Raw genomic sequence first — 91,896 nt, 5'->3', positions numbered from 1 at the left:
AAAACGATTGCTCTCAGCTACTTCAGGAAAAACAATGACTCCAGAACTGCAAGCTAGAATTGACAACTTGGTCAATAGCCAGAAAATTTTCGTGTTTATCAAAGGCACTAAGTTGATGCCAATGTGTGGCTTCTCTAACAATGTTGTAGGGATTTTAAATAGCTTAGGTGTTCCCTTTGAAACTTGTGATGTCTTAGAAGATCCTGATATTCGTCAAGGAATCAAAGAATACTCAAGTTGGCCCACGATTCCCCAAGTTTATATCAATGGTGAATTTGTTGGCGGATCAGATGTGGTGATCGAACTGTATCAAAAGGGCGAGTTACAACAAATGGTTGAGGTGGCTTTCGCATCATAAGGCGAACTAAATAGCTGTTTCACATTTGTAGGTAGCCTGTACCTTCTGAGCCGACTCCCGCCCTTCAAGAGTCGGCTTCACTGAGTCTGAGATCATCTCGGAAAATCCTCAGACTCATACTAGCCTAACTAATAGTAGTCAACTTCAGGCTGGACCATCGGCATCGCCATCTCAAAGTTAGAGGGGTCATTGAGATATCGAAACGTTTCTTCCTCTAAACGATGCACTAAATGGGGTTCTAAGACGCTGGAATGTCTCAGAGCCGCTAAGTAACCATCGATATACATTCTTAAATCATCATAGCGATAACCACGATTCCACATTTCGACTAGGGAGTCGGTCAGCTTTTGATAGTGGCGAATAGTAAGAGCGTCTTGCAGCATAGTTAACAGTGTATTTTAGAATGTGGCCAGAGAGTTAATCATAGGAATGGACGATTTAACAGGAGATTTTCCTCATTTTGGGCCAATTTCCTTCATCCAAGCCTTTTAGATTTTAGATTTTAGCTCAATCTTCTCAGTATCGGGGGAATTACCCTTAGATGTGAAGCTCTTGAATGGATTCATCTCCTCGACACCGAAGCATCAAGCGTGAGCCTCATCAATCTCAATCGGAGAGTTGTGCTATAAGCTATTTAGTCAGTTCAACTCTACTTGTTCACTCCAATAATCAGTGAGAAAGGCAAAACACTCGATAGATACGAGTTAAGTTAGACTTTAAAAGGGTTCACAACTCAATAATTAAAAGGAGAGGTTAACCGACTCCGGTTGATTGAGTCTTTCTATTTTGATCATAACCTGTCTGTCAAGAGTCTGATTCTCACTCAATCGGTTCAGATCCGAATAATGTTATTTACGCGACATAAAATACAAAAAGTTCCCGGATAAATAAGAACTTGATTGAGGGTAGCATCGGTTACAAAATATATCGGATTGGCTCTGTTAACCTGTAATCCAATAATAATAAGGATAACTGAACACTCGTGGGATCTGTTTGCATTTCTATTATTGAAGGAAATCCTCATTTAAGATCACTGTTGGGTTGGCATTTACAACAAGTTGGCTACTCCGTTTGGCAGTCAGCCGATTTTCACCATGCCAGAGAGATATTCCATACTCATCAACCCAATTTGGTCATTCTCGATGTTGAATTGCCTGGGGGAAACGCTTTAGAATTTTGTCGTTGGCTCCGACAGCAACAGTCATTGATTCTCATGCTGTCTTCTCGGAAAACAGAGGCTGATATTGTCCGAGGTTTGAAAGCGGGGGCTGATGATTATTTAACAAAACCTTTTGGAATGCAAGAGTTTTTAGCTCGGACTGAAGCTCTGATGCGACGCACTCATACTGCTGCTCCTCCTGCGAGTTTAGACTATGGTATTCTCAAAATTGATTTAGTGCAGCGTCGGGTAAGACTACGCGGACAACTGATTGAATTAACCCCTCAAGAATATAGCTTACTGTATGTTTTAGCTCAAGCGGATGGAGAACCTCTGAGTCGTTCAGAACTGCTGCGACGGGCTTGGCCTGACTCGATTGATAATCCGCGTACCATTGATACTCACGTTTTATCATTGCGAAAAAAAGTGGAAGTAGACCCTCGCCAACCCATTCTGATTCAAACTGTACGAAATGTAGGGTATCGGCTCAATTTGGAAATGCTAAAGCCTGATTCTTGGAATCCTCGGATGAATAGCAAACCTCCCACAATACCCGTGAGAGCCAGCAGTTAATTTGAGTTGCTTGAACAGTGAGTAGAATATCATTAATCCTCAGATTCCCATTCCTGGATATCCTGTTGTTGAGTGATAGTAAATTGCTGTTTTAAAGCTTGCCAGTCTACCTGTCGAGTCAGATCATCTTGAACTAATTTTCCTTGCAATAAATACCATAATCGATTTCCCCAGTCTTGAATCAGATCGAGGTGATGAGTCGCAAAAATCACGGTCATCCCATCGCTGCTTAATGTTTGTAAAATATTGAGTATCTTTTTCTGACTAGCAACATCTAACGCCGTGATCGGTTCATCCAGTAATAAAATTTGGGGTTGAATCACTAAAGCCCGGGTGATCGCTATTTTTTGGCGTTGTCCTGTTGACAATTGCACTTCTGTTCGATTTAACCAATCAGAGGGAATCTCTAAACGTTCTGTCCATTGGGTTAACCGTTGACTAATATCATGCTCAGATAAACCCCGTAACTGGAGAGGATAGATGATCGCCTCTCGCACCGTCATTCCTAATAGTTTAGCGTCGGATAAAACGAAGGTGATTTGTTGTCGGAGTTGAACAACCGGAATCTGTGTGTAATTTTGTCCTTCAAAAAATATCTCCCCGTTTGAGGGACTATTTAAGCGATTTAATAACCGCAAGAGTGAAGTTTTTCCCGCCCCCGAAATTCCAATCAAAGCAATGCGATCGCCCGGTTGTACCTCTAGCGAAATCTCTTGCAAGATCGGCTGAAAACCGATTTTTGATTGCAGAGAAACATTGTTTAACTGGAGTTGGGGATTAACGGGTGCGTTAGAACTCAAATTTGTAACTATAGGTTGGTTGATCTTCCAACTCATAATTATCGCAAACGGGGGAGATTTTGTCGAGTTTAATCAGAGGACTGTTGAGCGTGGAACGGACAACCGCTTGTTAGTTTTTGCAGAAATGCACTATTATCAAAAAAATGTTCTAAAGAAACTATTTTTAAATCTTCCGTCACTCGAGCAATACTCATCCCAACAATTTCTAGGGTTTCTCCGGTGGGTGTATGGTCTTTGAAGGGGCCGTTAAAGGTTCCCCAATGGCGCCACTTAAATGTAACATTTGGAGGCCCTGCTAAGACTTCTGTAACTTCCCAAAGAAAACCATTTGGAAAGGCTTTATGAAACACTTGAAAAGAAGATTCAAAGCTTTCTGCTGCTGAACTGTAATGTTCTGTTTCTCCCATAAATAAATTATAAGTTCCGGCTCGGGAAACATCTTCTGCGGTGTATTCTGGCCCGCCATTGGCTCTCATTCTAAACTGATCTTGAACAATTGATAACCACTGTTGAGGGTTAACTTTATTTGTGGCTTCTAACTCAAAAGTTCGGACTAAATTTTCAGCAATTGCAGCTAAAGATGCGGGGGGATGATTGTATTGACTTTCTTTGTAGAGATATTGATTGGTATGAGAATAGTCGGGTCGTTCTCCGCCTCGCCATTCAACTCCGGTATCGTTAGCAATTACGGTTTCTCGGTCATTAACCCACAGGGGAAGATCGGAAGATTGGTTAGAACTCATGGAATCGGTTAATTCTTTTTTAGTCAAAACGTCTTTCCTATTTTGCTCAATACTCCCCAAAAATTTTCGTTAAAATTATCACAATTTTAGGTTAAAATAATGTTTTACAGTAACCAAAAATTTATCCAGAGTCAGGATGACAGTCAGGGCGCAAGCCTTGCACCCCTACAGATGCACAAAATAGAACAATTATAAACCTGATTTCAATCTAGATTGGATTAACGCACAAAACCCAATAATACTTAATGATCTATAGATTGTTGATTTAAACTTTACTAGGGCTGTCTTCAGTTAATCTACAGCCTCTTTAACGCTTGAAGTGGGGAAAATTTTAAACTCGGATATCCATACTGTCGTTGCCACCAAGAAAGCAAAACCTAGTTATCGGTGTACCGATATAGACTTAACTTTCTGAGTCACAACCCTTACGGACAGCAGAGTTTAAAATTAACATTTTAAATATACAGGATTAAGCCAAAGGTTGTCAAGATCTTTTTTTAGATGTACTCAAGACTCTATTTTTTCTAAGGCTGCAATCAAAATTTCTGCTAAATTCTCCGTCAACACCTTGAAAATTGGCTTCAGCTTCCAATCTTGCACTTTACGAGGAACCAGAAATCCATGAGTTGTACAATTTCTAAAAGCTTTAGCGAGAAAGAACGCATCTTCCCAGGTCTGAATGGGATGAGACTCAAACATCCAATCTTTGATCACGTGTATATCCTTGGATCTCAAGCCTAGAAATTTTGCAATTGATTCTTCTTCTTTACTTAACCACTTTTTCAAACTTTTACTACTATCATAAGCTGGTGGATTTAATGGTGAGTAAGTGTGAAGATTAGATTGAGATTTATTAATTAGCGATTTAAAATCCTCTGGCTTGAGTTGACCTTCTAATTTATTAATTAACCCTTTGGTTGTAATTTCAAATCCACTGTAAGCGATTACCAATCGCCATTGAATTCCTCTTGCCTTACCTGTTAAATTTCTCTGGGAACCAATGACTGGATGTTCCCAATCAATTGCGGCTTGAGTAAGATTGACACCCCGACTGAGAACTTTATAGACTAGATCAATATGTTCAGATGTTTTTTCGTGTTCGGGGTTGAAGTTCGACAACTTTTCTTGAATTTTATGACATTTATAATCATCACTCCACCAAGAGTCATTAGGTAAAAAGATATTATCGACATTTTTCCAAACCGTTTTCAGCTTCTCGTGAATTGATGGCATTTCTGACATAATCTTATACGATTGAACATAACTCCAAACAAAAAAGGCGATCGCACAACTTAAAAAGCGCGATCGCCAAAACTAAAATCACTGTTTATTAGTCCCTGTTTGCTGTTAAGGAAGACCAACAGAAAAAGCGGTTGTAATTGTCCAAATATCAATTAAGAACAGCAGCAACGTAAACCCAAATAGGATAAAATACATCCAGGGTTGAGCTAGGGGGCGAACGTCGGTTGTATCAATTCCCGTTTTTTGCTGTACAATTCTGACCAACTGAGCAAAGCCAGCAATTCGCATCGGGAGTAAATACCCTTTTCCTGACTCGCTGAGAAAATAATAAACCAGTCCTCCTTGTCCAGTGGTACGAGGTTTGAGTGCTTTGACTTCATTCCAAGGTAAAGACCATCCTTTGCGAAAAACAGGCTTAACCCAACGAGGATAAGTGACCTGAATTTGTTGGTCATCAACGATAACTTGTTCAGTCATTGCGGCATAAACAATAATCGCGCCTAAACTAATTCCAATCCACAATACATTAGGAGATACAGGCGCATCAACGGCTTGAGATAAGAAAGGTAAAGGCAACATTAATGCTGTATACAACCCCAGTAGGGTGATCCGAATAATCGGAGAAATATGAAAAACAGCATTCAGAGATGGGGATGAATGGCGTGAATCTGATGAAACAACAGCGTTAGATTCCATTTGTCATTAGGTTTGATCCTTCGTCTTCTACACGATAATCAATTTTCTCTAATTTCTATCCCCTACTCTGAGAGTTCCGTAATTTATGACACCGTACACTTCTAATAAAAAATCTAAACTTAGTCTACTAGAAGTGCGATTGGTGTCATAAGTGATTTCAAGTTTGTTCTTTTAAAAGAGGAACTTTTCAGCTAGATAGGAGATTTTTTAAAAAGGTTTTTGTTCCGAATCTAGTCAACAGCAGTTAAAGCGGGTTTTGCTAGAGACTCAGGAACAGGTTGGCGTGGCTTCTGCGACATAGACATAACTCGTTGATGATAAGCTTGCGCGGCTTGAGAGGAATGAGCATCTTCTGTCGGAACACTAGGAGCATTTTGATCAATCTGAAGACGAGCGCAAGGAATCCGATCTGACAGAATAGCACTTGCCATACTGCCGGTGTGAATTTCTAACAAAGCTTCTGATAAAGCCTCAAACAATAAACGCTGTCCTGGAAATACGACTCGCTCAAAATACCAATTGGCAATGTTGCTAATCCGAGCGATTTGGATTTGGCTGGTTGCATTAACGTAGCAACAAAGAATCTGACTAGAAACGTTAGATGGTAGGGGATCAAGAATTTGAGCCATGACTGCTAAGGAGCTTTGGTGTACAAGTGTTAGGACTTATTGCCAAGCTAACACTACCTGATCCCTGTTAGTTGTAAACGCGACTACCAATCCGTTTTCATACCCATTCGTAAATCGCTGATTTCTGTTAAAATCCAAGGGTTTTGGTTGTCTTTGGGGGAAATTACCCAATCATTCCCCCAATCCTTTAAAATAAAAACGGACGCGAGTAAATCCCCTCTTAGCATCTCCGTAACTGATCTTTAGAAAGTTTTAAAGATTTTCAGAATCACCCATCCAAAAATCAAAAAACTCCAATATATTGTTAAGTTATATAAATAAAACCCCATTAAACCTTGTCGTTAGGCTGTCCTTAGAGTAAAGATCCTTTCGCAAAATTATGAACAACAAAATCCTTTACGTTCGCCTCCCTTGTAATCCCATCTTTCCGATTGGAGTGGTTTACCTGGCTGATCATGTTCACAAGCTGTTTCCCGACGTACAGCAGCGAATCTTTGATTTAGGCGCGATTCCTCCCTTAGACTACCGTTCAGCCTTAGATGCTTGTGTAGATGAGTTTAAACCCACATTATTAGTATTTTCGTGGCGAGATATCCAAATTTATGCACCCGTAGGCGGACGCGGCGGAAATCCCCTGCAAAATGCCTTTGAATTTTACTACGCTAAAAATCCCCTAATTAAACTTAGAGGGGCTTTAGGCGGGCTACGGTTGGCCGCTTCCTACTACACTGAACTCTGGCGCAACCAGGATTTAATTAAGCGAGGACTCAAACGCGCCCAAACCTATAACCCTGAAGCTAGTGTTGTTGTCGGTGGAGGAGCAGTCAGCGTCTTTTACGAACAATTGGGGCGCAGTCTTCCGACTGGGACTATTGTTTCGGTGGGAGAGGGAGAAGCGTTACTTGAAAAGTTGTTACGGGGACAAAGTTTAAGTGATGAGCGTTGTTATATTGTCGGACAAACAACTCCTCGCGATCGCCTCATTCACGAAAAACCTGCTCCTTTAGAAAAAACGGCTTGCAATTACAATTACATTGAAAGTATCTGGCCAGAGTTTGAATATTACTTCCAAGACCAAGATTTTTATATCGGAGTGCAAACCAAACGGGGCTGTCCTCACAATTGCTGCTATTGCATTTATACAGTGATTGAAGGAAAACAAGTCCGGATCAATCCCGCAGATGAAGTTGTGGCGGAAATCAAACAACTTTACGATCGCGGAATTCGCAATTTTTGGTTTACAGATGCTCAATTTATCCCGGCGCGTCGGTTTATTAGTGATGCAGTGGAATTGTTACAAAAAATCCTAGATGCAGGGATGGATGATATTCACTGGGCGGCTTACATTCGAGCGGATAATTTAAACCCGGAATTGTGTGATTTGATGGTCAAAACTGGGATGAATTATTTTGAAATTGGAATTACGAGCGGTTCTCAAGAATTGGTTCGTAAAATGCGAATGGGCTATAACTTACGGGTGGTTTTAGAAAATTGTCGGGATTTAAAAGCCGCCGGGTTTAATGATTTGGTTTCGGTGAATTATTCGTTTAACGTGATTGATGAAACCTTTGAAACCATTCGTCAAACGTTAGCTTATCATCGAGAACTGGAGCATATTTTCGGAGCGGATAAAGTCGAACCTGCGATTTTCTTTATCGGGTTACAACCCCATACCCATTTAGAAGAATATGCCTTTGAAAAGGATATGCTTAAACCCGATTATGATCCGATGAGTTTGATGCCTTGGACGGCTCGAAAGCTGTTATGGAATCCTGAACCACTCGGATCATTTTTTGGAGAAGTTTGTCTAGAAGCTTGGCAACGAAATCCCTATGATTTTGGTCGGGAAGTGATGAATATTCTCGAAGAAAGGTTGGGTTTAGCGCCGTTAGAAGAAGCGTTGAGTGCGCCTATTGAACCCGCAAAAACGAACAAAAAACAGCTTGTTAGTGCGAGTTAAAATTAACGTATCCGGTAGGGTGGGTGAAAGTCCAAAATTTACATAAGAATTAAAATATCTTTGATGTCACCCACCCGATAAACTAAAAGTGATTCAATAATAACCGGAGTGAATCATTCATCTCGTTAAGATGAGTCGGAGGAAAAGTAGAATTATCATAAGTTACCTCAGCCTTGAGATGCTGGTGACTACCAATTTGCCAACGGATGCGGGTAAGGTGATTGTGCTGAAATGCAACCAGATCCCGATGCCAATGTATGGGAATTTCAAACATAACTTGATTCCCCGGTTTTTCCGCCATTAAAATAGGTTCCGTATAATCATAGTTGGCATTCGGATGAATTATTGAAAAGAGATTTCGACCAATTTCATCTCGATTTTCATTTAAGGTTTTAGAGAGTTCGTAGCCGGAAAAATTAGCCTCAGAAGAACCGACCTGAGAACTTTGATTTCCGGCATTAAAAGACCATTCAAACCCCAATATGGGATAAATAGGATGGGCAAAAACCGGGGAGGAAAAACAGAACATCGCCGCAATAATTAAAGCAAATCCCCAAAGACAGGCAAATTTTGTGCGTAACATTTAAAAAATCCTTAATATAAAAAGTGTTAACCCTGCGTGAATTTTATTGATTTCGTTAAAGCGGGAATTTATAAACTATAGTACCCGTTTCGCTGACATCAAAATGAGCTTCAAACTGTTTCGCTTGCTGTTCTAAATATGCCTTAGAATCTTCTCCAGAGATTCCCGCAGCGATCGCAAACTGCATGACCGTGATCGAACCCTGATTTTTCTCGACCAGTTTATAGAAAATTGATTGTAGATCTAAAGTTGATTGTAGATCCTTAGTCCCCGTTTGTTCCTCAGATTTTACTTGTTGATTTGCTTCACCCGAAAGAGGCGGTTTTTTCATTAACCACTGTCCTAGCTTGGCAAATCCCGCAGTAATTACCAAACAAATTAAACAGACAAAGAAGTTAGAAGCTAAGTCGGAATCACTATCAAACAATACCACAATTGCTGACAATAGGAAGAACGCGGCAGATCCGTAAGCTAAAATGCCAAAAATTCCTTTGATGAATCTCATATTCAACTCCAATGGGTTCAAGTCTTCTATTCCGCCTAAGTCCAACTTAAACTGAAATCAAGGAAAGGTCATCAGTGGAATTACGGAAAAATAGATGTTCTTTTGTTTAAACTTTGATTAAGTATGGGGCGATATCGGGGGGACTTAGGGTAGTAGTATCCGGTAAGGTGGATGAAAGTCGAGAATTACCATGAAAATTAACATATCTTTGATGTTACCCACCCTACAAACATTAACTAATCCTGCTCGTGATTTAGATCCTCGATTTGCAGCTTTGGTTTTAATATTGAGATATTGCAATAACTCACTAGAGTTTAAAACTATATCTCCCCGGTTTGGAAAGTAATAATTTAAAATTTCAAGAATCAGGTTGGTAAATTCATGCTGTACTATCGGCATCGAAAATGCTCTTTTGTATAAAGTTTTTTTCCGGGCTATTTTTATTTTTTCTGGTGTGATTTTTAGATGGGGTTAATAACTTTTCTCCTTTGTATTCTTTCAATCCTAAAACCCGTCTCAGACCAATTTTAAGATATTCTTCTTGAGATTCTATGCTAATAGAAATTCGCCCCAAGCGTTTGGCTACAGCAGCAGATGTAAAAGTTCCTGCAAAGGGATCGAGTACCAAGCTATCTTGATTGCTACTGGCAAGAATAATTCTTTCTAGTAATGCTTCGGGTTTTTGTGAAGGATGTTTTTCATATTCTTCCATTCGATAGCGAACACGGGGGAAATACCAGACATTACCGGGTACTTTTTCTGTATTGTATTGGCAGGGAACGGCTTTTCTGTAATCAATCAATTTTCGTTGTGCGCCTGTTTTTGCTTCTACCTTAATATCATCTGAGTTAAAAATATAATTGTTCTTGTTTTTAACACAGTGAAGTATTGGCTCATACATCGAGCCAAAGTATTTTTTAGCTTGAACTCCAGAACTATCATAATGCCAGACAATTCGACTCAGAATTACTGTTTTCTGCCTTAAGTAAAGATCAAAGTAGGGCATTGCTTGAGTGCTTGTCATAACATATAATGTTCCACTGGGCTTCAATACTCGAAGGCATTCATCAAGCAATTTGTAAGCCCAATTTGCATACTTTTCTTCTGATTCCCATTTGTCGTAGAAATTGGAAAAACGCTTTCCGATGTTGTAAGGAGGATCGATAAAAATCAGATCTACAGAGTTAGAAGAAATCTCACTAGACAAAATCTGAAGGGCATCGCCATAAAATAGAGTATGTTGATCATCTGCATATCGTTCAAACATTAGTATTTATTTAGAAAAGCTGTGCGGAACTAGCATTAACTTTACATATTTTACACGGATAGGCGTGTATTTTTAGATAAAATTCCAGTCGGGTGAATGACAGTTCAGAATTTACATAAGAATTAATACATCTTTGATGTCACCCACCCTACAAACATTAACCGTCCGACCAATAGTATCCTTTTTCTCCCGTTCCATCGCCCCGCCATTCTAACGGTTCTTCAGTTTCTTTCACATAAAAAATGATGCGCCCATTGTGAGCCTCAGAGCGTTCCCAACCTTCAATTGTTCCCTGTTTATAGGAGGAAATATTTTTCTGGTTGTGGAGAGCTAAATATTGTGCGGTATTGGCTGCTTCTTCCGATACTTTCCAGTATCCACTCTTGAATAGACTACCTCCTAATTCTTCAACGTTAAGCGCTTTTCTACAAACCAAGTGAATCCCCAAAACTTTTCGAGCCATTGTTAATTTGAGTTCTACTCCAAATCTGAACTCTATCATATCAGAGCATCTTCAATTTGTGCGATCGCGTAGTATCGGGAAGGGTAGGTGACAGTCCAGAATTTACATGAGAATTAATACATCTTTGATGTCACCCACCCTACTTCTAATATGTTTTTAAGTATGAGGTTCTCCAAATAAAACAATAGAACAAGTGAGTTGTTTAATCATCTCCGTGGTTATATCACTAACTGCTAATCCTCCAGCAGTTCGACGACGTGTTGAACGCAAAACAACGAGATCAAAAGATTGCGCTGCTCTGACAATTACCTTAGGAACATTATCATAAGCAACTGTTTTAATTCTTGCCGAAACTTGAGGGCCGCCTTGAGCGAGAACATCTGAAATTTCTGACTCAAACTGAGCAATTTGTTCGGGAGAAGTACGGCGATCGCAAACGTGTAAAAGTGCGATTTTCGCCTGATTGGTATCTGCTAATAGTTGAGCAAAACGTACAGTTCTAATCGCTTGTGGCGTGATATTTTTAACAGGAACTAAAATCCGGCGAATATTAATCGGTTCATCAAAGAGTTTAACCATCGCAACTGGACAGTGAGAAGACCAAAAAACATTATCAACCAAACTTCCAAATAACCTCGCCCGTAAACTGGTTGCGGCATCACTCCAACCCATAACAATTAAGTTTGCTTTTTGTTCACGAGCCGCCCGACTAATTCCTTCTGCAACATCATCATCAATTCTAACTTTGGGTTTAGCTTCTACCTTAAATTCTTTCGCCACTTCTATCGCTCGTTCCAATAGGCGATCGCTGTGTTCAAGGGCAACATCCAACTGGGGTTCATCCATATGAACATGGGCTTGAGTAATAGATAAAGGAACAATGATACCCGATTCGTGACGGGCAAGTAACGCTGCCATTTCAATTAAATAGCGTTGAGAAAGGGGATTATAAATGGGAACTAAGACTGTAAATTGACTTCTTTCTCGGTGAGAATGGAGCGGTTCAAAAGCTTCTATTGTTAACCTCCATTCGTCGGTTTGAGGTTCTAATTCCGGTTTTGGGATCGTTAATTCTCTCGCCACACGAGCCGTTAAAACTGATCCCAAAATTGAAGTCACCAGCATCAAAACAATCACACTATTAAAGACGGCTTGACTGAGAAGACCTGCATCCACTCCAACTAAAGCGGCTGCTAAGGTTGCCGCGACTTGGGGAAGTGAAAGCGACCACATCGTTAAGGCTTCATACCAGTTATATTTGTAGAGCAATTTCGCTACAAAAGCTGCTAAAAATTTACTCCCAAGCAGTCCAGCAACAATTGCTAAAGTTAAAGGTAATTCAGTGGTTAAACTACTAACAAAGGCGGGAACATCAATCAGTAATCCCATGTGAATAAAGAAAAAGGGAATAAATAGGGTACTCCCAACAAATTCAACCTTTTCTTCAACAGGACTATGACCTAAAACATCATTAACAGCGAGTCCGGTTAAAAATGCACCCACAATTTTGTCAATATTGATGACTTGGGCGCCCACAGAAGCTAGAAAAACGGCTAACAAAATAAACAAAAACTGATTGCCTTCTTCATCTCCAGTGCGGCGAAAATATTCTTTTCCAGCCCAATCTAATCCCACTAAAACAATCAGAGAATAGAGGGCTAATGCACCGAGTTGAATAATTAAAGTTGTCAGTGAAAATTCTCCGCCATAAACAGAAATACAAATAGCTAGAACTAAGAGAGCGGCAATATCGGTGAAAATTGTTGCCCCAATTGTTACGGTAACGGCTTCGTTTTTAACAACTCCCAAACGATTAACAATAGGATATCCAAGTAAGGTATGAGAAGCGAGAAGTGAACCGATTAAAATCGAAGCATTTAATCCAAAACCAAAAATTAAACCAATAGAAGTTCCTGTTAATAGAGGAATAGTAAAAGTCGCAAAACCAAATCCCAAAGAGCGATCTTTTGTGCGTCTAAATTCTTCTAGATCGATTTCCAAACCAGCCACAAACATCAGATAAATTTTACCGATGTCGGCAAAGAGTTTCATGGTTTCTGAATTCGGATTGAGTAGTTGAAAGCCGTTTGTTCCTAACAGAACACCAGCCACTAATAATCCGACTAATCCCGGTAGTTTTAACTTTTCAAAAATCGGAGGAATCGTTAAGCTAACGAGAATTAAAATTGTAAACGTAACAATTGGACTATCCGGCAGACCTTGGATAATATTTTCCATATTAATTATTTCAAAGAATAGAGATCAAACCAATTTAATCAACTTCTATCTGCGAAAAAATCTGATCAATATTGTGTCTCTTTCGACTCAATAATCACAGAATATAAACAGTTAAAAATTCAGCAATCAAGGAACAGGCTTTAACAAGATATACTGTTCAGTGATCACTGAATTTTAATTCATGGGTAGAATGAAAAATTATTCTAAATAATCCCCTCGCCTCCTGTGAAAGATCAGATCGAAAACGATTTACGGGTTCCCTTGTTACTCTACACTAGCTTTGTCTGGTTGTGCAGACTGTTTGAAAGCTAACCGCAGAAAAGGCGGTGCGATAAATGTGGTCAGAATCACCATAATAATGATAGCGGCTTCTAGGGGTTTATCAAGTACACCACTGGCTGAACCAATTCCTGCAAACACCAAACCGACTTCACCTCGAGGAATCATCCCTACACCTATAGCCAAACGATTAATTTGGGGTTGACCAATCACAGCCCAACCTGTAATTATTTTACCGATGATCGCAACAACAATTAAAAATGTGGCAATAATCAGCCCCTCACGATTGGCGGGAACTGCGGGATTTAATACGCCTAAATCAGCTTTTGCTCCTACACTGACGAAGAAAATCGGAACTAAAATGTCTGCAATTGGAACAACTTGTTTATCGAGTTCTTTACGTTTGTCGGTTTCATCTAATACTAAACCGGCTGCAAATGCTCCTAAAATGGCTTCTAAATGAATGGCGTTGGCTAAAAATGCCATTAAGAAAGCAAAGGTAAAGGCGGGAATAACTAACTGTCCTCGGGTTTGTAAAAGCCCAGCAATCGAGACAAAAGATTTATTGAAGAATTTCCCGAGTAAAATGGAACCGAGAAGAAAAGCTGTGGCACTAATAATCAGATAAACAACGTTGAGAATGTCTATCTCGCCTGTTTTCGCTAAACTGGCAACAACTGCTAAAACAATAATCCCGAGAACATCATCAATAACGGCAGCCCCAACAATAATTTGACCTTCTTTTGATTTGAGCTGTCCGATTTCTGAGAGAACTTTTGAGGTAATGCCGATGCTTGTCGCGGTTAATGCAGCCCCGGCAAAAATAGCAGGAATTGCAGAAACTCCAAAGAAATACATTAGTCCTAACGTCCCGGCTGCAAAGGGTGCTACTACTCCCACAACGGCTACAACTGCTGCTTGATAACCCACACTTTGGAGTTCTCTGAGTTCGGATTCTAAACCAATTTCAAACAGTAGAATAATCACACCCAATTCAGCCAGAACCGAAACTACTTCACTTTGACTGGCAAAAATTGAGGTGACTAACTCGGGACTCAAATCACTAATGGATTGTAAAAAGGTCATCAAGAGTGAATCCGTTGCAGTTGCACCACTTTCGGGAAAAACTAACAGATGCAATGCCGAAGTTCCGACAATCACTCCGCCGATGAGTTCACCTAAAACGGGGGGTAAATCAAGCCGTTTTGATAATTCTCCGCCTAATTTACTGGCAATATAAACAATGACTAAACTCAGGAGAACAGAAGTTAATACTAGCGGTCCCTTTTCAGCTTCTGTAGCGGTTGCAAATAGGGGAAAAGACAGTGAAAATTCTAAATTGTATAACATGATTGGTTTTCAGGAAAAAAGTAATCTAAATCAGTGTAGTCACAAATATTTTGGTCACAACAAATCTTTGTTTTGAGTTGTGAAGATGAGTGTTGATCAAAAAATTTGAAGAAGTTGGGGAGGCAGAAACAGCATAAACTTTAAAATAAAGTTTTGAAGAGAGTTCTGCTTGTCCCCAGAGTTGAGATCGATCTCAAGTCGATTAGGAAAAAGCCCCGATCAGAGGGAGAAAACGGAGTTACAAACCGGGGCTAGACAATCAAGATTTTTGCAATGTAGCCGCATCACTAGGGCCGACTTGATAGCCATTGATTCCTTCATCATGGCTTTCAGGTTCAATGACTTCATTGTTTTCAATGACTTCACCGTTGATGCTAGCTAAAGCACGGCGCAGAGCAGCAACTCGGGTTGCGACTCGATTTTGTTGGGGTAAACGATCCAAAATATTGAAGCGTTGTAGACGAGTTTTAACTTTGTCTTCACCACCGACAATATAGATATCAATGGATTTGTTATAAGCGCTATCGATCATTTTTTCCAGCGCCAGGGTTGCAGTTACACCCAACAGAGGAACGTGATTTAAGTCGATAATTAGGGCTTGATAGTTATCTAAAATGGTTTGACGCTGAGTAATTGCTTTTGCTGCACCAAAGCTCATTGGGCCACCGAGGTCGAGTAAAAGAATCCGACCATTGGCTTGTTTCATTAACTGTTTGGCTTCTTCATTAGACATCACTTCATCGTTGGGTGTGTCAATAGCTTTCACCTGTTCAGCTTGGATATCAGCTAAACGTTTGATGGTGAGCATATTGGCAATGAATACTCCAACACCAACCGCGACAATTAAGTCGTAGAAGACTGTTAACAGTACCACACCATACATGATGGCAGCCGCTTTCCAGGAAAGTCTGTGAGCGCGTTTGAGGAACTTCCAGTCGATAATATCGATACCCACTTTCAGGGCGATACCAGCCAAAACTGCCATTGGAATGTTTTGGGTTAGAGGAGCAGCAGCCAGGACAATTACCAGTAAAATCAAAGCGCGAGTTAAACCGGAAACAGCAGTGCGACCCCCAGCTTGGATATTTACAACAGTTCCCATTGTTGCCCCTGCACCCGGTAAACCGCCACAGATTCCAGAGATGAGGTTTCCAATTCCTTGACCAATAAGTTCTTTATCAGAATTGTGTTGAGTTTGAGTTAAACTATCAGCAATTACAGATGTTAGTAGAGAGTCAATACAACCGAGCATCCCCAGAACTAAAGCATCAATCAACATCGAGTTAATTTGTCCGAGGGAGAAAACGGGCAGATGTATTTCAGGTAAGCCCATCGGAATTTCACCGATGCGACGAATATCTACGTTCGGGAAGACCATTAGAGAAATTAAAGTTCCTGCAATTAAAGCAATTAATTGAGGGGGAACAATCTTCTTTAATTTCTGGGGCATGAAGAAGATAATCCCAATTGTCAGCACACCCAATACGGTTTCTATGGGATTGATATTGCTAATCAGGTTGGGGATGTTTTGTAGGGTTCCCAATACTCCACCTTTCGGGCTAGCTTGTCCAAGCATCGGCCCAATCTGAAGAATGATTAGGATCATCCCGATACCCGACATAAACCCGGAAATGACGGTGTAGGGCATCAGGGTAATGTATTTACCCAGTTTGAGTGTCCCAAACACAAGCTGAAATACCCCAGCCAGCATGACAACCGTAAATGCCATTGCCATTCCCGTTTGTTCGTCAGGGGCAGATGCGAGTGACCGAGCCACGACAGCCGTGAATACAACCGTCATCGGGCCTGTCGGTTCGGAAATTAAAGTGGGTGTTCCTCCAAATAAAGCGGCAAAGAAACCCACCAAAACAGCACCCCAAAGACCTACTGCGGCTCCATTTGGCGCACCGGAAGCGACCCCGAAAGCGAGAGCCATCGGTAGGGCAATAACTGCGGCAGTAACTCCTCCAAAAATGTCACCTTGTAGATTCCTGAAATGAATTTGATTTGTAATCCTGGTAATTTGCATGGGTTTGTGAAATCTGAGTGAATGCTTAAATAGATAAGGGTCTATCTGAATCCTAATATTGATTGACTAAAATCTATGGTTAGCATACCATTAAAATCGAAATAGAACGCAACCTTTTCAAATTTCATTTACTCATAGCAATTCCAACCCATACTCATAAAAAGGAGGAGTTCTTGATCCAGGCAACCCTACATCAGTTACGAGTCTTTGAAACTGTGGCTCGTCACGGTAGCTTTACCAAAGCGGCTGAAGAGTTGTATATCACTCAGCCCACAGTTTCTAGCCAAGTCAAGCAACTCAGTCAAGCCGTCGGTTTACCGTTATTTGAGCAAATTGGTAAGCAACTCTATCTCACAGCAGCGGGCCGGGAGTTATCTACAACCTGTCACAACATTTTTGAACAACTAGACAACTTTGAAATGAAAGTGGCAGACTTAAAAGGGATGAAGCAAGGACAACTTCGCCTCGCAGTCGTGACAACGGCTAAATATTTTGTTCCTCGACTTCTGGGTTCGTTTTGCCAAAAGTATCCCGGTATTGATGTTTCACTTCAGGTGAACAACCACCAAGAAATAACTCGACGAATGCAGGATAATCAAGATGATCTTTATATATTGAGTCAACCTCCAGAGGATCTTGATCTTTGTACAAAACCTTTTTTGGATAATCCTTTAGTTGTTGTCGCCCGACATGATCATCCCCTTGCTCAACAGAAAAATGTCTCGATCAAACAACTTCGGGGTGAAGCGTTCATCATGCGAGAACCGGGTTCTGGGACTCGACAAGCTGTACAACAGTTGTTGGAAAAACATAAGGTTAAGGTTAAGGTTCGCCTAGAACTCGGTAGTAATGAAGCGATCAAACACGCGATCGCAGGCGGCTTAGGAATTTCTGTCCTCTCTAAACACACTCTAGTTTTGGAGAGTCTATCCAAAGAATTAACGATTTTAGATATCCAACATTTTCCCATTAAGCGGCGCTGGTATGTTGTTTATCTCGGGGGTAAACATCTTTCTGTCGTTGCTCAGACGTTCCTCGAATATCTGATCGAAGAAACTCAACCCATCACTAAGTTAGCTCTGCGAGCTTAGGAGTTGAGTCTCACACAAACTCTCACTCACGACTATTTTACGACTTACGGTTCACGATTCACTGTCTAAAATTCCCAATTTCTTTAAAGCTGCTTCTGCGGCTTTTTTTTGAGCGTCTTGTTTACGACGTCCTTGTCCTAAACCATACACTTGATCTTTGACGCGCACTTCTGCGATAAACTCTTTGGCATGATCGGGGCCAGATTGATCAATAATAAAATACTTAGGATTTTCTCCAAATTCGGCTAGCGCCCATTGCTGAAATCGATTTTTTGAATCAATTAAATGTTCAGAATTTTTTTCTTCAGTGTGCATTCCCAGAATTTCATTAGCAACTTTGGTGAATAGAGGAGTAATAAATTCTCTAACTTTCTCTATTCCTGCATCTAAATAATAAGCTCCAATATAGGCTTCAAAGGTATCACTCAGCAAAGCCGGGTTTTGATATCCTCCATCTTTGATCGCACCTTTACCCAGTCGCATAATTTCACCAATTCCGAGTTGCGCCGCAAATTTTCCCAGTTGTTGTTCATCAACTAATGCGGCTCGTAAACGAGTCATTTTGGCTTCACTTAGTTCTTCTGGATAATAAGTATAAAGTAACTCCCCCACCAAAAAGCCTAAGACTGCATCTCCCAAGAATTCTAAGCGCTCGTTATTTTTTCCGTCTCCAGGGTGTTCGTTGACATAGGAACGATGGGTTAAAGCACGTAAGCGGAGTTTTTCATCTTTAATGGTTGGAAGTTTATCCATTTTTTATATCTTTATCTCGTTCAAAAGCGAACATCAAAAATAACGTTTTGGGTTTCCTCACCCTGGTAAGTTTATCATCTGGTGATGATTCTACGCAACAAAGTGAGGATTTTTAGTACAGCCAATATCTTTAGAGGATTAATTCGGTTTCATTTCATCAACTAAAATGATCTCCTGATTGATTTTTCTGATTATTCCTTTCTCTATCACCCGATCAATAAATTTAGTAAACTTTGAAAATTTACTACCATCTGGTTTTCGGATTGATGAAACATTTTTATAGTTGGGAAATTTGGAATTATTACACATTAATTTAGCAATTAAACCGATGGTTGTTGATTTGCCGCTTTTGCTCGCAGTTTGAATAGCTTCTATCAAACATTTTACCGCTTCTTCATAACTAATGTAAGAGTCTGTTGGGAGAGTTTCCGCACCCCAATTTATCACTAACTTAGGAAGTTCATCTATGTAGTAAAATTCATCAACCTCTTTCTTTAAAGAGTGACAATCACTTCCCCTCCGTGCAAATACAATTAATTTTCTGTTTTCTGACTTCAAGTTTTCCTGTACAATCAGACTATAACAATCTCCTGTCACTAAAATGATCTCATCTGGGTAAGAATTAGTTTTGATTGGCTTAAAACAGTCTATGGCGATTTGAAAATCAACTGCATTTTTATTTTTTTTATTAGGGTTTTCTACCTGAATACACTCGAAACCTTGCTTTTGTAAGTGATTTTTAGCCTTTTTATCCAAGTTACAACTGTAAGCATTTGAAGCCCCAACATTTCCTCGCTGATGAGAAAATTTTAACAAATCTGAGGCGATATTAAATTGAGGTACATTTTCATAATCCCAAAAAATTGCTTTTAACTCTTGTGAGTTTTTCGACTGATATTTGTGGGTATTCATAGCTTTAGTCTCAGTGAAGTTATTTCGGGTTAACTCACCTAGCACTAACGAAGTATTCTGTTATGAACTTCTCGAAAATTAATGACTTCTTTGCACCCAAAATAGAAGTCATCATCAAGGTTGCTTCAAAGGAATACTATCTAAAACTTAGATATAGCATTTCCATTTGAAACTGATAAATTCAAAGCCAGAACACTTTACATCAAAATGTCAGCTAATGTCTCACGACCCGCAATATGTATCCGTAAGTATGTGTATGTAAACTGGTAGTAACGCTAAGTCAGACCTTAAAAACTAGGTTTTGCAGAAGATTAAAGCTTTTAGCTAACTTGCAATCTAAGCTTTCGGCTGACCTGACGTAACAACCAATTGACACACCTATACCAGCAATACAGAAATTTTCCGGACGGTGAGACAGCAGCCCACAATAGTGCTAACTGATGACCAGTATTATACACTCAAGGATGGCGATCGCGCAACCCCTAATTTTTTTGACAACTCTCACAACTGGGGTAAGCTGAATTGTAGGTACTAGAACGCTGACCAAACCACTGATAACGGTTGTCGCGGACTTGTTCATAAATGCGATCGCCTGTCCATTTTAACCCTGGTAATGCTCGATACGCACTCACAAATAGATTGCCTGCGGGTAATAAATTCCCAATTTCTTCGGCGGCATCACTGCCTTGCCAACGACGCTGAGGGTTGTTATCATCAATTAAAATCATCCCCTGTTCACAGTCGGTTGATGTAATCCCAAAGCGGTTGAGTTCAGCTTCATTTTGCATGGGAATATATTGAAACTTTTGACCTTGATCTAAGTTCTCTAAAAGCTGTACTAAGGTGACACACAAATTGCAGTTACCATCGTAAATCACATGATAAGTCATAGGGGAGAGTCAAAAAGAAACTAACACTATAATTGTTACAGATTATTCTGTTTTTTGGGCTTTCGTCTGAGTCAAAAAATCGGCAAACTTTTTTAAATCAGTTTGTAGTTAAGCGGGCATGATTTCTAACTTTTTTGAGAGAGTCTAGCAACTCTAGAGGTAAATGAAGTTGGTTGAGACGGGTTTCAGAATTGGGACTATGAAAGTCACTTCCACCTGTTTTTAATAAACCATAGTCAGCACATAATGATTCTAAATGATCAATTTGTTTAGGAGTATGACTAGGATGATAGACTTCAATCCCTAATAATCCGTCTGAAACTAAATCTTTTAACACGGTTTCAACTTCACCCCCTCGAAATAAATAAGGATGCGCCCAAACCGGAATTGCTTCACAATTGAGTAAGAGTTGAATACCTTCTGCGGTAGAAAATTTTTCATATTGAACAAAGGCAGGTTTATCATCTCCTAGCCATTTTTCAAAGGCTTCTTTGGAAGATTTAATATAGCCGGCTTTGACCAAAGCTGTAGCAATATGAGGACGAGAAGGTGCAATTCCTTCTCCCAGATGAGGAAGTTCAACCGGATAACCTAATTCGGCGAGTTTATTAATAATTAATTGAGCGCGTCTTTTTCGTCCTTCTAACCGTTCTTTGAGGGGAGAATAGAGTTTATTTTTATTAGGATAAAATCCCAAAATATGTAAAGAACGCTCGTTGTAAACCGTAGAGAGTTCAACTCCAGGAACAATTTCCAGATCAAAGTCAGCAGCAGCAGCAAAGGCTTCTTCCCAACCCGAAAGAGTATCGTGATCGGTGATGGCGAGCGCTTTGACTCCGGCTTGAATTGCTGAAGCGACGAGTTCGCTTGGGGCAAGTGTACCATCGGAGTAAGTGGTATGACAATGAAGTTCTAGCATTTTTGAGACTGTTGTAGGAGAGAGGATTGATTTGGATTCAGGAGTTGAAAGAGAAAAATGATAAAATTCTAGCGATTGACTTGACCCATCGATGGCTATGCTTTATGATAGCCTGAGTTAAGCTACACTTGTACCTCCGCAAATTAACGGAAACCAGTTAAGCTGACAACTACCATCTGGGTATTTAAACGTAAAGTTGTCAGAACAGAATGTTAATTTTTTAACAAACTTTAGATAAAAATTTGAACATCTCAGTCTTATGATAGATGTTCGAGTCAAAAACAACGTATCTGTCTACCGACAAAACACTTAATCGTTGTATAATAGAGATCAAACAGGTTTCAGTAAATTCCTGGTCTGTAGAGATTTTACTCACCATAGGAACTTATGGAGCCACCCGTTGATCGAGTTCGTCTTTCCTCTGAAGCGAAAGAACAGCTCATTAAGCTGAAGCGAACAACGAAGATTGAGCAGTGGAATATTCTTTGTCGTTGGGCTTTTTGTCTATCACTTGTAGAGTCTACTGTACCTTCTTCAGTTTCATTATCTGCTGATCAGGGTATTGAAATGACTTGGCGAGTCTTTAGTGGTGAACTGTCTGATGTCTTTATAGCCGCCTTGAAGTATCGGTGTTGTCAAGACGGCTTAGGCACAGATAGACAAACTCTCGCAGAACAACTTCGTCTTCATCTGCATCGTGGAATTGGTTATTTAGCCGAGGAGGTTCAGGTGAATGAAATAGAGGAGTTGATCGAGACTGCCTTATGACCGACTCGCTAAAGGTTCATCTTCCGGCGGCAGGAGACCCACGACGATAGGGACGTTGGAGTTGGGAGGAATGCCGCACAGGGATTTCTGGTACAATACAAGTGGTCACTGACCCACCCGAGACAATGGATTCAGACAGCCATGAGCGAGCGCGCGTCCAGTTACACTGGCGGCGCAGACAAATTGGTAGACCGGGGAAAGATGACAGGGCGGGCATAAACATCCCTTGAATCAACAGTTAAAGAGAATTCCAGTTGGGATTTCGACACGTCTCTAACCGCAGGACTTGCGGGGATAGTCTGTGGAGCGACTTTAAGACCTGAAGGGAATAACTCTCGGAGGGCAGGTGCGCTCGCCCCGCTCGGGAAGACGCAGAAACTCAAATAGCGATATTTGGGAATCCCACGCCATAAAGAATGTTGGCGTTGGGAGGATGTCAAGGAGATCATCCACAGTTGATGTGTGGACGACAGGGCAAGATCAGCACCAATTCAGTCAAAATACTCAATACACTAAGGTTTTCGGTGACTACTATGTCAGTGAAGCAACGCAGAAAATACCACAACATCATGGAAGACTTGGTGGCTGAAGAAGTCAGAAGTCAAATGGCTCTTTTGTCTCCTCGGTTAACGCAGTACATTCAGCGTTCTGAAGTTGAAACCTACGCGCTTAACCGTCTGCCAACTCTCTATGCCTCTAGCCGCGAAGGGTGGCTGCATCAACAAAAATGCGCCAGAGACGAATATCAAGTTAAAATCAAAACGGCAGTTCGTCAAGCGTTAGCCGCCGTGCAGCGTGATCCCCTACGAAGTACCACTCCTCTATTTCAAGAAAAAGAGGACGTGATGGCTGAAAATGCCATTCGCAGTAATACAGCAGAAGTGGAAACCACAAAGGAATTACCCTCTCATCCGTATTACTGGCAACAAAAGCATCCTTCACCCTCGGGTCAAAGATCGGCTAGATAAATTTACCGATTTCGCGTGATGGAATTAGAGTCAAGATTGGCTCGGGGAGAGAAGCGGAAAAAAATGTCCGACCGGGCCTTGACCCTGACCAATACTCAAGGAAAATTGAAGGGCTTGGGTGACGTAAGTTTTTGCGCCTTGGATAGCGGTAAATAGATCTTGTCCTTTGGCAAGGTTAGCCGTGATCGCGGCTGAAAGCGTACAACCAGTACCATGAGTATGAGAAGTTTTGACGAGTTCAGTTTGTAGAGTCTGAAGCTGTTTGCCATCAAACCACACATCTGTTCCTCGCAAAGACGCTTCTAAACTTCCTCCCTTCACCAAAACCGCTTTGACTCCCAGTTGATCATAAATCTGTTGAGCGGCAGTATACATCTGATCAAGGGTTTGTATTTTCAATCCCGTGAGAATTTCAGCCTCGTAGCGATTGGGTGTAATCACCGTTGCATGGGGAAATAGAGTTTCCCGCAAAGCCGTAATCGCCTGATCATCAATTAATTGCGCTCCTGTCCGGGAAACCATGACCGGATCAACCACTAACGGCTGTAGATGCCACTGCTCAACCTGCGTGACAACCTGTTGAATAATCTCGGAGTTGAGCAACATTCCCGTCTTCGTCGCTTGTACCCCAATATCTTCAGCAACCGCCGTAATTTGGTCAGCGACGGCTTGGGGTGAGAGGGCATCGACTCGATTAACCCCCAAAGTATTTTGAGCCGTAACACAAGTTAAAGCACTGGTGCCGTGAACGCAATGAAAGGCAAAGGTTCGCAAATCGGCTTGAATGCCTGCACCCCCGCCACTATCTGAGCCGGCAATGGTGAGAGCGACTGGAATCATAGATTGTGAAGCCATCTTAGCGAATACTGACTCGACTAACGTCGAGGGCGTCGTTGTCTGAGGAAGTCTGGAATATCAAGTCCCGGCTGTTGGGGTTGTACGTCCGGCTCTTTCGACGGTTGTTGGCTTAGAGGTGAAGGTGACGACGGTGCATTTCGGGGTTGGGGTGTTGTTTCTCGGGTGCTGGAAATGCTTTGTTGTTTTTCACCTGAAAATCCAGTTGCAATCACCGTAATTTTAATTTCTCCCTGTAGCCGTTCATCAATCACCGCCCCAAAGATAATATTGGCATTGGGATCAACCACTTCATAAATCGTCTCGGCTGCCGCATTCACCTCATGGAGCGTCAAATCAGTTCCACCTGTAATATTAAAGACAACCCCTTTTGCCCCATCAATAGAAGATTCTAGTAACGGAGACGAAATCGCTCCCATTGCCGCTTCTCTAGCCCTTGATTTACCCGAACCCAAACCAATACCGAGCAAAGCTGAACCCGCATCTGCCATCACCGCCCGAACATCAGCAAAGTCAACATTCACTAAGCCAGGAATAGTAATAATATCAGAGATCCCTTGTACACCCTGACGCAAGACATCATCGGCATAGCGAAAGGCTTCCTGAACAGGCGTTTGTTCGTTAATCACCGACAACAGCTTATTGTTGGGAATAATAATCAACGTATCAACCCGACTTTGTAAAGCAGCTACCCCTTCATCGGCTTGAGAAATGCGTCGTCGCCCCTCAAAGGTAAAAGGTCGTGTCACCACACCAATTGTTAATGCACCCACTTCTTTGGCAACTTCAGCCACAACCGGAGCGCCCCCTGTTCCAGTTCCCCCGCCTAATCCGGCTGTAATAAACACTAAATCCGCCCCTTCTAAAGAATGGGCAATTTCGTCACGAGATTCTTCTGCGGCTTTTTGTCCAATCGCCGGATTACCGCCCGCTCCTAGTCCTCGGGTTAACTTTTGTCCGACTTGTAAACGTTTCAGTGCTTTTGACTGAGCCAAGGCTTGGGCATCTGTATTGACCGCCCAAAACTCTACACCCGATACCTCGCTCTCAATCATGCGATTGACCGCATTTCCCCCACTGCCGCCCACACCAATGACTTTAATCTTCGCTGCGTTACTTGGTATAATATCCGTACTCCAAGACTCTTCGTGAGGCATAGAATTACTTTCGTTATTGGGGTTTACCATACGCTCGTTTTTGCGGAATGGATTTGCTGACTCGGCAGCTAACCAGAGATTGGCTTTCTGATCAGCTTGCTCATTATTATTATTATTCCTTTGGGTAGACCCCAGGTTACTCTTAGAATCCATTTTAATCGATAGGGGTAGTGAATAACGTTTCAATAAAGGACGCAACTCAAACTCAACTATAAAGTAAGTTGCGATCTAAACCAAGAGGAATTCAAGATGCAATCAGTTTACCCAACGGACTTGAACCAGAGCGCGACAAGCACAATCAGGCGAGGGGTTTAGGTATCTTGATCGCGATAGTCGGCACAATAGCAAAGTTTTAGGGTTCTGGCAACATCTGAATGACTGGGTGATCGGGATTTTGTAAATCAATATAATCCACTAAGGCTAAATCGACTTGTTGCGGTAAATTTCTCATCTGATCCAAAACGCGAAGCTGTTGAGTAAACAAAGGACTATAAGCACCGAGATGTACAACTCCAATTTCGGTAGTGATCATTAAATTGGCTGGATTTTGCCAGTTAATCTCAGAAACCATCACTGGAGAGCGACTCAAGGTTTCATACATTTGTTTCCAATGCGGACGGTACTGCTCTGGGTTGCCAATCACCTTCAAACTGGGCAACTGTCGGGATCGCTCTAACTTAGCATAGCTTTCTAACGGAATCCAACCCCCATTGGCGTCAAGCCAACCCACTTGCGAGGCATCTGAACGTCGAGTTAAAGTCGGACTCGGTTGAGCGATCGCCACTGGACGTCGTTCTTGGATTTTTATGGTTAACTGAGGGGGAAACAACTGTCGGCTGACGCTGGCTTTGGCAATTTGGCCTTGAGATTCTAAAGTCTTTGCTAACGCTTGGGGTTGAATTTCCCACAAAGATTGAGGATAGGATAAGGGAAGTAGAGCGCGAATTCGTCGATCAGAGAGTAATTGATTACCTTCAACGGTGACTTGTTCAGGCTGATTAATCAACCAAATCGGCTGGTTAACAGCCCAAAAGACACCCCCAGTTAAACCACTCACAGCTAGAGCTTGCCAAATAATTTGTACTAAGCGTAGACGACGGTGACGACGCAATTGCTGACGCCGATTTCCTAACTCGTTAGAAGAAACAGATACAATATTCGTCATAAGTCTCTCTTGTCGCGACGGTTGGGCTGGTTCACATTTATATAATGAGCGGAGAAAAGATTGGGGATCAATCATTTAGGGATTGATTCGCTCAATATTCAGATTTGGACTGCAACTGCTAACGACTGACGAGGGTATATCAATTAATACCACCAGTGGGGTTCGCCCTTCAGTAATATCACCTAGTCTGTCCGACTCTCCTGTTCTGTTTGAGTCCACACCCCACTGAGCCAAGTGTCAATCTATACTTTGGGTAAAGAATTGTCACACAAGAGAGTCCGCTGTGGTGAGCTTAGATTTAATCCAATTTTACAAAGCCTGCAATCCGAGTAAAACCATTGATATGGCAAATCCTGAGGATCGGCAGTATTATATCGATTTTTCCTCAGTTCGAGGTAGCGATTTGGTTCGAGAACTCTGCCGCACCATTACGCTACTTTCTGGGGATGAACCGACTTGCCAACTTTTTTCAGGACACATCGGTTGTGGCAAATCGACTGAACTATTTCGACTTAAGGATACCTTAGAACACCAAGGATACCATGTCGTTTATTTTGAGTCTTCCCAAGATTTAGACATGGCTGATGTCGATATTAGTGATATTTTACTCGCGATCGCTCATCAAGTCAGTGAAAATCTCGAAGGCGCTCAAATTCGGATCAAAGCTGGATACTTTGGCAACCTGTTCTCGGAAATTTCAGACTTTTTGCAAACTCCCTTAGAACTCGCGGGAGAAGCAGAACTGTCAGTTGGATTTGCTAAATTAAGCGCTCGCACCAAAGATTCCCCCAAATTACGCTCTCAACTCAGACAATATCTCGAACCGCGAGTCAGTAGTATTCTCGATGCAATCAATAAAGAACTCCTTGAACGCGCTAACACTGCATTAAAAGCACAAGGAAAAAAAGGCTTAGTTGTGATTATCGATAACCTCGATCGGGTGGATAACTCTCCTAAACCTTGGGGGCGAACTCAACCCGAATATCTGTTTGTTGATCGGGGCGAACAACTCAAACGACTCAATTGTCATGTGGTTTATACCATTCCTCTGACTTTAATGTTCTCTAACGATTATGGAAGATTATCCAGTCGATTTGGGGTTAAACCCAAAGTTCTCCCGATGATTCCGGTTAAAACTCGTCAAGGTGAAGATTACTCTCAGGGAATGGAAATGTTGCGAGAAATGGTTTTAGCGAGGGCTTTTCCGAAGATTCCGGCTGAACAACGCCCTGAGTTAATTCCAGAATTATTCGACACTCCAGAAACTCTAGATCGCTTATGTCGGATTAGTGGGGGTCATATGCGACGGTTACTCATGTTGATGTATAGCTGTCTACAACAAGCTGATCCACCTTTTACTCGCGATTGTCTCGACAATGTAATTCGGGAATATCGTGATGATCTCTTAGGTGCAATTACTGAAGATGAGTGGAAATTGCTGGTACAAGTCGTCAATCATCAACACGTTCGGGGAGAAGAAGAATGTCAAACTTTACTCCGAAGTATGTTTGTCTTTGAATATCGTGATGGTGATGGTCGTTGGTTTGGGATCAATCCGGCTTTAGAGGAAACTCGACAATTTAAAAAGGGTATTTTAGAGCTAAATCAGTCTTTTCGAGGATAGTCTCTCTACTCTATGGGTTTTGTTTGAGTTGGTTGTTGTGTAACCAGGTTAGTCTAAATTGTCTTAAATCCTGAAATCAAGTCTAAGCTTGACAAAGTACAAAACATACCAATAAAATTTGATTAATACTTTCTTTAACATTCGATAAAACTTTCAGTTTATTGATGTTGAGGATAAATGTATTCAATTGATTGGATCAAAAAGGAGAAGACTTAACCAATCTTGTGGATAAGAACAGGAGTCATCCGAAGAAGCTTAAGATCTTCTTTCTTCGGTATAATTTATGCTGAGATCAAATAAACTGAAGTCAGGGTCAACTTTTACGATAATTTTGAGCAAAACGGCTCATCCTATGGATACTCTATATACCTCCGAACAAACTGCCACCCACAACGAGAAATTTCTAACTCGATTGATGCGGTCAATCGCTTTATCTCAAGGACAATTTTCTCTAATTTTAGTGCGATGTAACTATTCCAGTCTCCAACTCAAACTAATCAAACAATTACAACAAAAATCCCCGATTCCGATTCAAGAATTAACCTTGCCAGAATCAGTTGAAACTCTTTACACAACTTTATATTCAGCGATTCAAAATGAACCTCCGACTGCCTTGATGGTTTTAGGGTTAGAAACAGTTACCTCTCTTGATCATTTACTCAATTCTACCAATCAAGTTCGAGATGAATTTCGGAAACACTTTACTTTTCCGTTAATTATGTGGATTACCGATGAAGTCGCGACTAAATTAATTCGATTAGCCCCAGATTTCAAAAGTTGGGCAGCAGCAACGCTTAAATTTGAACTCGCAACCTGTGAACTGATTGAATATCTCCAACAGCAAGCAAATATTCTCTTTTCCTGCGCTGAACTAAAAATCAAAGAAGGGGAACTTGCCACTCAATATTCGATTTCTTTTCCCCACTCTCCCCAACAGAACTATGATTTTTCTCCCGGTTCTCGACGTCGGCGCGAACTAGAATCGACTTGGCGAGACTTACAACATCGGGGTTATGAGTTGGAACCCACTTTAGAAGCCTGTCGGGAGTTTATTTGGGGCCAAGACCGAGATGCAAGTGATCAAAGTGATATTGCTCGAATTCATTACCAAAAAAGCTTTATGGCATTGCTGCATTATGATAGCAGTCGCTCAGAGGAAAAAAGTCGGGTTCGTGATCATCAATTGATTAAATGGGAAGTCATTGTTGAAGATTCTATAGATATCAATTCTATTACAGAATCTCAGCAGATTCATCCTGATTCTAGTGATTTAGATGAGCAACAATCTCTGATTAAATATCAGGGAATTGTGCTGTTTTATATTGCTCTCACTTACCGTTTACAAGCCGCTCGAAATCCGGGTTTGAGTCAAACATTATTAGGGAAAGCACAAGTCAGTTTAGAACAATGTCAGCAAGTATTTGAACAGGCTGGACGACCTGATTTAGTAGCAGGTGTGATGTCTTATATGGGGGAATTGTTACAACGTCTGCAAAAGTGGGATGAGTTACAAACCTTCGCCCAACGAGTATTAAAAATGCACCTCACCTATGGTACACCTCGTCAGCTTGCGAAAGATTATGGGTTTATGGCAGAAGTGAGTTTACAACATTCTCAATGGTTAAAAGCCGATAAACTGACTCGACTGGCGTTAACTATTTTACCAACATCTGAACCCGTTTCGAGTCGTAGTGTGTATCTTTTGCTGTTAGCTCGAAGTACCAAAAATCTAGGACGATGGGATGAGGCGGTTGAGGTCTTAGAACAGGCTCAAGCGGGAACGGAACCTGAATATGATCCTCATTTATATATTAATATTTTAGCAGAGTTACGTTCAATTTACTACGAAAAAGGTCAATATTTAAAAGCATTTAGAATCAAGAAAAAACAACGAGAGATTGAGCATCAATATGGGTTTAGAGCGTTTATTGGCGCTCATCAACTTCAGCCGACTAAACAGGTTGTTAATCCTTCGAGTTTAAAGGGTGAAACTCAGATGATGATGGCAGAAGAAATTATCGCATCTTGTCGGCAAAAAGATATTCATAATCTCTTGCAAAGATTAGGCAGAGATGATCATAAGCTAATTATTATTCATGGACGTTCAGGAGTGGGAAAAAGCTCATTAGTAAATGCCGGATTAGTTCCCGCGTTAACGAATATTAGTTTGAGCGCTCGTCATGTTTTACCTGTGGTAATTCGGAGCTATACTCATTGGTCAAAAGAAATTGAACAAGCGTTAACAAAAGCAATCCTAGCACAAGAAAATTGTTATCCGAGAAAACCACAAAATGATATCAAAAAACAATGGGAAAAAGCAATTGCTCAAGCTGCTTATAAGCCCTGGAAAAAAACCAGAAACTATCCCTCTGACTTTTTACTCAATCCCAACTCATTTGTTTTGAAAAATCTTCATAAGAATGGAGAAAGGAATTTAGTAACCGTACTGGTATTTGATCAGTTTGAAGAATTTTTCTTTGTAAATTCTCGAGCAGAAATTTGTGCTTTTTCTCAATTTTTGAGAATTTGTTTAGATCTACCTTTTGTGAAAGTTGTATTCTCATTGAGAGAAGATTATCTTCATTATCTTTTAGAATGTGAGAACTTGGTGAAATTAGATGCAATTAATAATAATATTCTAGATAAAAAAATTCGTTATCACTTAAAAGACTTTTCAAAAAGTGAAGCAAAAGCTGTGATTGAGCGTTTAACTCAGCGAGCAAAATTTGAATTAGAGCCGGCTTTAATTGATGCTTTAGTTCAAGATTTAGCCGATGAACAAGGTGAAGTTCGCCCCATCGAATTACAAGTGGTAGGAGCGCAACTTCAAGAAGAAGGAGGACAGGGAATTACCACCTTCGCCCAATATAAACAACTGGGAAAAAATCCCAAAGCAGAACTGATCAAACATTCTATTGAGCAAGTGATCGAAGATTGTGGAAAAGAAAATGAAGATGCAGCTTGGGATGTTTTATTTGCTTTAACCGATGAAAAATTTACTCGTCCGATCAAAACTCGTCGAGAGTTAATTACAGCTATTCATTCCCATAATAAATTCGATCTATCCAAAGATTTAGAACAACCTGTATCATTTATTGATGTGATTTTAGAATCAGGTTTATTATTACGTCAACGAGAAAAAACCTGTATTCGTGAAACCTCTCTACCCGAAAATCGCTATCAACTTTTACATGATTATTTAGTCTTACCCATTCGTCAACGCTACGCCATCAAAGAACAACAACGTCGAACCGAAATTCATCAACGACTAAGACAAGCACAAGTGGCGAAAAAAGAAGCAGAAGCAGCATTACAAAAAATGAGTCAACAGCAGTTGATTCATCGTAATCGAGTTTTAAAACAACTATTAGGATTAGCTGTTATTACCGCAATCGGACTTGCTTTTACCGCCAAAATTGCTTATAAACAAAAACAACTTGCAAATATTGCAACTTTAACGGCTGCTTCTGATGCCTTGTTTTTTTCCCATCAAAAGTTTGATGCGATTATGGAAAGTCTAAGAGCAGCACAACGTTTGCGACAACTCAAACAATTAAGCCTGATTAACTTTGACTTACAAAACACCGAAAGTTCAATTGCAGCAACCCTACAACAAGCGGTTTATGGGATTCACGAACTCAACCGTTTAGAAGGACACAACGAAGTGGTTTGGGATGTTAGTTTTAGTCCTGATGGGAATGTTATTGCTTCGGGTAGTGTAGATAAAGCGATTAAACTTTGGACTCCGAAAGGAAAACTTCTCAATACTTTGAAAGGTCATCAAAAAAGTATTACCAGTGTGAGCTTTAGTCCAAATGCTCAGATGATTGCTTCATCTTCCCAAGATCAAACTGTAAAGTTGTGGAAGTTGGGTCAAGATACTCAAATAGCAGCCATTCCAATTACACTCAGAGGTCATGGCGATATTGTTTCTAGTGTGTCTTTCTCACCAGATGGTCAAATTATTGCTTCCGCTTCCGAAGACAAAACTGTAAAATTGTGGAGTTTAGAAGGACAGCTACTCAGAACAATAACGGCTCATTATTCTCCTTTAAACTGGGTGAGTTTTAGTCCCAAGGGTGATGTGATTGCCACCGCAGGAAATGACGGCACAGCCCGATTATTAACCCCAAGAGGAAGACTCCTAAAAACACTACGTCATAGTAGTTCTGATCAGTCGAAAGTTTATACTGTGACCTTTTCACCCGATGGTGAATTAATCGCGACTGTCGGTTCAGATCGAACGATTAAATTATGGAATCGTCAAGGCCGTTTACTGAAAATATTATGGGGACATGAACAGATCATTTATGGTGTTGAGTTTTCTCCGGACAGTCAAATGATCGCAACAGCAAGCGGGGATAAAACAGTTAAACTTTGGAGTCGAGATGGAGAACTTTTGAGAACTTTTGAAGGACATGGAGATCAGGTGACGAATGTGAGTTTTTCACCAGATGGTAAAATTTTGGCATCTTCGAGTTATGACAAAAAGGTAAAATTGTGGCGGATTGAAGATATTCCACTGAAACTATTAGAAGGACACCAGGATCGCGTTTTAGGCGTTAGTTTTAGTCCCGATGGTCAAATCTTAGCTTCTGCATCTCAAGATCAAACAGTCAAGCTGTGGAGTCGTTCGGGAACTTTACTACAAACCTTAAAAGGATACCAAGATCGGGTTTCAGCGATTAGTTTTAGTCCTGATGGTCAACTGTTAGCAACGGTGAGTTATGACAATCGTGTGAAGTTGTGGCGGATTACTCCTGATCCCAAACAAGCTCAACAACGAGATCATTTTCTCTGGACTTATACATCATTGCGAGAACAACTTTATTTTCGATCCTTTTATTTTCCACTGAGAGGAAGTATAGAGTTTGATCAATCTCTCCTTCAGTCTGAGGCTTCAGTTTTTCATCCCTTATCAACCGTGAATACGTGGACGGCGCATAGTGATAGTTTGATGAGTGTGAGTTTTAGTCCAAACAGTCAGTTCATTGTGACGGGAAGCAAGGATAAAACGGTTAAACTGTGGACTCCTGAAGGTCGTTTACTCCAAACGTTTGTGGGTCATCAAGGATGGGTCAATAGTGTGAGTTTTAGTCCTGATGGTCGAATGATTGCTTCGGCGAGTGATGACGGTACGGTGAAATTATGGAATTTACAGGGAAAGTTGTTGAAAACGATTATGGCCCATAACGCTTATGTGTTGGGGGTGAGTTTTAGTCCCGATGGTCATACGATTGCTTCAGCCGGTTATGACAATACGGTTAAGCTTTGGAGTCGTGAGGGGATTTTGTTGGAAACGTTGTTAAAAGGTTCGAGTGATAGTGTCACGAGTGTGGTTTTTAGCCCCGATGGTCACCTGATTGCTTCAGCGAGTTATGACGGGTTTGTGAAGCTGTGGAGTCGCCACAATGGGACTTTGCTCAAAACGTTACTGGGTCATCAAAATAGTGTGATGAGTATTAGTTTTAGTCCAGATAGTCGGGTGTTAGCTTCCGCAAGTCGAGATCAGACGGTGATTTTATGGAATTTGGATCTCGATGATCTCATAGAACGGGCTTGTGAATGGGTGGGTGATTATCTTAAGTACAATCCCTATATCAGCAATGAAGATCGGAGTTTGTGTCAGTTAACGGAGAAGAGAGAAGAATTTACGGGTAGCGGGAATTGATCAATTGCCCCTACAGTCCCAAATTCTATGTTAAAGTTAACAATTGTAAAGAAATATAAGATTTCGATTATCTGCGGGTTAACAAAATCCTTTATCCTTGACAATTTAAACCTTGATAGAAAATCCCATGAAACAGATATGGCTGCGTCGGCTTCTGGTCTCTATCGTTGCGTGTTGTCTAAGCTTATCGACTTGGATGATCGCCCCGGTTGCTCAGGCTTATGATAATCCGGAGTTACTCCCCAAGATTCAAACTCCGATCATTGACTTGGCAGAAATTCTCTCCGACACTCAAGAACAACTGATCGCCTCAGAAATTCAACAATTTGAGTCGGAGACAGGCTGGAAACTCAGAGTTCTGACTCAATTTGATCGCACTCCGGGTCGTGCAGTTAAGGGCTATTGGGGACTCGATGATAAAAGTGTTTTGCTGGTTGCTGACCAAAGAGGCGGAAATATCCTCAACTTTAACGTCGGTCGTGACCTCTATGCTTTGCTTTCTCGGACGTTTTGGGTGGAACTACAAACCCGTTATGGGAACCAATACTTTGTACGAGATAATGGCGAGGATCAATCTATCATTCAATCCCTGGATGCGGTTAAATCTTGCTTAATCCAAGGGGGTTGTCGAGTTGTACCCGGACTTCCGCGTGAACAGTGGATTTTAACTCTGATTACTTCTGCTTTGGGGGGAGTGATTTGTGGTATTGCGGCTATTCCTCGTAAACCCGGACAAATTGTGGCTTGGCAGTGGGCTTTGATTTTTTCTCCGTTATGGGGAATCTTATTTATTGCCTTTGGGATCGGCCCGGTTGTCTCTCGGACTTCGGATTGGGTGCCATTAGTTCGTAATATTGCCGCATTTCTGATTGGTGTTTTGGCGGCTTATCTGACTCCTGCGTTTAATCAGGCTTCTACTTCAGAAAGCTAATTTTCAATTCAACAATCTAACTGATTTGACCGAAAAAATTGGGATACAAGCCCCGTCCGTGATTGACGGCTTTATGTTAAACTTTCTTTTGTGGAAAGGGTAATCAACCACACTAAAAACCCAGTCACCGAAAGGCAACGCACCTTGACGCACTGAAGTTATGGGGTTCCGTACAGGAAAGCTTGTACGCTTATTAGCGCGCAACGCAACAAGTACAGAGAAACCAAGATTTTAGGTTTTGAACTGTAGGGTAGGGCATACCCAAACAGGTTTCTGAAATGGAGCAAAACGCTTGGGGAGAATTCATCTCTGGTGCAGATAGGGCAGCCTATCTGTATTAAATGGACTCGCTGAACCAAGAATCCCCGCCGTTTACGGCGTGGGAGTGTCAATACAGGATTGGGAATGGACGAGACTCTCGATCCTGTTTGATTTTGAGCAAGTCTAAATTCAATCCCTCGAAAGTGATCGACTCTACATTTTGCCTGATAAACTTATCTAATATATAGAATCCTTGCTGCACTCAATTCCCATCCCGAACTCCTGTAAACAGATCAAACCTGGCTCAGATTTTTTCGGTTCGGAGGTAATGCACGGATTCGCAGACGGATAATAGCGGAAGATCATGATGGAATGGCACATTACCGATGCCCAAAGTCTAGGGATTATTGATCACGAAATTGGTGATCATGTCTTTTCTCCAGCCGAGTACGAGATTGTCCGTCGGGTCATTTACGCGACTGCTGATTTTGAGTACAAGTCCCTCGTTCGCTTTTCTGATCAAGCTTTACAAGCCGGAGCCGCAGCCTTAGCCGCCCGGACAACGATTGTTGTGGATGTACCGATGGTGCAGGTGGGGATTAGTCCTCAGATTTTAGCGACTTTTGCTAATCCTGTCTATTGTTCGATGGAAGCGGTGACTCGACCCCAACGAGAAAAAACTCGCACTGCTTGGGGAATTCAAACTTTAGCCCGACGTTATCCTGAAGCCATTTTTGTGATTGGTCAAGAACAAACGGCGCTTTCGGCTTTGGTTGATTTGATTGAGGCTGAAGAAATTAAACCCGCTTTAGTGATTGCAACGCCTTCGGGTTTTGTGGGGGCGGATGTGGCGAAATCTCGTTTACATGATTCGATGGTGCCTCACATTCGGATTGATGGTCGCAAAGGCAGTGCGGTGGTCTCTGTTGCGATTGTGAATGGTTTGGTCGATTTGGCTTGGCAAGCCTACGGTCGTGAGATGAATGTGAATTAGATGAACTACACCCAGTCTATAGAGACTGGGGATTAGTAACGCTTCTTTGCCCACATTTGCTTCATGCTTCCGCAATCAGTAGAGATGCGCGACTCTGCGTCTAAAGAGGCTCGTTCCAAACCCCTTGCCCAAGTCAAACAAACCTGAGCCGAATTAATATCTCTGTCCGCAGTATGACCGCATGATTTATTGCTACAAATATGCAGTCTGTCTGAGAGCGTCTTAGGCGTTAGTTCCCAACATTCGTTGCATCGTTGCGTCGGCTTTAATTGCTTAGTTGGAGCCTCTAAAAATACTCCACCTGCTTCGACTACTTTATACTTGATTGATTCTCGAAGCATTCCAATCGCAACGTCTAATAAATTACGGTTAAGTCCCGCCTTCTGGCACTTTCTCTTACTGCCTTTCTTTGCCTTACGGGTCATACCTTTGAGATTTAGTTTTTCTGTAGCAACCAAGCTATTACCGCTAACGATTTGTGCTGCTACTTTGTGTGTCCAGTCTTGCCGTTGATTGGCGACTTTACGCTTAACTTTGTTGATTTGAGCCTGACATTTTTTCCATCGCCTCGACGCTTTGACTTTACGCTTTTCGGGTTTACGCTTGCGCCTTAACCCTTTTGAAAGTTGAGCGATGTTTTCCATGGCTCGCTTGAGGAATTTAGGAGACTCAATCAATTCACCATCGCTGGTGGCAATGGCAACTTTAGAACCGAAATCTAAACCGATAGCTCCCAATCCTGTGAGTCTACCCGGACAACACTCAACAGTTATGGACGCATACCATTTACCGTTCCGCCAAAAAACAGTACAAGTTTTAGGAACTCCCCAAGTTCTGGCTTTTCCTCTCATCTGAACGGTGATATCTAAATCCCTAAGATTCAAGTAACCGTTTATTCCGTTATTGGTGTTGACTTTCCAGCTTTGTTTGTTTGGATAATCCCAACCTGAATAGTGTCGAGAGGCTTTGAACTTGGGATATTTACCCAATCCTTTAAAGAAACGTTTAAACGCAAAATCAACTCGCTTTAAAGTTGCTTGCAATGTTTGAGAACCAAGCTTTTTGTACTCTGTCCAAACTTGCTTAAACTCGGGCAGCGAATTCTGTTGCTCGAAATAATCAACCGAGTGGTTAAATCGTTGATATTGCGTTTTTCTGTTGGCAATCGCCACATTATACAAACAGCAGTGCATTCTTCTCGCCCAATGCAACTGGGTTTCTTGCTGACGATTTGGATAAAGTCTGTATGTGATGCGTCGTGTTACCATAGAAGCTATCGTAGCATTGAGCCGAACAAGTTACAACCCACTACAGAAAAGGCGCACATTCAGTATTATCAATTCAGTTGCACAGCTATTTTGTAACGGCTTATAGACGAAAATGTCTCACCAACCAGATGATTGACCGGATAGATGATATTGTGGCTCGTGTGCTTCTGAAAAATGATTGTATTCTTCTAGAATGCTTTGGAGAATCAGACCATGTTCACTTCAGTTTTTTATCCAATGCTTGAGTAAGTTATCTTTAACCATATTCTGACGCATCAGTTCAATCAGATAGGCTTGAGCTTGTTCTTGGGTTAATCGTTTCACTTCTTTTTGCAGAACTTCTAACTTGAATTGCTGCTCTAAACTGAGAGTTCCAGGTGTTTCCATTGTGTTTCCTCCGATGAATGAACAGGAAGTTGACCACCCCAGATACTTCTAATGTATACGAGCATCTTCTCCAGTTATCAGTCGTTTTTTCAGATGAAACACAGATGAAGGATATCCAGATTTTATCGATCTACAGAAGTTTGTGAACGTCTGCGAGTCTCGCGTTGAGAACGAACCCAGCGACTTAAATCAACAAAGGCATCTCGACGCAAATAAGGATAGTTACTGACCCACAAGTTTTGACTGGGAATATAGAGGTCAGAAACTTGGCTAATTCGGCTTAAATCTTCGAGGTAAGACATGACAATCAGTTGAGCAACTTGACCCCGATGAAGTTTTTTGTGAGAGCGGTTTAGAGGGGCTTGAATGCTGGTTGTAAATCCTTTTGAGTCTCCTACTTCAACATTTATTCGCCGCTCTAAGTTTTCGATAATTATTAAATCTCCCCGTTGGTTGACCGATTCCTGTTCGCTGGTCACTTCTTCGGTAATATAATAGTCGAGAACTTTTCCCTGCCAAAATCCACAGTAGGGATATTTACGACATTGTAGATTGCGTAAACTGGCTTCAACCACGGGTCCCCAAAACCAGTAAAGAATAGTGATTAATCCTAAGATTAATAAAACCGATTTGATGCTATCTGATTCAACGGCAATCTCAATAATAATCCACACCGAGGCACAAACAGCCGAAATCAACACTCGCTTTAAAAAATCTGAGAGTTTTCCCCAAGCATAACGATATTGCTCGCTGGTGGCAACAGCAGGAATCAATTCCTCAAAGGTTTTGCGAGTTAAGGGAATCAACATATAATAACTTCAGTGGTATTGTGTCAGGTATTAGGGGATAGCATGATCGGAGGCTCAGACCAAATTAATCAGTCAAATTACGATGATTTTCTATCCCTAACCATTAGGGGTCGAGGGGGGCTTTACAACCCCCGACTCCCATTCAAAACCGTGCTTGCTACTTTCACAGCACACGGCTCCTGGTACAAGTTATCTGTTATCATCAGAACATCCGGTTTCTTTTGAGTTGTAAGACCCATCGGTTGCCGTTTTAATGTCGTGACAGTGGCGATGTAATAATTGCAGATTTTTGTATTCATCTTTACCGCCTATTGACGTTGGGATGATATGATCGATTTCTACAATATCATCTGGGGTGAAATATTGTCCAGATGATTTACATTTGCCTTTTTGCTTTTTGAGCAAATTTGCTACTCGTTTAGGTACATCGTAGGCTGTACCTTTTCTTGTACTCCAATAAGTCCAGTTTCCATCATAGGGTGATGCTTCAGGTCTTATAGTTACGTGACGGGTAATAGCTATTTCAGTATGGTTTAGTAGTTTATAACCATCCTTGGTTTCAAAACTCCATGCCATATTACCGTTTTTCCTGAAGTATTTCTTCAGTTGATCGTAACTAGCTTTACCGCATCTGCTAACTGTCCATGCTCTTAATCTTTGCCATCTGATGTTGTCTAGAGAGGAGAATGTCTTTTTGGAGACAACTTTGGAATGGTAGTTACACCATCCTCTAATTACCGGGTTTAGGTGTTTGATTAGTGTGTATTGGGGTGCAGTTTTGTGAGTTTTAATCACTTCCTTAACCTTATCTGCGTGAGCTTTAATTGCTTTCTTGCTAGGTTTTATTATGGTTCTGAACCCTATTAGTTTTGAGTTCTTACCACCAGTTTTACCAGAGTGGTGTTTTCCCACTGGGTATTGTCTGAAGTTCCAACCTAGAAAGTCGAATCCAGGTTTAACCTTTATGCCTTTCACTTCAATTTCTTTTAGTGTATGACATATACGGGTTTTAGCTGGTTTCAGTTCTAACCCGATAGGTTTTAACCATTCTTCGATGGCGATTTGGCACTGTTGAATGATTTCTATTTGTGGGCTAATTACCACAAAGTCATCTGCATACCTAATGATTTTTGCGTAGTTTTTATTGTTGTTTGTTCTTTTTGGAAAGAATTTCTCAACAAGCCTACTCATTCCATCCAGTGCGATGTTAGCAAGTAGAGGACTAATAACACCTCCTTGTGGTGTGCCTGCCTCTGTTGCCTCAAATATGCAGTTGTCCATAACTCCAGCCTTCAACCATTGTCTGATTTGGGCTTTTATTGTTGATGGACAATCGATTTTGGACAGTAGGTGTTCATGGTTAATCTGGTCGAAACACTTTGCGATGTCAGCATCTAAGATGTAATATTCACCTTTGTTGATACTTTGGAAGATTCGTGACATTACGTCATGGGCTGAACGTCCGGGTCTAAACCCGTAGCTTTCCCCCTCGAATCTGGCTTCCCATTGTGGTTCTAACCCAGATTTTACCAAAGCTTGCCTTACTCTATCGTGTATAGTCGGGATTCCTAAAGGGCGTTTTTCATCCTTGGATTTGGGTATCCATTTCCTGCGGAGTGGTGCCTTTTGGTATTTGCTTAGATTTTTGGCAAGTTCTAACCGTTGATTGGGTGTAATAGATTTAATTCCATCTACCCCGGCTGTTTTCTTACCCTGATTATCTTGAGTAACCCTTCTTATTGCTAAGAGTTTGGCGTAATACGACTTAACTAGGAGCTTTTGAAGCTTTCGAGCTTTCGCATTTTGACCCGATATTGATGCCTGGTAAATTCTCTTTTGCAGCTTAAATACTATCCGTTGAACTTTCGCCCAATTGATTGTATTCCATGCAGTCGTAGTCTTGGTTATACTCGTTTTCACCGTTTTAACTGCTAATTGAAACTTTACCTAACAACTTGACCGGAATCTATCAGCGTATCCTAAATATTACATCTAGGCTTTAGCTTCTGACTCCATCTTTCGCCCTCATAACATCCGCCTTAGATTTGTGGCTACCTATCAGTATTCGACCTCTGTAGGAGTAGATGAGGGTTTTTAACGTTCCTTGAAAACGGGGTTATTGCCTTTAGAATCGTCCTGTCCGCCGGGGTACTTTTGGGAGTCTGTGTAAGTGTTATGATTAACATCTTACCTCTTTATAGAAACACATAGAAATTTCTATCTATTCCCCTTGTTCTTTTGAACGCAGCGTATCAAGTCATTTTCGCTACTTCACATTTACGACGGTTCAAGCCAGACGTTCACTTTCGTTATTCTTGGGCAATTGGCTAGAGAACTACTTTGGTATTTGACTTATACCTGATTTCCCGTTATTTCCAGCTTCAGTGTTTTGATAATCAGTCTGACACTGTGGAAATTGCCTTAACTCTTTGGATTTGGGTTACTTTTGCCTGTTAAGGCTCTGTAACTTATACCATTGACTCCGAGTTTGACCTTCCTTTAAGGTCACATTTTCAAAGTTAAAGTGGGTTTTGTTTTCCAAAAACCACTTCCCTGCTTACGTTTCGGGTTTTATCCCTTCACTTTGACAGGAACATTTCGCACCTAAACCTCTATAATATCTTTTCTAACCCATAAACGAGGGTTTTGAGTTCTAGAACTTTACGAATCGCTAGCTTTACGCCTGGCATATAGCAAGCGCGATCTGTGGTATCATGGCGGAGGGTATAAATTTCACCGGGCGATCCAAAAATCACTTCTTGATGGGCGATTAATCCCGGTAAACGAATACTATGAATGCGAATATTTTCCGCTGCTGTCGCGCCTCTTGCTCCGGTTAATTTCTCGCTTTCTTCAACACTTGGCGGGTTGTAGGCTTTCCCAAATTCTCCCAACATCTGTGCGGTTTTAATGGCGGTTCCACTGGGAGCATCTGCTTTTTGGTTGTGGTGAAGTTCGATAATTTCTACATGATCAAAGTATTGAGACGCGGTAACTGCGGCTTGTTGAAGCAAGACCATCCCAATACAAAAGTTAGGAATAATCAAACAACCAATACTTGCTTTATCTGCAAACTCCGCTAAGTCTTGAATTTGCTCAGGACTTAAACCTGTCGTCCCCACAACCGGACGGATACCATAGGCGATCGCTGCTCTAACGTTATCATAAACAAAATCAGGATGGGTAAAATCGACCATCACACCGGGTTGTTTTTCCTGGGCTGCCATCACCAGCGTCCCTTCACGATCATTGGTAATCGGAATTTCTAGAGGCTCTATTCCGGCTAAAGATCCGGCATCTTGGTTTAAGGTTTGGGGATTGCGATCAATCGCACCAATTAGAGTCAGATCTGAGGCAGTCGCAACAGCTTTCACCACCTCTCGTCCCATTTTACCACCTGCACCATTAACAATTACTGGAATCGGCAATTGATTTGTCATTTGCTTAAATTAATCCTACACTTTAATTACGAGATTTTTAAAACTCAAAACTCAGACTATCATAATTCAGTAAGAGCCAAAATATATATTGTCAGCTTAATTGTTTCTTTAGGGGGAAGTTACAATAGTTGGATTACGATTTCACAGTCTAGATGATGTGATTTGGTTTGAATTCGGATTTTGAATTCTACACTTACTCCATGTGGTCTCCTAAACTTCGTTCAATTTTATCGCGAATCCCTTTCCTTAAAAGTGATCAAAGTGGTTTTTATACCGGATTAAAGACTCTCCTCTGTCCGGGGTTAATTGCCAGTTTAGCGATCGCTGTGGTTGTTGCTATTGTACAACAATCGGGCAGTTTACAGCCTTTAGAATTGAGAATTTTTGATCTGTTGGTGCGACTCCAACCCGAAAACAAACCTGATCCTCGACTGTTAGTAGTAACGATTACAGAAGCAGACTTAAAAAACCAAGGCTGGCCATTATCAGATCAGGTTCTGGCTGAAACCTTAGCTCGACTCCAACAGTATAAACCTGTAGTGATTGGAATTGACGTTTATCGAGATTTACCCCAACCCCCAGGAATGGAGAAACTCGCCACTCAACTCCAAGCTGAGAATATTATTGCAATTACAAACTTAGGGGTTTCACCCATTCCACCTCCCCCGAATATTCCTCCTGAACGCATTGGATTTAATGATGTTCCTGTTGATCCAGATGGTGTGATTCGACGTCAGCTTTTGTTTGCCAGTACGGAGGAGGAAACTTTATTTTCTTTTTCATTGCAACTGGCTTTATTTTATTTGCAAACTAAAGGAATTCAACCTGAAAATTATTCTTCCAACCCGAATTATATGCATTTGGGATATCAGGTTTTTGTTCCCTTGAAAACTTGGAGTGGTGGATATGCCAAAATTGACGATCAAGGGTATCAACTTTTACTCAATTATCGCAGTCCTCAAATCGCAAAAACGGTTTCAATCGGAGAGGTTTTAGCCGGAAATCTCAATCCAAGTTTAGTTCAAGATAAAATTGTCTTAATTGGTGCAACAGCACCGAGTTTAAAAGATTCTTTTTTTACTCCTTATAGCGCGGCGGCATTAAATGAAGCCATGATGCCTGGAGTATTTGTTCATGCTCAGATGACGAGTCATCTAATTAGTGTCGCGTTAAATAATTTTGGGATTAATCAATCTTTAAAATTCTGGCATTCTCCACAATTATTTTGGTTTTTACCTCGATGGCTAGAACCGATTTGGATTCTCGGTTGGGCTTTGGTTGCTGGGAGAATAACCTGGCGGATTCGACATCCGATTAAACAAGCGATTGTGTTGAGTAGTGGACTGCTGATTTTATTCGGAATTGGCTATGGATTATTTGTGTTTAAAGGATGGTTCCCTCTAATTGCACCTGCACTTGCTTTTGTACTAACCAGTATTAGTATTATTGCTTATAAACAAGTTTATTTTCTTTCTCATGATCCCTTAACAGGTTTACCGAATCGAGGGGGTTTTTTGAATTATATCGAGAAAGAAATAAATTTCAAAACAAGGCAAAAAACATTCTGTGGAATCTTATTTTTAAATATTGATCGCTTCAAAGTGATTAATGATAGTTTAGGTCATCAGGCAGGCGATCAACTTTTAATCAATTTAGTGCAACGATTGAGAACTTGTGTACGAACCCGTGACATGATTGCTCGCTTGAGTGCTGACGAATTTGCTATTTTGATTGAACATCTTAGACAGCCTCAAAATGCAATTTGGGTTGCAGAACGGATTCAGCAAGCGTTGATTGTACCTTTTGATTTACAAGGACAAGAAGTGTTTAGAACAATTAGTATTGGTATTGCTTTAAATGACTCTACAGATACCACTGCTGAGGCTTTACTCCGAAATGCAAATACTGCAATGTATCAAGCAAGAAGTCAAGGAACAGGTTCTTATCAAGTCTTTGAACACAAAATGAGTGTGGATGGAAAACAACATCTTCAGTTAGAAACTGATTTACGACGGGCTTTAGAACGTCAAGAGTTTGTCCTCCATTATCAACCTTTGGTTTCATTAAAAACGGGTAAATTGATTGGTTTAGAAGCCTTGATTCGTTGGCAACATCCTCAAAAAGATTTACTATTTCCCGATGACTTTATGTCAATTGCGAAGGAAACTGGTTTAATTATTCCGATGGGTCAATGGGTGATTAAAGAAGCTTGTCATCAATTAAAAAGGCTGCAAGATCAGTTCGGAAACTCTCTAGATTTAATTATGGGGGTGAATTTATCAAGCCGACAATTTTCCCAACCTGATTTAGTTGAACAAATTCAAGAGATTATTCTAGCATCGGGTATTAATCCTCAGAATTTACGGCTAGAGATTAGTGAAAGTGTTGTGATGAAAGAGGTTGATGAAACGATTACTTTATTACAACAGCTAAAAGCCCTGAATGTGCGACTCAGTATTGATGATTTTGGCACGGGTTTTTCTTCACTGAGTTCTCTTAACCGTTTTCCGGTTGATACGCTCAAAATTGACCGCAGTTTTATTTCTCAAATGGAAACCGATGGAGAAGGAGAAAATTTAGTGGTTGTACAGACGATTATTACCCTGGCTCATGTGTTAAAATTGGCAGTGATTGCAGAAGGAGTTGAAACCCTAAAGCAAGTCGAACAATTACGACTACTCGGTTGTGAATTTGCTCAAGGATTCTATTTTCTCCGACCTGTTTCGGCTGATCTGGCAATTGCGTTTATTGAGTCTGATCCGTGTTGGTAGATCGATAAGTTTTTGCTCAAATGAGGGGGTTAACTCTAACTTAATTTTCAGTTTTCTGTCGGGGTCTGACTGTCGAGTTTCCAGCTTAATAAAGCAAATATCGTTAAGGGAACAGTTGCCAAGATTAAGAGCATTAAAAAGAGACTGCTTCTCACCCAGTTGCGAAGGAGAAGAAAAGAAGTAGTGTTGAGTGAAGACAAACTAGATTCAGAGTACAGCATAAGATTGATTGAAATAACTTCTACTCTTATTGTCCTATGAATCGCCAAAAAAAGGAACCCCAAAAATACTGATTCTTTTTAATTTATCCGTATGGATAGACCTTGTTTAAGTCATTGAAACTACGGATAATCAAGGTTTCAAATCATACCAACCTCAAAAGTTTGTTTGTTTATTCGACTTGTTTTATTCCTCAAAATAGCAGCTTTAAGATACCCATTTTAAAAATAGAAATAATTTCACTTTAGGGGTTGACAATTCAGAATTTTTCATTTACAGTAGAGGTAATGGTAATCTGAGGCAATATTATGGCTCATATGAAGCGATGGGAATCCCCACGCCGCCAGGGGAGAAACAATAAAGGAAAAGGCGGTTCCGCACGAGCAAGACAACTGAAGAAACGGCAACAAGTTCTGCGAAACAAACTGAAGCCCAACCCGGGCAATCAGAGCAATCCAAACCAACCAGAACAGCCAGGGAAGGGAAAATCAGAAAACCCCTTCCCTTTGTTTTTGGGACTACAACTGAATATTCGGACAAATGGTTTGCGCCGCTTGGCTGGCTGAAGGTTGTTCTTGCCAATGAGCGAGTAACTCCTTTAACTCCCCTCTGAGGATTTCTAAGGCGGCTATTTGCTGATTAATCGCTTCAACCTTAGACAGCAAACACTGCTTGACTTCGCCACAAGGCAATTGACCAAGATCCCGAATTTCTAAAATTTCTCGAATTTCACTCAAACTTAACCCCAAAGATTTAGCCCGTTTAACAAAACTCAACCGCGTTAAAACTAAAGAGTTAAACAGGCGATATCCTGACTCCGACCGTTCAACAGTGGGACTGAGCAAACCAATATCTTCATAGTAGCGAATCGTTTTTACCGATAAACCACTCAGAGAGGCGACTTCCCCAATTTTGAGTGAGTTATCGTGCGTTACAGAAACCATTAGAACAAATTTGAATTAAATCAATAAGGAGGGCGCTTGTGTTTAGGGTTCAACATCGGAAGGGGAGGTCGAGAAGAACTAGAAGGAAGATAATATTCAGGCGTCGCTTCTGGTGACTCCACCTCAGAACCTGGACTTTGCCACCATCGAACTGCAACTGCAACACCAACTGTTCCCAATCCAAAACTTAACAGCGACCAACTCGCGCCGATTCCACCAATCATAGCATCAACTACTCCAATGGTAATGATAAAGCTGACAACTGGCTCTCTACGATAAGCGGACTTAAACATCCTTAGCCATAATGCGTTCATCTCTGCTGACTCTACTCTTTATTATCGTTATTTTCTTTGACTTTTAGTGGGTATCCGTAATGAAACTGACTGACATCCTCAAATTCAATTAACCTTAACAGATTAGAACGTCCTGGGAGAGAGAGAGCAATTTCCTCTAACCTGGTAAAAGGAGAGGAAGTTGCCCATAGGTTAACTCAAGCCTAGCCAGGATAGCAACCCTTGTCCGGTAAAATATTCAATCGCGAGGGTAATGACAAATCCCATCATCGCCGCACGGCCATTCAAACGTTCCGCATAGTGATTAAATCCAAATTTCGGTTCTTCTAAGTTGGGTGTAGTTGTCGGTTGTGTTTGTGTCATAAATATTTCACTGTCCTACATGAGTCCTAACTTCAATTTTAGTCTTTCTAGCAGAAAACGTTCTGAGTTGACTTGTGCTAAGAGACATCGACATAGTATACATTGAAGCGGGCGATCGCCAAATCCCCAGTTTAGACCCAGATTGATTATCCCATTGGAGGTTTTGATTAATGATAGCCGACCAACCGACGCTTGCCCTTGATTTTGATGGGGTGATCTGTGATGGCATGATTGAATATTTTCAGACTGCATGGCGAACCTATTGTCGTATTTGGTCGCCTTCTAACTCTGTTCCTCCTGATGATCTCGCCCAAAAATTCTATCGGACTCGTCCAGTAATTGAAACGGGTTGGGAAATGCCTGTGTTAGTGCGAGAATTGATCAAGGGAACACCTGAAGCGGATATTTTACACGATTGGCAAAGTATCGCTAAACAGACGATTACGGAAGAAAATCTTGACCCTAAACTGTTATCGACTCAACTCGATGGGATTCGAGATCAATGGATTTCTGCAAATTTACCGAGTTGGTTGGCTTTGCATCAGTTTTATCCAGGGGTAATTGATCGGGTGAAATTATTTTTAGAGAGTTCTTTATCGCTTTATATTATCACAACAAAAGAAGAACGGTTTGTGCGATCACTTTTAGAAAAAGAAGGAGTTAATCTCGAAAGAGGAAGGATTTTTGGCAAAGGGGAAAAACGCCCCAAATATGAAATTTTGCGAGAGTTATTAGCCGGAACTAAACCTACTCCTCAAATTTGGTTTGTTGAAGATCGACTGAAAACGTTACTGAAAGTTCAACAACAGCCAGACTTAGGAGATGTGCGTTTGTTTCTCGCTGACTGGGGTTATAATACCCAAATCGAACGAGATTCTGTTACAGAGTATCCGCGTATTCAGCTTTTATCTCCGTCTCAGTTTACTCAAGAATTTTCGGCTTGGAGATCCTAAAAATTGAAATGAATGTTGAAAGGTTAATTTTATTCTAAACTTAAAGAAAATCCCGGTTTGCTTCTCAGGTAAAAACACCATGCTTGATCTAACTAAACTCGCCCAACAAATGCAGGGAATGAGTCAACATATGAGTCGAGAAGTCGAAGCCGCCCAGAAACGGTTAGAAATCGCTCAACGCTTTTTAGAAGCGGCTAAACCCCATCAACGTCAGTTAGTTGAACATCAAGAAAATTTAGGAAATCGCATCCTGTTTAATCCCGCCAAACCGGTTGAAGCGATAGATGCTTGTTCCTATATTCCTGTTCCTCCAAAAGTTCATACAGTATTCGCCACAGATGGTTCTCAAATTTCACCTAGCGCCCATGAAATCGCTTATTGTTATTTGTTAAATGTAGGTCGAATTATTTTATATTATGGTCAGAGTCGTCATCCGGTTTTAGATAGTGTACCCGAAATTTATTATCAACCGGAAGACTTATATATTTCTCGTCAATGGGGAATTAGAACTGAAGAATGGATGGGATATCGACGCACGGTTTCTGAAGCGGTTATCTTAGCAGAAATTGGCGAATATTTATCGATGATTCCCGGAAATTTATTATCCATCCCAACTTTAGCAATGGTGGATGGGAGTTTAACCTATTGGTTTCTTGAACAACTCCCCTCGGAAGCCCGCAATTTAATTTTAGAACCGATATTAGAGGCTTGGGATAGTTTGCGGTTAGCCGGAATTCCGTTACTCGGATATGTGAGTGCTTCTCGCAGTAGTGAAACGGTGTCTTTTTTGCGGTTAGAAGCTTGTCCCCACGAAGAACCAAACTGTGTGAAATATTGTCCGACTGTGGGAATTATTGATAGCAAAGGCTTTTATAAAAAAGCCCCCTGTCAAAGCTTTGAACCCCTGCGGGATACTGTCGTTTGGGCGTCTAAATTACAACCGGGTCAACGGAGTCCGTTATGGCGAAGTCAAGCTAGAATATTAGATTTGTATGATTGTCATCAAGTTTATTTTTGTTATGTAAATGTCGGAACAGAAATTGCTAGAATAGAAGTTCCCGCTTGGGTGGCTGAAAATTCTGAACAGTTAGAATTAGCGTTAGGAATGATGATCGCCCAAGTCAAAAAAGGTTACGGTTATCCGGTAGCGTTAGCAGAAGCCCACAACCAAGCCGTTGTCAAAGGAGGCGATCGCACTCGTTTTTTTGCAATGTTAGAACAAGAAATGATTAAAGCGGGAATGAAGAATATCGGAACGTCTTATAAAGAAGCCCGAAAACGCGGAAGTATTGCTTAATTGTTACCCAATTATAATGAGACTAATGATATTAGATAAACAAAAGCTTCCAACTAATACAACGACACAGTACCATGCAATACATAGATGGTTTAATTTTATCGCAGGATTTTCACCTGAATTTGTATGGAATTGTTGCGAGAAAGCAAACTTAGATGATGATTCAAAAATACTAGATCCATTTGCGGGATGTGGTACTACTCTTGTAGAAGCTTGTAAACATGGGCTAAGATGTTTTGGCTACGAACCCAATCCTTTCTTTTGTAGAATAACTCAAGGTAAACTTCCCTTCAAAAATTGCTTAGAATCTCTAGAAACAATTGAATATATTCTATTAAATGGATTTCAAAATTCTCAAGAAATATCAATATTACCCGATGCTCCTTTTAAGTTTTTAACTCAACTGTTTGATCAACAAACGTTATCTTCATTATTAGGTGCAAAACAAGTCTTATTGAAATCTGATTTTAAAAATAGTGAACTTGCTTTTTTAATCCTTTCAAAAGTATTAGATCTTTGTTCTCATTCTCAGACGGATGGTATATATAAAGCTCCCACTTCAAAAAAACAGTCAAAAACGCCAGAATGTGCATTAAAATATATACTGGCAATATTAAGAAAGGATTTATTACTTTTTAAAGAAAATAACTTCAAATCATTAGCTAGGCTCTTTGAACATTCATCAGAAAATATGTCAGAAATTGAAAAAGATACTATTTCACTTATAGTAACATCACCTCCGTATCTTAATAACTTTGACTATGCAGAAATGACAAGAATGTACCTATATTTTTGGGGAATCGCTAATTCTTGGTCAGAAATTACAAATCAAGTTCGTTCAAAGCTCGTTGTCAATACAACAACAGCCCTTAAAGGTCATAAGGATAAACAAGATATTTACAGAGAAAAAATCCCTTCTATACTGTATTCAGAACTTGATTATATAGTATATAAGCTTCAAGAAGAACGTAAAATTAGAGCAGGTAAAAAGGAATATAATCTTTTAGTTTATCCTTATTTTTTTCAAATGACACAAATTTTAAAAGAATGTTACAGAGTGATGAAAAGAAATGCCTACATAAACATTATGATTGCCGATTCTGCACTGTATGGGATTCACATTAGTACACCTCAATATTTAGAAGTCATTTTACAAAAAATTGGCTTTAGAGAAATCAAGTGTCAATTTATTAGGAAGAGGGGTCACAGATGGTTATTAGAAAAACGTGATGGCTCTCAAATTGGATTAGGTGAATATCATCTAGAAGCTCTAAAATAATTTAAGATTTGATTCAGATTCAATCAATTGTAATATGACTGAAAAAACACTCTACCAGATCGCAATGGAAAGAATGAATGATTCTATTGGCATTTATTTACAATTATCTGAAGCTACAAATGGCTTAACTAATGTTACAGCCAACTCAGTTAGTAATCCTGAAGCAAGAGAATTATTACTAGCAGGTTTAGGAGTGATCAATTCAGAAATGTCAAGCGATCAAGCTGTTGAAGAGTGGAAACGACGCCAAGCACTCAAATTTGATACGGAAACGGCTGTAACTTTTTCTGTATACCGTAACATTCGTCAAGTAGGAACAATATTTTTTGAGAAAGCCTACGAAATTACAGATGGGTTTCAGTCATTTTCTTCTGAAAGTATTTACAATCACTCTTATCTTTTACCCATTTTTCAACATTTGAGTGGAATATTTAGTAAATCCGCTTTAAAAAAACAGATTGGAAGTGTTTCCGATACCTCAATTTCTCGCCCTGCATCTGAACGTTTATCTAAACTACTTGAAGAAAGAGTTCTTCCCAGTAATATTAATCGGGGAGAAGTGTTACAACGACTTGAAGCAACGTTAGAAGGTATTGTTCGTGATTTAGTAGGACGTCTATTACTAGAATCTATTGTAGAAAATGCGCTCAAGAAAAGAGGGATAACTTTTGAGCGTGAAAGTGAATACACAAGCCTACCTGGTGTGGTTTATAATTTTAGGGCTGATTTTGTAATTCCTGATTCAAATCATACATTAGCATTTATTGAAGTGCGTAAATCTTCTTCTCGACACGCCTCACTATATGCAAAAGATAAGATGTTTTCAGCTATTAATTGGAAGGGGTATAACACCAATTTACTGGGCGTTTTAGTTGTAGATGGAGAATGGACAGGTCAAACTCTTCGTGTGATGGCTAATGTATTTGATTATGTTGTTCCTATAGAGCGAATTAACGATTTAGCCGATACACTCCATGCTTATCTTAACGGTGATCGGTCAAAATTAAAATGGTTGATTAAATTTAGTATCAATCCGATCATCTAAAAAAATCAACAAAAATGACAAAAGAGAAATAAAATCAAGAAGAGAATACAAAATCAAAGTTGAGCATAGAGGTTTTAGATAAATTTGATGTTTATTGTTACTGAAAGTCTGAATATTTGGCAACAAATTAGTTTAGTTGCAGTTTGGTTAGGTGTAGTTGTTGTTCTTGCTGAAGGCTTGAATCGTTTAATTTCTGTGGAGGCGGAAGTCTCTCGAAAAGTGGTTCATATTGGTACGGGAAATGTTATTCTACTGGCATGGTGGTTGAATACTCCCGCTTGGATTGGAATTTCTGCCGGGGTAATTTCCGGTATTATTGCTTTAATCTCTTATAAATTTCCGATTTTACCGAGTATTAATAGTGTTGGACGCAAAAGTTTAGGAACGTTTTTTTATGCTGTTAGTATTGGCGTTTTAATCGGCTGTTTCTGGCCAATTAACAAACCGGAATACGCTGTTTTAGGGATTTTAATTATGGCTTGGGGTGATGGACTTGCGGCGGTCATCGGTCAGAGTTTTGGACGACATCCCTACAAAATTGGAGAAATTAAAAAAAGTTGGGAAGGTTCTCTAACGATGTGTTTCGTGAGTTATCTTGTTTCTAGCTTAATTTTATTCGCAGTTCAAGGAAATATTTGGCAAACTTGGGTTATTTCTCTAATTGTTGCAGTTGTCGCGACTACAATGGAAGCGTTTTCAAAATTAGGAATAGATAATCTCACAGTTCCCCTCAGTAGTGCGGCGTTAGCTTTTTTTCTAAATCAATTATGGGGAGGAATAATCTAGAACTTAAACCTGCAAAATTCAACCCAACTCTTTAGCCAGGGAAATCACCCAAGCTAAAATAATCGTGATTAAAACAATCGCTTCTAAAATCTGAAAAATTCTCGCTGAGTGGTTATTCAGAATTGAACTGATCTGAACATTTGCTTTCCATTCAGAAATATTTTTCCGCCACAACTTCGGACTATCCTGAGTGCGAAACTTCCAATTCATCATAGATAACAGCAACGGAGTTCCGCCAACTTTCGCCGCCATTAACACATGAAATGCGATCGCCAAGACTAAAATCACCCAAGAAATCAGATGAATATAGTACCAAGTATGATTAAGTTCTCCTTGGGGTAGCCATTTCTCACTCATCATCTTACCGGAGAACAGCGCAAAAGTAAGCGCAAAAATCCCCAATGTATTTGTAATCCGGTGTAGAGTGTACCCAAAAATCGGCTTTCTCGGTTGACTCAGCTTTTGTAGAGAGTCAGGCTGAATTAGACGTTTTTGACCCCGACGAAAAGCATATACTACAAAGATCGGAAAAATCAGCAGCGTCCACAGCCCAAAAGTACCATGAATCCCCTCTATCGCTTCTAACTTCGGTAAAAAAAATCGCCCAAACCGTCCATCATAGGTGTCATAAGTCCAAGCTGCGGTGAAAATTGCCGCGATCGCACAGATCCCCGTCACTCCATGCAAAATACGGAGAAGCAGGGGTTGATAGGGCTGAGAAAGTTTACCAGGCATATTTGAGACTCCGTTTAACTTTGATTTTTGTCTATCGTAAACCAATCTACTATTGACTTTTATCTATAGCTAATTCTTCTACAAACCCCAGAATTAAAGGATTTCCCCCGTATTTGTCCCCAAGATACAAGATCGGGGTGAAAATTTTTTTGCCACACCCCTTGACAAAACCTGTAGTATACTTGTAGTATGTAAATGTGGCAAGCAAAGGAAAGCGATAAAGCTTGATTGAGCAAGCCATCTGCACCTAGACAACTGAATATTATACTACATTTTTCCGATGTAGAACACCGAAGTCGTGGGTATGTGTTACGCGCAGACTACGGCAACAAATCCCATCACCCTCGCTCATAGCCTTGTGGACGATTAAAAAAGTCGCTGTGCCTTTCAAGCATAGAGGATCGGGTGCAACTCCCGTCAAGGCTACTCACCGAGTCCAGGTTGCCAAATGGTAAGGCGTTGGACTGCAAACAACGCAGCGTAGCTTAATGGTAAAGCCCCTGGCTCATAACCAGGTTGTTACGGGTGCAAATCCCGTCGCTGCCTCCTGTAGGGATGGTGTAACGGTAACATTTCGGTCTCCAAAACCGACGATCTAGGTTCAAATCCTAGTCTCTGCGTTCTGTAGTATTACAGCTTATTGTAATACAAACAGTTTGGGTCGGCTCGCCTATCAGAGAGGGCAACTGTCTGTAAAACAGCCGCTAAAAGCATTGCAGGTGCGAATCCTGCCCGGCCTACCAAAATCAAGGAGAGTAAACCTGTCAGGGGATGGGTGCTGTTTGCTAAACAGATAGAGTTTAACTGCTTGTGGTTCGAGTCCACTGCTCTCCGCCTTTGACAGATGTAACGGGTTCAATTCCCATTCATTGCCCTGTGGTGTAATTGGCAACATCCCGCACTTTGAATGTTCGTTGAGTCCAGGTTCGAGCCCTGGCGGGGCAACCAATAATTAATCTTTTATTCCTAATGCCTCCTGTGGCGGAATTGGAAGACGCAGCAGACTTAAAATCTGTTCTATTTTGCAGGTTCAAATCCTGTCAGGAGGATTAAACAAAAGAGGTGGATAATATGACTCAAATGACCGTAACCGATGCGTTAGCAGAATTAACGTTATTAGAAAAACGAATTGAATCAGCCCGAGCCGCTTTAGATGGGAAGAATTTAATTACTGTCATTGAAATTGGTAAAGTTCCAACGGGTTATAAATCCCGTCAAGATTATACCACTCAAGCCCGTGCTGCTGTTCAAAAAGTCGATGCGTTAATTGCCCGACGTCGAACCATTAAACGAGCAATTGTGTTATCAAATGCGTCTATAACCGTTTCAGTTGCAGGTCAAGAAATGACGGTGGCAGAAGCCATTGAAATGAAAAGTTTCATCCTGTATTCAGAAGCGGTTATGAATACCATGTTATTAGTTTATAACCGCACTCGCAAAGATTTTGATGTCGCCCAAGCACGGGTGAAAGAACGTCTGGATAAATTAGCGATGGAAGTGTTAGGAAAAAATGCTGCTTCTGAGAAATATCAATCTTTAGCCGATAGTTTCTTAGCGCGAGAAGGGGTTGAATTACTTGACCCTATAGATTTATCCGCAGATATTGAACAACGGCAAACTTTCGTCGAAGAATTTCAATCAACAGTTGACCGGGTATTATCCATTAGTAATGCTCGAACCATGATTGAGATTCCCGATTAATTCATCTAAGATTGTCGGCAATTAAATCACTTAATTTTTGACAGTCTTAAACCCCAAAAATCTGTGCTGGTCACTCGAAAACCTCTAAAATTATGGATTCGGTGGATAGCTCAATAGGTAGAGCGCATGATTAGTCATCATGAGTTGTTGGTTCGATTCCAACTCCATCAAGCATAAATCTTAAAGCTTAAAGCTCAACGCTTAACGCTTAAATCTCAAGCCTCAAATCTTAGACTATCAAGCCTTAAATCCCAAAGTTTAACGTTCGATAAAATCCGGGGGTTTTGGTTGTAGGTTCCATAAAACCTGGGGGTTTCCACCTGGCTGAGTGGTCAGCACTTTAACACATTTTAAAAATTAAAAAATGAGGGTCTGTAGCTTAATTGGGAAAGCACCAAGCTTGCAACTGGGTAGATGTCGGTTCAACTCCGATCAGTTCCATTGCGGAGTCTGAAGTCAAAGCGGTCGAGACGCTGGTCTGTGACACCAGTAATAATGGGTTCAAGTCCCATCAGACTCCCTTTTCGGAAGATACTGCTGAAGGGACAGCAACCCGTCTTGAAAACGGGAGCAAGTTAACACTTGGGGGTTCGATTCCTCTATCTTCCTTGATTTTTTTGTGTTAAAAAAATATTAGTAATTTTCAAGAAATAAAATACGATGTTAGACGAATCAGAGTTACAACGAGTGATAGCTTCTGTTATGATGTCGTTGGCGTTGGGAGTGCTTTTAGATATGGGGATTAAGTTAATCTGCATCTGAGTTTTTACTCTAATCAAGTGTTAGGATGCTGGCGTTGAGTCGTCTTAATTAGCGATCGCTTCGGCTTCATTAACAGCTTTATCATTGGGGAAAGCTTGAGCAACATCGGGATATAAAAGCACTAAGTTTGTCCCTTTACGATACTGTTTAATATATTTACCTCTGACTCCCCCCTGCATTTTTGCAAAGTCGTACTCTGGACGTAATTCATCTTCCATTTCGTTTTCAAATTCCTTGTTCATAAAACCTCCTTTCTTGTCTGGTAACTTGTCAGGCGCTGATAATTTGTATTGTAGGGTGCATCAGATTTTTAAGTTAATGAAACCACAACTCAATCTTGGGTCTGATGCACCCTACTCAAACGTTTTAAACAGTTTGTTATTGGGCTATTTTTCGTTGCTCTAGCCCAATTATTCCAGCGCGTGCATCGCAACAACGGGTTCTAATTCTTGTCGAAATTGCTGCCAATTTTCTACAGCTTGAGGATTAGAATCTGCACCTTTTTGGAATAAAATTACACCATCTTCAAACCCAATAATACCATATTCATTCGTAGCAGTAAACTGGTCAAGAATCGGAATAATTTCTTTGAGTTGACCTCGCTCTCGTTTAAATCCTTCTTGATATTGCTGCATCTGCCATAAATCCAGAAGAATATATTCCACTTTCACTACATTTCCAGCATCATTGCGTAACTCAAATTGAGGAAATCGTAAAACTTCCCGACGACTCGAAAGATGAGGAATAATATAAGTTGTTGTCGCCACACTCGCATCAGGTGGAATTTGAGCGAGTAAGGGGCGAAATTGATTTACATGAGACCATTGTTTGGTGACAGGAATATAAACCCAAGGTTGAACTGAGTCAGGAATTAAAAAGTAAAGGGTACGATTGGGGTTGGAAGTTAAGGTAAAGAATAAAGATAAACCGATACAAAAGAGCCAAAATCGTTTAAATTTGGGTGAAGGGAGTTTTTGTTCTGAATTTTGTTGTTGACGATTTGCCCACCAAAGTATACTCCCGTAAAATAATCCGGGAACAACCGTCATGGCGTAGCGAATAGTAATTGATAAAACCGATTCTCCTTTGGCAATAAAAAGTTTAAGTAAAGGAAATCCAGCAATCATCCAAGATGCAGGAGCAACCGCCGGAACAAATGCTAACGGCAACCATTGACCCAATAAATATTTAAGCGTCCCAAAAAATGGCGTAAACAGTTCAACCATTAATCGCCAGGGATTGCTAATCATTCCCCAAATAATTTCTAAAGTCGAAGCTTCTTCCCCTTCGGCATATTGACCAAACCGTTCCATCATAAACCGTTGGGAAATATCTTCAGAAAACAACGGCATAATCAGATTTGTCAGCAAGATCATATAACTGAAGCTAAAGATACAAACTGCAATGCCTTGTTTGGGGTAACGTTGGCTCAACGTCATGTACACTCCAACCCCAAACAACACCACTCCAGAATCTTCTCGAACTCCTAGAATAAAAACAGCCAATAGCCAAAACAGCCACCACTTGCGTTTTTCCATCGCAAGTAACAAACTGAATACAAACAGAGGAATTTGACAAACATCATGGAAATTTGCCAGCGTCGGGCCAATAACGGCGTTAGCAGCGTAAAAACTAACGGTAATTAAAGCCGAGAGAGGGGGTTCTAGATGTTGTCTGGCTAGGATATATAAAACCAAACCTGCGGCCGTTACCAGAGTGACTTGTAAGAAAATTAACGTTACAGGCGAGGGAAATAAAGCATAGAAAGGTAGCCACAGCAGTAAAGCGGGAGTGAAGTGTTGGCCCAAACGATGATAAGACACATCTGGATATTCACCCTGATGAACGACATTCGTTGATAAAGCCGAAGATAAAGAACTCTGAAAAAACCGTCCATGAGAGTTATTCCAGAAGACCTGGTTAAAAATGCCGTGATCATAAGACGCATAGAAGCTGAAATAACGATGTAGCGTTAGTAACAGACAAATCACAAAAAATGCGGTGGCGACTTTAACAACGACTTGGAGTGATAAATTTTTCTGCCAATTTGCCAACATGAGTCATTCCCCTTGGTGTCTCAATCCCCTACTATCCCACAATTTGCGCCTTTAAGTTAGACTCTAAGGACAAACCATGAGGTCTGTGTAATTGGTAACTGGTAGCCTGTCTTACTGAATATCAGTGATAAATAGCAGATAACTAACTCTTGAGTGTACATTTGCCGACTTTAGCTCCTGACTCCAAAAAAAAATGGAATCATTAAGGAGATCTTAAATTAAACTATTATGTAATTATCTTTTGCCAATGCTTAACTCTTGTTCTCAGAGAGACAGCCTAAACAGTAGATACTCCCTGCTACAAACAGATTTCATGCAGGTATTTCCAGAAAAATCGACCAATCCGGAAGCGTGTCTACAGCTTCTACTGTTCGCCGACCAGCGTCCTAGTTCTAAGGAACAGATCGGTGAGATTCGCCAATTTCTAGAAAAATTAAATTGTGAGGAGGCTTATGAACTACAAGTTATTGATGTCGGCCAACAGCCTTATCTGGCGGAATATTTTAAACTGGTGGCAACACCTGCCCTAGTCAAAATCTTTCCTGAACCTCGCCATATCCTTGCAGGTAGCGATCTGGTGGCTCAACTCGAACATTGGTGGCCCCGTTGGCAACGGGCTTTAGAGGAATGTTGTTGTCTGGATCAAAAATCCCTCCCAAAAGCCTCCAAAAGCCCGAAGACAGCTAACTCTGTCACATCAGTCGCTTATGTCGCTGAACTGATCAAACTCAGTGATGAAGTCTTCCGCCTAAAACAAGAAAAAGAGCAACTTTTACAGCAACTCAGTTTCAAAGATCGGATTATTGAAATTCTGGCTCATGATCTGCGTAGTCCTTTAACCGCAGCATCCTTAGCTTTGGAAACTCTACTGGCATCGACTCAAAATCCTCGCCAAGAAAAAGAGTCTCCTCAGATCACTCAGGCGTTTAAAGAACGCTTAGTTCAACAAGCCCGTAACCAGATCCGAACCATCAATCGGATGATCACAGACATCTTGCAGACAGCAACAGGCCCTAGCTCAAAATTGCTGATTCAACCGATTCAACTGGATCTAGCTCATTTCTGTCAGGAAGTTCTAAGTGAGTTTAGCGTTCAGTTGCAAGGAAAATCTCTGCAACTCAAAACCGATATTCCCAACGATATTCCTCTCGTCTATGCCGATCCTGAACGCATTCGTCAGGTGATTGTCAATCTCTTGGATAATGCACTCAAATACACTCCCAGAGGCGGAACTCTGCAAGTGTCAATTTTGCATCGTACCACTCAAAAAATACAAGTCAGTATTTGTGACAGTGGGCCGGGTATTCCCGAAGAAAATCGCGATCGCATTTTTCAAGATCGGTTTAGACTCGAACGAGATGAGTCTCACGATGGCTATGGAATTGGTTTATCGTTGTGTAAACGCATTATCCGCGCCCACTATGGTCAAATTTGGGTAGACTCCTCTCTCAATCAAGGGAGTTGCTTCCATTTTACGCTACCCGTTTTTCACTTTTAGAGGAAAAATTGTTCAAGAGTTTGTTTGTTGCCCCGTTCTTGTTTTTAAGATTTTCTAGTTTTTTTCAAAGCTGCAATAATTTTTTCATTCGCCTTGGGAAAGGGAAATTGTTCAATTTCATCTAACGTTACCCAGCGAATTTCGTCGCATTCTAGGGGTTGAGGTTCTCCACTAAGATGACGACAATGATAAACATTGAGGGTAACGCGAAAATGAGTGTAGGCGTGTTCGAGGGTGATCAAGTGTGATCCGACTTCGACTTCAATGGCTAATTCTTCACGAATTTCTCGCCGAATACAATCTTGGAGCGTTTCCGAGGCTTCGAGTTTTCCACCGGGAAATTCCCATAATCCTCCCAGTAAGCCTTTTTCCGGTCGTTTGTCAATCAAAATCTCTCCTTGTTCGTTCCAGATAACAGCAACACCGATGATTTTATGGGGGAGGGGAGAAGTGGCTTCACGCATGGGAATTTGGAGTTGTAGGTTAGATAAATGAGCAAGAAGTCAGTTTTCCACGGACATTCGGAACAGTTTGGGGTTTTGGGTAAACAAACCGTTGCGCCTAAATCCATTAAGGCTTAGTTAAATGCTTGGGGATTGCTCGAATCAAGTAAGGGATCTGAGAGTTGCCATAGGTCTTTGATCGCTTTGGCAGGGGGAATTTTTAAAGCGGTGAGTCGAGCTAACACTCGTTTAACATTACCGTCTAAAATGGAGATGGTTGACATCCTCTCCGTCGTAAACAACGGAGATTCCAAACATCACTGTCTGGGCTTCCTCTTTCCACGAGCTGACTTACTAGGTTGAGTTTCCCCAACAGAGCAGAGGGCATTCTCTCTAGAGGCGTTAATTTCCGTCTGCCCGACGGTATTTGATAGTTGTTTTAATGCAGATTTCAGTATGTTTCTGGCGGCATTTTTATCCCGGTCAGCAATATACCCACAGTGAGGACATTTGTGAGTCCGTGTGGCAAGAGTTTTTACAACTTTCTCGCCACAATTTGAACAGTTTTGAGAAGTATATGCGGGTTCAACAGCAATAACTGGAACCCCATAAACCCGCGCCATATACTCTAACCATTCTCGAAATCTGTACCAAGCTGCATCGCTAATTGATTTGGCTAGATGATGGTTTTTAACCATGTTGCGAATCCGTAGGTTTTCAATCGCTACCAAGTCGTTAGACCCGATGACGTGTTGGGCTAGTTTGCAAGCCCGATTCTGGCGTCTGCGTGAAACCTTGAGATGCGCTCTACCTAACCGATTCCTGGCTTTTTTGCGGTTTTGACTTCCTTTTTTAGTTCGAGATAATCGACGTTGCAGCTTTTTAAGCTTGCGTTCATCCTTTCTCAAAAACCGAGGATTGTCTATTTGATTGCCAGAACAATCTGTGTAGAAATAGTTTAAACCTACATCTAATCCTGTTTGTTTTCCTGTTAGTTCTTTTTTCTCCTCTCGTTCATGGTCTATCAGAAATTGAGCATAATACCCGTCATGTCTTCTAATTACCCTCACTCGTTTGATTTGTTCGAGTTGATAAAAGTGTAGGTTTCGGCTTCCCCAAAGCTTAAATGTACCCGTTTGAAACTTGTCAGTAAACGTTAAATAACGTCTGTCCTCTGAAAGTTGACCGCCCGATGTTTTGTATTCAACAGACGCTCTGACTTGATACTTTTTAAACTTTGGGAATCCTTTGGAGCCTGGTATTTTCTGCTTGCAATTCCGATAAAACCTTTCAATTGATGCCCAAGCTCTTTCTGCGTGTGCTTGTCGTGCCATTGAGTTTAACCTTGATGCCCAAGGAAACTCTGGGTTGTCTGACAACAGTTTGCAGTGCTTGTAGGCATCGTTGCGACTTTTAACTTGACCGTCTAACCATGCCCTGATGACGCTGTTGCGAACAAATCGACCTGTCCGAATGGCTTCATCCAAGCTTCGGTACTGGCAATATGTTCCTTGCAGCTTCATTTCATATACGAGCATAATTTGTCGTCGTCGCTGACGATAAGCCATCGTAGCACAAACATAATCCGTCGTGAACGACGGGGCTTTTGACCCGCTTTTTTTGGTAAATTAAAAGCCGCACTCAGAATTTCTCCTGCCGTTGTTCGACCAATTCCCGGTAACTGTAACACCGCTTCTAATTGTTTGGGGAAAACGCCCTGATATTCTTCAACAACAATTTGAGCCGCTTTATGCAGATTTCTCGCCCGAGCATAATATCCCAAACCTTGCCATGCTTTGAGAACCTGTTGCAAATCAGCGATCGCTAAAGTTGCAACTGTTGGAAATTGACTCAGCCAGCGTTCATAATAGGGTATAACCGTTTTGACCAACGGTCACAGCAGGCTCCGTCGTTGTACGGCGGAGTAATCTGTGACTTGGGTTTGTTGCAGCATAATTTCTGCGATCCAAATCGAATCAGGATCGCGGAGATTTGGCTGCTGGTAGCGTTCGACCTTCACGGCTATACCAAGTTAAAAGCGATCGCCGCAACTGATCAATGTCTGCCGAGGATAAACTAATATTCAAGCGAGTTACTGAAAAGACGAGATTACTGCACAATGATTAACGGTCTCGATGTTTGTCTGTCGCCTGCACCGACTGTTCAAACGCCATCCGTTGTTCAGCGTTTCGCAGGAAATAACCGCTAATCATCGCTGAAGCTAACAACCGACCCAAATGTTCGCGATTGGTTGTGATACTCATCCCAAAATGTTCGGATGGCAAATTGCCTAACAAGCCGATAATATTTCGTTCCATCACTTGAAAAACATCAGAGGAACCGGGTTTAGACAATTGAGAAATGATATCGGGACTCATTGCTTGCACGTATTGCCAGAGCAAGTTATTTCCTTCGCCTCCTTCTCCTTCGTCAAAAAATCTTGAGTTGTGATTGGCTTCATTGTTCACCTGTTTACCTCCGCTCTACAAGAATTCCAATTGATGAAGCTATTTATAGATAATAAGTTGGGAATCGTTAGCTGTTGTCTCTTTCTCCACATACTTTAATTTAGCAGGATCACTTTGTGAACAAGTTGGTACAACCGAACTTAATTGAATTCGGAGCCTCAAGTTGACAACCCGGAAGTTGAGTAAAGCGCCCTCTGAAGCCGTTTGACTTGGATCACGCTCTATTCTTCTATCCTCACGGTCAACTGAAGACTCCGAACTCTAAATATATGAATGAAGTGAACTACCGATCACCAACGCTTGCGCTTTTGGTGTGGGACTTCTTGCAAAATTTAGTTAAAAAATGATTGCTGATTGTTTTGCAGGTTCTTTTAGCTCGCGAGATAGTCTCCCATATCCTGTTTGCGTTTACGCAGTTTGGTGAGAGCTTCCCGCTCAATTTGTCGAACTCGCTCACGACTAATATTCAGGCGATCGCCGATTTTTGCTAGAGTCATGGTTTGTCCGTTCTCTAAACCAAATCTTAAGGCTAAAACCTGACGCTGTTGATCGGTGAGATCGGCCATTAATACTTCCAAGTCGGAACGCATAGAAGACTGCAAGGCATAATCTTCTGGAGAAGCACCGTCATCTTCTAAGAGATCTCCTAACTCCGTATCTTGGTTGTCTCCCACCCGCAAATCAAGAGACAAAGGCAGTCTAGCTCGTTCGAGATATTCACGAATTTGCTTGGGATTGAGATCCAATTCGTCGGCGAGTTCAGCAATGGTTGCGGCTCGTCCTAGATCTTGAGCTAGGGAACGTTGCGCTTTCTTGATTTTGTTCAGTTTTTCGGTGATGTGGATAGGCAAACGAATGGTTCGACCTTTTTCGGCGATCGCACGAGTGATTGCCTGACGAATCCACCAATAAGCATAAGTTGAGAAGCGATAACCTTTTGTGGGATCGAATTTTTCGACTCCCCGCTGCATCCCAATTGTGCCTTCTTGGATTAAGTCCAAAAGATCGACATTACGCTTGATATATTTTTTAGCCACAGATACGACTAATCGCAGATTCGCTTCGACCATCTTACGCTTGGCAGTTTGGCCATCTTCGAGAGCTTGTTTTAACTCTTTTAAAGATACGCCTGCATTTTCTGCCCATTCTGCATAACTGGGTTCACGCCCTAGCCGTTTTGCTAGTTTCTCTTTCCCTTCTTGCAGAATTGCGCTCTGTTGCACCTGTTTACCGTAGAGAATCTCTTGCTCATGGGTTAGTAGGGGAACACGACCAATTTCTCGCAGGTAAGTGCGGACCGAATCTGTATCTGTGGGTTTAGCAATTCTCATGGCTCATCTCCCGCTGGATACCTCAATGCTCTAGTGGTTTAAAAGTTAACCCCCTCCAAGAATCTAGCTAAAAAAGTAGGTTTGCCTTTGCGCTTTCAGTTGGGCTAGTCTGCCGAGTTGGACTCAGCGAACACTAACTTCTGACTGAGCGTGTACCGAACCTGTCTGACTTTTGGCTTGGAATGAGGACGTTAACATTACTCAATACTTAGATGTTAAGAATTTTAACATTTCTTAGAACTTATGACTATCCCCCCTAAGGTGGAGTCGGCCCGAGGTTCAAACTTAACCTGTAGACATTACCTGTAAATCAACTTCACAATTGCATCAAGTTAGACAAAATTACTTAAATTTTTCTAAAGTTTATTCCTTCGACCCCAATGGGATGGATGGGGAGTTGGGGACATCAGGTGATCAGAAAAATGGTTGCCTCTTGCTTTGAGACTTCAGAGTTGTGATTTCTGACCTCACGACTTTTGCCTTGCTATCTAAGAATGGAGCAATCTTGACTCCCGTTAGAGTCGAAGACTTAACGGCGAGATGAATTGCGACCAACAGCAACCCTCTTCAGATGCAATTCTAGCCGAGTACAAAATCCAGATAGAACTGTGTTATATTTTTAGAATGTTAACACTAACCTACGAATTTAAGTTGATTCCTTCTCAAGAACAGATTGCCACCATTGAAGAAATGTTGGTGGTCTGTAGAAAGGTGTGGAATTACGCACTACGAGAGAGAAAAGACTGGATAAATAGTAGAAAGTGTGCGGTTAATTCTTGTTCGTTGCAGCAAGAATATATCATTTCAGCAGATGCGCCATATCCCAACTACAACATACAAGCTGCTAGCTTGACAAAAGCGAAGAAAACTAACCCTGAACTCAAAAAAATAAACGCTCAAGTTTTGCAACAAGTTCTCAAAACGTTAGAAAGAGCATTTAACAACATGAAAGAGCAAGGTTATGGTTTTCCTCGCTTCAAAAACAAGTATCGAATGCGGTCTTTTGTGTTCCCTCAGTTTAAGAGCAATCCAGTTTCAAACAACTGGATAAAACTTCCTCAAATCGGGTGGGTGAAGATGAGATTATCTCGCCCAATTCCAGAAGGATTTAAACTGAAACAAGTAAGGGTTGTGAGAAAAGCTAGCGGGTATTTTGCAATGCTATCTTTACAAAGCCCTGTAAGCATTCCAGATACTCCAGCTTCCGGGCATCCGCTAGGAATTGACATTGGGCTTGAAAAGTTCTTAGCAACCTCTGATGGTGAATTAATTGAACGACCGAAGTTTTTGAATAAACTACATAGTAAGCTGAAATTGCTACAACGTAGACTTAAGTTAAAAACATCCAGTTCAGCTAATCGACATAAACTCAATCAGAAGTCTTCAAGACTTCATCAAAAGATATCAGACACCCGAAAAGACTTTCACTTTAAATTAGCTCATCATTTATGCGACCAAGCGGGAATGATATTTGTTGAGGACTTAGATTTTAGAGCCTGGGCAAAAGGAATGTTAGGTGATCTTACTTTAGATGCAGGGTTCGGTCAGTTCTTCAATATATTGGCTTGGGTGTGCTGGAAGCGGGGGGTTTATTTTGATAAGGTTGACTACAGATATACGAGTCAAATTTGTCCGAACTGTGGGGCGCATACAGGAAAAAAAGACCTGTCCGAGCGTACACATAAATGTCGGTCATGCAACTACGAATGTAATCGTGATGTTGCAGCAGCACAAGTGATTTGTAATCGGGGTATTGCTGCGGTTGGGCAGATCGTGGTTCAAGAAATTGACTGTGTAGGCGTACTGTCGGGTGAGCGAAAGCGAACAGATAAGTGCCGTAGAAGCAGTAAATCTAAGTCGTGAGATTTAGAATCCCCCAGTAGAACTCGAAGGGTTTACTGGTGGGAGTGTGTCAAAAATAGATTGTCCCTATCACTCAAATCGAAACATGATATGACCTATTGTCTTGGTATCATCACAAACGATGGCCTCGTCATGGCTGCTGACTCACGAACGAATGCAGGGGTTGATTATATTTCAACCTATCAAAAGCTGTTTGATTTTTCTCACCCCGGAGAACGAGTCATCCTACTGTGTTCGGCGGGAAATTTATCGGTAACTCAAGGGGTTGTCAGTGAACTCGAAAAAGATCTCAAAGTCCAAGAAGACACCAATCTGCACAATATTACCTGTATGTACGAAGTCGCTCGTTATATTGGAGGAAAACTGCGACAAATTCAAGAATATGATGAAGTTTGGCTGAAAAAAGATGGTATTGAAGCACAATGCAGTCTATTATTAGGCGGTCAAATTCAAAACCAAAATCCTGAGTTATTTTTAATCTATAGTCAGGGAAACTTTATTCACGCCACCTCAGATACTCCGTTTCTACAAATTGGGGAAACAAAGTATGGTAAGCCGATTTTAGATCGAACTTTAAGTTACAACACCAATTTAGAAAGTGCAGCTAAATGTGCTTTACTATCTATTGATTCAACCATGAAATCGAATATTTCCGTTGGGCCACCCATCAATCTGATTATGTACGAAAAAGACAGTTTAGCGATCAAACATCGTTTGCGTCTGCGGTTGGGTGATCCCTATCTGGCTAAAGTTCGTCAGCTTTGGGAAGAATCTCTCAAACAAGCTTTTGATTGTATTCCCCATATTAACTGGCAACATCGCGAAGATGACTCACCCGAAAATATTCTGATTGATTGATTACTCATAAAATCGTGTAATATTGCTCAACCCTATCGGAATTATGACCCGATTCGATCATTTGTTCAATGCGCTTCCCAATGGGAGGCGTAATTGATTTTGGAGATTGCATATTATGCTTAAAGTATAGCTCGCTGAAAAATAGTTTGTCACTTCTCTATTCTATGAAAAATATTCTCATTTTTGACTTCGATGGAACGTTAGCAGATACACTTGACGCGATTGCTCAAATTTCAAATCGTCTCTCGGTTGAGTTTGGATATCCACCTGCTAGCCCAGAAGATCTTGCAGAACTTAAAAATCTAAGTGCTTGGGAGATTATTCGACGTTCTAAGATTTCTATCTTTAAATTACCCTTTTTATTACGACGCATTCGTAAAGAACTACAAAAAGATATCCAATATATTCATCTTTTTCCTGAAATCAAAGAAATTCTAGAAGAATTAAAAAATCGAGGATATTCTCTTTATATTCTCACTTCAAATTCTAGAGAAAACGTTATTGAAGTTTTCCAAAAGTATCAAATTCTGCATTTATTTGATCGAGTTGATTCCGCCTCTACTCTTTTTGGAAAGTCTAGATATATCAAAAATATCCTTAAACAAGAAAACTTACTCCCCGAAAAAGCTCTTTATATTGGAGATGAAACCCGAGATATAGAAGCCGCAAAAAAGGCTAAAGTTAAAACCATTGCGGTGAGTTGGGGATTTAACTCCTCGGAAATTTTGTCTCGACATCATCCCGATGCTTTAATTGATCATCCCCAGGAACTGATTAAAGTTCTTCAAGCCATGACAATTCAGGAATAATGAGTCCTCATTCATCACGACTCAGAGCTATGATAACCGCTTTTTGGCTAATATTTTTATAAATTGTATCTAAATACTGCATAACCGTTTCACTCGCTGAAATTGAACGTCCTGGAGTTTGGTTTGCAGCAGTTTCCAATGGAATTGAACCTAAAACATTTAATACATTATCGGAACTTGTAGGCGGTGTAATCACGACTAAAGACGGATCTAATTGTTCATTATATTCCCAAAACTGTTCAACTTGGGGAGGATAAGAATTAACAGTTTCAGTTTCCGCTAAAAGTTGATAGTTTGTCTCAATTTCTTCGTCCGTTTGACTTCTTAACTGACGTAAATTGGCGATTATTTTTTCTTGAGTTTGACCTCGAAGTTTAAATAAAACAAACGGATCTTCACTAAAGCGATCCCCTAACATATAATAAACTGCACCGATATGTTTACAGGGATTAGCTTTGTCCGGACAGGTACAATGAGCATGAACATCATCTAAACTAAACGGAAACAATCTTAAACCATTTGCTGAAAACACTTCTTCTATATTTTGAGGCATTTCTCCTGCTAGAAGTTTAGCAGAAAAAATCGCCTGCTGAGACAAAGTTTCAATCACAAAACCCCATTCTTCATCACTAAAATGATCAAGCCACAATGATACCTCATAGGGTTCACTTTGGGTTCCTTGAACTTGAGCTTGAACTTTTTGGTCTTGAAAATCAATGCTTAATACATTTCCCTGTCTGGCGTAATTTCGCGCACGTTCTAAGCGTTTTTTAAAGCGATATTTATCAAGTAAATCTAACCATTGTTGTGACCACCATTCTCGATCAGTTTGGATATCATAGTTTGTCATAATCATTCACTCCTGAGTTTTTTTAAAGTGTTTAAAATCAACAATTATTCTTCTTCATCAATCACCGCATTTCGGTCAATAATGAGTAAGTTTCTGAGTTGATCCGTATCCAATTCAGTTAACCAATTTTCTCCTGAACCCACAACTTGTTCAGCCAACACTTTTTTACTTTCAATTAAATCATGGATTTTTTCTTCCAACGTTCCGGTACAGACAAACTTATGAACCTGAACATTGCGCGTTTGACCAATTCTAAACACCCGATCTGTTGCTTGATTTTCAACCGCAGGGTTCCACCAACGATCAAAGTGAAAAACATGATTAGCACGAGTCAAATTTAAACCCACACCTCCCGCTTTTAAAGATAGAATAAAAATCGGTGGCCCTTGAGGATCTTGTTGAAAACGATCAATCATTTCTTCTCGTTTATTTTTACGAGTTGCGCCATACAAAAATAATACCTCTCGGTTTAATTGCTGTTCTAAATAAGGTTGTAAAACTTTTCCCCATTCTGCAAACTGGGTAAATACAATGGCGCGATCTCCTTCTGACAACAATTCTTCCAGCATTTCTTTGAAGCGTTGTAACTTCCCTGAACTTTGCAGGCTTAAACCCTGAGTCTCGACCTTTTTCTTTCCAGTTTTTGTCGCTTTTCCATTCAATAAAATGGGATGATTACAAACCTGTTTTAATTTCACTAACAACGCTAAAATCATCCCTCGACGTTGAATTCCTGCGGCTGAGTCTATGTCAGCTAAAGACTGATCAACAATCTTTTGATAAAGCGTTGCTTGTTCTGTAGACAGAGAACAAAAGATCGTATTTTCCTGTTTTTCGGGTAAGTCTTGGATAATCTCTCTATCTGTTTTTAAGCGCCGTAAAATAAACGGTTGAACCAAAGATCGCAATGTTTTTAAGGAGTCTGTATCGCCGTATTTTTCAATCGGAATAGCAAATCTTCGCTGAAAAAATTGTCGCTGTCCTAAATAACCTGGGTTGAGAAAATCCATAATTGACCATAATTCAGACAGACGGTTTTCGACAGGTGTTCCAGTCAGAGCAATTTTAAAACTCGCCTGTAGATTTCTCACCGTTTTTGATTGTTTAGCCTCGGGATTTTTAATATTTTGAGCTTCGTCTAAAACTAATCCTTTCCAATTTACCGTTTTGAGTTCTTTCTCATCTCGAAAAGTTAACGGATAACTGGTAATAATTAAATTATATTTCTGGGCAAATTGAGCAAAGTTTTTCCCTTTCTGGCGTTTATCCCCGTGATGAACAGTAACTTTTAAACTCGGACTAAATCGTTTAACTTCTCGTTCCCAGTTTCCTAAAACTGATGTCGGACAAACCAGTAAAACAGGAGCGTCTAAGGTTTCTTTTTCCTGCAAATACAAGAGAAAAGCAATTAATTCTATGGTTTTTCCTAGCCCCATATCATCAGCTAAACAAGCCCCTAAACCCCATTCTTCTAAAAAGGCTAACCAACTCACCCCTCGGGCTTGATAGGGGCGTAGTTCTCCTTGAAAATTACTAGGAGTTTTGATCTCATCGAGCGAACGGTTATTCGTTAAAGTATTGAGAAGTTCTTCTAATTTTCCACCCGCTTCAAAGTTAACAATCGGTAACTTTTCCACCATTTGCGAGTCACCCGTCGATAAACGTAAAGCATCTTCAAGGGTAAGTGAAAGTTGATCTTTGCGACTCGAAAAGAAGGCTTTAGCGGCTTTAATATCAGTAGGACGTAATTCCACCCATTCGCCATTAATTTCAACTAACGGACTTTCTTGAGCGACTAAACGGTTAAATTCTGTTTTTGATAAGGTTTGACCCCCAATTGACAATTCCCATTTAAAATTCAGCAGACTATCTAATCCCAAGCTAACATTTTGTTTGGATTTTGATGTCGCCGCTTGAACACTTAAACCTAAACGGTTCGCCCATCCATTTTGACTGACTAAACTCGGGGGTAAAATCACTCCTAAACCGCTATCTGTAAACCGCCAATTAATACTTTTAATAAATTCATAGGCTTGTAGGGGCGTTAATAAGCAAGTTTGAGGACGGGCTTCTTGTAAACTGGGTTCTAGGAGAGGATATAGTTTTGAGGCTAAACCTAAACCTTTGAGGAGGGTTTCTTGAGGACGTTTAATCATACGTCCATTGTGAACAAAGGCTTCGACTGGATGAGTCCAAATAGTTTGAGCATCCACTAAAAATTCGGGTTCATCAATTGCTTGTAAACAATAATCTAGCGTCCAATTTTTTTGATTATTTTCCGGAGGAGAGAGTCGAAATCCCGTTCTAAACAAATTATGTTCAGCGAGAGTTTGTTGAAGAGGAGCCGTCCAATTGGAAAGAATTTTTTCTAGGGTTTTTGATTCAGATTTTTTGGATTTTGCTAGATTAGATTCACTGGCTAAAGCGTGTAACCAACTCTGAACAATCGGTTGAATAGCGGTTAGATTTGTAATCGCTTTTTTTTCACTTTCTTCTGCAACTTTCTTGACTTGACTATCAATAATTGCCGTTAAAAAATCATCAATTAAGTTTTGGGGATTTTGAGGTAAATCTAGGGCTAAATTTTCAAATTGATTTTGAGCCTCTTTTGACCAGAGTTGATAGATCCGACAAGCAGAGGGTATTTGTTTAGAAAAACGAATTAATCTGGCTTGATCTGTCGCACTATCGAGTAAAGGTTTCCATTCAGCGATAAAGTGATCTTTTGAGGGGTTAAAAGTGAGACTGGGTAAAAATTTACTCCGGGCGAGTAAGTCTAAACTCCAACGGGAAAGATGAGACCAAAACTGTAAATCTGAGCCAATAAATGAGTTTTCTGTGGTCAGGTTTCCCAGAGGAAGGGATTGTAAAAAGTCAAAGGCTTCTGTACTGTTGAGACAAATACCTTCAATTTTCCAGGGATAAAGACAGATCGACTCAGAATCAGTTTCAGAATCAGTTTGAGGCGTAGATTGAAGGGGATATAGTCCTATTTTTGGGGAGAGTTTAGTGGGAAGGGCGAGAGTTTCTGTAACGACAACTTTACTCTCTATAGATAACTGCTTTTCACTGCACCACTTTTCCAATTCAACAGGGCTTAAAGCAAAAGGATAACCCAAAACACCATCAGCCGGATTAAATTCATTGGGTGTAATGCGACGCCAGGTTTCTCCCCAAATAAACAAATAATTTTTGGGGTGCTGGAGCCAACTTCCGTGTAAAATTGCCATTTAAAATTAATCCTCAGACTTCCAACTTCAATCAACCCGCTAATCTGGGTTTACATCATCACTGAATCCGTCAACTAATCACTTGATTATTGATGAAACTTGAGCAACAGATTTTCATCTTAAGATTTGGGTAATCGGGCTGCTCCCTAGATCGTTGTATATACTGTATTTAAGCATTCTACTGTGGGGGTAGATTAACCAACGGCTCACTGATCTAGTATAATGTGCAACTATATTCAATAAACTAGCTCAGAATCTCTGAATTAGCTGATCTCAAACGATAGAACTCGCGCCAAGGAAAAGTCAAGCATGATCTAGAATCTCAACCTCAGACCAATACCCAATTCGGAGAATTGATGGCAAGAATACAATTGAGTAGATTAAGCCAAATCAAGCTCCTTTGGGCAAGAACATTTCCAAAAAATCAGTTGAGCGAACCTTCGACTGGTACTGACAACGGGTGCCACGCCTATAACTCGGTATTATACTGATCTCAGGCATTAATTGGCTGTTTTTTCTAGAATGAGAGTGGGGAAATTTAAACCTCCTCAGCATCGCCTCTATCCTCTGTGCTTCGGTGAGAAGCCTACAGCCATTAGAGTATAGAGCGATACCAGACACCGAAAGTAAAGGTCGTCGAGAATACCAAACTTTTTGGTGTTCGTGAGCGCAAAAGAATAGTGGAAAGAGAAGGAAGATAGCATACATGAAAGAAATGGACAGGTCAATATCCTTTGATGGACGGGATATTCGACTGAAGATTGGATTACTGGCACCTCAGGCAGGTGGAGCCGTATTAATCGAGTCGGGAGATACATCAGTTTTAGTCACTGCAACTCGTGCTGAAGGAAGACCCGGGATTGATTTTTTGCCGTTGTTAGTAGACTACGAAGAACGACTCTACGCCGGAGGTAGAATCCCTGGCGGTTTCCTGCGTCGCGAAGGTCGTCCACCGGATCGCGTAACACTCACCAGTCGCTTAATTGACCGCCCTCTACGTCCACTGATTCCGGGCTGGATTCGCGATGATATTCAGATCGTCGCTACCACCCTGTCAATGGATGAACAAGTGCCACCCGATGTCTTAGCCGTAACAGGTGCATCGGTCGCCGTGGTCATGGCTCAAATCCCCTTTTACGGGCCAATGGCTGCCGTGCGCGTCGGACTGTTAGGGGATGATTTTATCATTAATCCTACTTACCGAGAAGTCAGAAACGGAGACTTAGATCTCGTCGTTGCGGGTTCCCCTGAAGGTGTAGTCATGGTGGAAGCCGGAGCCAACCAACTTCCGGAACAAGATATTATCGAAGCGATAGATTTTGGCTATGAAGCGGTCTGTGACTTGATCAAAGCTCAACAAGAGATTGCCAAAGAACTCAATATCGATATTACACCCGGAGAATCCCCTCAAGAGGATACCACCCTGGTTGAGTTTATTCGTGAACGCACGACCGAACCGATTAAACAAGTTCTCACCCAATATCATTTTGCCAAAAGTGAACGGGATGCCGCTCTAGACGAAATCAAACACACCCAAGTCGAAGAACCCCTCGCAGAAAAACCAGAAGATGATCCGCTACAGGTTCTCATCAGTGAAGATCCCAAGGCAATTAGCCGCATTTTCAAAGATGTGACTCGCGAGTTCATGCGACAACAAATCGTTCAAGACAGTATTCGGGTCGATGGTCGTAACCTCGATCAAGTCCGTCCGGTTTCTTGTCGGGTGGGATTTTTACCGAAACGGGTTCACGGAAGCGGTTTGTTTAACCGAGGGTTGACACAAGTATTGTCGATAGCGACTTTGGGAACTCCCGGAGATGCACAAGACTTGGATGACTTGCACCCCCAAGACGAAAAACGCTATATGCACCACTACAACTTCCCGCCCTATTCTGTCGGTGAAACCAAACCGATGCGATCGCCGGGAAGACGAGAAATTGGTCACGGGGCTTTAGCAGAACGGGCTTTATTACCTGTGTTACCCGTTAAAGAACAATTTCCCTACGTGATTCGGGTTGTCTCGGAAGTGTTATCTTCCAACGGTTCGACTTCGATGGGTTCGGTATGTGGTTCGACGCTTTCGTTGATGGATGCAGGTGTTCCCATTACTAAACCCGTGAGTGGGGCGGCGATGGGTTTAATCAAAGAAGGCGAAGAAGTTCGTATCCTCACCGATATTCAAGGAATTGAAGACTTTTTGGGTGATATGGACTTCAAAGTTGCGGGGACAGATAGTGGCATTACCGCCCTGCAAATGGATATGAAGATCACAGGCTTATCTTTGGATGTGATTGCCAAAGCGATTCATCAAGCCAAACCTGCCCGTTTGCATATCTTAGAAAGTATGCTAGAGGCGATTCAAAAACCCCGTTCTGATTTGTCTCCCTTTGCGCCTCGCTTGTTAACCATGAAGATTGATCCCGATCTGATTGGTTTAGTGATTGGGCCTGGTGGGAAAACCATCAAGGGAATTACTGAGGAAACAGGGGTCAAAATTGACATTGATGACGATGGTACTGTGACCATTGCCTCTACCGACAGTGATAAAGCCGCCCGCGCTTGTCAGATTATTCAGGGAATGACCCGCAAACTCAACGAAGGCGATGTTTATGTGGGCCGAATTACCCGAATTATTCCCATTGGGGCGTTTGTGGAAGTGCTTCCCGGTAAAGAAGGGATGATTCACATTTCCCAATTGGCTGATTATCGGGTTCCCCGTGTCGAAGATGAAGTCGCGATTGGCGATGAAGTGATTGTTAAAGTCCGTGAAATTGACAGCAAAGGGCGTATTAACCTGACTCGCTTGAATATTCACCCGGATGAAGCTGCGGCGGCTAAAACGGCTGCTGGAGGAGCGGTCAAGTAAGGTTTAGAACCTCACCCTGAATCCCTCTCCAAACAGGCGAGGGACTGGGAAGAAGAACCTCACCCGAAATCCCTCTCCAAATAGGTGAGGGACTTTGATGCTCAACAGAGTCTTTGTTTGGGTTCTTCTCTCTCCTTGCAGGACAGTGAGTTAGGGAGGTTGGGAAGTGGGGAGGTTGGGAGGTTGGGAGGTCGGGAGGTTGGGAGGTTGGGAGGTTGGGAGGATTTTTATTAATAAAAAGCTATTTTTCATGTTTAAAAAATACCTCTCCCCATCTCCCCATCACCCCATCAACCTCGGCAATTTTTAACTGAGAATGAAACAGCCCGGTCGGCTAGGGGGGTGAGGTGATTTGATCGCCTAACAAATGGGTTAAACTTGGAACTCAAACGCTCCAATATCAATCACATCATTAGCAATACGAGGGAATCCGTCACCTCGTTGATCAAACGCTCCGGGATCTGGAAACACTCCCGAAAAATTAGCATTTCCCGCATCAATCGCTGGACTTCCTGCTAACAATGCGATCGTGGGAGTCAATCCCCCATTATTCGCTAATTCACCAATTAACAAAGCCTCAGATGTCACACCGACAAGATCGCCATTTTCTCCATTGGTTAACCCATTAACCCCTTCTGCATCTCCAATTAAGTTATTTCCACCACTATTTGCAGCAAAGTCAGTCGGAGTTGATAAATCTGGATCACTTGCAGTTGTATTACTGGCAATTAGAGTATTTTTCAAGCTAACCCCACCCCCAATATTACGAATACCTCCGCCACGGCTATTGGCATTATTGAGTGCAACGGTACTATTTGTCAGGGTTAACGAAGCAATCGAGTTAAAAATTCCTCCCCCTAAATCGGCTGTATTTCCAGCAATCGTGCTGTTGGTTACATTGACTGAACCATCAATCACCACAATACCGCCACCATTAACACCTGTATTATTGCTAATCGTGCTATTGGTAATGTTTAATTGCCCAGAGTTTGCAATTCCACCGCCGTTATTGGCTTGGCTACCTGTTACCACACTATTAATAATATTGACAGTGCTACTACTAGAGCTAACATTAATTGCACCTCCTCGACTTCCAGTTTGAACGTTACCAGAGTCATCAAAATTCGTTCCCGGTGCAACGCCGTTAGCAATCGTTAACCCTTCAAAAGTGACATTTCCGCCATTAATTGTAAAAATGCGGAAATCTGAAGTTGCTGACTCACTACGTTCAACGGTGAGTACATTAGCTCCAGGGCCATCAAACGTGAGATCACTGTTAATATTGGGTAATGCAGCAACTAAATCAATCGTATTATTCCCCGCAGATTGAGCCGCAAAAGTAATTGTATTTGCACCCGAAAAGTTTTGAGCATTAATTAACGCTTGTCGCAACGAACCCTCAACCGCATCAAAATAAGCCTGTTCATCATTAATTTGATCGCTATCGGTTAAACGAGTGACTTGCGTATCATTTGCCAAAATCGTCACCGTGGCTTGATTATCTTCCGAATCAATTACATATTCAGAATCGTCGATTTCTGCTATTTCTAATGTCAGAGATTCATCGGCTTCGGCTTGCGGATCATCCAGCGGAACTAAGGCTATATTTACACTCAGTTGGTCTCGGGGAATTGTTACAGTCACAGTTCCGGTATTGGTTTCTTCATCTACTTCAATGGGAACGATATCCTCACCAACTCGGAGTTCATATTCTGGCTCATTTAACAACAATTTATTCCCAGAAACCGTTAAATTAACCGTTAAGGGATTGGCTGCTTCAGGCGATCGATCAATGCGGAATGTACCATTTTGAGCCTCTATTTCTAGACTCGGATCGGCTTCAATTGCATCCGCTTGAATCGTGGTAATAGAAACCGTCGCCGTATCATCATTTTCAATGGTTAAAACCGATTCCGGTTGCAAAGTTCCGGCTCGTCCGGCAGCGACTTCCTGACCATTATTACCCACAACTAGAAAATTAGCAAAACTCAAATCAACCGTCTCATCATTTTCAACCCGATCATCCCCTAAAATCTGAATGGGTACCGTTTGACTGGTTTCACCGGATGCAAAATTAATTGTAACTGGACCGTCTGTATAATCACTACCCGGAGCAGCAGTTCCCTGAGTCAGAACCACATCGACTGATGAAGAATTGCTGGTTTCCCCAGAACGAAGAACCTCAACAACATTGGTTGTATTCGGACTATCGCCTTCGAGAGCGCTGAAAGTCGCCGCAGAAAAATTGTAAACCGGAGGCGAGTCATTATCTAAAATCAGTAAATTCGCAGTCGGGAACGTGTTACCCGTTTGTCCCTGGGGAGCAAAGTTTTCAAAACTCAAGCTGACTGCTTCAGCTTCTTCCTCAACCGTATCGTCAATGATGTCTAAAGAAATCGTTTGACTGGTTACACCTGGAGCAAAGTCTACGGTGATCCGTTCGGGTGTAATATCTTCTCCTGGTGTACCCCCATTCATTGCTGCTGTCGTCAGAACTACATCGACTGATGAAGCAACTTCCGCATTTCCACTGCGAAGAACCGTGACAACTTCTGTCGTTCCCTCCTCCTCACTGGCTGTATATTGATTCGTCGTGAAGTCGTAGGTGGGAATATCGTCATCATCAACGATAATTAAATCAGCCGTGGGATTATCCATCCCCACATTTTGTCCGGGAGGAGCAGCCAGAGACAATCTTACCGTTTTGTTCGGTTCAGGAACGACATTTCCAATAATAGCAATGGGAACCGTTGCAGTGTTTTGATCGGCTTCAAAATTTACCGTAATTGGCCCTGCACCAAAGTCAACGTCAGCTAAAGCATTATTGATTCCCTGTAAGTTCACCGTCACACTGGAAGGGTCAGCCAGGCGTCCACTACGAACGATCTCAACGACATTAATCGTATTTAAGACATTCCCTTCGGAAGCGATAAATGAGGGGTTGGTAAACTCATAGGAAATCGGGCCATCATCGTCGTTAATCGTGAGTGTAGCGGTTCCATTCGTAACACCCGCTTGTCCCCCAATAATCGGATTACCTTCTTCGGTAATAATCTCGAAGTTCCCAAAGCTGAGATTCAGACTTCTCGCGTCTTGTTCCTCAATATTGGGAATCAGATCAACTAAAACAGATTTTTCGGCTTCTTCGGGTAAAAAGACAACTGGAGTGGGTAGAGGAGGAGTATTATAATCCGTTCCTTCGACGGCGGTGCCATCGGTTAAAATGACATCAACCCGTGATTGTAAAGTCAGATCTGCTGATCGCCGAATGATGATTTCTGCTTGTTGAGGATTGTCTGGATCGCCTTCAACGCCGATAAAGTTAGCTTGAGTAAAGTCGTAAACAGGGGGATCGGGCGGCTCATCATCGTTAATAATTGTACCTATTGCAGATTGACGAGCAGAATCTGCTGTATACAAAGTTCCCGAGTTAGCGACGGTTAATTCAACGGTTTTATCGGCTTCAAAGATATCATTGGCAACCGGAGTCAGAGTAATTTGAGTGGTAGAAGAATTGGGGGGAAAAACGATACGTCCCGATCCCTCAGCAAAATCTAAGGCTCCGGTTATAGTGTAATCTGTTCCTAACTCTGCACTTCCGGCGATCGCAAAATCAACGATAATTCCGGTACTGAGAGAACCACTCGAACGGCTAAAAGTATAAACCAATTCCCGACCTTGATCTTCTGGAACTTCTGTCGGAGAAACGGAAACCCCCACGGTTGAAGAAGTAATGGGCGGAGTCGCAGGTAGAATGGGTGTATCGTCGGGTGTCGGGGTTGGGGTTGGGGTTGGTGTTGGTGGTGCGGGAGGTTGGTCATCATCTTCGATATTAACGATGAATTCGCTTTGTACCCCAATAGTTGCGCCACCAATGGGATCAGTTAACCGCAAACTAATCGATTCGTCGCCCTCAAATTGATCATCATTATTAATCGCGATTGTGACTCGTTTGAAGGTTTCAAAGGGTGCAAAAACCACCTCTATTCCGGCTGCGGGAAAGTCTAAATCATTTGACGAAGAACTTGCTTCTGAGAGCAACAATTGTGCGCCGACGGTGTTTAGGGGAGAACCTGTCCGTTGAATCCCAATTTCTACAAAAGCAGAAGTTTGATCTTCTTTGATTTCAACCGATTGTTCACTAAACTCAACAACTGAAGTGATTGTGGTGATGGATTTTGTAAAGTTTGAGCGAATTAGAGTATTGCGTTGGATTGCTTCTAATATCGCCAGTTCTTCCCGACTTTCACGTTCAATAATCGTTGTATTATTTCCCGTTTGAATGAATTCTAAATCTTCAAACTCTAAGTCTTCGGTTAAGGCAATTAAATCAAATCCGGATCGGAAATCGGTAATAATATCAGTTAAGCCGCCATTGAGTTCACGACCAATTACAAATAAGTCCGCTCCGCCTCCTCCTGTTAGGGTATTTAAGCCGAATCCTGTATAGATAATATCATTATCGCGATCGCCAAACAATTGGTCATCGCCTTCTAAATTGAGGATTGTATCATTACCTTGACCACCATAGAAAATATCACTTCCACCAATATCACTAATGAAGTCATCGCCTTCGTTACCGAATAAGAGATCATTTCCGAGATCCCCTTCTACGGTATCATTACCAAATTCCCCGAATACAGAGTCATCTCCCTCGCCACCTTGTAAAAGGTCATCATCTCGACTTCCGAAAATGGAATCATTATCAGAGTTGCCCATCAGGGTATCATTACCTGGAAAGCCAATCAAGGTATCGTTCCCTTCTAGTCCCTGTATCAAATCAGTATCAAGTGTTCCTTCGAGTAGATCTGGGTTAGCAGTACCAATAATATTAGCCATAAAAGTTGTGTCAGTGAACAGGTAAATGGTTCAAATGTCAATCCGGTGAAACTCGTTGTAAAAATTAACACAATCAATGCCAAATGTAACTTGGGGTAAGAATAGTCCCAAACCCACAGTCTGACTTAACTGTTGCATTTTTAGGAAAAGATACAAACATGTTGTCTCAAATTGTTCTCAGCATACCCACAATTGGCTAGGCTGTTAACATTGGTTCAACCTGTCGTATGTTCCCTTTCTTTTGCAGATCAGGTTCTTGTCTGTGATCGCTTTGTGAAATGTAACAGAGTATAAACGACTTTGATACTTAGGATTACAGATCGTTAAGCGTTTGACGAGAAAACCTGTTTTGCGTGATAGTGTCTAGAGGTGTTTACCGAATTGCAGTTGACTCACGACGAGGAGAACCCATTGAATTCACAGATGACACAATACCCATCCTGTTCACTGCATCATGATGTCAGCGAGTACGTGGCTGACCTTCAACTTCACATGACGTTGCAGGCTCGTAATTTAGTTCCCGCATTGACTGAAGAGGGTAAAGATAGTCGCGAGCAAATGTTACAACAAACTCAGGCTTATTTTGAAAAAATGGCTTCTCGACAAGCGAGTTCTATGTCTGTATGAATTATTGCTTCTAAATTCTTACAAAAGCCGACTGGAAACCCATAAAGTTCTCTGCTTACAGGGAGTCCGTTTTGACTAATTTAGGTTTCTGGTCTGTTTTTTAATACTCATCATTAAACTGTCGGAATTTCTAGGTTTTGATAGTCTTGAAGGGACTCAGAAATGAGCTGATTTCGGATCGCAATCAAATCACAATAGTCAAATTCATCGGTTCCAAATACTTTGAGAGTAATGGTTTTTAAAGTCTCTCCTGGTTGAACCTTGTAGGAACTCCAACGATAAGACTTTCCATTTAGCTTAAACTCGGGTGAAGATTGTAGCCATTTTTGATAGTTTTCATCCCGTCCTTTTGTGTAGCGAGATTCGGTTTGAGTGAGTGCAAATTGCCAAACTTGATAACCCTCTGGTGTCAAATGTAAACCATCAGTTGTTAGTTTTGAATCCAAATTCCCCGATGGATTAGCGAAACGAGGATGAAAATCGAGATAATTTGTATTTTCTTGTTGAGCGAGTTGTTTAAGTTCGAGGTTGAATTGATTGATTTGAGAATTGGGAATGGTAAAAGATAAAAACTGACTCGGTAGCGAAGTGGGAAATAATGATTGAACAAAAAGCTGAGAAGTCGGATGTTTTTCTTGTAATTCTTGGAGAATGCGCTGATAGTTTTTTAAAATAACATGAACTGGAGTTTTGAGTTTTAAATCGTTAATTCCAGCTAAGATATAAATAGCATGGGGTTCTACTGCATCTAAAGCAAACAACCGCTTTAATATTCCTCCGGTTGTATCTCCAGAAATCCCTTGATTTAGCCAAAATATACCCTCTGGAAGTAAAGCAGTGGGAAACCACATACTTAGGGAATCCCCCAATAAAACCGCTAATCGTGTAGAATTAGATTGAGAAGCAATTACCGCTTTGATTAATTGAGCTTCTTCCTGAAAAACCTGTATCCAGTCCTTAGAAAGTGGAGTAAAAGCAGGAGTCGGTAAACGGGTGTAAATTTGCTTGTTGTAGAGAGCAACCAGTCGTTGCTGATACATTTCCAAACCCGTTTTAGGCGCTGACATAGAAATAAACCGTAAAAAAATTTAAGCCAATCTTAGCATTAGACTAGCCTAAATCCTCCCAAATTTTAAAACTTTCCAAATCTTAAAACTTTTATTTTTTGTATAGCATCTGAGTGATTAGGCTTGGAAAACACCTAAACACAGTTGTCGAGTTGTATCGGAACACTACATTACGGAAAGATTAGGTTTACCGCAACGCCGTCTTACCCCAGTTTTTGACCTCAATATGCCTTTTAGGTGGGTACCTTTGTCGAGCTTTAAGTTTCCGGATACTAAGTCCGGTATACTGCCACTCGAAGTTTCTCTGGTTCCCGGATACTGAGATTTACAGATCAAAAAAACATAAAGGCAGTCACCAACGCCGCAGCAGAACCTGTTTCCTATTATAACGATTCTTTTTAAACTGTGGAGAGGTAAATGTACTCATTTACTGATTGGGAGTTGGGAGTCACCGAGTCGGGAGTCGGGAGTTGGGAGTCACCGAGTTGGGAGAAAAACCCGGTTTCTCTGAGAAACCGGGTTTTTTAGTCTCTACTGTATGTACTTCATTCAACTGAAAACCGCTATAGTTTATCATTTCCCGAGACAAGGGATATAAACCCGCCCCTACAACACAGGTGACGGGTGAGGCGGTAATTAGAAGGGAATGGCTGAGGTGTGAGTTTTGACTACCGAGAAACCGATCGAACAAACGTTGCTGTATTCGTGACATCGCTGGGAATATAAATCGTTTTGTACTCATCAATCACAATTTTAACATCTTTTTCAACCGTTCCCAACGCATCTAAAACCGCTTGAGAATTATTAAAACAAAACCACATAAACCGTTCATCTCCCTTTAACCGAGGGAGTTGGTTTTCTGTGCGTTTATCAACGTAGAAACAAGGACTACCCTGTTGACTTTCACCGATTAAAGTATTCGGCTTGTAAGTCCCGGTAACGGTTACTTCGCCGTCAAACGTTACCTCTCCAACCCAACGATTTTCATCAAAAGGATGAAGATCAACCTTCACCACATCCAGTCCGAGAAACTGTTGTTTTTGTTGAATTTCCAGCGGGATCAAAAATATTAGCAGCAGTTTGGTTTTGAGAGTTCGCCCGATAAACAAAAGCCCCCGACATAACCGCAGCTAAACCCACAGCAAAAAAGGGATAAAAAACTCTTTTCTTGAACATATTAACCCAGACGTTAAAAAATCATCTAATCAGATCTCCATCCTCTACAAGAATCACCAGAAATTTCCAGATAAATAGATCAACTAATTTATTAGGTATCTAACCTCTGCCTAATTTGTATAGACATCCTACGGAAGGGTTATCTATGGTTATGATATGATGTTATATGAGTTAAGATTAAGGTCTCAGTTTTAGTAAGCAATCTGGTATGATCTCAAATATCAGTGCAATTTTTAAAACCAGTTGGGGAGGTATCAATTGAAAATTCTATGCACCCATAATGATGGGGGAGTGGGTAAAACGACTCTAGCGGTTCATGCGGTAGGTGCTTTATCATCTCAGATAGGAAGAATTCTTCTGATAGATTGCGATGATCAAACTGACTCCTGGCAATTTTATGTCGATAGAATTCCTGAAAAAGGCAAACCGGATTTCCAAAGTGCCGGGAAATATGATGAAATTTCGGTAGCTTACAATCCTGATCGAGAGTCTATCAAAAAGATGACTAAGCCCGAACAGTACAACCACATTGTACTTGACATTGACAGTCCTCTGGCGAATACTGTTCAAGTTATTTTACAAGATAATCCTAATCTGATTTTAGTTCCTGTCAACCTGTCCCAAAGAGCTAAAGCATTACGCAATCTTCCCCGTACCTTACAAGTGATTGCTAACATGGAGTCTAATATGGGCTTTACACCAATAGTTAAGATAGTCCCCTTGGGAGTTGAAAGAGAACGACTGTTACAGGTTGTTGAAAAAGCTGAAAATAAGCCTAGAAAATGTAGTGTTGCAGAAGAAATGTCTAATCTACAAGATGAGATGCAAAAGGCTATCTATGAGGATAGAAAATATATCTGGAATTATAATGGATATGAATATTTGAAAGACTATTTTAATAAATTGTTAGGAATTTAGAATTATTCAGCCTAAAGGAGATTTGTATATGTCATCAGATAACCAAGCTAATCAGGAAACAAACCAGAAGATCAATACTTTTGATGATCCTCTCGCACAAAGAGCAATGGAGATAGGTCAAGAAAAGGCAAAAAATTCTGAATCAGAAGAAGAAAAAATTACTATTGAGTTAACAAAAGTAGATGCAGATAAGTTGAGTAAGCTTATGTCAAGACTTGCTCTAAGGGATGACATTATAGTAGAGTCTGCAATCAGCTTAGTTCGCCATTATGTTGTGAAAGAAAAGCGTACTTCTGTGGATCAACTTGAAAAGAAGTTTTTGGGTAATGGTAATACAGATTCAGGTGAAAAGCCCCAGCATATTAAGTTATCATTAAGTGCAGAAGGTCAGAGAAATCTTAAAGATTTAGAAATGGATGAAAAAGTATCTGAATGTGTCAGAATAGCCATTAACTTATATGATGATGTGATTCACTCCTATGATTTAACTCAAAACAGTAACCCAGAAAATCATGATTAAATAATGGCTTAAACTAATGAAAGACCATCTAGCAATCCGCGCAATTATTAAAGGAATTGTTAACTCTGATAGTACAACTAAGGGAGATTTAGGTCGTCGGTTTGCTGCACATTTAGGACTCACTCCAGGTCCAATGGGACGTGACGGAGGTGTAGATGGTTCTGGATTTTGGCAAGGACAAGAAATATACTTTCAATCTAAACTCAGGAAAAGTTTGCTGGATAAAGATGAGGCATATATTTTCTATGGTCAGCTAGATACTCACCAACCAGATATCGCCATTCTTCTTGCTGGAATTGGCTATAATTCTAAGTTTGAATATCACTTAAATACACGTTCAAATATTGATCGGTTTAAGATTCACTTACTCACACTAGAAGATATTTTTCAAGAAACTTCAATCTTTGAAGCTGCTGTTGAAGACTTACCACCGTTAAGGGATTTAGGAAATGGGGTATGGGAAGAATTTAGGTAATCCGTTGGGATAACGCTATTATTGTTCTCGACCTTCAAAATTTTGATACTTTAATTGAGATTGCCGATCAATGTGGCAAAATGTTAAGAGCAATTGAAAACGCTCACATTGTCTGCGATTATCGCCCATGACCTCAACTATTCCTAACCTCCCAAGCCAATACGACTCCTCGACCACCGAAGCCAAATGGCAAACTTATTGGGAAGAAAAACAAACCTTCAAAGCTGACCCCAACCATCCCGGCGAACCCTACTGCATTATGATTCCGCCTCCCAACGTTACGGGAAGCCTCCACATGGGTCACGCTTTCAATAATTCCTTGATTGATACTCTGATTCGTTATCATCGCATGAAGGGCGACAATACCCTCTATCTTCCCGGAACCGATCATGCTAGTATTGCGGTTCATAGCGTGATCGAACGACAACTAAAAGAAGAAGGAAAAACCCGTTTTGATTTAGGACGAGATAAATTTTTAGAACGGGCTTGGGAATGGAAAGAACAATCAAGCGGTACAATTACAGGACAACTGCGACGTTTAGGAATTTCAGCCGACTGGACAAGAGAACGTTTTACCCTCGATGAAGGTCTGGCGAATGCGGTAATTGAAGCGTTTGTTCGGTTGTACGAAGACGGGCTAATTTATCGCGGTCAATATATGGTAAATTGGTGTCCGGCTAGCGAGTCTGCGGTGTCGGATGTTGAGGTCGAAAATAAAGAAGTTCAGGGGAATTTGTGGCATTTTCGTTACCCCTTAACAGAAGGGAATGGTTATGTTGAAGTCGCAACAACTCGCCCCGAAACAATGTTGGGAGATACCGCAGTTGCAGTTAATCCTAATGATGAACGCTACAAAAAGTTAATCGGAAAAACGGTAACTTTACCGATTATGAACCGGGAAATTCCGATTATCGCCGATGAATTTGTTGACCCGGAATTTGGAACAGGTTGTGTAAAAGTAACACCCGCCCACGACCCGAACGATTTTCAAATGGGTCAGCGTCATCAACTGCCGATGATTAATATTTTAAATAAAAATGGTTCGTTGAATGAAAATGCAGGAATTTTTGAGGGTCAAGATAGATTTGTAGCCCGAAAAAATGTGGTTAAACAGTTGGAAAAAGAGGGATTTTTAGTTAAAATAGAAGATTATAAACATAGTGTTCCCTACAGCGATCGCGGAAAAGTTCCCATCGAACCGCTATTATCAACCCAGTGGTTTGTTAAAATTCGTCCTCTTGCGGATAAGGCGTTAAATTGTCTAGATAATGAAGATAATCCCGGTTTTGTCCCCGAACGTTGGATGAAGGTTTATCGGGATTGGTTAGTGAAGTTAGAAGATTGGTGTATTTCCCGTCAATTGTGGTGGGGACATCAAATTCCGGCTTGGTATGCGGTGAGTGAAACTGACGGAGAAATTACCGATAATACGCCGTTTGTGGTTGCCAAAACTGAAGCAGAAGCCGTTAAAAAAGCCACCGAAAAATTTGGCAAAGACGTTAAACTGCAACAGGAACCCGATGTATTAGATACTTGGTTTTCATCCGGTTTGTGGCCGTTTTCAACGTTAGGATGGCCGCAAGAAACGGCAGATTTAGCCACCTATTTCCCCACGAATACCTTATCAACGGGGTTTGATATTATCTTCTTCTGGGTCGCCAGAATGACGATGATGGCGGGATATTTTATGGATAAAATGCCGTTTAAAACCGTTTATATTCACGGGTTAATCTTGGATGAAAACGGCAAGAAAATGTCAAAAACTGCCGGAAATGGTATCGATCCGTTATTGCTGATTAATAAGTACGGAACGGATGCGGTTCGATATACACTGATTAAAGAAGTAATTGGGGCGGGTCAGGATATTCGCCTAGAATATAACCGCGAAAAAGATGAATCTGCTTCCGTTGAAGCGTCGCGGAACTTTACCAATAAAATTTGGAATGCGTCTCGGTTTGTAATGATGAATTTGGAGGGAAAAACTCCCCAACAGTTAGGAAAACCGGATAGCGAAAAGTTGGAATTGTGCGATCAATGGATATTGTCTCGTTTCCATAAAACGGTTAAACAAACCTGTGAATATCTGGAAAGTTACGGGTTGGGAGAAGCAGCGAGAGAACAATATGAGTTCATCTGGGGTGATTTTTGTGACTGGTATATTGAACTGGTTAAACCTCGTTTACAAGGCGAAAATACAGAATCAAAACTTGTCGCCCAACAGACTTTAGCCTATGTTTTAGAGGGAATTATGAAGCTGTTGCATCCCTTTATGCCTCATATTACCGAGGAAATCTGGCATACTTTAACTCAAACGGGCGAAGAAACTTGTTTAGCTATTCAGTCCTATCCAGAGTTAGAAACAGATCTGATTAATGATGAATTAGAGACTGAATTTGAGTTAATTTTTGGAACCATTCGGACGCTGCGAAACCTGCGGGCTGATTCAGATATTAAACCCAAAACAAAAGTTACTGCAATTCTGCAAAGTGAAAATGCCAAAGAACGAGAAATCCTAACAAAAGGTGAGAATTATCTCAAGGATTTGGTGAAGATTGAAACGTTGAATATTACCGATACTTTACCTACAGATTTAGGTCAAACTATTGCGGGTGTTATTGGTACAATTCAAGCGTTAATTCCATTGGCGGGTGTGGTGGATTTTGCCAGTTTACAAAAACGAACTGAGAAGAAATTGGCGAAAATCGAAAAGGAAATTGAGTCAATTTCTAAGCGGTTAAGCAATAAGAATTTCGTTGATAAAGCTGACCCGGAAGTTGTTCAAACGGCGAGAGATTCGTTAGCTGAAGCTGAAAAGCAAGGATCGATTTTACGCGATCGTTTACAACAACTTCAGTCAAATTCCTAACTGAAATTGGTTGAATTTTTGACAAGGAAGGGCGCAAGGAAGGGCGCAAGCCTTGCGCCCCTACACGCCCTTTCCGAAGTAATATACATTCTGTATTATTTTAATTGATAAACTTATCTATTCCCATATAACAAGTGAAATAATTTGGAATTTTTGAGAGTTTTTTTAGAATGTTTTCTGGAATTTGACTGCTAAGATTGTGTAGTTAACGGATGAACCTTATGAACTCATTCTACCTACTATGATGAACAACCGTGAAAGAATTGGTCGGTGCTTAGACTTATTAAAACAGGGTTTATATCCTTATTTTGAACAGTGTATGAGAGCGATTTATGGCAATCAATGGCTTTCTCAAGCTGAAAAAGCACTGTCAAGAGACGCAACTTTAAAACGGTCATTTGAAGAAACTTTAAAAGAAGATGTTTCTGTTATTCTAATTATTGTTACTAAGCGGTGGGAGAAGGTTTTTAAGTCCCATTTATCCAGCGTAGAAAGGGCTTTAGTTAGCGAATTAATCGATGTTCGCAACAAATGGGCGCATCAAGTTAATTTTTCCACGGAAGATACTTATCGCGCTTTAGATAGTATATCTCGGCTATTAAATGCGATCAGTGCGACAGAACAAGAAACTTTAATTGATCAATACAAACAAGAAATTTTAAAACGGTTACTCAAAGAACAATCCCGCCCCCATGATAGCGAAATATCCGGCGAAGAATCTTCCGTTAGAGAACGTTTAAAAGAACTTCTGGAGACAATCCCCTTTCAAGATGCTAGACTGCTTCAACGGGCTTTAACTCACCGCACTTATGTTTTTGAACATCCAACAAAAACTGAGGGTGATAATGAACAGTTAGAATTTTTAGGAGATTCTGTATTAAACTTTTTGGCGGGGGATTATCTGTATGAACAATATTCTCATCGTCGCGATGAAGGAGAACTCACCCGTCGCCGTTCTAGTTTTGTAGATAATTCTCAATTCGCTCAGTTTGCAGTTAAACTGAATTTAGGGGAGTGGATGCAGTTAGGAAAAGGAGAAGAATTACAAGGAGGTAGAACAAAATCTTCACTCCTGAGTAATACATTTGAAGCCGTAATGGGGGCTTATTATTTAGATTCGGGAATTGAAGCGGTGAGAGAATTAATCAAACCGTTTTTTGAGTCGGTTGATACTGCAACTGTTGAAGATAGTATTCCTCAGCAAACTTTAATCGATGTTAAAGGACGTTTGCAAAATTTAGCACAGACCAATGATCTACCCATTCCCGAATACTATGTAGTTAGTGAAATGGGAAAAGATCACGCTAAAATATTTACAGTAGAAGTCCGAATTAATAGAAAATTTTATGGGCGGGGAACTGGAAATAAGAAAAAAGAAGCTGAAAAACAAGCCGCTATAGATGCACTTCAGTGTTTGGGTTTGCTATAGTCTTTGATATTAATAACATAGATTAGCTAAAAAGCTATTGATGTTTTTTTTGAGTGGGGATGAGGAGTAATATTTAAGATTATGTCTTGGGAGAGTAGATCAAAAGCCTAGCAATAGTGTAAAAAATGAATAACAGTCAGCAAAGTTGAGTGATTATGAGTTTTGAAAATAAAGTTGCTATTGTTACCGGAGGCGGACAGGGAATTGGAAAAGCGATCGCCCAACATCTTCTCAAAGTTGGGGTAAAGGTTGTGATTGCAGAAATAGATTCAGAAGCGGGAAACGCTACAGAAACCGAATTGGGTTCGTTGGGAGAAATTAAGTTTATTCAAACTGATATTGCTAACGAAGAATCCGTTAAAACTGTCATCCATCAAACGATAGAATTATTGGGGCGTTTGGATATTTTAGTGAATAACGCGGCAATTTCCGATCCGGAAAATGACCCCATTGAACAGTTAAGCTTAGAACATTGGAACCAGATTTTAACCGTTAATCTAACGGGTGCTTTTCTCTGTACAAAATATGCAGTTCCCCACTTACGAAAATCTCAAGGTACAATTCTCAATATTGCTTCAACTCGGGCTTTGATGTCTGAACCGAATACCGAAATTTATTCAATGGCTAAAGGCGGTTTAGTCGCTTTCACTCATACTTTAGCCAACAGTTTAGGGCCAGATATTCGCGTTAATTGTGTTAGCCCTGGTTGGATTGTAACCTCGGAATATCAACAATCTCAACTCACTCCAAAAGATCATCAACAGCATCCGGTTGGACGAGTCGGACAGCCGAAAGATATTGCAGCGATGGTTGTTTATTTAGCTTCAGAAGAAGCCACTTTTATCACGGGTATCAATGTTGTCGTTGATGGAGGAATGACCCACAAAATGATTTATGTTTAAATGGAATTTAAGGCTGATAATGACTTCTAGCGTGGTATTCATCTCCAACAACTTCGAGAATATCATCCGAGTTTAACATCGAATAAAATTGATGTCGTTTTTCCCAAACGCCTCTAGCCGTGCCATCATCAAAACAGGTAATACGGTAAGTCCGAGGCTGAATATGCTGACAATGACAATTTGGAGGCAAAATTAGGTTAATAAGATATTGGATGTTCTTTTTCATAGCCTTGACTTTAGGATGATCTCTTTAATTTATCGCCCTCAAAGCTTATATGAGGAAATCAACTCATTGTGTATTCCAGACAGTCAAGAGTTTTCCTGACTATATACCTATTGCCTCCTAAACCTCTCCCACAAGTGTCACTTTTGTGGCAACCTAAACAGTAGGAGAAAAAATATTTTGAAATCTCTGCTACAGCAATCAACAACTCAATTATGCAAACTTTACCTCGTCCCACCGATTCTACACCCAATCAACCTGCTGTTGACACAAAAATCCATCGTCGCCAAACTCGTCCCGTCCAAGTCGGAGATGTCACCATCGGTGGCGGTCATCCGGTCGTTGTTCAGTCGATGATCAATGAAGATACCATGGATATCGACGGTTCTGTAGCAGGAATTCGTCGTTTACATGAAATCGGCTGTGAAATTGTCCGGGTAACGGTGCCGAGTGTGGGTCACGCCAAAGCCGTCGGAGAAATTAAACAAAAACTCGCCCAAACCTATCAACCTGTTCCCTTGGTGGCAGATGTTCATCATAATGGCATGAAAATCGCCCTAGAAGTTGCCAAACACGTTGATAAAGTTCGGATTAATCCGGGGTTATATGTATTTGAAAAACCCAAATCTGATCGCAACGAATACACTCAAGCTGAATTTGATGAAATTGGGGAGAAAATTCGGGAAACCTTAGAACCGTTAGTGGTTTCACTACGGGAGCAAGGAAAAGCGATGCGAATTGGAGTTAATCATGGTTCACTTGCTGAACGAATGCTATTTACTTACGGCGATACTCCAGAAGGAATGGTCGAATCAGCCTTAGAATTTATCCGCATTTGTGAATCTTTGGATTTTCAGAATTTGGTGATTTCTCTGAAAGCATCCCGAGTTCCGGTGATGTTAGCAGCCTATCGATTAATGGCGCAACGTATGGATGAATTGGGAATGGATTATCCCTTACATTTAGGCGTCACAGAAGCTGGAGATGGTGAATATGGTCGGATTAAATCAACCGCCGGAATTGGGACGTTATTAGCTGAAGGAATTGGGGATACGATTCGCGTTTCTCTGACCGAAGCACCTGAAAAAGAAATCCCCGTTTGTTATAGCATTTTGCAAGCGTTGGGATTGCGAAAAACCATGGTGGAATATGTGGCTTGTCCGTCTTGTGGTCGGACTTTATTTAATCTCGAAGATGTGTTACATGAAGTTCGAGAAGCCACCAATCATTTAACCGGTTTAGATATTGCGGTGATGGGTTGTATTGTTAATGGCCCTGGCGAAATGGCAGATGCAGATTATGGTTATGTGGGTAAACAACCGGGTTATATCTCGTTGTATCGCGGACGAGAAGAAGTCAAAAAAGTGCCAGAAGATCAAGGAGTTGAAGAATTAATTAATTTAATTAAAGCAGATGGACGCTGGATCGATCCGTAGATGAATCTAAAAGAGACAGGACACAGCGATAACCAACCCAATTTACTCTAGTTATCCGTTATACAGATTGCGGTTAGACAAATGGTAAATATCTTATGATGTTACTTTAGGGGTGTGGGGTTTTCACGGTCAATTCGTTGATGAGTATTGCTGTTGGCTTGTCTCTTTAATTTTACAATCCTGATCTACCCTCGTGATTGTAGATATGTGTACTGAGAGTACATGAAATAGCATTGCCTGTGCTAAATTGGGCATAATAAAATTGCAGTCCTTTCCTCCGGTTCAGAAGACAGATGGTTGTATCAAAAAGTGGGCTTGTTGTCAGTGCAACGGCAGTCATGTTAACAGCAGTTGCAGTTGCAGGTGCAGGAATACATCTTTCCAGTCAAGCGTCGTTTCGAGAAAGTCCGAAAGAACTAATTGACGAAGTTTGGCAAATTATTGAAAAAAGTTATGTTGATGGAACATTTAATCAAGTTGATTGGACAGCCGTTCGGAATGAATATCTGAATCGGAGCTATACCACCGATGAACAGGCTTATGAAGCCATCCGAGAGATGCTCGATCAGCTCGATGATCCCTATACGCGCTTCATGGACCCGGAAGAGTTCAAGAATATGCAGATTGATACCTCTGGAGAACTCACCGGGGTAGGGATTCAACTGACTCAGGATGAGGAGTCGAAAAAGCTGATTGTGATCTCTCCGATTGAAGATTCTCCGGCTTTTGATGCAGGGGTTCAAGCTCAGGATATCATTCTGAAGATTGATGACCAAAGCACGAAAGATATGGATATCAACGACGCGGTGAAGTTGATTCGCGGCCCAGTGGGAACCGAGGTCACGCTGACGATTAAGCGGGGAAATGAAGAAATTATCGTTCCTATCAATCGGGCTAAAATCGAAATTCATCCGGTACGCTACTCGACTCAGAATAGCTCAACGGGAACAGTAGGTTATATTCGCTTGAATACGTTTAGTGCGAATGCAGCCGATGAAATGCGAGAAGCGATTACCGATCTCGAAAAACAAAATGTTTCCGGTTATATTCTAGACTTGCGCTCTAATCCGGGAGGTTTGCTCTACGCCAGTATTGAAATTGCTCGGATGTTGATGGATGAAGGCGATATTGTCTCGACAGTAGACCGACGAGGTGAACTTGACCGTCAACGGGCGAATAGTCGGGCTTTAACGGATAAGCCGATGGTGGTTCTGATTGATGGCGGTTCGGCGAGTGCGAGTGAAATTCTCTCGGGCGCTTTACAAGACAATGAACGTGCTTTACTTGTGGGAAGTAAGAGTTTTGGGAAAGGTTTAGTACAGTCGGTTCGTGGTGTGGGTAATGGTTCAGGACTGGCGGTGACTATTGCAAAATACTTTACTCCCGACGGTCGAGATATTAACCATGAAGGGATTGAACCGGATGTCAAAATTGATCTCTCTGAAGCCCAACGCGAAGAACTGCGAAAAGAGCGCACTAAAATCGGGACGTTAGATGATCCCCAATATGCTAAAGCTCTCGAAGTTCTTAATCAAGAAATTGCCACCGCTCAAAAATCTCAAGCGAAAACGAAGTAAGTTTTTACTGATTGAAAGACTGACGAATTAAGTCTAGATGGTCGGCAATTAACTCTCGCTGTTCCGGCCAAAACCAGCTCTGAAATTCATTCAGGGGAAGCCAAAACAGTTTGTAGGGTTTGTAGAGATCAGTTGGAGTTCCCTCGATTTGATTCGTTGTGAACAGGAAGTAGTGGGTTTTTTTCCACATTGTTTTGGAATAGCTTAGTCGCTCCTTGCTCCCGAGTTCCGCAACTTTGTGCAAATCGTTTAAACCTGCTTCCTCTTCTATTTCCCGACGGGCTGCTTGTTCAATCGTTTCGCCCGGTTCAATGCGACCTTTGGGTAAAACATAGCCCGGACGGTTCTGATTTTCTTGAACTACTGCAATATACATTTGCTCATTCTGCTGACGGATAACGACTCCCCCCGCAGAAATAGAGGTTTTTAAGCCGGGTTGCTGCTGATACCAGCTTTCATCTTCCGGCGGCAGGAGACCCACGACGATAGGGACGTTGGAGTTGGGAGGAATGCCGCACAGGGATTTCTGGTACAATACAAGTGGTCACTGACCCACCCGAGACAATGGATTCAGATAGCCATGAGCGTGCGCGCGTCCAGTTACACCTGGCGGCGCAGACAAATTGGTAGACTCAGGAATTGATGACGGGGCAATGGGCATAAACATCCCTTGAATCAACAGT

General features: G+C 41.1%; 78 protein-coding genes, 9 tRNA genes and 1 other RNA gene. 41 read left to right on the top strand and 47 right to left on the bottom strand.

The genetic code is table 11. The annotated features are described in order from the left end of the window. Positions 1-34: 34 nt before the first annotated feature. Complete coding sequence (gene grxD / locus L8106_RS17995) at positions 35-358, top strand: Grx4 family monothiol glutaredoxin (RefSeq protein WP_009785824.1); 324 nt, start codon at positions 35-37, stop codon at positions 356-358. 128 nt (positions 359-486) lie between these two features. Here the strand turns inward: grxD and L8106_RS17990 are convergent, their stop codons facing one another. After that, positions 487-741: a DUF6761 family protein gene (locus tag L8106_RS17990; protein WP_009785823.1), complete on the bottom strand. Its 255-nt coding sequence runs from the start codon at positions 739-741 to the stop codon at positions 487-489. A gap of 599 nt (positions 742-1,340) precedes the next feature. Between L8106_RS17990 and L8106_RS17985 the strand changes: the two genes are divergently transcribed. Beyond that, positions 1,341-2,090: a response regulator transcription factor gene (locus L8106_RS17985; RefSeq protein WP_009785822.1), complete on the top strand. Its 750-nt coding sequence runs from the start codon at positions 1,341-1,343 to the stop codon at positions 2,088-2,090. A gap of 32 nt (positions 2,091-2,122) precedes the next feature. Here the strand turns inward: L8106_RS17985 and L8106_RS17980 are convergent, their stop codons facing one another. The 5 genes from L8106_RS17980 to L8106_RS17960 all read right to left on the bottom strand — a co-directional run bounded on the left by L8106_RS17980 (position 2,123) and on the right by L8106_RS17960 (position 6,200). Continuing rightward, a complete protein-coding gene (locus tag L8106_RS17980; protein ID WP_009785821.1) occupies positions 2,123-2,926 on the bottom strand; it encodes an ABC transporter ATP-binding protein in 804 nt (267 codons plus the stop codon). Positions 2,927-2,958: 32 nt separating this feature from the next. Next, positions 2,959-3,660: an ester cyclase gene (locus L8106_RS17975; RefSeq protein WP_009785820.1), complete on the bottom strand. Its 702-nt coding sequence runs from the start codon at positions 3,658-3,660 to the stop codon at positions 2,959-2,961. A 480-nt stretch (positions 3,661-4,140) separates the two neighbouring features. Further along, entirely contained in the window at positions 4,141-4,875 is a 735-nt protein-coding gene (locus L8106_RS17970; protein ID WP_009785819.1) for a hypothetical protein, read from the bottom strand. A 105-nt stretch (positions 4,876-4,980) separates the two neighbouring features. Beyond that, positions 4,981-5,571 carry a hypothetical protein gene (locus L8106_RS17965; protein WP_009785818.1) on the bottom strand — a complete coding sequence of 197 codons (591 nt, stop codon included), beginning with the start codon at positions 5,569-5,571 and terminating at the stop codon, positions 4,981-4,983. A gap of 230 nt (positions 5,572-5,801) precedes the next feature. Continuing rightward, positions 5,802-6,200: a DUF1830 domain-containing protein gene (locus tag L8106_RS17960; protein ID WP_009785817.1), complete on the bottom strand. Its 399-nt coding sequence runs from the start codon at positions 6,198-6,200 to the stop codon at positions 5,802-5,804. Between the two features lie 379 nt (positions 6,201-6,579). Here L8106_RS17960 and L8106_RS17955 point away from each other — a divergent pair, with 379 nt between their 5' ends. Then, the gene (locus L8106_RS17955) at positions 6,580-8,160 is read left to right on the top strand and encodes a photosystem II high light acclimation radical SAM protein (RefSeq protein ID WP_009785815.1); all 1,581 of its coding nucleotides are present in this window, start codon (positions 6,580-6,582) and stop codon (positions 8,158-8,160) included. Between the two features lie 82 nt (positions 8,161-8,242). Here the strand turns inward: L8106_RS17955 and L8106_RS17950 are convergent, their stop codons facing one another. From L8106_RS17950 to L8106_RS17915, 7 genes are all read right to left on the bottom strand, one after another. Continuing rightward, positions 8,243-8,743 (bottom strand): hypothetical protein, encoded by a 501-nt coding sequence (locus L8106_RS17950; protein ID WP_009785814.1) that lies wholly within the window; start codon positions 8,741-8,743, stop codon positions 8,243-8,245. 55 nt (positions 8,744-8,798) lie between these two features. Then, positions 8,799-9,248 (bottom strand): hypothetical protein, encoded by a 450-nt coding sequence (locus L8106_RS29765; RefSeq protein WP_009785813.1) that lies wholly within the window; start codon positions 9,246-9,248, stop codon positions 8,799-8,801. Positions 9,249-9,627: 379 nt separating this feature from the next. Then, the gene (gene yhdJ, locus L8106_RS17935; protein ID WP_009785811.1) at positions 9,628-10,515 is read right to left on the bottom strand and encodes an adenine-specific DNA-methyltransferase; all 888 of its coding nucleotides are present in this window, start codon (positions 10,513-10,515) and stop codon (positions 9,628-9,630) included. A gap of 157 nt (positions 10,516-10,672) precedes the next feature. Then, entirely contained in the window at positions 10,673-11,017 is a 345-nt protein-coding gene (locus L8106_RS17930; protein WP_009785810.1) for a hypothetical protein, read from the bottom strand. Between the two features lie 117 nt (positions 11,018-11,134). Then, positions 11,135-13,216 (bottom strand): cation:proton antiporter, encoded by a 2,082-nt coding sequence (locus L8106_RS17925; RefSeq protein WP_009785809.1) that lies wholly within the window; start codon positions 13,214-13,216, stop codon positions 11,135-11,137. A gap of 264 nt (positions 13,217-13,480) precedes the next feature. Further along, complete coding sequence (locus tag L8106_RS17920) at positions 13,481-14,845, bottom strand: cation:proton antiporter (protein ID WP_009785808.1); 1,365 nt, start codon at positions 14,843-14,845, stop codon at positions 13,481-13,483. Positions 14,846-15,104: 259 nt separating this feature from the next. Beyond that, on the bottom strand, positions 15,105-16,874 hold the full coding sequence (locus tag L8106_RS17915) for a SulP family inorganic anion transporter (RefSeq protein WP_009785807.1): 1,770 nt from the start codon (positions 16,872-16,874) through the stop codon (positions 15,105-15,107). 173 nt (positions 16,875-17,047) lie between these two features. Between L8106_RS17915 and L8106_RS17910 the strand changes: the two genes are divergently transcribed. Next, positions 17,048-17,965, top strand: a complete 918-nt coding sequence (locus L8106_RS17910) for a LysR family transcriptional regulator (RefSeq protein ID WP_009785806.1) — start codon at positions 17,048-17,050, stop codon at positions 17,963-17,965. Between the two features lie 51 nt (positions 17,966-18,016). Here L8106_RS17910 and rnc (L8106_RS17905) read toward each other — a convergent pair whose 3' ends face one another. The 4 genes from rnc (L8106_RS17905) to L8106_RS17890 all read right to left on the bottom strand — a co-directional run bounded on the left by rnc (L8106_RS17905) (position 18,017) and on the right by L8106_RS17890 (position 21,439). Then, positions 18,017-18,718 (bottom strand): ribonuclease III, encoded by a 702-nt coding sequence (gene rnc, locus L8106_RS17905; protein WP_009785805.1) that lies wholly within the window; start codon positions 18,716-18,718, stop codon positions 18,017-18,019. Between the two features lie 138 nt (positions 18,719-18,856). Then, positions 18,857-19,630: an NYN domain-containing protein gene (locus tag L8106_RS17900; protein ID WP_009785804.1), complete on the bottom strand. Its 774-nt coding sequence runs from the start codon at positions 19,628-19,630 to the stop codon at positions 18,857-18,859. 482 nt (positions 19,631-20,112) lie between these two features. Further along, positions 20,113-20,520, bottom strand: a complete 408-nt coding sequence (locus tag L8106_RS17895; protein WP_009785803.1) for a thiol-disulfide oxidoreductase DCC family protein — start codon at positions 20,518-20,520, stop codon at positions 20,113-20,115. Between the two features lie 97 nt (positions 20,521-20,617). Beyond that, positions 20,618-21,439 carry a PHP domain-containing protein gene (locus L8106_RS17890; RefSeq protein ID WP_009785802.1) on the bottom strand — a complete coding sequence of 274 codons (822 nt, stop codon included), beginning with the start codon at positions 21,437-21,439 and terminating at the stop codon, positions 20,618-20,620. Between the two features lie 387 nt (positions 21,440-21,826). On the opposite strand from L8106_RS17890, the gene dndE reads away from it, so the two are divergent. Together dndE and L8106_RS17880 are read left to right on the top strand one after the other, a co-directional pair. After that, positions 21,827-22,207: a DNA sulfur modification protein DndE gene (gene dndE / locus L8106_RS17885; RefSeq protein WP_009785801.1), complete on the top strand. Its 381-nt coding sequence runs from the start codon at positions 21,827-21,829 to the stop codon at positions 22,205-22,207. A gap of 533 nt (positions 22,208-22,740) precedes the next feature. Next, entirely contained in the window at positions 22,741-23,175 is a 435-nt protein-coding gene (locus tag L8106_RS17880) for a late competence development ComFB family protein (RefSeq protein ID WP_156803736.1), read from the top strand. A 30-nt stretch (positions 23,176-23,205) separates the two neighbouring features. Here L8106_RS17880 and thiD read toward each other — a convergent pair whose 3' ends face one another. The 3 genes from thiD to L8106_RS17865 all read right to left on the bottom strand — a co-directional run bounded on the left by thiD (position 23,206) and on the right by L8106_RS17865 (position 26,352). After that, entirely contained in the window at positions 23,206-24,030 is an 825-nt protein-coding gene (gene thiD, locus L8106_RS17875; RefSeq protein WP_009785799.1) for a bifunctional hydroxymethylpyrimidine kinase/phosphomethylpyrimidine kinase, read from the bottom strand. Positions 24,031-24,050: 20 nt separating this feature from the next. Next, positions 24,051-25,340, bottom strand: coding sequence for a cell division protein FtsZ (gene ftsZ / locus L8106_RS17870; RefSeq protein ID WP_009785798.1), 1,290 nt, complete (start codon positions 25,338-25,340; stop codon positions 24,051-24,053). A gap of 199 nt (positions 25,341-25,539) precedes the next feature. Next, positions 25,540-26,352 carry a cell division protein FtsQ/DivIB gene (locus L8106_RS17865; RefSeq protein ID WP_039896619.1) on the bottom strand — a complete coding sequence of 271 codons (813 nt, stop codon included), beginning with the start codon at positions 26,350-26,352 and terminating at the stop codon, positions 25,540-25,542. A 283-nt stretch (positions 26,353-26,635) separates the two neighbouring features. On the opposite strand from L8106_RS17865, the gene L8106_RS17860 reads away from it, so the two are divergent. From L8106_RS17860 to L8106_RS17845, 4 genes are all read left to right on the top strand, one after another. Then, positions 26,636-27,976 carry a P-loop NTPase fold protein gene (locus L8106_RS17860; RefSeq protein ID WP_009785796.1) on the top strand — a complete coding sequence of 447 codons (1,341 nt, stop codon included), beginning with the start codon at positions 26,636-26,638 and terminating at the stop codon, positions 27,974-27,976. A gap of 352 nt (positions 27,977-28,328) precedes the next feature. Further along, positions 28,329-33,647: a hypothetical protein gene (locus L8106_RS17855; RefSeq protein ID WP_039896610.1), complete on the top strand. Its 5,319-nt coding sequence runs from the start codon at positions 28,329-28,331 to the stop codon at positions 33,645-33,647. Positions 33,648-33,774: 127 nt separating this feature from the next. Continuing rightward, positions 33,775-34,578, top strand: coding sequence for a TPM domain-containing protein (locus tag L8106_RS17850; protein ID WP_039896609.1), 804 nt, complete (start codon positions 33,775-33,777; stop codon positions 34,576-34,578). A gap of 628 nt (positions 34,579-35,206) precedes the next feature. Continuing rightward, on the top strand, positions 35,207-35,833 hold the full coding sequence (locus tag L8106_RS17845) for a precorrin-8X methylmutase (protein WP_009785793.1): 627 nt from the start codon (positions 35,207-35,209) through the stop codon (positions 35,831-35,833). A 32-nt stretch (positions 35,834-35,865) separates the two neighbouring features. On the opposite strand, the gene L8106_RS17840 is transcribed toward L8106_RS17845, so the two are convergent. Then, positions 35,866-37,101 (bottom strand): RNA-guided endonuclease TnpB family protein, encoded by a 1,236-nt coding sequence (locus tag L8106_RS17840; protein ID WP_039896607.1) that lies wholly within the window; start codon positions 37,099-37,101, stop codon positions 35,866-35,868. A gap of 77 nt (positions 37,102-37,178) precedes the next feature. On the opposite strand from L8106_RS17840, the gene L8106_RS34555 reads away from it, so the two are divergent. Further along, the gene (locus L8106_RS34555) at positions 37,179-37,346 is read left to right on the top strand and encodes a transposase (RefSeq protein WP_198012969.1); all 168 of its coding nucleotides are present in this window, start codon (positions 37,179-37,181) and stop codon (positions 37,344-37,346) included. Here the strand turns inward: L8106_RS34555 and L8106_RS17835 are convergent. The 4 genes from L8106_RS17835 to dapB form a co-directional block, all read right to left on the bottom strand. Beyond that, positions 37,324-37,488 (bottom strand): NblA/ycf18 family protein, encoded by a 165-nt coding sequence (locus tag L8106_RS17835; protein WP_009785791.1) that lies wholly within the window; start codon positions 37,486-37,488, stop codon positions 37,324-37,326. The two genes, L8106_RS34555 and L8106_RS17835, sit on opposite strands and share 23 nt — an antisense overlap. A 122-nt stretch (positions 37,489-37,610) precedes the next feature. Continuing rightward, positions 37,611-38,297, bottom strand: a complete 687-nt coding sequence (locus tag L8106_RS17830; protein WP_009785790.1) for a hypothetical protein — start codon at positions 38,295-38,297, stop codon at positions 37,611-37,613. Positions 38,298-38,486: 189 nt separating this feature from the next. Next, positions 38,487-40,217, bottom strand: coding sequence for a group II intron reverse transcriptase/maturase (ltrA, locus tag L8106_RS17825; RefSeq protein ID WP_009785789.1), 1,731 nt, complete (start codon positions 40,215-40,217; stop codon positions 38,487-38,489). Between the two features lie 692 nt (positions 40,218-40,909). Then, positions 40,910-41,737 carry a 4-hydroxy-tetrahydrodipicolinate reductase gene (gene dapB / locus L8106_RS17820; protein ID WP_009785788.1) on the bottom strand — a complete coding sequence of 276 codons (828 nt, stop codon included), beginning with the start codon at positions 41,735-41,737 and terminating at the stop codon, positions 40,910-40,912. A gap of 200 nt (positions 41,738-41,937) precedes the next feature. Here dapB and L8106_RS17815 point away from each other — a divergent pair, with 200 nt between their 5' ends. Then, positions 41,938-44,508, top strand: a complete 2,571-nt coding sequence (locus L8106_RS17815) for an EAL domain-containing protein (protein ID WP_009785787.1) — start codon at positions 41,938-41,940, stop codon at positions 44,506-44,508. A gap of 737 nt (positions 44,509-45,245) precedes the next feature. Here the strand turns inward: L8106_RS17815 and L8106_RS17805 are convergent. The 3 genes from L8106_RS17805 to L8106_RS33095 form a co-directional block, all read right to left on the bottom strand. Next, complete coding sequence (locus L8106_RS17805; RefSeq protein ID WP_009785786.1) at positions 45,246-45,671, bottom strand: heavy metal-responsive transcriptional regulator; 426 nt, start codon at positions 45,669-45,671, stop codon at positions 45,246-45,248. 20 nt (positions 45,672-45,691) lie between these two features. Next, on the bottom strand, positions 45,692-45,985 hold the full coding sequence (locus L8106_RS17800) for a hypothetical protein (RefSeq protein WP_039896605.1): 294 nt from the start codon (positions 45,983-45,985) through the stop codon (positions 45,692-45,694). A gap of 171 nt (positions 45,986-46,156) precedes the next feature. Next, entirely contained in the window at positions 46,157-46,327 is a 171-nt protein-coding gene (locus L8106_RS33095; protein ID WP_009785784.1) for a hypothetical protein, read from the bottom strand. Positions 46,328-46,497: 170 nt separating this feature from the next. On the opposite strand from L8106_RS33095, the gene L8106_RS17790 reads away from it, so the two are divergent. The 5 genes from L8106_RS17790 (at position 46,498) to L8106_RS17770 (ending at position 51,687) form a co-directional block, all read left to right on the top strand. Then, on the top strand, positions 46,498-47,280 hold the full coding sequence (locus tag L8106_RS17790) for an HAD family hydrolase (protein WP_009785783.1): 783 nt from the start codon (positions 46,498-46,500) through the stop codon (positions 47,278-47,280). A 79-nt stretch (positions 47,281-47,359) separates the two neighbouring features. After that, positions 47,360-48,577: a DNA double-strand break repair nuclease NurA gene (locus L8106_RS17785; protein WP_009785782.1), complete on the top strand. Its 1,218-nt coding sequence runs from the start codon at positions 47,360-47,362 to the stop codon at positions 48,575-48,577. A 25-nt stretch (positions 48,578-48,602) separates the two neighbouring features. Then, on the top strand, positions 48,603-49,856 hold the full coding sequence (locus tag L8106_RS31640; protein WP_198012968.1) for a DNA methylase: 1,254 nt from the start codon (positions 48,603-48,605) through the stop codon (positions 49,854-49,856). A 34-nt stretch (positions 49,857-49,890) separates the two neighbouring features. Next, entirely contained in the window at positions 49,891-50,901 is a 1,011-nt protein-coding gene (locus tag L8106_RS31635) for a hypothetical protein (RefSeq protein WP_009785780.1), read from the top strand. An 87-nt stretch (positions 50,902-50,988) separates the two neighbouring features. After that, a complete protein-coding gene (locus L8106_RS17770; RefSeq protein ID WP_009785779.1) occupies positions 50,989-51,687 on the top strand; it encodes a diacylglycerol/polyprenol kinase family protein in 699 nt (232 codons plus the stop codon). 18 nt (positions 51,688-51,705) lie between these two features. On the opposite strand, the gene L8106_RS17765 is transcribed toward L8106_RS17770, so the two are convergent. Then, entirely contained in the window at positions 51,706-52,422 is a 717-nt protein-coding gene (locus L8106_RS17765; RefSeq protein WP_009785778.1) for a cytochrome b/b6 domain-containing protein, read from the bottom strand. Between the two features lie 474 nt (positions 52,423-52,896). Here L8106_RS17765 and L8106_RS17755 point away from each other — a divergent pair. The 10 genes from L8106_RS17755 (at position 52,897) to L8106_RS32350 (ending at position 54,732) form a co-directional block, all read left to right on the top strand. Further along, positions 52,897-52,968: transfer RNA gene (locus L8106_RS17755), tRNA-Ile, on the top strand. A 3-nt stretch (positions 52,969-52,971) separates the two neighbouring features. Continuing rightward, a tRNA-Trp gene (locus L8106_RS17750) sits at positions 52,972-53,042 on the top strand. Between the two features lie 38 nt (positions 53,043-53,080). Further along, positions 53,081-53,165: transfer RNA gene (locus tag L8106_RS17745), tRNA-Tyr, on the top strand. A 127-nt stretch (positions 53,166-53,292) separates the two neighbouring features. After that, positions 53,293-53,370: transfer RNA gene (locus L8106_RS17740), tRNA-Gln, on the top strand. 24 nt (positions 53,371-53,394) lie between these two features. After that, positions 53,395-53,471 (top strand) — tRNA-Leu (locus L8106_RS17735). 22 nt (positions 53,472-53,493) lie between these two features. Continuing rightward, complete coding sequence (locus tag L8106_RS17730) at positions 53,494-54,123, top strand: hypothetical protein (RefSeq protein ID WP_009785776.1); 630 nt, start codon at positions 53,494-53,496, stop codon at positions 54,121-54,123. A gap of 99 nt (positions 54,124-54,222) precedes the next feature. Beyond that, positions 54,223-54,294: transfer RNA gene (locus L8106_RS17725), tRNA-Thr, on the top strand. Between the two features lie 197 nt (positions 54,295-54,491). Continuing rightward, positions 54,492-54,564 (top strand) — tRNA-Ala (locus L8106_RS17720). A 5-nt stretch (positions 54,565-54,569) separates the two neighbouring features. Continuing rightward, positions 54,570-54,643: transfer RNA gene (locus L8106_RS32355), tRNA-His, on the top strand. Positions 54,644-54,649: 6 nt separating this feature from the next. Beyond that, a tRNA-Ser gene (locus L8106_RS32350) sits at positions 54,650-54,732 on the top strand. 197 nt (positions 54,733-54,929) lie between these two features. On the opposite strand, the gene L8106_RS17710 is transcribed toward L8106_RS32350, so the two are convergent. Together L8106_RS17710 and L8106_RS17705 are read right to left on the bottom strand one after the other, a co-directional pair. Beyond that, on the bottom strand, positions 54,930-55,127 hold the full coding sequence (locus L8106_RS17710) for a hypothetical protein (protein WP_009785774.1): 198 nt from the start codon (positions 55,125-55,127) through the stop codon (positions 54,930-54,932). Positions 55,128-55,295: 168 nt separating this feature from the next. After that, entirely contained in the window at positions 55,296-56,942 is a 1,647-nt protein-coding gene (locus L8106_RS17705; RefSeq protein ID WP_009785773.1) for a DUF2079 domain-containing protein, read from the bottom strand. 313 nt (positions 56,943-57,255) lie between these two features. On the opposite strand from L8106_RS17705, the gene L8106_RS17700 reads away from it, so the two are divergent. Beyond that, the gene (locus L8106_RS17700) at positions 57,256-58,440 is read left to right on the top strand and encodes a histidine kinase (protein WP_009785772.1); all 1,185 of its coding nucleotides are present in this window, start codon (positions 57,256-57,258) and stop codon (positions 58,438-58,440) included. A gap of 44 nt (positions 58,441-58,484) precedes the next feature. On the opposite strand, the gene mutT is transcribed toward L8106_RS17700, so the two are convergent. The 7 genes from mutT to L8106_RS17675 all read right to left on the bottom strand — a co-directional run bounded on the left by mutT (position 58,485) and on the right by L8106_RS17675 (position 62,682). Continuing rightward, positions 58,485-58,904, bottom strand: coding sequence for an 8-oxo-dGTP diphosphatase MutT (gene mutT, locus L8106_RS33090; RefSeq protein ID WP_009785771.1), 420 nt, complete (start codon positions 58,902-58,904; stop codon positions 58,485-58,487). Between the two features lie 113 nt (positions 58,905-59,017). After that, complete coding sequence (locus L8106_RS33085; RefSeq protein WP_009785769.1) at positions 59,018-59,167, bottom strand: hypothetical protein; 150 nt, start codon at positions 59,165-59,167, stop codon at positions 59,018-59,020. Positions 59,168-59,200: 33 nt separating this feature from the next. Beyond that, positions 59,201-60,421 carry an RNA-guided endonuclease TnpB family protein gene (locus L8106_RS17690; protein WP_039896617.1) on the bottom strand — a complete coding sequence of 407 codons (1,221 nt, stop codon included), beginning with the start codon at positions 60,419-60,421 and terminating at the stop codon, positions 59,201-59,203. Further along, positions 60,403-60,774: a mutator mutT protein gene (locus L8106_RS34550; protein ID WP_009785767.1), complete on the bottom strand. Its 372-nt coding sequence runs from the start codon at positions 60,772-60,774 to the stop codon at positions 60,403-60,405. Before L8106_RS34550 ends, L8106_RS17690 begins: the two co-directional genes overlap by 19 nt. Before the next feature lie 3 nt (positions 60,775-60,777). Next, entirely contained in the window at positions 60,778-60,903 is a 126-nt protein-coding gene (locus tag L8106_RS34545) for a hypothetical protein (RefSeq protein ID WP_369748508.1), read from the bottom strand. 103 nt (positions 60,904-61,006) lie between these two features. Next, the gene (locus tag L8106_RS17680; protein ID WP_009785766.1) at positions 61,007-61,351 is read right to left on the bottom strand and encodes a DUF760 domain-containing protein; all 345 of its coding nucleotides are present in this window, start codon (positions 61,349-61,351) and stop codon (positions 61,007-61,009) included. 371 nt (positions 61,352-61,722) lie between these two features. Beyond that, entirely contained in the window at positions 61,723-62,682 is a 960-nt protein-coding gene (locus tag L8106_RS17675; protein ID WP_009785765.1) for an RNA polymerase sigma factor, RpoD/SigA family, read from the bottom strand. Positions 62,683-63,306: 624 nt separating this feature from the next. On the opposite strand from L8106_RS17675, the gene L8106_RS17670 reads away from it, so the two are divergent. The 3 genes from L8106_RS17670 (at position 63,307) to L8106_RS17660 (ending at position 66,212) form a co-directional block, all read left to right on the top strand. Continuing rightward, the gene (locus L8106_RS17670) at positions 63,307-64,545 is read left to right on the top strand and encodes an RNA-guided endonuclease TnpB family protein (RefSeq protein WP_039896616.1); all 1,239 of its coding nucleotides are present in this window, start codon (positions 63,307-63,309) and stop codon (positions 64,543-64,545) included. 90 nt (positions 64,546-64,635) lie between these two features. Beyond that, complete coding sequence (locus tag L8106_RS17665; RefSeq protein WP_009785763.1) at positions 64,636-65,403, top strand: proteasome-type protease; 768 nt, start codon at positions 64,636-64,638, stop codon at positions 65,401-65,403. A gap of 164 nt (positions 65,404-65,567) precedes the next feature. After that, positions 65,568-66,212 (top strand): HAD-IA family hydrolase, encoded by a 645-nt coding sequence (locus L8106_RS17660; RefSeq protein ID WP_009785762.1) that lies wholly within the window; start codon positions 65,568-65,570, stop codon positions 66,210-66,212. Positions 66,213-66,219: 7 nt separating this feature from the next. Here the strand turns inward: L8106_RS17660 and L8106_RS17655 are convergent, their stop codons facing one another. Continuing rightward, positions 66,220-67,062, bottom strand: a complete 843-nt coding sequence (locus tag L8106_RS17655) for an SWIM zinc finger family protein (RefSeq protein ID WP_009785761.1) — start codon at positions 67,060-67,062, stop codon at positions 66,220-66,222. A 44-nt stretch (positions 67,063-67,106) separates the two neighbouring features. Continuing rightward, positions 67,107-70,292 carry a DEAD/DEAH box helicase gene (locus L8106_RS17650; protein WP_009785760.1) on the bottom strand — a complete coding sequence of 1,062 codons (3,186 nt, stop codon included), beginning with the start codon at positions 70,290-70,292 and terminating at the stop codon, positions 67,107-67,109. Positions 70,293-70,998: 706 nt separating this feature from the next. Here L8106_RS17650 and L8106_RS17645 point away from each other — a divergent pair. Continuing rightward, on the top strand, positions 70,999-73,158 hold the full coding sequence (locus L8106_RS17645; protein ID WP_009785759.1) for a polyribonucleotide nucleotidyltransferase: 2,160 nt from the start codon (positions 70,999-71,001) through the stop codon (positions 73,156-73,158). Positions 73,159-73,530: 372 nt separating this feature from the next. On the opposite strand, the gene L8106_RS17640 is transcribed toward L8106_RS17645, so the two are convergent. Further along, positions 73,531-77,997, bottom strand: coding sequence for a Calx-beta domain-containing protein (locus L8106_RS17640; protein WP_009785758.1), 4,467 nt, complete (start codon positions 77,995-77,997; stop codon positions 73,531-73,533). Between the two features lie 423 nt (positions 77,998-78,420). On the opposite strand from L8106_RS17640, the gene L8106_RS17635 reads away from it, so the two are divergent. Then, a complete protein-coding gene (locus tag L8106_RS17635) occupies positions 78,421-78,624 on the top strand; it encodes a hypothetical protein (RefSeq protein ID WP_198012967.1) in 204 nt (67 codons plus the stop codon). Positions 78,625-78,737: 113 nt separating this feature from the next. Here L8106_RS17635 and L8106_RS17630 read toward each other — a convergent pair whose 3' ends face one another. The 4 genes from L8106_RS17630 to L8106_RS32345 all read right to left on the bottom strand — a co-directional run bounded on the left by L8106_RS17630 (position 78,738) and on the right by L8106_RS32345 (position 80,867). Beyond that, positions 78,738-79,691, bottom strand: a complete 954-nt coding sequence (locus L8106_RS17630) for a GDSL-type esterase/lipase family protein (RefSeq protein ID WP_009785756.1) — start codon at positions 79,689-79,691, stop codon at positions 78,738-78,740. Between the two features lie 183 nt (positions 79,692-79,874). Beyond that, a non-coding RNA gene (gene ssrS, locus L8106_RS30750) (6S RNA) lies at positions 79,875-80,064 on the bottom strand. Between the two features lie 295 nt (positions 80,065-80,359). Beyond that, complete coding sequence (locus tag L8106_RS17625; protein WP_009785754.1) at positions 80,360-80,704, bottom strand: hypothetical protein; 345 nt, start codon at positions 80,702-80,704, stop codon at positions 80,360-80,362. Continuing rightward, the gene (locus L8106_RS32345; RefSeq protein WP_009785753.1) at positions 80,694-80,867 is read right to left on the bottom strand and encodes a hypothetical protein; all 174 of its coding nucleotides are present in this window, start codon (positions 80,865-80,867) and stop codon (positions 80,694-80,696) included. The genes L8106_RS17625 and L8106_RS32345 overlap by 11 nt, the downstream gene beginning before the upstream one ends. A 258-nt stretch (positions 80,868-81,125) precedes the next feature. Here L8106_RS32345 and L8106_RS17620 point away from each other — a divergent pair, with 258 nt between their 5' ends. The 6 genes from L8106_RS17620 (at position 81,126) to L8106_RS17595 (ending at position 87,977) form a co-directional block, all read left to right on the top strand. Beyond that, entirely contained in the window at positions 81,126-81,785 is a 660-nt protein-coding gene (locus L8106_RS17620) for an AAA family ATPase (protein ID WP_009785752.1), read from the top strand. A 28-nt stretch (positions 81,786-81,813) separates the two neighbouring features. Then, positions 81,814-82,305, top strand: coding sequence for a hypothetical protein (locus tag L8106_RS17615; RefSeq protein WP_009785751.1), 492 nt, complete (start codon positions 81,814-81,816; stop codon positions 82,303-82,305). A gap of 16 nt (positions 82,306-82,321) precedes the next feature. After that, positions 82,322-82,780, top strand: a complete 459-nt coding sequence (locus L8106_RS17610) for a hypothetical protein (RefSeq protein WP_009785750.1) — start codon at positions 82,322-82,324, stop codon at positions 82,778-82,780. A 127-nt stretch (positions 82,781-82,907) separates the two neighbouring features. Continuing rightward, the gene (locus L8106_RS17605) at positions 82,908-85,646 is read left to right on the top strand and encodes a valine--tRNA ligase (RefSeq protein ID WP_009785748.1); all 2,739 of its coding nucleotides are present in this window, start codon (positions 82,908-82,910) and stop codon (positions 85,644-85,646) included. 241 nt (positions 85,647-85,887) lie between these two features. Then, positions 85,888-87,075 carry a ribonuclease III gene (rnc, locus tag L8106_RS17600; RefSeq protein ID WP_009785747.1) on the top strand — a complete coding sequence of 396 codons (1,188 nt, stop codon included), beginning with the start codon at positions 85,888-85,890 and terminating at the stop codon, positions 87,073-87,075. A gap of 155 nt (positions 87,076-87,230) precedes the next feature. After that, positions 87,231-87,977 (top strand): glucose 1-dehydrogenase, encoded by a 747-nt coding sequence (locus L8106_RS17595; RefSeq protein ID WP_009785746.1) that lies wholly within the window; start codon positions 87,231-87,233, stop codon positions 87,975-87,977. A 7-nt stretch (positions 87,978-87,984) separates the two neighbouring features. On the opposite strand, the gene L8106_RS32340 is transcribed toward L8106_RS17595, so the two are convergent. Next, positions 87,985-88,203 carry a hypothetical protein gene (locus tag L8106_RS32340; RefSeq protein ID WP_071941412.1) on the bottom strand — a complete coding sequence of 73 codons (219 nt, stop codon included), beginning with the start codon at positions 88,201-88,203 and terminating at the stop codon, positions 87,985-87,987. Between the two features lie 212 nt (positions 88,204-88,415). On the opposite strand from L8106_RS32340, the gene ispG reads away from it, so the two are divergent. Together ispG and ctpC are read left to right on the top strand one after the other, a co-directional pair. Beyond that, entirely contained in the window at positions 88,416-89,636 is a 1,221-nt protein-coding gene (ispG, locus tag L8106_RS17590) for a (E)-4-hydroxy-3-methylbut-2-enyl-diphosphate synthase (protein WP_009785745.1), read from the top strand. A gap of 293 nt (positions 89,637-89,929) precedes the next feature. Beyond that, complete coding sequence (gene ctpC / locus L8106_RS17585) at positions 89,930-91,213, top strand: carboxyl-terminal processing protease CtpC (protein ID WP_009785744.1); 1,284 nt, start codon at positions 89,930-89,932, stop codon at positions 91,211-91,213. Positions 91,214-91,217: 4 nt separating this feature from the next. Here the strand turns inward: ctpC and L8106_RS17580 are convergent, their stop codons facing one another. After that, positions 91,218-91,694 (bottom strand): NUDIX hydrolase, encoded by a 477-nt coding sequence (locus L8106_RS17580; RefSeq protein ID WP_009785743.1) that lies wholly within the window; start codon positions 91,692-91,694, stop codon positions 91,218-91,220. Positions 91,695-91,896 lie beyond the last annotated feature (202 nt).

Source organism: Lyngbya sp. PCC 8106, from assembly GCF_000169095.1.
Classification (GTDB): domain Bacteria; phylum Cyanobacteriota; class Cyanobacteriia; order Cyanobacteriales; family Microcoleaceae; genus Capilliphycus.
This window is presented reverse-complemented; position numbering and strand designations above follow the sequence as displayed.

Coding starts and splice junctions, on each gene's coding strand:
- L8106_RS17785 (WP_009785782.1), top strand. CDS start 47,360: ATGCTTGATCTAACTAAACTCGCCCAACAAATGCAGGGAATGAGTCAA.
- L8106_RS17700 (WP_009785772.1), top strand. CDS start 57,256: ATGCAGGTATTTCCAGAAAAATCGACCAATCCGGAAGCGTGTCTACAG.
- L8106_RS17605 (WP_009785748.1), top strand. CDS start 82,908: ATGACCTCAACTATTCCTAACCTCCCAAGCCAATACGACTCCTCGACC.
- L8106_RS17980 (WP_009785821.1), bottom strand. CDS start 2,926: ATGAGTTGGAAGATCAACCAACCTATAGTTACAAATTTGAGTTCTAAC.
- L8106_RS17595 (WP_009785746.1), top strand. CDS start 87,231: ATGAGTTTTGAAAATAAAGTTGCTATTGTTACCGGAGGCGGACAGGGA.
- L8106_RS17645 (WP_009785759.1), top strand. CDS start 70,999: ATGAAAGAAATGGACAGGTCAATATCCTTTGATGGACGGGATATTCGA.
- mutT (WP_009785771.1), bottom strand. CDS start 58,904: ATGCGTGAAGCCACTTCTCCCCTCCCCCATAAAATCATCGGTGTTGCT.
- L8106_RS17705 (WP_009785773.1), bottom strand. CDS start 56,942: ATGTTGGCAAATTGGCAGAAAAATTTATCACTCCAAGTCGTTGTTAAA.
- L8106_RS17690 (WP_039896617.1), bottom strand. CDS start 60,421: ATGCTCGTATATGAAATGAAGCTGCAAGGAACATATTGCCAGTACCGA.
- L8106_RS31635 (WP_009785780.1), top strand. CDS start 49,891: ATGACTGAAAAAACACTCTACCAGATCGCAATGGAAAGAATGAATGAT.
- L8106_RS17880 (WP_156803736.1), top strand. CDS start 22,741: ATGTCAGTGAAGCAACGCAGAAAATACCACAACATCATGGAAGACTTG.
- L8106_RS17630 (WP_009785756.1), bottom strand. CDS start 79,691: ATGTCAGCGCCTAAAACGGGTTTGGAAATGTATCAGCAACGACTGGTT.
- L8106_RS33085 (WP_009785769.1), bottom strand. CDS start 59,167: ATGTCAACCATCTCCATTTTAGACGGTAATGTTAAACGAGTGTTAGCT.
- rnc (WP_009785805.1), bottom strand. CDS start 18,718: ATGGATAAACTTCCAACCATTAAAGATGAAAAACTCCGCTTACGTGCT.
- L8106_RS17950 (WP_009785814.1), bottom strand. CDS start 8,743: ATGTTACGCACAAAATTTGCCTGTCTTTGGGGATTTGCTTTAATTATT.
- L8106_RS17960 (WP_009785817.1), bottom strand. CDS start 6,200: ATGGCTCAAATTCTTGATCCCCTACCATCTAACGTTTCTAGTCAGATT.
- L8106_RS17915 (WP_009785807.1), bottom strand. CDS start 16,874: ATGCAAATTACCAGGATTACAAATCAAATTCATTTCAGGAATCTACAA.
- L8106_RS17655 (WP_009785761.1), bottom strand. CDS start 67,062: ATGACAAACTATGATATCCAAACTGATCGAGAATGGTGGTCACAACAA.
- L8106_RS17965 (WP_009785818.1), bottom strand. CDS start 5,571: ATGGAATCTAACGCTGTTGTTTCATCAGATTCACGCCATTCATCCCCA.
- rnc (WP_009785747.1), top strand. CDS start 85,888: ATGATGAACAACCGTGAAAGAATTGGTCGGTGCTTAGACTTATTAAAA.
- L8106_RS17805 (WP_009785786.1), bottom strand. CDS start 45,671: ATGGTTTCTGTAACGCACGATAACTCACTCAAAATTGGGGAAGTCGCC.
- L8106_RS17930 (WP_009785810.1), bottom strand. CDS start 11,017: ATGATAGAGTTCAGATTTGGAGTAGAACTCAAATTAACAATGGCTCGA.
- L8106_RS17990 (WP_009785823.1), bottom strand. CDS start 741: ATGCTGCAAGACGCTCTTACTATTCGCCACTATCAAAAGCTGACCGAC.
- L8106_RS17895 (WP_009785803.1), bottom strand. CDS start 20,520: ATGACTTATCATGTGATTTACGATGGTAACTGCAATTTGTGTGTCACC.
- L8106_RS17955 (WP_009785815.1), top strand. CDS start 6,580: ATGAACAACAAAATCCTTTACGTTCGCCTCCCTTGTAATCCCATCTTT.
- L8106_RS17925 (WP_009785809.1), bottom strand. CDS start 13,216: ATGGAAAATATTATCCAAGGTCTGCCGGATAGTCCAATTGTTACGTTT.
- L8106_RS17765 (WP_009785778.1), bottom strand. CDS start 52,422: ATGCCTGGTAAACTTTCTCAGCCCTATCAACCCCTGCTTCTCCGTATT.
- ctpC (WP_009785744.1), top strand. CDS start 89,930: ATGGTTGTATCAAAAAGTGGGCTTGTTGTCAGTGCAACGGCAGTCATG.
- thiD (WP_009785799.1), bottom strand. CDS start 24,030: ATGGCTTCACAATCTATGATTCCAGTCGCTCTCACCATTGCCGGCTCA.
- L8106_RS17845 (WP_009785793.1), top strand. CDS start 35,207: ATGGAATGGCACATTACCGATGCCCAAAGTCTAGGGATTATTGATCAC.
- ftsZ (WP_009785798.1), bottom strand. CDS start 25,340: ATGGATTCTAAGAGTAACCTGGGGTCTACCCAAAGGAATAATAATAAT.
- L8106_RS17615 (WP_009785751.1), top strand. CDS start 81,814: ATGTCATCAGATAACCAAGCTAATCAGGAAACAAACCAGAAGATCAAT.
- dndE (WP_009785801.1), top strand. CDS start 21,827: ATGGAGCCACCCGTTGATCGAGTTCGTCTTTCCTCTGAAGCGAAAGAA.
- L8106_RS17830 (WP_009785790.1), bottom strand. CDS start 38,297: ATGTTGATTCCCTTAACTCGCAAAACCTTTGAGGAATTGATTCCTGCT.
- L8106_RS17665 (WP_009785763.1), top strand. CDS start 64,636: ATGACCTATTGTCTTGGTATCATCACAAACGATGGCCTCGTCATGGCT.
- L8106_RS17710 (WP_009785774.1), bottom strand. CDS start 55,127: ATGAACAAGGAATTTGAAAACGAAATGGAAGATGAATTACGTCCAGAG.
- L8106_RS17855 (WP_039896610.1), top strand. CDS start 28,329: ATGGATACTCTATATACCTCCGAACAAACTGCCACCCACAACGAGAAA.
- L8106_RS32340 (WP_071941412.1), bottom strand. CDS start 88,203: ATGAAAAAGAACATCCAATATCTTATTAACCTAATTTTGCCTCCAAAT.
- L8106_RS17770 (WP_009785779.1), top strand. CDS start 50,989: ATGTTTATTGTTACTGAAAGTCTGAATATTTGGCAACAAATTAGTTTA.
- grxD (WP_009785824.1), top strand. CDS start 35: ATGACTCCAGAACTGCAAGCTAGAATTGACAACTTGGTCAATAGCCAG.
- L8106_RS17660 (WP_009785762.1), top strand. CDS start 65,568: ATGAAAAATATTCTCATTTTTGACTTCGATGGAACGTTAGCAGATACA.
- L8106_RS17850 (WP_039896609.1), top strand. CDS start 33,775: ATGAAACAGATATGGCTGCGTCGGCTTCTGGTCTCTATCGTTGCGTGT.
- L8106_RS17670 (WP_039896616.1), top strand. CDS start 63,307: ATGTTAACACTAACCTACGAATTTAAGTTGATTCCTTCTCAAGAACAG.
- L8106_RS17610 (WP_009785750.1), top strand. CDS start 82,322: ATGAAAGACCATCTAGCAATCCGCGCAATTATTAAAGGAATTGTTAAC.
- L8106_RS17640 (WP_009785758.1), bottom strand. CDS start 77,997: ATGGCTAATATTATTGGTACTGCTAACCCAGATCTACTCGAAGGAACA.
- L8106_RS17970 (WP_009785819.1), bottom strand. CDS start 4,875: ATGTCAGAAATGCCATCAATTCACGAGAAGCTGAAAACGGTTTGGAAA.
- L8106_RS17900 (WP_009785804.1), bottom strand. CDS start 19,630: ATGAATACCCACAAATATCAGTCGAAAAACTCACAAGAGTTAAAAGCA.
- ispG (WP_009785745.1), top strand. CDS start 88,416: ATGCAAACTTTACCTCGTCCCACCGATTCTACACCCAATCAACCTGCT.
- L8106_RS29765 (WP_009785813.1), bottom strand. CDS start 9,248: ATGAGATTCATCAAAGGAATTTTTGGCATTTTAGCTTACGGATCTGCC.
- L8106_RS17790 (WP_009785783.1), top strand. CDS start 46,498: ATGATAGCCGACCAACCGACGCTTGCCCTTGATTTTGATGGGGTGATC.
- L8106_RS33095 (WP_009785784.1), bottom strand. CDS start 46,327: ATGACACAAACACAACCGACAACTACACCCAACTTAGAAGAACCGAAA.
- dapB (WP_009785788.1), bottom strand. CDS start 41,737: ATGACAAATCAATTGCCGATTCCAGTAATTGTTAATGGTGCAGGTGGT.
- L8106_RS17835 (WP_009785791.1), bottom strand. CDS start 37,488: ATGGAAACACCTGGAACTCTCAGTTTAGAGCAGCAATTCAAGTTAGAA.
- yhdJ (WP_009785811.1), bottom strand. CDS start 10,515: ATGTTTGAACGATATGCAGATGATCAACATACTCTATTTTATGGCGAT.
- L8106_RS32345 (WP_009785753.1), bottom strand. CDS start 80,867: ATGTTCAAGAAAAGAGTTTTTTATCCCTTTTTTGCTGTGGGTTTAGCT.
- L8106_RS17800 (WP_039896605.1), bottom strand. CDS start 45,985: ATGAACGCATTATGGCTAAGGATGTTTAAGTCCGCTTATCGTAGAGAG.
- L8106_RS17675 (WP_009785765.1), bottom strand. CDS start 62,682: ATGAGAATTGCTAAACCCACAGATACAGATTCGGTCCGCACTTACCTG.
- L8106_RS17635 (WP_198012967.1), top strand. CDS start 78,421: ATGACACAATACCCATCCTGTTCACTGCATCATGATGTCAGCGAGTAC.
- L8106_RS17650 (WP_009785760.1), bottom strand. CDS start 70,292: ATGGCAATTTTACACGGAAGTTGGCTCCAGCACCCCAAAAATTATTTG.
- L8106_RS17920 (WP_009785808.1), bottom strand. CDS start 14,845: ATGTTATACAATTTAGAATTTTCACTGTCTTTTCCCCTATTTGCAACC.
- L8106_RS17890 (WP_009785802.1), bottom strand. CDS start 21,439: ATGCTAGAACTTCATTGTCATACCACTTACTCCGATGGTACACTTGCC.
- L8106_RS17815 (WP_009785787.1), top strand. CDS start 41,938: ATGTGGTCTCCTAAACTTCGTTCAATTTTATCGCGAATCCCTTTCCTT.
- L8106_RS17730 (WP_009785776.1), top strand. CDS start 53,494: ATGACTCAAATGACCGTAACCGATGCGTTAGCAGAATTAACGTTATTA.
- L8106_RS17840 (WP_039896607.1), bottom strand. CDS start 37,101: ATGGTAACACGACGCATCACATACAGACTTTATCCAAATCGTCAGCAA.
- L8106_RS17865 (WP_039896619.1), bottom strand. CDS start 26,352: ATGACGAATATTGTATCTGTTTCTTCTAACGAGTTAGGAAATCGGCGT.
- L8106_RS31640 (WP_198012968.1), top strand. CDS start 48,603: ATGATATTAGATAAACAAAAGCTTCCAACTAATACAACGACACAGTAC.